This window comes from Brachybacterium paraconglomeratum (assembly GCF_039541415.1).
GTDB classification, from domain to species: domain Bacteria; phylum Actinomycetota; class Actinomycetes; order Actinomycetales; family Dermabacteraceae; genus Brachybacterium; species Brachybacterium paraconglomeratum_A.
Genome location: NZ_BAABGE010000002.1, coordinates 796,694 through 907,991 on the forward strand (window position 1 = coordinate 796,694; position 111,298 = coordinate 907,991).

General features: G+C 70.4%; 90 protein-coding genes (1 of these 90 only partly in view). 46 read left to right on the forward strand and 44 right to left on the reverse strand.

The features are described 5' to 3' along the window. Together ABD893_RS03490 and ABD893_RS03495 are read left to right on the forward strand one after the other, a co-directional pair. Positions 1-2,086: the 3' portion of a phosphotransferase gene (locus ABD893_RS03490; RefSeq protein WP_345076149.1), read on the forward strand. The gene continues 707 nt to the left of window position 1, outside the view; the window shows 2,086 of its 2,793 coding nt (coding positions 708-2,793); its start codon lies beyond the left edge, outside the window; the stop codon is at positions 2,084-2,086. Next, a complete protein-coding gene (locus ABD893_RS03495) occupies positions 2,083-3,498 on the forward strand; it encodes a UDP-glucose dehydrogenase family protein (protein ID WP_345076150.1) in 1,416 nt (471 codons plus the stop codon). The genes ABD893_RS03490 and ABD893_RS03495 overlap by 4 nt, the downstream gene beginning before the upstream one ends. Before the next feature lie 24 nt (positions 3,499-3,522). Here ABD893_RS03495 and ABD893_RS03500 read toward each other — a convergent pair whose 3' ends face one another. The 5 genes from ABD893_RS03500 to ABD893_RS03520 all read right to left on the reverse strand — a co-directional run bounded on the left by ABD893_RS03500 (position 3,523) and on the right by ABD893_RS03520 (position 11,028). Continuing rightward, a complete protein-coding gene (locus ABD893_RS03500; protein WP_345076247.1) occupies positions 3,523-6,663 on the reverse strand; it encodes a YhgE/Pip family protein in 3,141 nt (1,046 codons plus the stop codon). A gap of 513 nt (positions 6,664-7,176) precedes the next feature. Then, positions 7,177-7,986, reverse strand: a complete 810-nt coding sequence (locus tag ABD893_RS03505) for a hypothetical protein (RefSeq protein WP_345076151.1) — start codon at positions 7,984-7,986, stop codon at positions 7,177-7,179. A 545-nt stretch (positions 7,987-8,531) separates the two neighbouring features. Beyond that, positions 8,532-9,452 carry a tRNA glutamyl-Q(34) synthetase GluQRS gene (gluQRS, locus tag ABD893_RS03510; protein ID WP_345076152.1) on the reverse strand — a complete coding sequence of 307 codons (921 nt, stop codon included), beginning with the start codon at positions 9,450-9,452 and terminating at the stop codon, positions 8,532-8,534. Positions 9,453-9,462: 10 nt separating this feature from the next. Next, positions 9,463-10,188, reverse strand: a complete 726-nt coding sequence (locus ABD893_RS03515) for a GNAT family N-acetyltransferase (protein WP_345076153.1) — start codon at positions 10,186-10,188, stop codon at positions 9,463-9,465. A gap of 45 nt (positions 10,189-10,233) precedes the next feature. Beyond that, a complete protein-coding gene (locus tag ABD893_RS03520; RefSeq protein WP_345076154.1) occupies positions 10,234-11,028 on the reverse strand; it encodes a hypothetical protein in 795 nt (264 codons plus the stop codon). Positions 11,029-11,261: 233 nt separating this feature from the next. On the opposite strand from ABD893_RS03520, the gene ABD893_RS03525 reads away from it, so the two are divergent. After that, positions 11,262-11,798 carry a peptidylprolyl isomerase gene (locus ABD893_RS03525; RefSeq protein ID WP_345076155.1) on the forward strand — a complete coding sequence of 179 codons (537 nt, stop codon included), beginning with the start codon at positions 11,262-11,264 and terminating at the stop codon, positions 11,796-11,798. A gap of 4 nt (positions 11,799-11,802) precedes the next feature. Beyond that, positions 11,803-12,291 (forward strand): lipoprotein LpqH, encoded by a 489-nt coding sequence (locus ABD893_RS03530; protein ID WP_345076156.1) that lies wholly within the window; start codon positions 11,803-11,805, stop codon positions 12,289-12,291. A gap of 43 nt (positions 12,292-12,334) precedes the next feature. On the opposite strand, the gene ABD893_RS03535 is transcribed toward ABD893_RS03530, so the two are convergent. After that, complete coding sequence (locus tag ABD893_RS03535) at positions 12,335-13,138, reverse strand: VIT1/CCC1 transporter family protein (protein ID WP_345076157.1); 804 nt, start codon at positions 13,136-13,138, stop codon at positions 12,335-12,337. Positions 13,139-13,250: 112 nt separating this feature from the next. Further along, complete coding sequence (locus ABD893_RS03540) at positions 13,251-15,443, reverse strand: MMPL family transporter (RefSeq protein ID WP_345076158.1); 2,193 nt, start codon at positions 15,441-15,443, stop codon at positions 13,251-13,253. Between the two features lie 148 nt (positions 15,444-15,591). On the opposite strand from ABD893_RS03540, the gene ABD893_RS03545 reads away from it, so the two are divergent. Both ABD893_RS03545 and ABD893_RS03550 read left to right on the forward strand, forming a co-directional pair. Further along, the gene (locus tag ABD893_RS03545) at positions 15,592-16,746 is read left to right on the forward strand and encodes a DNA glycosylase AlkZ-like family protein (RefSeq protein ID WP_345076159.1); all 1,155 of its coding nucleotides are present in this window, start codon (positions 15,592-15,594) and stop codon (positions 16,744-16,746) included. Positions 16,747-16,822: 76 nt separating this feature from the next. Continuing rightward, on the forward strand, positions 16,823-17,740 hold the full coding sequence (locus ABD893_RS03550) for a rhomboid family intramembrane serine protease (RefSeq protein WP_345076160.1): 918 nt from the start codon (positions 16,823-16,825) through the stop codon (positions 17,738-17,740). Between the two features lie 848 nt (positions 17,741-18,588). Here ABD893_RS03550 and ABD893_RS03555 read toward each other — a convergent pair. Continuing rightward, a complete protein-coding gene (locus tag ABD893_RS03555; protein ID WP_345076161.1) occupies positions 18,589-19,218 on the reverse strand; it encodes a pyroglutamyl-peptidase I in 630 nt (209 codons plus the stop codon). A gap of 134 nt (positions 19,219-19,352) precedes the next feature. Here ABD893_RS03555 and ABD893_RS03560 point away from each other — a divergent pair, with 134 nt between their 5' ends. Next, positions 19,353-20,018: a GNAT family N-acetyltransferase gene (locus ABD893_RS03560; protein ID WP_345076162.1), complete on the forward strand. Its 666-nt coding sequence runs from the start codon at positions 19,353-19,355 to the stop codon at positions 20,016-20,018. A 46-nt stretch (positions 20,019-20,064) separates the two neighbouring features. Here ABD893_RS03560 and ABD893_RS03565 read toward each other — a convergent pair whose 3' ends face one another. From ABD893_RS03565 to ABD893_RS03585, 5 genes are all read right to left on the reverse strand, one after another. Beyond that, positions 20,065-21,891 (reverse strand): ABC transporter ATP-binding protein, encoded by a 1,827-nt coding sequence (locus tag ABD893_RS03565; RefSeq protein ID WP_425548330.1) that lies wholly within the window; start codon positions 21,889-21,891, stop codon positions 20,065-20,067. Further along, a complete protein-coding gene (locus tag ABD893_RS03570; protein ID WP_345076163.1) occupies positions 21,888-23,714 on the reverse strand; it encodes an ABC transporter ATP-binding protein in 1,827 nt (608 codons plus the stop codon). The genes ABD893_RS03565 and ABD893_RS03570 overlap by 4 nt, the downstream gene beginning before the upstream one ends. 442 nt (positions 23,715-24,156) lie before the next feature. Beyond that, the gene (locus ABD893_RS03575) at positions 24,157-24,516 is read right to left on the reverse strand and encodes a hypothetical protein (RefSeq protein ID WP_345076164.1); all 360 of its coding nucleotides are present in this window, start codon (positions 24,514-24,516) and stop codon (positions 24,157-24,159) included. A gap of 69 nt (positions 24,517-24,585) precedes the next feature. Beyond that, positions 24,586-24,972, reverse strand: coding sequence for a hypothetical protein (locus tag ABD893_RS03580; protein ID WP_345076165.1), 387 nt, complete (start codon positions 24,970-24,972; stop codon positions 24,586-24,588). 82 nt (positions 24,973-25,054) lie between these two features. Further along, entirely contained in the window at positions 25,055-26,497 is a 1,443-nt protein-coding gene (locus tag ABD893_RS03585; protein ID WP_345076166.1) for an alpha-amylase family glycosyl hydrolase, read from the reverse strand. 86 nt (positions 26,498-26,583) lie between these two features. Here ABD893_RS03585 and ABD893_RS03590 point away from each other — a divergent pair, with 86 nt between their 5' ends. Further along, positions 26,584-27,369 carry an alpha/beta hydrolase gene (locus tag ABD893_RS03590; RefSeq protein ID WP_345076167.1) on the forward strand — a complete coding sequence of 262 codons (786 nt, stop codon included), beginning with the start codon at positions 26,584-26,586 and terminating at the stop codon, positions 27,367-27,369. 9 nt (positions 27,370-27,378) lie between these two features. Here the strand turns inward: ABD893_RS03590 and ABD893_RS03595 are convergent, their stop codons facing one another. The 3 genes from ABD893_RS03595 to ABD893_RS03605 are packed head-to-tail and all read right to left on the reverse strand — an operon-like array spanning position 27,379 to position 29,296. Next, complete coding sequence (locus tag ABD893_RS03595; RefSeq protein WP_345076168.1) at positions 27,379-27,747, reverse strand: hypothetical protein; 369 nt, start codon at positions 27,745-27,747, stop codon at positions 27,379-27,381. Continuing rightward, positions 27,747-28,946, reverse strand: a complete 1,200-nt coding sequence (locus ABD893_RS03600) for a serine hydrolase domain-containing protein (RefSeq protein WP_345076169.1) — start codon at positions 28,944-28,946, stop codon at positions 27,747-27,749. Before ABD893_RS03600 ends, ABD893_RS03595 begins: the two co-directional genes overlap by 1 nt. A 2-nt stretch (positions 28,947-28,948) precedes the next feature. Continuing rightward, entirely contained in the window at positions 28,949-29,296 is a 348-nt protein-coding gene (locus ABD893_RS03605) for an ArsR/SmtB family transcription factor (RefSeq protein WP_345076170.1), read from the reverse strand. 369 nt (positions 29,297-29,665) lie between these two features. Here ABD893_RS03605 and ABD893_RS03610 point away from each other — a divergent pair, with 369 nt between their 5' ends. After that, positions 29,666-29,950: a YciI family protein gene (locus ABD893_RS03610; RefSeq protein WP_345076171.1), complete on the forward strand. Its 285-nt coding sequence runs from the start codon at positions 29,666-29,668 to the stop codon at positions 29,948-29,950. A 1-nt stretch (position 29,951) separates the two neighbouring features. On the opposite strand, the gene ABD893_RS03615 is transcribed toward ABD893_RS03610, so the two are convergent. The 7 genes from ABD893_RS03615 to ABD893_RS03645 form a co-directional block, all read right to left on the reverse strand. After that, positions 29,952-30,386: a hypothetical protein gene (locus tag ABD893_RS03615; protein ID WP_345076172.1), complete on the reverse strand. Its 435-nt coding sequence runs from the start codon at positions 30,384-30,386 to the stop codon at positions 29,952-29,954. Positions 30,387-30,439: 53 nt separating this feature from the next. Further along, complete coding sequence (locus tag ABD893_RS03620) at positions 30,440-31,354, reverse strand: LysR family transcriptional regulator (protein WP_345076173.1); 915 nt, start codon at positions 31,352-31,354, stop codon at positions 30,440-30,442. A gap of 284 nt (positions 31,355-31,638) precedes the next feature. Further along, positions 31,639-33,018: an LLM class flavin-dependent oxidoreductase gene (locus tag ABD893_RS03625; protein ID WP_345076174.1), complete on the reverse strand. Its 1,380-nt coding sequence runs from the start codon at positions 33,016-33,018 to the stop codon at positions 31,639-31,641. Then, the gene (locus ABD893_RS03630) at positions 33,015-34,010 is read right to left on the reverse strand and encodes an LLM class flavin-dependent oxidoreductase (protein WP_345076175.1); all 996 of its coding nucleotides are present in this window, start codon (positions 34,008-34,010) and stop codon (positions 33,015-33,017) included. The genes ABD893_RS03625 and ABD893_RS03630 overlap by 4 nt, the downstream gene beginning before the upstream one ends. Further along, a complete protein-coding gene (locus ABD893_RS03635; RefSeq protein WP_345076176.1) occupies positions 34,007-35,056 on the reverse strand; it encodes a transporter substrate-binding domain-containing protein in 1,050 nt (349 codons plus the stop codon). Before ABD893_RS03635 ends, ABD893_RS03630 begins: the two co-directional genes overlap by 4 nt. Then, positions 35,053-35,898: an amino acid ABC transporter ATP-binding protein gene (locus ABD893_RS03640; RefSeq protein WP_345076249.1), complete on the reverse strand. Its 846-nt coding sequence runs from the start codon at positions 35,896-35,898 to the stop codon at positions 35,053-35,055. The genes ABD893_RS03635 and ABD893_RS03640 overlap by 4 nt, the downstream gene beginning before the upstream one ends. A gap of 215 nt (positions 35,899-36,113) precedes the next feature. Then, complete coding sequence (locus ABD893_RS03645) at positions 36,114-37,151, reverse strand: amino acid ABC transporter permease (protein WP_345076177.1); 1,038 nt, start codon at positions 37,149-37,151, stop codon at positions 36,114-36,116. A gap of 147 nt (positions 37,152-37,298) precedes the next feature. Between ABD893_RS03645 and ABD893_RS03650 the strand changes: the two genes are divergently transcribed. Beyond that, positions 37,299-39,959 carry an FAD/NAD(P)-binding protein gene (locus ABD893_RS03650; protein WP_345076178.1) on the forward strand — a complete coding sequence of 887 codons (2,661 nt, stop codon included), beginning with the start codon at positions 37,299-37,301 and terminating at the stop codon, positions 39,957-39,959. Here ABD893_RS03650 and ABD893_RS03655 read toward each other — a convergent pair whose 3' ends face one another. The 4 genes from ABD893_RS03655 to ABD893_RS03670 all read right to left on the reverse strand — a co-directional run bounded on the left by ABD893_RS03655 (position 39,960) and on the right by ABD893_RS03670 (position 43,558). After that, on the reverse strand, positions 39,960-41,627 hold the full coding sequence (locus tag ABD893_RS03655) for a SulP family inorganic anion transporter (RefSeq protein ID WP_345076250.1): 1,668 nt from the start codon (positions 41,625-41,627) through the stop codon (positions 39,960-39,962). Between the two features lie 56 nt (positions 41,628-41,683). Continuing rightward, complete coding sequence (locus ABD893_RS03660) at positions 41,684-42,052, reverse strand: ArsR/SmtB family transcription factor (protein WP_345076179.1); 369 nt, start codon at positions 42,050-42,052, stop codon at positions 41,684-41,686. 133 nt (positions 42,053-42,185) lie between these two features. Next, positions 42,186-42,665 carry a GNAT family N-acetyltransferase gene (locus tag ABD893_RS03665; protein ID WP_345076180.1) on the reverse strand — a complete coding sequence of 160 codons (480 nt, stop codon included), beginning with the start codon at positions 42,663-42,665 and terminating at the stop codon, positions 42,186-42,188. Further along, positions 42,662-43,558, reverse strand: coding sequence for an ornithine cyclodeaminase (locus ABD893_RS03670; protein ID WP_345076181.1), 897 nt, complete (start codon positions 43,556-43,558; stop codon positions 42,662-42,664). The genes ABD893_RS03665 and ABD893_RS03670 overlap by 4 nt, the downstream gene beginning before the upstream one ends. A gap of 89 nt (positions 43,559-43,647) precedes the next feature. On the opposite strand from ABD893_RS03670, the gene ABD893_RS03675 reads away from it, so the two are divergent. After that, complete coding sequence (locus ABD893_RS03675) at positions 43,648-44,172, forward strand: hypothetical protein (RefSeq protein WP_345076182.1); 525 nt, start codon at positions 43,648-43,650, stop codon at positions 44,170-44,172. 34 nt (positions 44,173-44,206) lie between these two features. On the opposite strand, the gene ABD893_RS03680 is transcribed toward ABD893_RS03675, so the two are convergent. Further along, positions 44,207-44,695, reverse strand: coding sequence for a DUF2087 domain-containing protein (locus ABD893_RS03680; protein ID WP_345076183.1), 489 nt, complete (start codon positions 44,693-44,695; stop codon positions 44,207-44,209). Between the two features lie 158 nt (positions 44,696-44,853). Between ABD893_RS03680 and ABD893_RS03685 the strand changes: the two genes are divergently transcribed. The 4 genes from ABD893_RS03685 to ABD893_RS03700 all read left to right on the forward strand — a co-directional run bounded on the left by ABD893_RS03685 (position 44,854) and on the right by ABD893_RS03700 (position 48,491). Beyond that, positions 44,854-46,101 carry a thermonuclease family protein gene (locus tag ABD893_RS03685; protein ID WP_345076184.1) on the forward strand — a complete coding sequence of 416 codons (1,248 nt, stop codon included), beginning with the start codon at positions 44,854-44,856 and terminating at the stop codon, positions 46,099-46,101. 281 nt (positions 46,102-46,382) lie between these two features. Further along, positions 46,383-47,396 carry an aldo/keto reductase gene (locus ABD893_RS03690; protein ID WP_345076185.1) on the forward strand — a complete coding sequence of 338 codons (1,014 nt, stop codon included), beginning with the start codon at positions 46,383-46,385 and terminating at the stop codon, positions 47,394-47,396. Positions 47,397-47,571: 175 nt separating this feature from the next. Further along, positions 47,572-48,072: a MarR family winged helix-turn-helix transcriptional regulator gene (locus tag ABD893_RS03695; protein ID WP_345076186.1), complete on the forward strand. Its 501-nt coding sequence runs from the start codon at positions 47,572-47,574 to the stop codon at positions 48,070-48,072. Next, the gene (locus ABD893_RS03700; protein WP_345076187.1) at positions 48,069-48,491 is read left to right on the forward strand and encodes an organic hydroperoxide resistance protein; all 423 of its coding nucleotides are present in this window, start codon (positions 48,069-48,071) and stop codon (positions 48,489-48,491) included. Before ABD893_RS03695 ends, ABD893_RS03700 begins: the two co-directional genes overlap by 4 nt. Positions 48,492-48,509: 18 nt before the next feature. Here ABD893_RS03700 and ABD893_RS03705 read toward each other — a convergent pair whose 3' ends face one another. From ABD893_RS03705 to ABD893_RS03715, 3 genes are read right to left on the reverse strand one after another with little or no spacing between them, the layout of a single operon-like run. Beyond that, positions 48,510-49,001 (reverse strand): DUF2238 domain-containing protein, encoded by a 492-nt coding sequence (locus ABD893_RS03705; RefSeq protein ID WP_345076188.1) that lies wholly within the window; start codon positions 48,999-49,001, stop codon positions 48,510-48,512. A gap of 35 nt (positions 49,002-49,036) precedes the next feature. Further along, positions 49,037-49,795: a glycosyltransferase family 2 protein gene (locus ABD893_RS03710; protein ID WP_345076189.1), complete on the reverse strand. Its 759-nt coding sequence runs from the start codon at positions 49,793-49,795 to the stop codon at positions 49,037-49,039. 37 nt (positions 49,796-49,832) lie between these two features. After that, on the reverse strand, positions 49,833-51,134 hold the full coding sequence (locus ABD893_RS03715; protein WP_345076190.1) for a hypothetical protein: 1,302 nt from the start codon (positions 51,132-51,134) through the stop codon (positions 49,833-49,835). A gap of 398 nt (positions 51,135-51,532) precedes the next feature. Between ABD893_RS03715 and ABD893_RS03720 the strand changes: the two genes are divergently transcribed. Beyond that, a complete protein-coding gene (locus tag ABD893_RS03720) occupies positions 51,533-51,709 on the forward strand; it encodes a hypothetical protein (protein WP_345076191.1) in 177 nt (58 codons plus the stop codon). A gap of 29 nt (positions 51,710-51,738) precedes the next feature. Further along, the gene (locus tag ABD893_RS03725) at positions 51,739-53,022 is read left to right on the forward strand and encodes a mannose-1-phosphate guanylyltransferase (protein ID WP_345076192.1); all 1,284 of its coding nucleotides are present in this window, start codon (positions 51,739-51,741) and stop codon (positions 53,020-53,022) included. A 109-nt stretch (positions 53,023-53,131) separates the two neighbouring features. On the opposite strand, the gene ABD893_RS03730 is transcribed toward ABD893_RS03725, so the two are convergent. Together ABD893_RS03730 and ABD893_RS03735 are read right to left on the reverse strand one after the other, a co-directional pair. Further along, positions 53,132-53,887 (reverse strand): response regulator transcription factor, encoded by a 756-nt coding sequence (locus ABD893_RS03730; protein WP_345076193.1) that lies wholly within the window; start codon positions 53,885-53,887, stop codon positions 53,132-53,134. Beyond that, positions 53,872-55,155, reverse strand: coding sequence for a sensor histidine kinase (locus ABD893_RS03735; RefSeq protein ID WP_345076194.1), 1,284 nt, complete (start codon positions 55,153-55,155; stop codon positions 53,872-53,874). Before ABD893_RS03735 ends, ABD893_RS03730 begins: the two co-directional genes overlap by 16 nt. 143 nt (positions 55,156-55,298) lie before the next feature. Between ABD893_RS03735 and ABD893_RS03740 the strand changes: the two genes are divergently transcribed. Beyond that, positions 55,299-56,369, forward strand: coding sequence for a CPBP family intramembrane glutamic endopeptidase (locus ABD893_RS03740; protein WP_345076195.1), 1,071 nt, complete (start codon positions 55,299-55,301; stop codon positions 56,367-56,369). Here the strand turns inward: ABD893_RS03740 and ABD893_RS03745 are convergent. Then, positions 56,351-57,052: an NADPH-dependent F420 reductase gene (locus ABD893_RS03745; RefSeq protein ID WP_345076196.1), complete on the reverse strand. Its 702-nt coding sequence runs from the start codon at positions 57,050-57,052 to the stop codon at positions 56,351-56,353. The genes ABD893_RS03740 and ABD893_RS03745 overlap by 19 nt on opposite strands. A 142-nt stretch (positions 57,053-57,194) precedes the next feature. Here ABD893_RS03745 and ABD893_RS03750 point away from each other — a divergent pair, with 142 nt between their 5' ends. The 3 genes from ABD893_RS03750 (at position 57,195) to ABD893_RS03760 (ending at position 59,795) form a co-directional block, all read left to right on the forward strand. Beyond that, positions 57,195-58,235: a class II glutamine amidotransferase gene (locus ABD893_RS03750; RefSeq protein WP_345076197.1), complete on the forward strand. Its 1,041-nt coding sequence runs from the start codon at positions 57,195-57,197 to the stop codon at positions 58,233-58,235. Further along, positions 58,232-59,317 (forward strand): CAAX protease, encoded by a 1,086-nt coding sequence (locus ABD893_RS03755; RefSeq protein WP_345076198.1) that lies wholly within the window; start codon positions 58,232-58,234, stop codon positions 59,315-59,317. Before ABD893_RS03750 ends, ABD893_RS03755 begins: the two co-directional genes overlap by 4 nt. Before the next feature lie 241 nt (positions 59,318-59,558). Next, positions 59,559-59,795: a hypothetical protein gene (locus tag ABD893_RS03760; RefSeq protein WP_299301094.1), complete on the forward strand. Its 237-nt coding sequence runs from the start codon at positions 59,559-59,561 to the stop codon at positions 59,793-59,795. A gap of 21 nt (positions 59,796-59,816) precedes the next feature. On the opposite strand, the gene ABD893_RS03765 is transcribed toward ABD893_RS03760, so the two are convergent. From ABD893_RS03765 to ABD893_RS03775, 3 genes are read right to left on the reverse strand one after another with little or no spacing between them, the layout of a single operon-like run. Further along, complete coding sequence (locus tag ABD893_RS03765) at positions 59,817-61,022, reverse strand: ABC transporter permease (protein WP_345076199.1); 1,206 nt, start codon at positions 61,020-61,022, stop codon at positions 59,817-59,819. Beyond that, positions 61,019-61,795, reverse strand: a complete 777-nt coding sequence (locus ABD893_RS03770) for an ABC transporter ATP-binding protein (protein WP_425548331.1) — start codon at positions 61,793-61,795, stop codon at positions 61,019-61,021. The genes ABD893_RS03765 and ABD893_RS03770 overlap by 4 nt, the downstream gene beginning before the upstream one ends. Continuing rightward, positions 61,792-62,865, reverse strand: coding sequence for an efflux RND transporter periplasmic adaptor subunit (locus ABD893_RS03775; RefSeq protein WP_345076201.1), 1,074 nt, complete (start codon positions 62,863-62,865; stop codon positions 61,792-61,794). Before ABD893_RS03775 ends, ABD893_RS03770 begins: the two co-directional genes overlap by 4 nt. A 194-nt stretch (positions 62,866-63,059) precedes the next feature. Here ABD893_RS03775 and ABD893_RS03780 point away from each other — a divergent pair, with 194 nt between their 5' ends. The 8 genes from ABD893_RS03780 (at position 63,060) to manA (ending at position 73,347) form a co-directional block, all read left to right on the forward strand. Then, positions 63,060-64,070: a serine hydrolase domain-containing protein gene (locus ABD893_RS03780; protein WP_345076202.1), complete on the forward strand. Its 1,011-nt coding sequence runs from the start codon at positions 63,060-63,062 to the stop codon at positions 64,068-64,070. 84 nt (positions 64,071-64,154) lie between these two features. Beyond that, complete coding sequence (locus tag ABD893_RS03785; protein ID WP_345076203.1) at positions 64,155-65,498, forward strand: hemolysin family protein; 1,344 nt, start codon at positions 64,155-64,157, stop codon at positions 65,496-65,498. Positions 65,499-65,708: 210 nt separating this feature from the next. Beyond that, positions 65,709-67,460 carry a pyruvate dehydrogenase gene (locus ABD893_RS03790; RefSeq protein WP_345076204.1) on the forward strand — a complete coding sequence of 584 codons (1,752 nt, stop codon included), beginning with the start codon at positions 65,709-65,711 and terminating at the stop codon, positions 67,458-67,460. Between the two features lie 123 nt (positions 67,461-67,583). Further along, positions 67,584-68,507, forward strand: a complete 924-nt coding sequence (gene rfbA, locus ABD893_RS03795; protein WP_345076205.1) for a glucose-1-phosphate thymidylyltransferase RfbA — start codon at positions 67,584-67,586, stop codon at positions 68,505-68,507. Continuing rightward, positions 68,504-69,508, forward strand: a complete 1,005-nt coding sequence (gene rfbB / locus ABD893_RS03800; RefSeq protein WP_345076206.1) for a dTDP-glucose 4,6-dehydratase — start codon at positions 68,504-68,506, stop codon at positions 69,506-69,508. The genes rfbA and rfbB overlap by 4 nt, the downstream gene beginning before the upstream one ends. Before the next feature lie 43 nt (positions 69,509-69,551). Beyond that, positions 69,552-70,979, forward strand: a complete 1,428-nt coding sequence (locus ABD893_RS03805; protein ID WP_345076207.1) for a sugar nucleotide-binding protein — start codon at positions 69,552-69,554, stop codon at positions 70,977-70,979. A 116-nt stretch (positions 70,980-71,095) separates the two neighbouring features. Beyond that, complete coding sequence (locus ABD893_RS03810; protein ID WP_345076208.1) at positions 71,096-72,142, forward strand: hypothetical protein; 1,047 nt, start codon at positions 71,096-71,098, stop codon at positions 72,140-72,142. A gap of 2 nt (positions 72,143-72,144) precedes the next feature. After that, positions 72,145-73,347, forward strand: a complete 1,203-nt coding sequence (manA, locus tag ABD893_RS03815) for a mannose-6-phosphate isomerase, class I (RefSeq protein ID WP_345076251.1) — start codon at positions 72,145-72,147, stop codon at positions 73,345-73,347. Positions 73,348-73,450: 103 nt separating this feature from the next. Here the strand turns inward: manA and ABD893_RS03820 are convergent, their stop codons facing one another. Then, entirely contained in the window at positions 73,451-74,620 is a 1,170-nt protein-coding gene (locus tag ABD893_RS03820; protein WP_345076209.1) for a MauE/DoxX family redox-associated membrane protein, read from the reverse strand. 152 nt (positions 74,621-74,772) lie between these two features. Between ABD893_RS03820 and ABD893_RS03825 the strand changes: the two genes are divergently transcribed. After that, entirely contained in the window at positions 74,773-76,230 is a 1,458-nt protein-coding gene (locus ABD893_RS03825; protein ID WP_345076210.1) for an aldehyde dehydrogenase family protein, read from the forward strand. 81 nt (positions 76,231-76,311) lie between these two features. Here the strand turns inward: ABD893_RS03825 and ABD893_RS03830 are convergent, their stop codons facing one another. Beyond that, the gene (locus ABD893_RS03830; RefSeq protein ID WP_345076211.1) at positions 76,312-77,865 is read right to left on the reverse strand and encodes a WXG100 family type VII secretion target; all 1,554 of its coding nucleotides are present in this window, start codon (positions 77,863-77,865) and stop codon (positions 76,312-76,314) included. A 243-nt stretch (positions 77,866-78,108) separates the two neighbouring features. Between ABD893_RS03830 and ABD893_RS03835 the strand changes: the two genes are divergently transcribed. The 3 genes from ABD893_RS03835 (at position 78,109) to ABD893_RS03845 (ending at position 82,378) form a co-directional block, all read left to right on the forward strand. Further along, positions 78,109-79,539, forward strand: coding sequence for an MFS transporter (locus ABD893_RS03835; protein WP_345076212.1), 1,431 nt, complete (start codon positions 78,109-78,111; stop codon positions 79,537-79,539). Positions 79,540-79,572: 33 nt separating this feature from the next. After that, positions 79,573-80,874, forward strand: coding sequence for a hypothetical protein (locus ABD893_RS03840; protein WP_345076213.1), 1,302 nt, complete (start codon positions 79,573-79,575; stop codon positions 80,872-80,874). Between the two features lie 184 nt (positions 80,875-81,058). Then, positions 81,059-82,378: a hypothetical protein gene (locus tag ABD893_RS03845; RefSeq protein ID WP_345076214.1), complete on the forward strand. Its 1,320-nt coding sequence runs from the start codon at positions 81,059-81,061 to the stop codon at positions 82,376-82,378. Positions 82,379-82,423: 45 nt separating this feature from the next. Here ABD893_RS03845 and ABD893_RS03850 read toward each other — a convergent pair whose 3' ends face one another. Together ABD893_RS03850 and ABD893_RS03855 are read right to left on the reverse strand one after the other, a co-directional pair. Beyond that, positions 82,424-83,308, reverse strand: a complete 885-nt coding sequence (locus ABD893_RS03850) for an HTTM domain-containing protein (RefSeq protein WP_345076215.1) — start codon at positions 83,306-83,308, stop codon at positions 82,424-82,426. Further along, on the reverse strand, positions 83,305-83,757 hold the full coding sequence (locus ABD893_RS03855; RefSeq protein WP_345076216.1) for a hypothetical protein: 453 nt from the start codon (positions 83,755-83,757) through the stop codon (positions 83,305-83,307). The genes ABD893_RS03850 and ABD893_RS03855 overlap by 4 nt, the downstream gene beginning before the upstream one ends. Positions 83,758-84,002: 245 nt before the next feature. Here ABD893_RS03855 and ABD893_RS03860 point away from each other — a divergent pair, with 245 nt between their 5' ends. Both ABD893_RS03860 and ABD893_RS03865 read left to right on the forward strand, forming a co-directional pair. Beyond that, entirely contained in the window at positions 84,003-85,079 is a 1,077-nt protein-coding gene (locus tag ABD893_RS03860) for a transglycosylase family protein (RefSeq protein ID WP_345076217.1), read from the forward strand. A 366-nt stretch (positions 85,080-85,445) separates the two neighbouring features. After that, the gene (locus ABD893_RS03865; protein WP_345076218.1) at positions 85,446-86,969 is read left to right on the forward strand and encodes a sugar transferase; all 1,524 of its coding nucleotides are present in this window, start codon (positions 85,446-85,448) and stop codon (positions 86,967-86,969) included. A 281-nt stretch (positions 86,970-87,250) separates the two neighbouring features. Here the strand turns inward: ABD893_RS03865 and ABD893_RS03870 are convergent, their stop codons facing one another. Next, entirely contained in the window at positions 87,251-87,697 is a 447-nt protein-coding gene (locus ABD893_RS03870) for an FAD synthase family protein (protein ID WP_345076219.1), read from the reverse strand. Between the two features lie 308 nt (positions 87,698-88,005). Here ABD893_RS03870 and ABD893_RS03875 point away from each other — a divergent pair, with 308 nt between their 5' ends. The 6 genes from ABD893_RS03875 to ABD893_RS03900 all read left to right on the forward strand — a co-directional run bounded on the left by ABD893_RS03875 (position 88,006) and on the right by ABD893_RS03900 (position 97,986). After that, entirely contained in the window at positions 88,006-88,947 is a 942-nt protein-coding gene (locus tag ABD893_RS03875; RefSeq protein WP_345076220.1) for a methylenetetrahydrofolate reductase, read from the forward strand. After that, a complete protein-coding gene (metE, locus tag ABD893_RS03880; protein WP_345076221.1) occupies positions 88,944-91,334 on the forward strand; it encodes a 5-methyltetrahydropteroyltriglutamate--homocysteine S-methyltransferase in 2,391 nt (796 codons plus the stop codon). Before ABD893_RS03875 ends, metE begins: the two co-directional genes overlap by 4 nt. A gap of 64 nt (positions 91,335-91,398) precedes the next feature. Next, positions 91,399-92,250 (forward strand): PHP domain-containing protein, encoded by an 852-nt coding sequence (locus tag ABD893_RS03885; RefSeq protein ID WP_345076222.1) that lies wholly within the window; start codon positions 91,399-91,401, stop codon positions 92,248-92,250. 183 nt (positions 92,251-92,433) lie between these two features. Next, entirely contained in the window at positions 92,434-95,334 is a 2,901-nt protein-coding gene (locus tag ABD893_RS03890) for a proline-rich domain-containing protein (protein ID WP_345076223.1), read from the forward strand. Positions 95,335-95,573: 239 nt separating this feature from the next. Next, complete coding sequence (gene tdh / locus ABD893_RS03895; RefSeq protein ID WP_345076224.1) at positions 95,574-96,641, forward strand: L-threonine 3-dehydrogenase; 1,068 nt, start codon at positions 95,574-95,576, stop codon at positions 96,639-96,641. A 127-nt stretch (positions 96,642-96,768) separates the two neighbouring features. Further along, positions 96,769-97,986: a glycine C-acetyltransferase gene (locus ABD893_RS03900; protein WP_345076225.1), complete on the forward strand. Its 1,218-nt coding sequence runs from the start codon at positions 96,769-96,771 to the stop codon at positions 97,984-97,986. Positions 97,987-98,029: 43 nt separating this feature from the next. Here the strand turns inward: ABD893_RS03900 and ABD893_RS03905 are convergent, their stop codons facing one another. Further along, the gene (locus tag ABD893_RS03905; protein ID WP_345076226.1) at positions 98,030-99,385 is read right to left on the reverse strand and encodes an MATE family efflux transporter; all 1,356 of its coding nucleotides are present in this window, start codon (positions 99,383-99,385) and stop codon (positions 98,030-98,032) included. 166 nt (positions 99,386-99,551) lie between these two features. On the opposite strand from ABD893_RS03905, the gene ABD893_RS03910 reads away from it, so the two are divergent. After that, positions 99,552-103,025 carry an efflux RND transporter permease subunit gene (locus tag ABD893_RS03910; RefSeq protein ID WP_345076227.1) on the forward strand — a complete coding sequence of 1,158 codons (3,474 nt, stop codon included), beginning with the start codon at positions 99,552-99,554 and terminating at the stop codon, positions 103,023-103,025. Positions 103,026-103,165: 140 nt separating this feature from the next. Further along, entirely contained in the window at positions 103,166-104,137 is a 972-nt protein-coding gene (locus ABD893_RS03915; RefSeq protein ID WP_345076228.1) for a glycosyltransferase family 2 protein, read from the forward strand. A 42-nt stretch (positions 104,138-104,179) separates the two neighbouring features. Here ABD893_RS03915 and ABD893_RS03920 read toward each other — a convergent pair whose 3' ends face one another. Further along, complete coding sequence (locus ABD893_RS03920; RefSeq protein WP_345076229.1) at positions 104,180-106,069, reverse strand: glycosyltransferase; 1,890 nt, start codon at positions 106,067-106,069, stop codon at positions 104,180-104,182. Between the two features lie 368 nt (positions 106,070-106,437). On the opposite strand from ABD893_RS03920, the gene ABD893_RS03925 reads away from it, so the two are divergent. The 3 genes from ABD893_RS03925 to ABD893_RS03935 all read left to right on the forward strand — a co-directional run. Next, positions 106,438-107,064: an arsenate reductase/protein-tyrosine-phosphatase family protein gene (locus tag ABD893_RS03925; protein WP_345076230.1), complete on the forward strand. Its 627-nt coding sequence runs from the start codon at positions 106,438-106,440 to the stop codon at positions 107,062-107,064. A gap of 209 nt (positions 107,065-107,273) precedes the next feature. After that, positions 107,274-108,023, forward strand: a complete 750-nt coding sequence (locus ABD893_RS03930) for a hypothetical protein (RefSeq protein ID WP_425548332.1) — start codon at positions 107,274-107,276, stop codon at positions 108,021-108,023. Positions 108,024-108,070: 47 nt separating this feature from the next. Further along, a partial coding sequence (locus ABD893_RS03935) for a PKD domain-containing protein (RefSeq protein ID WP_345076232.1) occupies positions 108,071-111,298 on the forward strand: 3,228 nt, incomplete at its 3' end.

Consider the following 111,298-nt stretch of genomic DNA (forward strand, 5'->3'; position numbering starts at 1 on the left):
CGGCCGCCGTGCGGTGCTCGTCGGCGAACGCTGGGGCGATGGAGACCTCGCCGGTCTCGCCTCCCACCCCTTGTCCATGCCGGCAGCCACCCGGCTCGGCGGCGTCATCGCCCGCCTGCACACGGCCGACGTCTCCGGCCGGGACCTGCCCGCGGCACGCATCGGGAGCCTCCTCCCGGTGGCCACCCGGGCCATCGCCGGGCTGCTGCCCCACCGTGCCCAGCGCATCCAGCAGCTCTCCAACCGGCTGCGAGAGCTGCTCCCGGCCGACGCGCCGCGCGCGCTGATCCACGGCGACCTCTCGCCCGATCAGGTGCTGGTCTCCGTGGACGAGACCGCGGTCCCCGGAGAGGGACGCCTGCCCCTGCGCGTGGTGGACCTGGACCGCTCCGGCCTCGGCCCCGTCGGCGCTGACCTCGGCTCGTGGCTCGCCTCGTGCCTGGTGGCCGGCGTCGAGGAGCAGGCCGCCGCCTTCCTCGACGGCTACGCACGGCGCCGTCCCCTGCCCGCTCCGGAGGAGCTTGCGGCCTGGACCGCTCGGGCCCTGCTCGCGGCCGCCCTGGATCCTCTGCGACGGTACGGCGAGGACTGGCTGCCGGCGATCGAACAGCGTCTCGTGCTGGCGGAGAGGGTGCTGGACCGGCCCGAGCGGCTGCCCCTGCCGTACCCGGCCTCGAGGCAGGCTTCGCACCCGGCTCCGGTCCAGGCTCCGGCTCCGGCTCCGGCTCCGTCTCAGGCCCCGGTCACGGCTCCCGTCACGGCGCCGTCGCTGGTTCCTGCGCACGTCCCCTATCAGGGACGTCAGCTCACGGTGCGCCGCGCCTGGGCCGACGACGGCCGCGGTCTGCCGCTCGAGCTCACGGACGACGCCCTGGACGGCGCCCCGCTGCGCGCAGCTCGGTTGGACCCGGCCACCGGCGAGGTCACCGTGTTCGAGACCGGCGCCGATCCGCGGCTGCCGGGCCTTTCCCGGGTGCTCACCGCACACTCCGGGGCCGTCGTCGTCTCCCACCGCCCCGGCAAACGCGCCGTGGTCCGCACTCGCGACGAGCACGGGGCCGCGCACTTCGTGAAGATCGTCCGCCCCGGCCGCGCCGAGCGGCTGCTCGCTGCGATCGACCGCTCCGAAGCCTTCACCGGACCCTTCCGCACCGCGACCGTGCTCGCTGCCGACGAGGACACCGTCACCTTCTCCGAGCTGCCGGGCACGCTCCTGCACGACGGACTGCCCGTCGCAGGCGGACTCTGGCGCCGCGCCTGGCGCGAGACCCTCGAGGCCTGGTCAGCGGCGGTCCGCAGCTCCCGCCTGCCGAGCGGTGATGCCGGACTGGAGACCCGCACTGCGGAGGGCCGCACCGCGGAGACCCGCAGCCCTGAGGTGCATGGACCTGAGGCCGAAGCCGCGGTGCTCGCCGCCTGGGGCCTGCGCGCCGACGCCGTCGACCCTGCCGGAGCTCCGGCCCGTCGCCGGGCCATCGCCGCGGCCCGCCGCGAGCTCGGCCGCCTCGGCGAGGTGGAGCGGCCCGCTCTCATCCACCGCGACCTGCACGACAAGCAGATCCTCTGGACTGCGGGGGAGGCTCCCGCGCTGCTGGACGTCGACACCGCCACCCTCGGCGATCCCGCGCTGGACGCCGCGAACCTGCGCGCCCACGCCACCTGGCGGGAGCTGCAGGAGATCTGGTCCGTCGAGCAGGCCGAGGTGGTGCGAGAGGAGATCGACCGCGCCGCAGCCCAGCTGGGCATCCGCCCGGAGACGCTCGCCGCTTACGAATCCGGCACCATCGCCCGGCTCGCCTGCGTCTACGCCTTCCGCCCGCGCTGGCGGGAGACGGCGCAGCAGCTAGCTGCCGCCCTCGCTCCGCGCTCCACTGCGGAGCCCGGCGCCGTTGCGGAGTCCAACTCCGCTGCGAAACCCCGCCCTGCTGCGCAGTCCAACTCCGCTGCGAAACCCCGCCCCACGGCGGGACGCACCACCAGGCCGACCCCCGTCGGTCGCTCTACCCTCTCGTCCCCCGCGCCCGCGGGAGATTCCACCCCTCTGGGCGGCTCCGCCACCCTGCTCGAAAGGAGCATGTCGCGATGACCACCACTCTCTCCGTCATCGGAGTCGGATACCTCGGCGCTGTGCACGCCGCCTCCATGGCCGAGCTCGGCCACGACGTGATCGGCCTCGACATCGACGCCGAGCGCATCGCCGCGCTCCAGGCCGGCATCCCTCCCTTCCACGAACCCGGCTTCGAGGACCTCCTGGCCACCGGGCTGGAGACCGAGCGGCTGCGCTTCACCACCGACTACGCCGACCTCGCCAGGGCCGACGTGCACTTCCTGGGCCTCGGTACCCCGCAGCGGGCTGACGGCTTCGGCGCGGACCTCTCCCACCTCGAGGCCGCCGTCGACGCGCTCGCCGAGGTGCTGCCCGCCCGTGGCGGCGCCCCCACCCTGGTGGTCGGGAAGTCCACCGTCCCCGCCGGCACCGCCCGGAAACTCGCCGCCCGCCTCTCCCACCTCGAGGGCGTGTACCTGCTGTGGAACCCCGAGTTCCTCCGGGAGGGGTTCGCCGTCCAGGACACCCTGACCCCGGACCGGCTGGTCTATGGGGTGCATGACCCGGAGGATCCCGCTGCCGAGCAGGCCGTGGCGATGCTCGATGACGTCTACGCCGGGGTCCTCCAGCACCAGGCGCCGCGCCTGGTGATGGGCTACGAGGCCGCCGAGCTGGTCAAGGCCTCCGCCAATGCGTTCCTGGCCACCAAGATCTCGTTCATCAACGCGGTCTCGGAGATGTGCGAGGTCACCGGCGCGGATGTCACCGATGTCGCCCGCGCGATCGGGATGGATGACCGCATCGGCGCGAAGTTCCTCCGTGCCGGGGTCGGTTTCGGCGGCGGCTGCCTGCCCAAGGACATCCGTGCCTTCATGGCCAGTGCTGAGGAGCACGGCGTGGGGGAGTCCCTCGGTTTCCTGCGCGAGGTCGACGCCGTCAACGAGCGGCGCCGCGAGCGCGTCGTCACCCTCGCCGAAGAGCTGCTCGGCGGGGTGGAGGGCCGACGGATCACCGTGCTCGGCGCCGCGTTCAAACCGAACAGCGACGACACCCGCGACTCCCCGGCGCTGGATGTGGCCACCCGCCTCCGCACCGCTGGCGCCGAGGTGACGGTCACCGATCCGCAGGCGCTCGAGAATGCTCGCCGCCGCGTCGGTGGCCTGGTCGAGCTCGAGCAGGACACCGACGCGGCGCTGCGCGGGGCGGAGCTGACCGTGCTGCTCACCGAATGGGACGAGTACCGCGACCTCGATCCGGCGCAGGCCGCCTCCCTGGTCGCCTCGCCGCGGCTCATCGACGGCCGCAACGTGCTGGACCCGTCGGCCTGGCGTGAGGCCGGCTGGGAGATTCGCTCCCTCGGCCGGGCCGAGCTCCCCTCGGGCAGGCCGTCTGTCGCGAAGGCCGCGCGGGGCGGTGCTTTCACGGCACGTTCGCAGGCGGCCCTGGTCTGACCGGGCCGCGCCACCGCGACGCAATTACGCCGTCGTGCCCTCGCTGAGGACACGGCGGTGGCGCACCAGCGCCCCGGCCAGCCCCAGCGCGAGCCCGAGGATCAGCCAGCCGATGAGCCACTGCAGATCACCGGCAGGGTCGATCCAGCCGCCGCCGATCGCACCGCGGAAGGCGTCCACGGCATGGGTCATCGGCAGATACGGATGGATGACCTGGAAGAACTTCGGCAGGGTCGGGGTCGGATAGGTGCCGCCCGCGCCCGAGATCTGCAGCGCGATCAGCACCAGCGCCACGAACTTCCCGACCGGGCCGAACAGCGCCCCGAAGCCGTGGTTCAGCGCCACGAACACCGCTGAGGTCAGGGCCGCGATCCCCAGCACCAGCGGCAGATTCGCCATCTCGATACCGACGGCCAGATGCAGCGTCCCCACCGCGATCGCGGTCTGCACCAGGCCCAGCAGGAGCGCAGGCACCAGGCCACCGGCCAGCAGCCCCAGCGGTCCGGCGCCCCGGGTCGCGGCCCGCTCGGAGAACGGCGGCATCATCAGGAAGATCGCCATGCCACCCACCCAGAGGCTGATCGACAGGAACAGCGGCGTGAGCCCCTCCCCGAAGCGGTCCAGGCCGTTCGCGCGCTCGAAGCTCATCTGCACCGGATCCGCGGCAATCTCCGAGAGCTGCTCACCCTCGGCGTCGGAATAGGTCGGGACCTGCTCCTCCGCCTCGTCCAGCCCGTCGCGTAGCTCGGTGGAGCCGTCGGCGAGCTGCCCGGCACCGTCGTCGAGCGTCACCGCTCCGTCCGCGAGGTCGTCGGCGCCCTGGTCAGCGCGCCCCGCGCCGTCGGCCAGCGTCTGTGCGCCGGCCTCGAGCTCGCCGGCACCATCGGCGAGACGGCGCGCACCGGTCTCTGCCTCGGAGGCGCCGTCGGCCAGCTGAGAGGCGCCGCCTGCGAGCTCCTCGGTGCCGCCGCTGAGCTGCTCCGCCCCGGAGCGCGCGGTGCCCACCCCGTCGGTGTAGCCGGTGACCCCGCTGGCGAGGCTCTCGGCGCCGCTGCTCGCAGTTCCGGAGGCGGCGGCGAGACGTTCGGCGCCGCTGGAGACCTCTTGAGCGCCGGTGTTCAGGCGGTGCACGTCCTCGGCTCCCTGCTCGAGCGCGGAGTAGGCCTCCGGCAGGGCGGCGGCGGCCGTGCGGGCCTGCTCGGAGAGATCGCCGGCCAGCTGGGAGGCGTCGGATCTCTGGTCCGGGGAGGGTGCAGCGGTGACGGCATCGTTCCGCAGGGTCGTCAGGTCCCGGTCGAGGGAGGTGGCGCCCTCGGCCAGGGGGCCGGTGGCGTCGGTGAGGGTGGCGGTGCCCTCTGCCAGCGTGGAGGTGGTGGTGGTGAGGCCCTCGAGATAGGGCACCAGGGAATCCGCCGCCTCGGTCATGCCGGAGGTGTCGCCCGCGAAGGTGCTCGAGGTCTCGGCCGCGGTGGCGGCGGTGCGGTCCGCCTCGCCGGCGTCCTCCAGGGAGGTGGAGGCGTCCTCGCGCACGGCGGAGGAGGAGTCTGTGATCCCGGTGAGCTCCTCGCAGAAGGCGGCGTCGGCGCCGGAGTCCGCGCAGCGGGCGGCGAGATCATCCACTGCTTCGGTGTAGTCGCGGGTGCTCTGCTCGGAGGTGCCGGCGCTCTCTGCGGCGGTGCCCGTGGCCTGCTGCGTGGTCTGCACCTCGGTGTCCAGCGCGGTGGCGTCCTCGCCGATCGTGGCCGCGCCGTCCTGCAGGGTGCGGGCGTCGGTGGTGCGGTCCTCGGCGTCACGGGCGAGGGTCTGCGCGGACTCGTCCAGACCGTCGGCGGTCTCATCGACGGTGGTGGCCGCGCCGGAGAGAGTGCCGGCGTCGGTCACCGGGGTCTTCAGGCGCCCGGGCAGATCCGTGGCCGCCCCTTCGAGGGTGTCGATCGCGGTGATCAGGTCCTCGCTGGTGCGCTGGACGCTCTGCTCATCCACGCCCAGCTCCTGGACCCGCTGCCGGGCCGCGCCGACTGTCTCGTCGAGCTGCTGGGTGCCGTCGGCGACCTGGCCCGCTCCGCCGGCGAGGTCGGAGGCGCCGGTGGCGAGCTGAGTGGTGCCGTCGGCGAGGCTCCGGGCACCGGTGCGCAGCGGCTGCCCGTTCTCGTCGAGGGCGACCAGGCCGCGGCTGAGTCGCCCGGCCCCGCCGTTCAGCTCCTGCGCGCCCTGCTCCAGGGTGCCCGCGCCGGTGTTGAGCTGGTCCAGGCCCACCACCAGGTCGAGCTCGCCCGCATGGAGCGTGGTGGCGCCGGTGCTCAGCTCCTCCGCGCCCGCGGCGAGATCCCCGGTGCCCTCGGCCAGGGTGCTGCTGCCGGAGACCAGCTCGCCGGTGCCGTCATGGAGATCGCCGGCGCCGTCGGCGAGCTCCTCCGCACCCTCTGCGGCCTCGGCCACTCCGTCATGGATGCTCGTGAACCCCACGTAGATGTTCCCGAGGTATTCCTCGAGCACGCTCGCGCGCAGGGCCTCCGTGAGCGCTGTGCCGACGGATTTGGTGAAGTTGCCGCCCACATAGTTCACCGAGTCGTTCGTGGTGACCGTGAGCAGGGCGGGCGCCGCCTGCTCAGCGTCGCCGCCGAGGGAGGCGACATGGGCGGAGAAGTCGGAGGGGATCGCGATGCTCGCCCCGTAGGTGCCGTCCGCCAGACCGCGCTGCGCCTCGTCGGGGGAGACCTTCACGAAGTGGAACACCGTCTCCTTGTCCATCTCGAGCAGGGTGTCGGTGAACTCCGCGCCCACGTCGAGCTGGGTCTGCTCGCCGTCGGTCGTGGTGGTGGTCGCGCCCTCGTCCTCGTCCACCACCGCGGCGGTGATCTGCTCGAGGCTGCCGCTGGGGTCGCGGAAGGACCAGGTCATGGTGCCGGAGTAGATGACCGGGACCAGCGCCAGCCCCACCACGAACAGCGCCGCGATCGGCTTCTTCCACTCACCCGGCAGAAGGGCGAGCGCCCCGCGGCCGACGGTGGCGGTGCCGCGTCCGAGCGCGCCGAGGGTCTGGCCGATGCCCTGGGCCGCGGCGCTCGCCGCGTTCCCGACGAAGCCCGCGCTGGCCGAGACGGCGCGGAGCGCGGCGCCGGGCAGGGCGGCCAGGGCGGCGAGAAGTGCATGGAGGAATCGCATCACGGCGGCGACGATACATCCGTGTATCGAGATGTGTCACTGATAAGTAATAAATGTGGTGGAGGAGACGCCGGCCCGGTGGGGGCGCAGAGCGCGGGCGGCGCAGGGGCAGGCTCCGGCGTCGTGGCGTCGAGTTCTGGCGACAAGGGGCTCGCTCCAGTGTGGTGGGGGCGAGTACTGGCGACAGGGGCATGCTCCGGTCAGGGCCGTCGAGTACTGGCGACAGGGGCTCGCTCTGGTGGGGTGGCGTCGAGTACTGGCGATAGAGAGCACGCTCCGGAAATATGGCCAGAGCGTGTTCCCTAGCGCCCGTACTCGACCATCTGCGGCGTGGGAACGGGCGGGAAAGGTTGGGAACGGGGGGGAAAGGGTGAGGACGGGCGGGAATGGGTGGGGGCGGGTGGGACGAGGCGGTCACGGCCGAGCTGGAGCCCGTCGCCCGGGGAGAGGTGAGCAGAGTCGGCGATGTCAGCGATGTCAGCGATGTCGCCCGGCTCGGCAGAGCTTGCAGAATCAGTGGGGCAGGCGGCGTCGATGGTCTCGGCGTTGGATGCAGCGGAGCAGTTCCCGCCTCGTGTCTTCTTCCTGGAGGAACACCTGCTCCCAGGTCAGTCGGGTGACGGTGTACCGGCGCGATCTCAAGAGCAGGTCGCGACGACGGTCCTCGTGGTACTGCTCCGGGTTGTCGTGGTATCTGACGCTGTCGCACTCGATGACCCAGCTCCGACCGACCTGCAGGTCCACACGGCCGACCCCGGGAATCTGCACCTGAGGCGTGACCGGCACCCGTAACGACTCGAGCCACCATCGCACCGCCGTCTCCGTGCCGGACTCCGCACGGGGGTCGATGCGACGGAGCGGCGTGCGGATCCGCTGCGGCAGTCCTTCGATGATCTGCAGTGCCACATGCAGCGAGATCTTCCTGCGGTGCACCGCTGATTCGAACAGGATCGCCGCGTCACGGATGGGCAGGCATCGGGCAGCGTGGTCAAGGGTCAGAGCAATGTCTGCGAAGGGCAGAGCATCTGGCCAGCCCCGGAGCCCGACCCCGTGCTCGATCCAGTCCTTCTCGAGTGCGCCCGCGACCACCCCGCGAGGCCGGTAGATGTGGGTGTCGGAGTGGAGCGGAGTCCACAGCTCATGGAGCGCTGCCGCGGTGAGGCAGGTGGGACGCACGCCCTTGCCCAGCAGAGGGAGCAGGTTCGCCGGTGCCTCGGCGGTGACGTAGAACGTGCCGGCCCGGGTCATCTCCCCGCGCCGGAGCATCCGGCGTCGGTCTTTGTCCGTGATGCCGAGACTGCTCAGCTCTGAGCGATGGGCCACCCCGCGAGTCCTCATGGATGCAGTACAGAGGGATGTCGCCCGCGATGGGGCGCGGCGGCACCCGCTGTGGAGAACTGGGACTGTGGAGGAAGCGTCGGGCAATGTCCGGGCTTGGGCTTGGGCTTGGGCTCGGGCTCGGGCTCGGGCTCGGACGTGGGCCTGGATGTGGCTGTGGGCGTCGGCGTGGCTGTGGGCGTGAGCCGGGATCCCGGTCGGACGCGGGGCCGGGTCCGAGTGCCGAGGCCTCGGATGGCGCTCGAGGGGGTGGTCGCTGTCGAGTAGTGGCGATAGAGAGCACGCTCCGGAAATATGGCCAGAGCGTGCTCTCCAGCGCCCGTACTCGACGTGGCTCGCCGCCCTGCGCCACCCTGCGCCACCCTGCGCCACGCCGCACCACCTGCGCTACCCGCGCCACGCCGCACCACCTGCGCTACCCGCGCCACGCCGCACCACCTGCGCTACCCGCGCCACACCGCGCCGCCCGCGCCGCACCGCCCTGCGCCGCACCGCGTCGCACCGCGCCGCCCTGCACCGCACCGCACCGCTCAGCCCGGCAGCTGCACCGTCCACGGCTCGCGCGGCAGCGTCGCCGGATCCCAGCGCTCGAGCACGTCGGCCGCGGTGCGGCAGTCGGCAAGCCCCAGCGAGTGACCGATCCGGCCGACCACCTCCGCGACGCTCTCTCCCTGCGCATACCGATCCCTCAGAGTCACTGCCCCGTCGCGCTTGGCGAGCCGGGCCCCGTCGCTGTTCACCGCGAGGGGGACGTGAGCGTAGCCCGGCTCCGGCAGGCCCAGGAGGTGGGCGAGGCAGGCCTGGCGGGGGGCGGAGCTGAGCAGGTCATCCGCCCGGACCACCTGGTCCACCCCGGCCGCGGCATCATCGACCACCACGGCGAGGTTGTAGGCGACCACTCCATCTCCGCGTCGCAGCACCAGGTCATCGACCGTCCCGGTCACCTCGCCGGCCCAGAGATCGTGGACCTGCCACTCGGGCGCCTCGGCGCGCAGGCGCAGCGCGGGTTCACGGCGCAGCTCCCGCATCCGCTGGCGTCCCTGCTCGCGGGTCGCGGGGGAGAGGTTCCGGCAGGTGCCGGGGTAGGCGCCGGGCGGAGCATGCGGTGCGCTCGGTGCCTCGAGGATCTCCCGCCGCGTGCAGTAGCACTCGAACACCAGCGACTGCGCCTCGAGCCGGGCGATGGCCTGCTCGTAGGCCGCGCCGCGCTCGGACTGGCGCACCACCTCGCCGTCCCAGTCCAGGCCCAGCGCCGCGAGGTCCTCGAGCTGGCGCGGCACGGAGCCCTCGCGCACCCGGTCCAGATCCTCCACCCGCAGGTGGAAGGCACGGCCGGTGCGGCGGGCGAGCACCCACGCGAGGATCGCGGTGCGCAGATTCCCCAGGTGCAGGTCGCCGCTGGGGGAGGGGGCATAACGGCCCGCGCCGGGCGAGGTCGGGGCAGCAGACATGCACGACAGTCTAGGAAGCGGGCCGCACCAGCAGCACATCCCCCTCGCGGCCACCGGGTACCGGCCGCTGGGCGGGAGCGGGATGGAAGCCCAGCCGCGCGGCGAGCGAGCGTGAGGGGAGGTTGCTGGCGGCGGTCACCGCGACCACCTCCCGGCCCCTCGGGCCGCAGCGGGGATCGGTGAGCACGGCGCTCATCGCCTCGCTGGCCACGCCGCGTCCGGTCGCTGCGGGATCCAGGCGCCAGTAGGCGCTGAGCAGCGACTGCCCCGCGGATTCGAGCACGGCGAGCCCGACCACGCCGAGCAGCCCGGACGGCGCCGCAGGGGAGGCGCGGAGCGTGCTGCCGCCCGCGCGGGCCCGCGCGGAGCCCTGATCGTGTGCAGCGTTCCGATCCTGTGCAGTGTTCCGATCTTGCGCGGAGGCCCGCGCTCGCACCGAGAGGTATCCCCGCCCGTGGCTCTCCCAGCCTTCGATCCATTGCGTGAGCACCCACCGCATCTGGTCGCGATCGCTGAGCGGGTCGGTGGAGTCCTCGGCGAAGGCGCGAGGATCGGCATGCAGTGCGAAGAGGTCTTCGAGGTCGCCGTCCGCCACCGGCGTCAATCTCAGGCGCGGGGTGAGGAGCCCGGCAGCGGGGCTCCCGGGCTCGACAGGCCCAGCCATCTCGACAGGCCCGGACATGACGACAGCGCGGCGATCACCGTCCGGAGACGGGATCGCCGCGCTGTCATTCACGGAATGCTCCGCGGTGCGCCGAGGCGCGGACTCAGGAGTCCGGACTCAGGAGTCGCCGCGGTGGCTGCCGCGCTTCTCGTCGTCGGCCGCAGAGGCGTCGAGGTCGGAATCGACCTTGATCTCCTTGGGCGTCACGTCGGAGGAGCGATCCTCGCCCTTGAGGGCGGAGGCGACATCGCCGGCGTCGGCCGAGCCGACGGTGTCGGAGACGGTCGAGGAGTCGGACTCGTCCGCGCCCGATGCCGGGTAGTGCGCACGGGCGAAATCGGCGGGCGGTGCCCACGGATCCTCGACCGGACGGGTCTTCTGCCAGACGACGTAGCCGGCAGCGGCACCCGCGGCGGCCAGGCCCAGGATGAGCAGGACCTTGCCGGCACGGCTCTTCTTGGGCTGCGGCGTCGGCTCGAGGACGGCCGAGCGGATGCTGCCCTGACCCTTGTCGAGCTCCTTGCGAGCGGCGTCGACAGCTGAGCGCAGGACGGTGCCGGTGGTCTCCGCCGTCCTGCGGGCGCGCGGGAGGTAGTCGTCCTGCACGTCGTGGCGGATCTTGTCCGCACGCGGGCCGAGGTTCTGCGAGAACTTCTCGCCCTGGTCGCGGAGCTTGTCCGACTGCTCGCGTAGCTTCTGCTGGGCCTCGGGAGCGTACTGGCCGTACAGCTCGGTGGCACGGCTGCGGGCCTCGCGAGCACCCTCGGACACCACGGGTCCCACCTGGGCGGCGAGCTTCTGCAGCTCCTCGACGGCCTTCTGGGCGTTCTGGCTGCTCGCGCCTGCGGCAACGGCAGTCTTCGCGGCGTGCTTCTTAGCCTTCTTGGCTTCCCGCTTGGTGTTCAGCGCCATGGGGTTCCCCTTTCGGTCGAATCCGTCGGGTCGGGCCGACGGTGGTCCCTGGGCCCGGACAGCCGGTGGCTGTCACGAACCCGTGTGGCTCAACTCTAACGCGAGCGAGTATGCACGCTCACAGCAGATGTGAAGAAGCAGGGGTGCACGGCTCCCGTCCAGTCGGTCGGGAGCCGGGGGCACCCGCGTGACCAGGCACCCGCGCGCCCGCCCCCATGTGGGAGGATGTCGCCATGTTTGCAACTCTTCACACCACGCACGGGGACATCCGCATGGAGCTGTTCCCGAACCACGCCCCCAAGACCGTCGAGAACTTCGTGGGCCTCGCAGAGGGCACCAAGGAGTTCTCCGATCCGGAGACCGGCGAGAAGGTCACCCGTCCGTTCTACGACGGCGTCATCTTCCACCGCATCATCTCCGGCTTCATGCTGCAGGGCGGCGACCCGCTGGGCACCGGCACCGGCGGTCCCGGCTACAACTTCGATGACGAGATCTCGGAGAAGAACTTCAACGAGCCCTATGTCCTCGCGATGGCCAACGCCGGCAAGCGCCGCAACGCGCTGACCGGCCAGCCCTCGGGCACCAACGGTTCGCAGTTCTTCATCACCGTCGGCCCCACCCCGCACCTGCAGGGCAAGCACACCGTCTTCGGACAGGTCGCCGACGAGGACTCCAAGAAGGTCGTCGACGCGATCGAGGGCGTCAAGACCGATATGCGCGACCGTCCCCTCGAGGACGTCGTCATCAACTCGGTGACCATCGAGAAGTGATCTGATGGGCGCTCTGCAGCGCTCGCTCACCCTCAGCGCCGTCGGCGTCGTCGCAGTCCTGGCCCTGGCCGGATGCGGCGGCGTCGGCGGCGTTCGTGATGGGTCCGACGGGTCGAGCGGCGGGACGTGGGAGGCGACGCTCGGTGGGCATGCGATCGAGCTCGAGGATGATGACGTGGTCTGCGAGCAGGCCGAGGACAGCATGCATCTGCGGATCGGGGACATCGACCCGGCCAATCCCAGCCGCGCCACCGGGATCAGCGCGATCGTCGGCGGGCCGCCGGATGAGCCCGAGGTGCGGATCGTGCACATCTCGCTCCCGGACGGCACGACGCTGCTCTACTCCCCGGCCAGCGCCCGCGGGCCCGGCGTGCCGAAGACCGGCGCGAGCATCGACGGGGACACCTATACGATCGACGGGGCCGGCACGGTGAACGACCCCTCCGGCCGGGGCAGCACCACCGCCTTCACGATCACCGTCACCTGCGCCTGAGCCTGCCGCCCTGCAGTGTCCTGTCCAGGCCGGTGCTTCAGCCTCAACCGATCATGGTGCCCAGCGCCGCACCGATCCCGTAGGTGACCAGGAGCGCGAGCAGCCCGCCAGCGATCGTGCGGAGCGTCGCTCGGCCGGCCTGTGCCTGGCCGAGCCGCGCGCTGACCACTCCCAACAGGGCGAGGGCGAGCACGACGGCGCCCATCGTGACCGGCAGGCGCCAGAGCGCCGGGGAGGCCAGGATCGCCACCAGCGGGATCACGCCGCCGATCGCGAAGGAGACGAGCGACGTGATCGCGGCGCCCCAGGGGGAGACCACCGCGTCGCCCTCCACCCCGTGACGGAACCGGGTGTGGGCGTCCAGGGCGTCGTGCCGCTCGAGCGAATCGGCGACGGACTCCACCACGTCGTTCGGGATCCCGCTCTCGGACAGGGCGTCGACCAGGAGGTCGTGCTCACGCTCGGGCTGCGCGGCCAGATCCTCACGGGTGCGGGAGATGAGCGCATTGTCGGTGTCGCGCTGGGTGGAGACAGAGACGTACTCGCCCATCGCCATCGACAGGGCGCCGGCGACCAGTGCGGCGAGACCGGAGATCAGCAGCCAGGTGATGTCCGCGGTGGCGCCGGCGACACCCACGGCGAGGCCGGCGACGGAGACGATGCCGTCATTCGCGCCGAGGACTCCCGCGCGCAGCCGGTTCACCTGCTCCGAGCGGGCGGTGCGCTGCTGCTCGTGCGCCGAGGGGGCGCGGCCGGCGTCTGCGGGTGCGGCAGGTGCTGCGGGCGCGGAAGCGTGCGGGGGTGCCTGCGGAGGCGTGGTCTGCGAAGGCGAGTCGATGAGCGTCATGACCTCATGCTAATTGTTTGGACTCAGTCCAATCAAGCAAGGTAAGGCTACGCTGACCTGCAGGAATGTAAGCCTTAGCTAAGTCAGATAGGTGCTTTCGTCGGCCCGTAAATCAGCCGACGGGGCGGGTGGGCCACCACATGCGGTCCCCGACCAGGGCGAACAGCGCCGGCACCAGTACGGTGCGCACCAGCAGGGTGTCCAGCAGCACGCCGAGGCCCACGATCAGTCCCAGCTGGCCGAGCACCACCAGCGGCAGCACCCCGAGCGCTGCGAACACCGCCGCGAGCACCACGCCCGCGCTGGTGATGACCACCCCGGTGGAGCCGACGGCCCGCACCATGCCCTGCGTGGTGCCGTGCGTCGCGGCCTCCAGCCGGGCGCGGTGGACCAGGAAGATCGTGTAGTCCACGCCGAGCGCCACCAGGAACAGGAAGGCCAGCAGCGGCACTGTCACGTCCAGCGCCGGGATGTCCAGCAGCAGCCGGCCGGCCCACAGGCCCAGTCCGATCGCGGCGACGGCGCTGGCGACGTTCACGGTCAGCAGCACCAGCGGCGCGACGACCGCCCGCAGCAGCACCATCAGGACCAGCAGCACCACGGCGAGGATCATCGGGGCCACCACCAGCAGGTCGCGGGTGGAGTCGGTGCGCACATCCATGGCGCTCGCCGTGGTGCCGCCCACCAGGGCGTCGGCACCGGCGAGGGAGTGCAACGAGTTGCGGAGCCCCTCGGCCTCGTCGATCGCGGCCGGGGATTCCGGCTGCGCGGTGCCGACGGCGGAGAGCACGGCCCAACCCTCTGGCGTGGTGCCGCTGAGCGAGGCGCGGTCGATGCCGGGCACGGACTCGGCAGTCTCGATCGCCGTCTCCGCTGCGGCCTCGCGCACCACGATCTGGTGCGGGGCGCTCTCCCCGGCGCCGTAGTGCTCCGCCATCACGGCGAAGCCGGTGGAGGACTCGTTCGCGGAGGCGAACTGCTCATCCTGTGCGAGGCCCACGCGGGTGCCGATCAGGCCGGTGGCCAGGACGGCCATCAGCGCCACGGAGACCACAGCGGCGATCGCCGGACGTCGGGTGACGGTGCGGGCGACCTTCGCGAACGGCACGTGCTCGGCATCGTCACGACGGACGGCCGTGCGTCGTGCGCTCTGAGTGCCCTCTGCGCCCTCGGGCTTCGGGACGAAGGGCCAGAACACCTTCCGGCCCACGACGGCCAGCAGCGCGGGGAGCGGGAACAGCACGGCGATCAGGGCGATGAGCAGGCCCGCTGCGGCGGCGATCCCCAGCCCGCGGGTGGCGGGCATGACGGCGGCCAGCAGGGTCATCAGCGCCAGCACCACGGTGATGTTCGAGGCGATGATCGCCGGGGCTGTGCGGACCCAGGCGGTGCGCAGGGCGACTCGGTGATCGGTGTGGCTGTGCAGCTCCTCGCGGTAGCGGGAGATCAGCAGCAGGGCGTAGTTGGTGCCCGCGCCGAACACGAGCACGCTGATCACGCCGGTGTCGAAGGCGAGGGAGAACTGCTCGCCGAGGGTGCTGGTCACGGCGCCGGCGGCGCCGTCGGCCAGCGCGACCACGGCGAGCGGCACCAGCCACAGCACGGGGGAGCGGTAGGTGAGCAGGAGCAGCACGGCGACCACGGCGATGGTCACCGCGAGCAGCGTGAAGTTCGCCCCGGCGAAGGCGCCGCGGATGTCGGAGCCGACGGCGGGTCCGCCGGTGACGGAGACGCTCAGCTCCGCGGGGACGGCGTCCTCGGCCGCGGCGCGGAGGTCCCCGATCATCGCGTCGATCGTCTCCTTGTCGGCCTGGGAGTCGACGGTCGTCATGACCAGGTCCGCCTCACCGTCCTCGGCCGGCATGGGCCCGATCGCCTCGCGTCCGGAGACCTCGGCGAGGTCGGTGCGCAGGGTCTCGACGGCGGCGGCGTCCTCGGTGGTCAGGGCCGTGCCGTCAGCCCGGGTGACCACGGCGAACACCGGCTGGTAGCGGCTGCCCTCCATGGTCTCGGCGATCGCCGCGGCGCGCGAGGACTCGGAGCTCTCCGGCAGCGCGTCCATCCCCGCGGCCGGACCGGCGCCGCGCATCCCGCCCATCACGGCCAGCAGCAGCACCACGAAGACGGCGAGCACCGCCCAGGCGGAACGACGACCGGTCAGCAGGGAGGAGATCCGGGCGGCGACGCGGCCACCGCGGCCGGCGGGTGCGCCGGATACAGCTGCGGAGTCGGCTGCGGCCGCCGGAACGGTCGCGGCAGGGTCGCCGACCCGATGCCGGTGCGGGAATGAGGTGGGAGCGGGCACTGAGGTTCCTTCGAGAGAAGACCGCTGGTGGCGGCCATGTGATGGTCCCGGGTGGGTTGCTCTCCACGCTATGGAGCATGCCGCGCGAGGGGATCAACCATTCGATGGATCCCCGGCTCCACCCGGCAGCGGCCGTTACGCTCGCGCTATGACGCAGCGACACCTCGCCGGAGCCCGGATCCTCGCCCAGGGCCTGGTCGGATCTCTTCGCTGGGAGGGTCCCGTGGAGGTGGCCCGCGACTTCGGCGCCCACCAGGGCCAGGACCTCGCCGGGGTGATCGCTTCCCTCGCCCTGCGCACCGACGGCGACCTCGCCGGGGTGCTCGCCGCCTTCGACCGGGGCGAGATCGTGCGCGGCTATCCGATGCGCGGCACCGTCTTCGCCGTCGCCGCCGATTCCCTGGCCTGGCTCACCGAGCTCTGCGCGGCCGGCCCTCTGCGAGCGGCGATCTCCCGCCGCGGGCAGCTCGAGCTCGAGGAGCACCACCTCGAACGGGCCCAGGCGGTGCTCGAGGAGATCGCCGAGGAGCATTCCACGCCGGGCATCGGTCGCGGGGTGCTGCGCAGGGAGCTGCTGGAAGCGTGGGAGGCTGCTGGGATCAGCACCGGCCAGGGGCGCGGCTATCACCTGCTCAGCGAGCTGATCTCCTTCGGGATCGCGGCCTATGGGCCCTGGCGGGAGGGGGAGACGGCTGTGGTGCTCGCGAGGTCCTGGCTGCCTGCGGGCACCGACCTGGAGGGAGCCTTCAACGGCGAGGAGGCAGCTGCCGTCGCCGAGCTCGCCCGGCGCTACTTCCTCACCCACGGGCCCGCGGGGGAGCGGGACTTCGCGTGGTGGTCGAAGCTGCCGCTGGGGAAGATCCGCGCAGCGATGCCGTTGCTCGGCGAGCATCTCGAGAGCGGGTACGCGGACCGGGACGGGCGCCTGCACGCCACATCCGACGGCGCCCGCGGGGGCGACGGCGAGACGCTGTGGTGGCGTCCGGGCCTGGCCGAGGAGTACGCCGCTGCGGAGAAGGAGACCATGCGGGAGCTGCTGCTGCCCGGCTTCGACGAGCTCGTGCTCGGCTACCGCGACCGCCTCTTCCTCATGGACCAGGAGCGTCACCACGCCCTGGTGCCCGGCAACAACGGGGTGTTCAAGCGAGCTGCCGTGCGCCGCGGCGAGGTGGTGGGCGTCTGGTCCCGCAAGGGAGCGGCCGGGAAGCGGAAGCTCGTCCTGGACGAGCAGCGACCCCTCAGCGACCCACAGCGCGGCCGCTTCGAGAAGCTCTTCGCCGCCTTCCCCTACACGACTGCCTGACCGCCGGGCTGGCCGAGACGGGATCGTGAGCGGTTCACTCGGCCGCACTCCAGGTGGGCGTGATGGAATGGCCCCCATGGAACGACCCAGCTACGGCTACAGCGCCGAGGACACTCCGGACCCGCAGGCCCAGCCGGTCTGTCCCCGCCACCCCGACCGGGTGAGCTACGTGCGCTGCAAGCGCTGCGAGCGCCCGGCCTGCCCGGACTGCCAGCGACCCACCCCGGTGGGCGTGCTCTGCGTGGACTGCGAGCGCGAGCTGTCCCGCGAGCAGGCCTCGACCCGCCCCCGCAACGCGATGGGCGGAGGCATGGGGAACCGGCCCCCGTACGTCACCTACACGCTGATCGGCCTGAACGTGCTGGTCTACCTCGGGCAGATGCTCGCCCCGCAGATCGTGGAGCAGCTGGGGATCTTCGCCCCCTTCCGCGCGGTCTTCATGCCGTGGACCTTCTTCACCGCGGGCTTCCTGCACGGCGGCATCCTGCACCTGGCGCTGAACATGTACGCGCTGTGGATCGTGGGACAGTACCTCGAGCGGACCCTCGGCCTCGTCCGCTTCTCCGCGGTCTACCTGGTCTCGGTGCTCGGCGGGCACACCGCCGTCTACCTGCTCGCCGACCCGCTCGGCCAGGCCTGGTACACCGGCACCCTCGGGGCCAGCGGCGGCGTGTTCGGCCTGTTCGCGGCGATGTTCATCGTCAACCGTCGGATGGGCAGGCAATCGGCGCAGATCCTGGTGCTGATCGCCCTGAACCTCGTCATCACCTTCACCATCCCCAACATCTCCTGGCAGGGGCACCTGGGCGGTCTGGTGCTCGGCGCCGCGGTCACCGCAGGAATGTTCGCGCTGCGCCCCAAGGCGACGCCCGGAGCGGACCGCCAGGCTCTGGCCCGCCATTCCGCGCTGGTGCACTCGGCAGTGGTCGCTGCCGCGACGGTGCTGTGCGTGGTGCTGATCGTCGTGAAGACGCTGACGGTGATGTCGCTCTGAGGTGAAGCGCCCGGCAGGGGCACGGAGCTGAGGACGACGACGGGCTGGAGCGGCGAAGGAGCTGCTCCGGCCGTTTCGCATGTGCGCTCAGCCCCGTTGACCCGTTGACCCGTTGACCCGTTGACCCGTCAGCCCCATCAGCCCCATCAGCTCCGTCGGCCCGTCATCCCCGTCAGGCCCGTCGGTCGGTCGGCCCGTCATCCCCGTCGGCCCCGGCAACCTGCCGACTCCGGCGGCGCCGGTGCTTCGATCCGGACAGCATCGCTCGATCGAGACGCAGTATCACGGATCAAGCCGTCGCGAGACTCCGTCGATGAACTACAGCAGTGTGGTTTTCCCCAGATGTGGACGGAGATGGGGATAACTCTGCGGACGACTGGGGATTACTGGAGCTTGCTGTGGATAACCGTCCTTCGGGTGTGGACGGCCGGTGGGGACAGCGCAGGATCGTCCAGACTTTCCCACATGGTGGCCGTCGCCGCCAAGAGCCTGCAGCCTGCAGAAACGTCTCTTGAGGCGAAGAGAGTGTGTCATCCCATATTTCCTGCTGACTCCTTGACCTGCAGGAATGGTGGGAAATCTGCGCTGTGCGGGAGCTCCTCGAACGCGAGGGTGGAGGGCGTTCCCGAGTCGCTCGGCGCGACGCGACACGCCCGGCACGTCTCGCGTACCTGCGGAACTACATGTCTGTCATTCGTCCACGCCTGTGGAAAACGTTGTGGATAACCCTTTGGGGAGGACGCAGCGGAGGCCTTTTCCCACAATCGCTCGGGCCTGGCACGGAGTTGTGCACACTCCAGGCACGGGTTTGCTCCCCAGTCTCCGCCTGCCTTGACAGGCCGTCGGGTTCAGTGCTCGGCGCCGCCCGTGAGGCGGTCGTCGACATCCGTACGCAGTGCGACCCCGACCATCCGTGTGAGTGCCCGCGCCGTGCTGGGAGCGTCGAGCACATCGACTGCCGGGACATGGATGAAGCCGCCTCGGGTCTCTGCAAGCTCCGGGTCGGTCGCGAGCAGATGCTGGAGCGCGTAGAAGACGTCATTGCACACGTAGGTGCCGGCCGTCTGCGAGACCGATCCCGGGATGCCGGCGGTCGCGAGGGCCGCGACAAGCGCCTTGATCGGCAGTGTGGAGAAGTACCCGACCGGTCCTCCTGCCACCACCGGCTCGTCCACCGGGCTCGCTCCGGCGTTGTCCGGGATCCGGGCATCGCGCACGTTGACCGCGACCCGTTCCGGGGTGATGCCGCTGCGCCCCGCGGCGAGGCCGACGGCGATCGCCAGCGACGGGCGATGCTCGCGCACCGCCGCGGCGAGCAGCTCGCCCGCGCGGCCGAACTCGACCGGGAGCTCGAGGGTCTCCACCGTGAGGCCGCTCGAGCGCAGCTGCGGTGCGGCCAGGCGCACCGCTTCCCAGGACTCGTTCACCGCCGCACCGCCGAAGGGGGCGAAACCGGTCAGCAGCGCATCGATGGTCATGGGGACAGCCTAGGGAGCCTACGGAGTACGGAGTACGGGGTACGGAGCACGGGGTACGGGGTGCGGGTGCGAGCGCGGAGGCTGCTGACGAAAAGTCGGAGGCCAGCTCGCTGCGGGGCCCCTATCCTGTGCCGATGACGGACTTCCCGGACTTCCCCGATCTCACGGCCCTCCATCCGCCCTTCGGCCTCGTGCTGCGCGCCGGCGATCTCACCCTGCGCCCGCTCGCCGATGCGGACCTGCCGGAATACGCCGCACTGCTGCGTCGGCCGATCTTCGAGGATCCGAACTCGCCGGCGATGTTCTGGTGGTACCAGGAGCAGCCCGAGGTGCGTGTGCGGAACGCGCTGAGCTTCCAGTGGCGGCTGCGCAGCGGCATCTCGCCCGAGGGCTGGACCCTGCCGCTCGGGATCTGGGCCGGTGGCCGACTGATCGGCTGCCAGGACGTCTCGGCGGTGCGCTTCGCCGAGCGGCGCACCGTCACCTCCGGCTCCTGGCTCACGCTCGATGCCCACGGCAATGGCTACGGCACGCTGATGCGCCAGGCGATGCTGGTCCTCGCCTTCGACCACCTCGGGGCGACGCGCGCGGAGTCCTCCGCCGCGGTCGGGAACGACGCCTCCTTCGGCGTCTCCCGCGCCTGCGGGTACGTCGACAACGGCACCCAGATGCCCACCCTCCCCGGCCGGGTCGTGCTCGAGCAGCGGTTCCTGGTGACTCCCGAGTCCTTCCGTCGACCGAGCGTGCCGGTTCAGGTCGAGGGCGTGGGCGAACCGCTGCGGGCGATGCTCGGGGCGTGAGGTCGCGGCGGCCATCCCCGGGGACGGCGACCGCGACTCACGAAGCTCACATCGAGTCCTGCCACGCCTGGTAGAGCGCGGCGAAGCGGCCGCCCGCGGCGACCAGCTCGGTCGGGGAGCCGTCCTCGACGACCTCACCGCCGTGCACCACCAGCACCCGGTCCGCGATCATCACGGTGGTCAGGCGGTGGGCGATGATCAGCGAGGTGCGATGCCCGAGCAGCTTCGTCAGCCCCTCCTGCACCATCCGCTCCGAGGGGATGTCCAGCGAGCTGGTGGCCTCATCGAGGATCAGCACCCGCGGATCGGCGAGGAAGGCGCGGGCGAAGGAGATCAGCTGCCGCTGACCTGCGCTGACCCGGCCGCCGCGCTTGTTCACGTCGGTGTCGTAGCCGTAGGGGAGGGACTCGATGAAGGAGTCCGCGCCGATCGCCCGGGCGGCCGCCTCGATCTCCTCCCGGCTCGCGCCGGGCTTGCCGAGCGCGATGTTGTCCGCGACGGTGCCGGAGAACAGGTACGCCTCTTGGGTGACCATCACGATGTTACGGGTCAGATCCGCCATGGAGATGTCCCGCAGGTCCACCCCGTCCAGGCGCACGCTGCCGTCGGTCGCGTCGTAGAAGCGGGAGATGAGCTTCGCGACGGTGGACTTGCCGGCGCCGGTCTGGCCCACCAGGGCGACCGTCTGCCCAGCGGGGATGTGCAGGTCCATCGGCTGCAGGACCAGCGGGCCATCCTCGCTGTACCGGAAGGAGACGTCCTCGAAGTCCACCTGGCCGCTCGCGGCGAGCAGCGGGGTGGGGGTCTCGGACTCCTTCACGTGGGGCTGCACCGCGAGGAGGTTCGCGATCTTCTCGAGCGCGGCCACCGCAGACTGGAAGGCGTTGTAGAAGTTCGCGATCTCGTCCACCGGCTGGAAGAAGCGCCGTGAGTACAGCACCAGCGCCACCAGCACACCCACCTGCAGATCGTCGGACATCACCCGGAATCCACCCACCACCAGCACCGCGGCGATGGTCACATTGGCGAGCACGCGCAGGGCGGGCTGGTAGATGCCGAACACGTTGATCGAGCGCATCGAGGCGTCACGGTAGTCCTGGGCGAGGGTGTCGAACTCAGCCTGGTTGCGCTCCTCCTTGCGGAAGGCCTTGACGGCGCGAATCCCGGCCATCGCCTCGACGAAGTGCACGATCAGCCGCGCCGAATGGGTGCGGATCGCCCGGTACTCGATGCGGGAGCGCTTCTGGAACCAGATCGTCAGCAGCACGCAGGGGATCAGCATCAGCAGCATCACTAGGCCGGTCACCGGGTCCATGGTCACGATCAGCACGATCGTGAACACCATCGACAACGAGGCGCCCACCATGACGTTCACGCCGGAGTCGAGCAGCTCGCGCAGCGCCTCCATGTCGGAGGTCTGGCGGGAGACGATCCGGCCCGAGGTGTAGGACTCGTGGAACTCGAGGTCCTGCTTCTGGGTGAAGCGGAAGACCTTCCGGCGCAGCGCGAGCAGCATCTTCTGGCCGACGACGACGGACTGGCGCACGTACCCGTAGGTGAGCACGCCGCCCACGATCGCGGCGCCGACGGCCAGCGCCGCGGCCTGGAACGCGGGGCCGGAGTCCCCGGCCACCAGGGATGGCAGGCCGTGGTCGATGCCCCAGGCGATGATCGCTGGGCCGGCCACCACGGCGAGCTGCGCGAAGACGACCATGATGGCCATCCCCACGAACTGGCCCTTGACGGGGGAGATCAGCTCGCCGAGCAGGGCGAAGGAGCGCTTCCGCGAAGCGGTGTTCTCGGCGTCGTTGAAGGTCTGGTGCTCGGGGTCGTTCTGGTCCGGGCGCTGGTTCTTCATTGCGGGGGCGCTCATCGGCCCTCCTCCTGGATCGCGCGGAGCTCGAGCTCGCCGGTGAGGGTCTCGATGTCCTGGTCGCGGCGGCGTTCCTCGGCCTGGTTGGCGATCACCCAGCGGTAGCGGGCGGAAGTGGCCATCAGCTCGTGATGGGTGCCGACGGCGACCACCCGGCCGCCGTCGAGCAGGGCGACCCTGTCCGCAAGGGCCACGGTCGAGCTGCGGTGGGCGACGATCAGCGTGGTGGTTCCGCTGAGCACCTCTCGCAGGCGCTCGGTGACGGTCTCCTCCGTCTTGGTGTCCAGAGCGGAGAGCGGATCATCCAGCAGCAGCACGGCGGGGCGGGCGGCGATCGCACGGGCCAGGGCCAGGCGCTGGCGCTGGCCGCCGGAGAGGCTCATGCCCTCTTCGCCGATGCGGGTGTCCACGCCCTCGGGCAGCTCGTACGCATAGGTGGCATCCGCGGTGCGCAGAGCGAGGTGGAGCAGGTCCTCGGCCTGTTCTGCGGTGAGCGACTGATCTGCGCCGAGCAGCACGTTCTCGCGCACCGAGTCGGAGAACAGGGTGGCGTCCTCGAAGGCGACTGCGGTGAGGGTGCGCAGGCTGATCAGGTCCAGCTCGCGGATGTCGATGCCGTCGATCGTGATGGCGCCGGCGGTGACGTCATACAAGCGCGGCACCAGCTGCAGCAGGGTGGACTTTCCGCTGCCGGTCACGCCCACCAGGGCCATCGTCTCGCCCGGGCGGATCTGGAGATCCACTCCGTTGATCACGTCGGACATGTGGTCCGGGGCGTCTTCGTAGCGGAAGTGGACACCCTCGAAGCGCACCGTGCCGGTGGCGGCGGCGGGGTCGATGCGCTTCGGAGAGGCGGGGGAGGTGATGGCCTCGGCGGAGTCCATCACCTCGTAGTGGCGGTCCAGGGCGGTGGTCGCGTTGACCGCCTGGCCCAGCAGCATGCCGAGCATCCGCACCGGGCCCACCACCAGGGTGGCGGTCGCGAAGTAGGAGGCCAGCTGGCCGGTGGAGATCGAGCCCGAGGCCGTCAGGTGCAGGCCCACCAGCAGGGCCACGCCGAGGGCGAGCTCCGGCAGCATGAACATGAACATGTCGAAGCGGGCGATCGCGGTCGCCTTGAGCACCTCGGTGCGGCGCAGCTCCTCGGCCTGCTCGGTGAAGCCCTCGAGGGCCGTGGGGCCGCGGCCGAAGGCCTTGAGCACGCGGATGCCCTGCACGGACTGCTCGATGGTGGTGGCGAGGTCACCGTTCTGATCCTGAGAGAGGCGGGAGAGGACGGAGTAGGAGCGGTTGAAGCGGTACGCGATCACCGTCACCGGCACCGCGGCGCAGAAGAAGATCAGCGCGAGGATCGGAGAGGAGCGCACCAGCAGGCCCATGCCCACCACGACGGTGACCATGCTGGTCACGGCCATGATCATGCCGAAGGCGATCCAGCGGCGGATCTGGTTGATGTCGCTGAGCATGCGCGAGAGCAGCTGGCCGGAGCCCCATCCGTCATGGAAGGTGACCGGCAGGTTCTGGACCTTGCGGTAGAAATCCACCCGGATCTGCTTCTCGACGGTGGTCGAGGGGGCGACCGCGAAGGTGCGGCGCATCCAGATCAGGGAGGCTTCGACGATGCCGAGGGCCAGCACGATCGCGCCACCGGTCCAGATGACGGCGGAGGTCGCGTCGGCGCCGAGCCGATTGACGATGTACTCGAGGACCTGGGGGATCATGAGCGCCACGATTGACGCGGTCATGGCGCTGAGCAGGCCCAGATAGAGGCGGAAGCGGATCGGACGGACCGTCTGCCAGAGACGGCGCATGGTGCCGAGCATGGGGGAGAGAACCTCGGGGGATCGTGAGGGCCCGACGTTCGGACCGAAGGCTTAGCTTAGTCAACTATCTCAACGATAGAAACCTGTTAAGCGCATTCCTCTGAAGCGCGACCGAAGCCGTGACCGATTCTGTTCCCGCATCGCGAGCCTCCCATCAGCTCGCCCAGCCCTCATCCTGAGTCGGGCATCAGCTCCCCCCCCCAAACCCCGCCCCGAACCTGGCATCCCCTCTCAGCTGTCGCCACAAGGGTGGTCGGACGACAGCTCAGAGGGGATGGATGCGCGAGCGGTGAGCCATCCCCTCTGAGCTGTCGTTCGCGGGGCGGCGCAACGACAGTTGGGAGGGGATCGGCGGGGCGGGGCGGGGCGGGGCGGGGGAAGCTTGGGCTTGGGCTTGGGCTTGGGCTTGGGCCTGGGCCTGGGCCTGGGCTTGGGCGCGAGCTCAGGCGTCGGCGTCAGGCGCGGCGGGGAGCCATCCGCTGTACGCGGCGTCGGAGAGCAGTACGGCGGCACCGGCGGCTGCGGCGGTGACGGTGAGCACCGCCGGCCACGGGCCGATCTTCTTGGCCAGCGGGTGGGAGAGCCCGAAGCCGACCACGTAGGTCGCGCCGAGCACAGCGGTGGTGGCGGGGCCGCGACGGGCCAGCCAGGTACGCCCGGCGTAGAGCCCGGCGGCGGCGAGCACCACGCCGCCCAGGGGACGGATCCCGGTCTCGCGGGCGGTCAGCCAGCCTCCGACCAGCCCGAGGGCGACGACGGGGGCGGTGTTCACGGACTCGGCGGGCTTGATCGCGATGCTCATGGGACGAGCCTACGACGGAGGGGTGCGTGGCCGCGGAGGCGCTGCTTCGGGGTGGGGTGAGGCGGTCGCCTACTTCCGTCGAGACGACAGCGCGAACCCGCCCACACCGGCAACGATCGTGGGGGCCGCGAGCAAGGTGATCCCCGTCGACCGCGCGCTCCGGAACGACTCGCAGGACTGCCCGATCAGGAGCTCATTGCCGCTCCCCGTGGGGCCGCTGACCGCTCCGGCCTCTTCGCCGTCCACGGTATCGATGACGTCGTAGATGACGTGGGAGTTCAATCCTTCGGCCACAGATCCACACTTGATCTCCGCGATCACCGCCGTGAAATGCTCCGAATCGATGCGTTCCTCCAGCATGACCCGTGTCGTGCCTCCCGTGACGAACAGGGCCAGCGCCCACCCGAACAGGACGAACGACACGACGAGCAGGAGTATGCGACCGGCGATGATCATGTCCGAATCGTAGGTTACGGGCAGGCCGACGGTTCACCGTCCGGTGTGTCCGGCCCGTCATCGACGGGGTAGCGGCCCCATATCACCGCACCACGGCGATGCCGTGTGCGGGCACCACGCCGGGTGCCGCCGGGCCGACGCCGTCGAGCATGTCCGCGCCGCTGACCACCTCGAGCACCTCGCCTGGCGCGGGTCGGTCCTCGTCCCCGAGATTCAGCACCAGGGTGAGTGGCGAGGGCGGCACCCCGTCAGCGCTGTCCCCCTCCCCGGGCGTGAGCACGATCTGCACCCAGGTGTTCTCGAGCGAGTCCTCCTCCACGCGCACCGACGCGGTCACGAGCCATGGCTCCCGGCGGCGCAGCGAGAACAGCCGGCGATGCACCTCCAGGATGCGCTCCGCGGCGTCGGGCTTCAGCAGAGTGAGGTGGTGGGGCCCGCCCGGGGCGCTGTCCGCGGCGGCGGCCGCGGCGACCACCTCCTCAGGGCTGCCGGGGAACCAGGGCCGGATCGCGTCATCCCCTCCCACCCGCTCCTCCTTGATGCCGGTGGCGCCGAACTCATCCCCGGCGTAGATCGTCGGGATCCCGGGCAGCAGCGCCAGCAGCGCGAAGGCTGCGGCGAGGTCTCGCCCGTCGGTGAGCTGGGAGGCGATGCGGGTGGTGTCGTGGTTGCCCACGAAGGTCTGCGGATGCGCCCCGCCCTCGGCCTCCAGGAACTCCTGGTGGCGACCCAGGGCGTGGGCGAGCTCGAACAGGTTGTGATCGCGCAGCCCGGACCAGATCGCCTTCCACAGCTCGTACTGGGTGATCGAATCCGCAGTGGACGCGGCGGCGAAGGCCGGATAGTCGCCGTGGATGACCTCGCCGAGGATCCACGCTTCGGGATGCGCGGCCCGCACCCGTTCGAGGATCGGCGCCCAGGCCTCGGCCCCTGCCGCGTACATCGCGTCCAGCCGCCAGCCGTCGGCCCCGCGATCGAGCCAGAGGCCCATGATCTCCACGACGCGGTCCTGGATGACGGCGTCGGCCAGATCGATCTCGATGAGGTCCGCATTCCCCTCGAAGCCGTAGGGGCTGGTGCCGGACCAGCGGATCCGGGCGCCGTCCTCGGTGCCCGGGCCGGCGGCGATCGCCTGCCGCGCCACCGGGTGACTGTCCGAGACGTGGTTGAACACCCCATCGAGGACCACCCGGACGCCCCGGGCGTGGCAGGCGGTGATCAGGGCGTCGAAATCGTCCTCGTCGCCGAGCCGCGGGTCGAGGCGGCGATGCTCGAGGGTGTCGTAGCCGTGGGAGACGGAGTCGAAGATCGGGTTCAGCAGCAGCACGTTCGCACCGAGGCCCACCAGGTGGTCGAGCCAGCCGTCCAGGCGGCGCAGACGGTGCACCACGTTCTCCCCGTCGGCCCCGCCGTAGCCCTCGCCGCCGAGGTCTGTGCGCACGCGCGGTGCGCCGCAGAAGCCCAGCGGGTAGACCTGCCAGCAGATGGCATCGCGGATCCAGGACGGAGCGGGCACGGTAGTCATGGCGCCATCGTAAGCGGGCCGTCATGGGCGGGAGAGTGTTCAATGGATCCAGCACGTTGCCGGTACCGACCCAGGAGCGATCACCGATGATCCGCATGCGCACTGACTTCTTCTCCGAATCCCTCGGCATGGGCACCTCGATGGTGGTGCTGATGCCGCAGGCCGCAGCCGGTATCGGGATGGAAGGGGCCGACGGTGACGGCTCCGCGGCGGGCGCTGAGCGCGGTGTGCCGGTGCTCTACCTGCTGCACGGGCTGAGCGACGACTGCACGATCTGGGAGCGCCGCACCTCGATCGAGCGCTACGCGACCGAGAAGGGCATCGCCGTGGTGATGCCCGAAGTGCGCCGCTCCTTCTACGCCGACGAAGCGGTGGGGGAGAAGTACTGGACCTTCATCACCGAGGAGCTGCCGCAGCTGATCGCTCGCACCTTCCGCGTCTCCACCGCGCGGGAGGACACCTTCGTGGCGGGCCTGTCGATGGGCGGCTTCGGGGCCTTCAAGCTCGCGCTGAACCATCCGGAGCGGTTCGCGGCCGCGGCGAGCCTGTCCGGTGCGCTGGACCCTGCCTCGCTGAGCCTGGATCTGAACACCGGCCATCTCGCCGAGCGGATCTGGGCCGGACGCGATATCGCCGGGACCCAGGACGATCTGCTGGGCCTGCTCGGCGCCGCCGACCCGGCGACGCTGCCGGCCCTGTTCCTGGACTGCGGCACCGAGGATCAGCTGCTGGACCACAACCGTCGCTTCCTCGCCGCGGCCGAGGAGCACGGCGTGGACCTCACCCCCCGGCTGCGCCCCGGCGCGCACACCTGGGAGTTCTGGGACCAGGGCATCCAGGACGTGCTCGACTGGCTGCCGATCCGCAGCTGAGCGACCGGGTCAGCCTGCGGCCAGCGCGATGACCAGCAGTCCGAGGTAGAGCAGCCCTTCCGTGATGAGGTTCGAGCGGCTCGGCGCGGCAAGGGCAGTCGCCTGGCGCCGGGAGGGCTGAGCAGGCGGAGCCTGGGTGAGCAGGCGCCGACAGGCGACGACGACACCGGCGGCGAGCAGCAGCGTCAGCAGCCACGGCGCCCACCACAGCGACGCGGGCACGATCCCGATCACGCCGATGATCGCAAGGAGGCTCGCACTGCCGAGCGCCCGCTCGAGGATCCGCCACGGATGCTGGTGGTGGCGGAGCAGGGACACGAGAGAGGTCAGCAGCATCGCGGCCAGGAGCAGTCCCGCCAGCAGCGGGAGCAGGCTCATCACAGCGCCACCTGCTTGGTGAGCACGTCCATCGCGAGTGCATCGAGGCTGCGAGCGGTATCGGTGAGCAGCACGATCCCGCTCCCGGTCTCCGGTGTGAACCCCACGAACGAGGCATAGCCACCGGTCATGCCGTTGTGGAAGGTGTGCCAGGTGCCGTCGCCGAAGTCCTCCTGGAACCAGTTCATGCCGATGTTCTCGGTCTGGTCGACCCTGTGCAGGACCTCCGAGGCGGCGGCCGCGCCGGGCGCCGAGCCGTCGAGGGTGCGGGCCAGGTAGGTCGCCATGTCCTTCGCGGTGGAGCGGATGCCGCCCGCCGGAGCGCTGCCGGCCATCGTCCACGCGGCCTGCGCCAGGCCGTTCTTCCCTCGGCCCCGGGTCGCCGACTCCCGCAGGTGCTCGGGGAGGATCGGGGCGTAGGTGCCGCTCAGCTCCATCGGGTCCAGGATCCGCTCGGTGAGCAGTGAGGCATAGTCGGTCCCGGCCGCGCGGGCCAGCAGCTGGCCCTGGAGGGCGACGCCCAGGTTCGAGTAGGCGAACTCGCCCCGCCCGGTGAGGGCGCTGCCCAGGGCATCATCGATCACCTGTGCGGCATCCCGCCGCGCATACGGGTCCTTGCGCAGGAAGTTCGCGACCATCGAGCCGGGCAGCGCGGCGAGGGCCAGGCGCGGCATCCCCGAGGTGTGGGTGGCGAGCTCGGCGAGGGTGACGCCCGCGATCTCGCTGCCCGCGGCCTCCGCCCCGAGCAGTTCGGCCACGGTCGTCTCCGCGGTGACCTCGCCGCGGGTGATCGCCTCGGCGAGCAGTGCGCCGGCGAAGGTCTTGGAGATCGAGCCGATCTCGAACTCGCTGGTCTCGTCGGCCCCGAAGCCGGCGAAGCGGGGGCTGCCGCTGCCATCGAGGTAGGCGACGGCGACCCGTCGGTGGCCGCTGAGATGCGGGGCGAGGGCGCTGGTCAGCTGCTGATCTCCGATGGGGTCTCCAAGGCTCGCGGGGCGGGGGTTGGTCAGTGCCCCGAGGCCGACGAGACCGGCGACGGCCGGGATCCCTGCCGCGAGGACCGTGCGGCGGGTGACCGGGCCTGAGGGTGCCGATGCAGTGGGCGCCGGAGCGGCGGGGCCGACCGGCTCGGCGGGATCGGCAGGAGCGGTGGTCTCGGGCGCGGGGTCGTGAGGGCTGGCGGGCCGGGGGGAGTTCACGCTCAGCCCCTCTCGAGGGCGATGAGGATGGTCAGCAGGGGGATCACGCGGGGAGTGAGCAGGGCCCAGCTGCCGCGGCGGGGCGAGTGCACCCAGCCGCCTGCCTGCAGAGCGGAGAGGTGGTGGTAGGCGATGCCGGTGGAGCCCAGCTCGAGCTCCTCGACCAGCTGGGCGACGGTGTGCTCGCCGTCCAGCAGCCGACGCAGGATCGCCATCCGCAGGGGATGGCCGAGGGCGCCGACGGATTCCGCATGCTGCTGCCAGTCCGTCTCCAGCAGGTGCTCGGTGGGGCGCGCCCACTGGTACTCCAGATGTCCCGCCCCGACATCGACCGCGCCGGTCAGCAGCACCCCGCCCGGTGCGGGCAGGTGCTCCTTGAGCGAGGCGAGCGCCCAGAACGGATCCTCGGGCGCGCTGTCGCCCGCATCGCTCGCGGTGGTGCTGCGGGGCGGTGATGGAGCGTCGCTGCGTTCGCCCTCGAGCTCGGCGACCCGTGCCTCGAGGGCGGAGAGCCGCTCCAGGAGCTCGGCGGGGGCGGGGGCGACGGGAATGTCGGGCCTCCTTGCGGGTCGGGGACGAGACCCACTATATCCGTAATTACGGAAAAGGAAAGATGCGATCTCCTGGACGACCCCGCGTGACCCGCGCAGATGCGGGACGATGAACCCAGATATCTACGGGCCGCGCACCGGCGTCGGCCCCCGCCCCAGGGAGAAGCCATGGCCGCTTTCGCCGTTCAGTACACCTACATCGATGACGCCTCGCGCGTCGCGACCTTCCGCCCCGAGCATCGTGAGCACCTCTCCGAGCTGCACCGCGAAGGGACGCTGCTGCTGTCCGGCCCGCTGAGCGGCGAGCCCGGGGCGCTGCTGATCCTCCTCGCGGACTCCGCGGAGGATGCGCTCGCCAAGCTCGACGGCGACCCCTTCAAGCGCGAGCGGGTCATCGCGGACCGCAGCGTGCGCGAGTGGACCGTCGTGATCGGGCAGCTGCCCGGCGCCTGAGTCAGCGCTCGCCGACGTCCCCGCCCTCGGTCCGACGCCGCTGCTCGGCCTCCTGCAGGTCCAGCAGCATCCCGGCGGTCGCGTTCGCGATCGTCTGCTCGCCGAGCAGCACGAGCGGCAGTGCGCCCGTGCCGCCGTGCGCGGTCAGCAGCTCCTGCGCGTGCGGGTCGCGGAACACGTTCACCCAGGCCACCTCCTGGCGGGGGCCGCGGATCGCCGCTTGCAGGCGGGCCGAGAGCGGGTTGCCGGGTGCCCACAGGATGATCGCGGTGCCCGGTCCCTGCGTGCGGGCCTCGGCCAGCGGAACGTGCGGGCCGGAGCGCAGTGGGCTGGTCCAGTACGCCATGAAGACGGAGAACAGCGCGACAGCGATCGCGGCGATCCACTGGTCGGCGAGCAGCAGCAGTACCGCCAGCAGCAGGCCCCCGATGAGCATCAGGCCCGGCCGCACCCAGGCACGTGCCGGGGCACCGCCGGCCGTGCGGGCGTTCAGATCATCACCGCTGTGGACAGGCGCTCGGTGGTCTCAGCCACCAGCGCATCCCGCAGGGCGCCCACCGCCGGGATCGCGAGCGCGCCGCGACGGTTCAGCAGCCCGATCATCCGGTTGTCGAGGTTCGGGATGGCACGCACCACCAGATCGGCCGACGGTGCCGCCTCGAGGGCGGTCTCCGGCATCAGTGCGACGCCGCCGCCGTGCATGATCAGCTGCTGGACCACGATCGTGTCATCGGTGGAGTGGCGCACCTGCGGGGAGAAACCGGCGCGGCGCGCGCTGGAGATCAGGTTCGCCCGGCACCGCTCACAGCCCGCGATCCACGGATCCTTGGCCAGGTCAGCGAGGGTGAGGTCGGGATCCTCGACCCGGGGATGATCGCGCGGCAGCACCAGCATCACGCGGTCCTCCATCAGCGGGGTCCACTCCAGGGTGCCCTCATCGCCGATGTCGCTGCACGGGTAGCGGAACACCAGGGCGAGATCCAACTCGCCCTCGCGCAGGGCGATGACCGCGTCCGGCGGCTCGAGCTCGCTGAAGGTGACGTCCAGATCCGGGGCGGTCTCGGAGAGCCGCTTCAGCACCGGCGGCAGCAGCATCGCCGCGGCCGACGGAAAGGTCCCGAACTTCACCGACCCGCGGCGCAGCGCGGTGATGTCGGCGAGCTCCTCCTCGGCGGCGTGCAGCTGCGCCGCGATCGCCTCGGCATGTGCGGCGAGGCGGGTGCCGGCTTCTGTAGGCGTGATGCCGGCCGAGGAGCGCAGCAGCAGCTGGGTGCCGACTTCCTTCTCGAGCGCGGCGAGGTGCTGGGAGACGGCGGGCTGGGTCCAGCCCAGCTCACGGGCGCCGGCACCGATCGAACCGTTTCGCACGACGGTGCGGAAGATGAGCAGGCGACGAGGATCCATGGGTCCATGGTAGGCGCAGGTGGCAAGCCTGGCTTATGGGTTCGGGCACAGTGCTCGGGTCGCATGTGGCCCGCCCGCCCGTGGTTCGTCCGCCCCCTCCGTCCTCACTCTTCGGATCAGCGGGGCAAAGTAGGGGAATAGCCGGGGCCATTTGCCCCACTTTGTGACACTCGCGGGACGGGACGGGACGGGACGGGACGGGGCGGGACGGGGCGGGGACGGGGGCGCCTCGGCTCAGACCGGCGCCACGCCCGCGGCACCGGTCCGCCTCGGCCCACCCCGCCTCACACCGGCGGCAGCCCCAGGTTCTCCCGCAGCGTCGAGCCCGCATAGTCCGCCGGATACACCCCGCGCTCCTGCAGGCGCGGGATCAGGTGGTCCACGATGTCGTCCAGCCCGGAGGGGATCAGCCAGGGCGTGATGTTCAGGCCGTCGATCGCGCCGAGACGGGTGAACTCCACGAGACGGTCCGCGACGGCGTCGTAGCTGCCGGTGAAGGTGCCGCGGCGGGCGCCGGCCTTCACGCGAGCGAACTCGAGGATCGACTGGCCCTTCTGGGCGGCTTCCTCGCGCCAGGCGCGGGTGAGCTCCTCGGCCTTGGCGAACTGGAAGCCGGCGCCGCGGGTCACGCCTGACTCCACCACTTCGGGGGCCACGTCCGGCAGCGGCCCCTCGGGGTCGAAATCAGAGAGATCGCGACCCCAGTACTGCTCGAGCAGGGCGATGGCCTGCTCGGGACCGATCTGCAGGTCTCGCACCCAGCGCACCTTCTCCTCGGCCTCCGCCTCGGTGGCGGCCAGGATGATCTCCGCGCCCGGCAGGATCTTCACGCTGGCCGGATCACGGCCCGCGGCGACGGTCCGCTCCACGATCGAGCGGCGGAAGTCGACCGCTGCCTCAAGGGTGCCGTGCGGGGAGAAGATGACGTCGGCCGTGCGGGCCGCGAAGTCCTGACCGGCGGGGGAGGCGCCGGCCTGGAAGAGCACCGGGCGGCTCTGCGCAGAGTGCGGCAGGTCACCGTGGGCGCGCACCGAGTAGTGGGTGCCGTCGTGGCTGATCTGCTCGCCGCGCCAGAACTGCTCGGCGATCTCGACGAACGCCTCGGCGTGGACGTACCGGTCCTCATGGGCGAGATAGCCGCCGCGGCGGAAGTTCTCCCCGGTCCAGGCGTTGTCCGTCGTCACGACGTTCCAGCCGGCCCGGCCTCCGGAGAGCAGGTCGAGGGTCTGCAGGCGCCGGGCGAGGTCGACGGGGTCGTTGTAGGTGGTGTTCTGGGTGGCGACCAGACCGATCCGGTCCGTGACGGCGGCCAGCGCCGCGAGCAGGGTCTGGGCGTCGGGCCGCCCGGCGACATCGAGCTCGAAGGGCACGCCGCGGTGCTCGCGCAGCCGCAGCCCCTCCCCGAGGAAGAACGCCGCGAACTTGCCGCGCTCGGCAGTGCGGACCAGCGCCTCGAAGGACTCCCAGGCCACCTGGTCACCGCTCTCGGGCAGGCGCCAGATGGTCGAGGAGTTCACGCCCTGGAAGAACGCCCCGAAGGCGAGCTGCCCGGTGGGGGTGTGGTCGGGGTGGAGCGGATGCTCGGCGGGCCCGGTGGCCAGGACCGCGGCCTCGGCAGATAGCTCGGAGCTCCCGAGGAGACGGTGCGGGGCAGTGGTGCTCATACGTGGTCCTTCGTGGTCAGGCGGGCGCGGTCGGAACGGCGCGTGGGATCGGCGGTGCGGGTCGCGGCAGGCAGGCCGAGCTGGTCGCGCAGGCTCTGCCCCGTGGGTGGGGCGGCGGCGATGAGTCCGCGATCGCGCAGGGCGGCGGCGAGCTCGGTCACCGTGCCCAGCGGATCGGCGTCCAGGTCCAGGCCGACCAGGCGCACCAGGCGCACAGCGGGACCGTCCCCGTCGGTCCGTGCCTGCTTGACGGCAGCGGCCACGGCGTCCGGTCGCGCGCCGGTGGAGACGTCGAGGTCGAGCACGCGACCGTCGGCCAGCTCGGTCGCGACGCGCTCGCCGACGGTCGCGCGGTCCGCATCGGCGACCAGCACCGGGAGCAGCCCCTGCGGGGAGCGGGGGGTGATCGCCGGCCCGCGCACCGAGAAGGACTCGCCCTCGAAGTCGGCATACTGCAGCCGCGCGGCGTCCACGTACACGCCGAGATCGGTATCGCGCACCACGGCGTCCTCCGCCCAGGAGTCCCAGATCAGGCGGGCGGCCTCGAGCACGTCGGCCGCTTCCTGCGCCGTCGCCTCCGGGCCTAGCGCGGTGCGGCCGACGGCAGCTGCGGCCGCCGGATCGGTCTCTGCCGTGAGCAGCCAGCCGGCGCGGCCGTGGCTGAGGTGGTCCAGGCTCATCAGCTGCGTGGCCAGGTGGAACGGCTCCGCGTAGATGGCATCCGTGCGCGGCAGCAGCGCGATGGCGTCGGTGAGCGGGGCCAGGTAGGAGGCGACGTGGATCGGGTGGAGTCCGCCGTCGCTGAGCGTGAGCGCGCCGACGCCGGAGCGTTCCAGCTCCTGGGCCAGCTGCCCGATCCGGTCCAGCACTGACGGATCGCTGACGAGGTCCACGGCGAGCACGGGCAGGGCACCGGCCTGGGCCCCGTCGGGGCGGGCGGAATCGATGTCGGTCACAGCGTCGAGGGGGGACGGACGGGTCGTGGTGCTCACGGGTTCTCCTGAGTGTGGGCGCGGGATTCGGTGAGGGCCTCTTCGCTGAGCTGCCAGCGCTCGAGGACCTGGGCGTAGGTGCCGTCCTCGATGAGGGCGTTCAGCGCTGCGGAATAGGCCTCGACCAGGCCGCTGCCGGCGGGGAAGGTGCCCGCGACCAGCGTCTCGTCGGGCCATCCGGCGTTGATCTTGCCCTGCAGCTCCATGTCGTCGCGGCGCGAGGCGACGAAGGACAGCGAGGCGAAGGGGGAGAGGTAGCCGTCCACCCGTCCGGAGCCGACGGCCAGCAGGGTGTCGGCGTCGGTCGAGTAGTTCTTCAGCTCGGCGGGCTCCTTGCCGGCGGCCTCGAGCTCGGCGTTCCAGTCGGTGAGGATCCGCTCCTGGTTGGTCGCATTGCCCACGGCGATGATGCGGCCGCTGAGGGAGTCGGCGTCCTCCAGCCAGAAGTCCGCCCCCTTCTTCACCAGGAACGACATATATGCCGCGCGGTAGGAGGCGAAGTCGAACTTCTGCAGCCGGTCGGCGTTGATACCGATGTTGGCGTGGACCACGTCGAACTCCCCGGCCTCGAGCTTCAGCGGCCAGTTCTCCCAGGTGGTCAGTTTCAGCTCGAACTCGAGCCCGAGCTTGTCGGCGACGATCCGGGCGATGTCGATCTCGGAGCCGACGTAGGTCTGGTTGTCGTCGGCCAGGAAGGACAGCGGCGCGGCACTGGTGCCGTTGATGCCCACACGCAGCACCCCGGCCTCGGCGACCTCGGCCGGCAGCAGCGCCGCGACCGATTCGTCGGCGCTGGCGCGGATCAGCTCCTGGGTGCCGGAGGTATCGATCGCGCCGGTGCTCGCGCCGCCTCCGTCCGACGCGCCGCCGCCGGACGAGTCGGAGCCGGCAATAGCCGCGGGAGCCGGATCGGAGCATGCGGCGAGCAGGCCGACGGGCAGCAGCAGGCCGGCGGCGGCGAGGCTGCGGCGCGAGATGCGCCCGGGCAGCAGGCCGGCGGGACGGAGCCGGGAGGGGAGCGCGCGGAGGGAGAGGTCGCGGGTCATGAGTGGTCCTCGGGGGAGTGGTAGGGCGAGAAGGGAGTGGACGTGGAGGCGGCGGGAGCAGGGGAGGCGGGAGAGGGTCCGTCCTCGCCGGTCGCCACCCGTTGCAGGAAGGAGCGCGTGCGCTCATGACGGGGATGGTCGATGACCTCGGCAGGCGGGCCCTGCTCGACGATCCGGCCCTGGTCCATGAAGACCACGGTGTCGGCGACGTCGCGGGCGAAGGAGATCTCGTGGGTGACGATCACCAGCGTGGTGCCGGCCCGGGTGAGCGAGCGGATCACCGCCAGCACCTCCTCGACCAGCTCCGGGTCCAGCGCACTGGTCGGCTCATCGAACAGCAGCACCTTCGGCCGAAGCGCGAGGGCGCGGGCGATCGCGACCCGCTGCTGCTGGCCGCCGGAGAGCTGGCGCGGATAGACATCGAACTTGTCGGAGAGGCCCACCAGGGCGAGCAGCTCGCGTGCTCGGGTCTCGGCCTCGCGGCGCGGCATCCCGAGGGCCCGGCGCGGCGCCTCGGCCACATTCCCCACCGCCGTCATATGGGCGAAGAGGTTGAAGCTCTGGAACACCATGCCGATCGTGGTGCGCTGGCGCAGCACCTCCTTCTCGTGCAGCTCATGCAGCAGATCACCCTCGCGGCGGTAGCCGATCACCTCGCCATCCACGCTGATCAGGCCCTGGCTGACGGGTTCGAGATGGTTGATGGAGCGCAGCAGGGTGGACTTCCCGGAGCCCGAGGGGCCCAGGATCACGGTCACCGAGCCGGGCTCGGTGCGCAGGTCGATGCCGCGCAGCACCTCGAGGTCACCGAAGGACTTGTGCACCCCGCGGATCTCGACCAGCCCGCCCTGCTGACGGCCGGTCTGTGTGCGGCCGTCCGCGCCGTGATCCCGGACCTGCCGGGGGTGCACGCGATCGGGCGATTCTGAGCCAGATTCTGCTGATTCTTGCTCGGAATCGACCGGAATCGGGGTGGCCGCCGGGGTGGCCGCCGGGGCGGCGGCCGGACTCGCTGGACGGCGAGGGCGGGCGGGGCGGCGCAGCAGGGACTTCAGGCTCATGCGGGAGCTCCCGTCGGGGTGGGGCGGAGGCGGGCGAGGCGGGTGCGCAGCTTCTGCAGCGGGGTGGGCGGCAGGGTGCGCACGGCGCCCTTGGAGTAGTGGCGCTCGATGTAGTACTGCCCGACGGACAGCGCCGAGGTGATCACGACGTACCAGAGCGTCGCGACCAGCAGCATCGGCAGCACCTGCTGGGTGCGGCCGTAGATCAGCTGGATGGTGAAGAACAGCTCGGCATGGGCCAGCACGTAGACGATTGAGGTGCCCTTGACCAGGCCGATGATCTCGTTGAAGGCGGTGGGCAGGATCGCCCGCATCGCCTGCGGCAGCACGATCCGCAGGGAGCGGTCGCGGGCCGGGATGCCCAGCGCGCTCGCCGCTTCCAGCTGCCCCTGGTCCACCGAGAGGATGCCGCCGCGGATCAGCTCCGCCGCATAGGCCGCCTGGTGCAGGCCCAGGCCCAGCACTGCGGCGAGCATCGGGGTCATGAGGTCACTGGTGCGGGCGTCGAACAGGGTGATCTCCGTCAGCGGGATGCCGAGGGTGATGCGCTCGTAGAGGTAGCCCAGGTTGTACCAGAGCAGCAGCTGCACGAGCAGCGGCGTGGAGCGGAATATCCAGGAGAAGGTCCAGCTCACGCTCGAGATCAGTCCGGACTTCGACAGCCGCATGAGGGCGAGTGCGAGGCCCAGGCCGAAGCCCACCGCGCCGGCCATCACGGTGAGCTTCAAGGTCTCCAGCAGTCCGCGGATGATCGACTCGGCGAAGAACCACTGGGCCACCACGCCCCACTCCCAGCGCGGATTGGTCACGAAGGAGTAGAGGACCACGGCGACCAGCAAGCCGACGCCCACGGCGAGCACCACCCGACCGGGGTGTCGGGCGGGGACGACGCGCAGGCGGGAGAGGTCCTCGGGCGGGACCGGAGAGGGCGGGCAGGGCATCCCGTGAGCTCCCGTCGCCGAAGCGTGACCGGCGGCCGGGGCGGCCGGTGGCGTGCTGCGCGTGGTCTCAGGGGAGACGACGGAGGAGGTCATGAGATGCCTTCCGTGACGGAACGTGAACCAGGGAGTGGTCTGGGCTTGCAAGGCCAGACGTTATAAGGGAATCTAATGGAGATGCAAGGCGGCGGCTATGAGCCGTCATGATGTGACACAGAGACACCTCAGAAGGGATCCCGACGGATGAACTCCCGGATCAGCGCACCGAGCACACGCCTCGTGATCGTCGGCGGCGGGCCGCGGGCGATCGGTGTGCTCGAGCGCCTCAGCGCGAGCGCAGCCCTCACTGACCAGGCAGGGCGCCCCGATGGCGCGCCGCTGCACGTCGACATCGTGGATCCGCATATGCCCGGCGCCGGTCGTATCTGGCGCGCCGAGGAGAGCCCGCTGCTGCTGATGAACTCCCGCGCTGCCGACGTCTCGATCTTCACGGACGAGACCGTCGACTGCGCCGGTCCCGTGGTCGCCGGGCCCTCGCTCGCCGAGTGGGCCGACGGGATCCGCCGCGGCGCCATCACCGCTCCCACCACCGGCACCGAGCGCCTCGCGGAGATCACCGCACTGCAGGAGACCGACTTCGCCGGACGCCGCGTGCAGGCGCTCTATCTCGAGTGGTTCTTCGGCCAGGTGCTCGCGCACCTGCCCGAGACGGTCAGCGTCACCGTGCACCGCACCATCGCGACTGCGGTCTCGCCCGTTCCCGCCAGCCACCACGCCGCGGACGCCCCCGGGACCGCTCGGGCAGCCGCCGCCACAGCGGATCGTGGAGCACGAGGCTGGACCGTCGAGCTCGAGGATCGCCCGCCGCTGCACGCCGATCTGCTGCTGCTGGCCGCCGGGCACACCGATGCCCGACCGTCGGCGACCCGCCACCAGCTGGCTGCCTTCGCCCGCCGCCACGGCGGCACCTATCTCCCTCCCTCCCAGGCCTCCGACGCCCAGATCGAGCAGCTCGCGCCGGGTGATGACGTGATCGTGCGCGGGATGGGCCTGGCCTTCATCGACCTGATGGCCCTGCTCACCGAAGGGCGCGGCGGACGCTTCCTCCCCGCTCCGCTGCCGAATGATCCCGACCGCCTCACCTACCTGCCCTCGGGCACCGAGCCCCGGCTTTGGGTCGGATCCCGGCGTGGCGTGCCCTACCACTCGAAGGTGCGCGGAGAAGGCGATCCGGCCGGCCCCGGCGACCTCCTGTACCTCACCCCTGAGCACCTCGCCGCTCGGGAGGATGCCGAGGGCCGCCTGGGCTTTCGCGAGGACGTGCTGCCGCTGATCGCCGCCGAGGTGGCCCGCTGGGTGCCCGACGCTCCCGTCGCCGCACCGGGTGAGGAGCCGCTGGCCTGGCTCGATGACCCGCTGTCCTGGCTGCAGGGCGATGCGCATCCGCGAGTCACCCGAGATGCGGTGGTGGGTCATATCGAGCACGACCTGCGCGCCCGCACCCAGGGCGACACCGCGCCCGCCCGCGCACTCTTCCAGCTGCTGCTGCGCCTGCACGGCGCCTTGGTGGACCAGCTCCCCGCCTCCCGGCTCCGCGAAGGCGCAGGCGGCGACTACCCCCGCTGGTGGCATTCGCTGTTCAGCTTCGTCGACTCCGGCCCGCCCCCGCACCGCCTGCACCAGCTGCTCGCTCTCGAGCAGGCCGGGGTGGTGCGCTTCCTGGGCCCGCGGATCAGGGTGACGGCCGACGAGTCCACCGGCCGCTTCACGGCCCGCGGAGCAGCCGGTGTGCAGGTCACCGCCGACGCACTGGTGGATGCCTTCCTGCCCGAGAGCTCGCTCGCGAACTCCACCAATCCGCTGCTGCGCGATCTGGTCGCCGGCGGAGACATCGCGGTGGGACGGGAGTCAGCAGGCCAGCCAGGCACCCTCGAGGTGGACCAAAGGCACCGGGTCATCAGCCCGGACGGCGCCCCGCAGCAGAACCTCTGGGCTGTCGGCCCCTGGACCTCGGAGCTGCCGATCGGTGCATTCGCCCGGCCCCGCACCAACGCCCCCTGCCACCGCCGTAACGATGCCCTGGCCCGCGAGCTGCTCGCTGCCGCGGCACGGGCGGGGCACGCGGCGACGGCAGGAGCGGAGCGCTCTGCCCCCGTCGAACCCGCGGCGCCCGTCAAGATCTCGACCCCTGCCGACCCCGCCGCGCCCGCCGCGCCCGTCGTTCCTGCGGAGCTGCCGCCGCGTGCGGCGCGCTCACTGCGGCTGGGGATCCTCGGGCCCGGGAAGATCGGCAGCGCTCTCGCGCGCACCGCCCTGCGCAGCGGACTCGAGGTGCAGGTGGCCGGCCGCACCCCAGCCCCCGTGCTCGCTGCGAAGCTGCCCGGAGCCCGGCCCGTCGGCGTCCGCGACCTCGCTGCGACCAGCGACGTCGTCGCGATCACCGTGCCCCTGCATGTCGCCCTCGGCCTGGACGCGGACGCGCTGCACGGCGCGATCGTCATCGACGCGACCAATCCCTGGGGCGAGGCCGATGCCCACGCCGTCACCGAGGCGCGGGCAGCGGTCGGAGACCTGGATGCCACCCTCTCCACGAGCGAGCTGCTCGCGGCGCGGCTGCCGGGGGCGCGGGTGGTCAAGACCCTCAACCACATCGGCTATCACGACGTCGAGGACCACGGCCGCGAGGACGGCCATCCGAGCCGGCGAGCGATCGCGGTGGCGGCGGACGATCCCCGCGCGGCCGACGTGGTCTCCGCTCTGCTGCACCGCCTCGGCTACGAACCGGTGGTCGTGGGAACCCTCGCCGACGGCCGCGACCTCGAGCCCGGCGAGGCGCTGTTCAGCGGCTGGAGCACCGCGGCGGAGCTCAGCGGGCGCCGCGAGGCGCAGATCCACGTGGGTTGATCAGGCATCACGCTGGGCGAGCTGTGCCCGCTCCACATGCGACCTGGCGTGCTCGAGCGCACTGTCGAAGTCCACGAACAGGTGCTTGTGATGCCGCAGGGCGGCCAGCACCCCCACGCGGCGGAACAGGGCGCTGTGACTGTCCTGCACCCCCTTGATCAGCACGGTGATCCCGCGTCGCTCCAGCCCGCGCACGATCTCGGCGAGCACCTGCGCGCCGCTGGCATCGACCCTCTCCAGCCGCGAGAGGCGCAGGATCACGACCGTCACCTCCTGCACCTCCATCACGGTCTCGAACACCCGGTCGGAGGAGACGAAGAACAGCGGGCCCTGGAAGCGGACGGCCACGATCGAGCTGTCCAGCACGCTCGAGGGCTCGGCGCGGATCGGTTCGAGGCTCACCCCGGTGGTGCGGGCAGCGCCGCGCAGGGCGACGATCGCCGCTAGCGCCACGCCGATCAGCACCGCGACGATCAGGTCGAAGGAGACCGTGACCAGGGCAGTGATCACGAAGATCCAGGCATCGGAGCGGGTCGAGGTCATGATCGAGCGCACCGTGGCCGCCCGCACCATCCGGATCGCGGTCATGAACAGCACTCCGGCGAGCGCCGCGAGCGGGATCATCCCCACCGGCCCGGCCGCAACATAGACCACCGCCAGCAGCACCAGGGCGTGGATGATCGAGGCTGCTCGGGTGCGGGCACCGGCCCGGATGGAGACCGAGGTGCGGGCGATCGCGCCGGTCGCGGGCATGCCGCCGAACAGGGAGGCGCCGACGGAGGCGAGGCCCTGGCCCACCAGTTCGCGGTCGGGGTCGAAGGCGCCGGTGTCCGCCATGGAGCCGGCCACCCGAGCCGAGAGCAGCGACTCGATCGCGGCCAGCGCCGCGACGGTCGCCGCGGCGGGCAGCAGCACCCCCAGCAGGGCCGGGTCGATCGTCGGCACCGAGGGGGCGGGCAATGAGGAGGGGATCGCACCGATCGTGGCCAATGGTGTGGGCAGCAGGCCGGCGAGGACCGCGACCACGGCGATCCCGATCAGCGAGCCGGGGATCGAGGGGTGGATCCGCGGGGCGATCAGCATGCACGCTGCGACGATCAGGACCGCGCCCAGCGCCCAGGCCAGGTGCACGAGGTCCGCGACGGCGAGCGACTGCACGGCGGCGACGACGGCGTTCGAGCTCAGCTCTCCCGGGGCGGCCGGATCTGCCGAGGTGATCTGCGGGACCTGCTGCAGGAAGATGATGCAGGCGATGCCGAGGGTGAACCCCTCGATCACCGGCCACGGGATGATCGAGACCACCTTCCCCAGCCGCAGCAGACCGGTTGCCATCACCATCAGCCCGGCCAGCAGCGTCACCGCGGCGATCGCACCCACGCCGTAGTTCGCGACGATCGGGACCAGCACCACCACCATCGCGCCCGTCGGCCCGGAGACCTGCACGTTCGAGCCGCCGAATACTGCGGCGAGGAGCCCGGCGACGATCGCGGTGATCAGGCCCTGCTCCGCGGTCAATCCCGAGCTGACGCCGAAGCCGAGGGCGAGCGGCAGGGCGACGATGCCGACGGTCACGCCGGCGACCAGGTCCTTCCGCCAGGTCTTCGGCAGCAGCCGGTAGTCCTCGCGGGCGGGCCACAGGTCGCGGGAGCGCCCCAGCGCGCCACGCATCCGCTGGGGGAAGGAGGGGGCGGCCGACGGGGCCGGGTGCGAGGAGCGGGGTGCGGTCACCGGCTCATCCCCGCGATTTCCGGCAGGCTCTGCGCGGCGTCGAGCCGGTCGCGGTCCTCGCTGAGCATGGTCAGCAGCAGAGCGCGCGCGACCGCCAGCAGTTCACGGATCCGCGGATCGGCCAGGCGGTAGTAGACGTGGCTGGCGCGGCGCTCGGAGGCCACCAGGTGATGCCGGCGCAGCACGGACAGGTGCTGGGAGAGGTGGGAGGGCTCCAGCTCGGTATCGGCCTGGAGTGCGGCGACGGAGACTTCGTCGGCATCGGCGAGCAGTTCGAGGATCCGGATCCGGTAGGGGTGGGCGAGGCCCTTGAAGAGGTTGGCCTTGACCTCGTAGAGCGGGCGCTGACTCTGGGATAGTGGCATGATGAAAACATCATATCGCTCAGGGGTGCAGGTCGCACGCCGATGTGGCCGATGTGGCTGATGTGGCTGACGTGGCCGGCGTGATGGCGCGACGAGCGTCCCACCGGCCATCCCGCCGATGGCGCAGCAGCTTTCACCGCGCCGTGAGGTCCTTCTCCATCGTCTCGTCGGTCTCCGTCGCGCTGCGCCGCACCCCTTCCGCGTCGACGAACTCGTAGGTCGTGGTGACCTGCTCGCCGAGCAGCCGGTAGCCGAGCCGCTCGTAGAGCCGACGGGCGCGCGGGTTGTCCATCCCTACGCCGAGCCGGAGGCGCCTGGCGGGCCGCGCCCGGCGCTCCGCCTCACGCATCAGGGCGGTGCCGATGCCCAGGCCCCGGTGCTCTTCCGGCACTCCGACATTGCAGACTTCTGGGATCGCGCGATGGATCAGCTGGGCCACCCCGAGCGGAGTGTTCTCGCGGAGCGCGACCAGCACGGTGCTGCGGCCAGCGCGCATGCTCTCCTGCCAGGCCGGGACTGCGGCGGCCCAGGTGGGACTCGCCGCGGCCAGAAGCTGGGCACCTGCGTCATCGAGCGGCACGATCCGCAGCCTGTCGGCTCCCTCTGCGCTCATGCCCCGGCGCCCCGCGCGACCACGTCGGCGAGCACCACGTCGCCGAGCCCGGAGCCCAGGTTCTGGGCGACCACCAGGCCCTCCGGCCGGCCATCGCGAAGCAGGTCGCCGGTGGCGCCGCTTGCGTGGGGGTAGTCCTCGCCGTGCTTGAGCGGGCGCAGCGCCTCGAACTGCACCGGATCATCCGCCACCACGGTGCCGGTGCGGGAGATCGCGGCACCGGCGACGGAGGCGTAGTCCAGGGGCAGCAGTGTGGCGTCGGCCGCGACCTCCCCCGGAGTGAGCGCGGAGCTGGTCAGTCCGATCGGCAGCCCACTGATCACGACGCCCGCCCCGGCCAGGGCGTGAGCGCGATCGGTGGTGGTGCGCAGCTCTAGGTCCGGGGTGTGCCGGTCGCACCAGGCGGTGAGCTCCTCGAGGGCTTCCGGGCGCCTGCCCCACACGATGAGGGGGCCGCGCCCGAGCGCTTCGATGACACGGGCATGCGAGCGGGCCTGCACTCCGGTGCCGAAGAAGGTGATCGGGCGATCATCGAGGTCCAGCGAGGCGCCGGTGACCGCGGCAGTGCGCAGGGCGGTCAGCTCAGCGGCGCCCATCGTCGCGCGGGTCGCACCGTCGGCCCCGGAGAGGATCAGCAGGCCGTCGATCATCTCCTTGGCCTGCGCACGGTTCGACGGCGTGACCACCACCCACTTCATCCCCAGCAGCCCGCGCTCCGGCCAGGCAGCGGGCATCGCGTTGGCGAACCCGCCCGGTTCATGGATCACCTGGGACTTCGGGGTCACCGACGCGGAGCCGTCGGCCAGGGCGAGCAGCGTCTCGCGCATCAGCTCCACCGCGCGGGCCGGGGAGGGGAGGAGGTCACGGACCTGGTCATCGCTGAGATGTGGCATCCGCTGACCGTATCGTGCACGCCCGCAGCGCACCCCTCTCCGCTCGGGGAGCGAGCAGCGGGGCGGAGGGCAGCGCCTACCATGTCCGCATGATGAATCGATGGGGGAACGACGGGCACGGACCGGGTGGGGACCCGTCCTGGCTGGGCGGAGGGGACCGCGCCGACGGGAAAGCGCCCGAGTGCGGACAGGGCTCAGGAGCCTTCTCTTCCGATTTCACGTCGGACTTCTCCCAGGATCAGCGCGGTGTCCAGGACTCCCCGACCGCCGCGGACCCAGACCTTCCCGGCCGAGGCCGGAGCCAGGATGCGGAGTCGATGGCACCCCGCTTCGGAGAGGTCGCCGGAGATTCCGCACGCTCGGAGGGCCGTGCCCAGGACGCTCCCTGGATGTCGAGCTTCACCGGGTCCTCCGGCGAAGGACAGGGCCGTGCCCAGCGCGGCGGTTCGCTCGTCGCCCAGCTGATCGGGTTGCTGGGATCGTCGGTCGGCGTGATCATCTTCGCCGTCATCGTCTTCCGCATGGGCTTCGACATGTGGTGGATCCTGCTGTTCGTCGGGATCCCGCTGATCAGCAAGATCGCCCGCCTGATCCGCAGGAACCTCGGCGGCTGACCTGCCCGACTGACTTGCCCGGCAGGGGTCTCGATCAGGCGGTGGCGAGGCGGTAGCTGGCGCCGTCCGCGGAACGCGTCAGCACTCCCGCATCCACGGCGTCCCTCCGCACCAGGGCGACATCCTGCGCGAACATCGAGATCGCGGCGTTCAGCTCCCCCTCGGTGAGGGTGCGTTCGGCCCCCACCCGCTCGAACACGATCCGTGCGATCCGGCCGCTCACCTCGCGCGACTCCTCGGACTTCACCGGGATGCCGTCCAGCCTCCCCACCGCGAGGATCGCCTCGTCAGATCGCATCATCCCGAGCGTCTCGGTGACCTCGCGCAGGACCGTCACATCGACGTCGCCGTCGGCCGCGAGCCAGTCGAGCCGAGAGAGCGGCCCGCGCACCGCAGGATCCTCCGACGGCCCGTCGCCCGCCAGAAGCTGTGCGAGACCGCGGCGCAGCTTCGGGGCCGACAGCATGGCGAACAGCATCCGGGCATGACCCAGCGGGGTCGCCAGATCGGGTCGGGTGGGCATCATCGAGCTGCTTCCGGTCGGGGACGGACGGCGACAGCATGCCATTGGGAGCGTGTGAGGTCGGGTACTCGGGCTCGAAGGGCGTCCCAGGGGTCGGCCCTCTGGGGGATGCTCTCAGTACGGGTGGTCAGCTGATCTGAGGAGCGTTACAGGTGGTCATGGGCATGCACAGCGAGGCGCCGTTGAGTCCGGTCCGGGGCGTCAGCTGGTGGGCGGTCCGGGGCGCGGCGCTCCTGGCCCTGGTGGTCGCCGGCGGGACGGCCTTCGCTGCGCTCGGAGGGGATGCCGAGCGTCGAGGCGAGGTGGTGCGGGTGATCGACGGAGACACCCTCATCGCCTTGATCGATGGCGAGGAGACCACCGTTCGACTGCTCAACGTGGACACCCCGGAGACCAAGCACCCGGACGAAGAGGTGCAGTGCCTCGGGCCCGAGGCGACAGCGTTCCTCACCGAGCGCCTTCCGGCCGGGACGGAGATCGAGCTCGAGTATGACCAGGAGCGGCTGGACCGCTATGACCGCACCCTGGCGGGGGTCTATGAGTCAGAGTCGCTGATCAACGCAGAGATCGCTGCGGCAGGACTGGGGATTCCGGTCTACTTCGCCCCGAACGATCGCTTCCTGCCCGACGTCGAGCAGGCCTCGAAGGAGGCACAGAAGAAGCAGGCAGGGCTGTTCTCTGCGGAGATCGAGTGCACCCTGCCCGCGCAGCTGCAGGCGCAGAGCGCCGCGGTGGAACAGGTGCCGGCGACCATCGAGGGTGACCCGGGCGATGCGCTCGCCGGCGCGACGACCGTGCTCGAGGAGCTGGATCTCTTCATCACAGGCCTGGAGGTCGCCGGGCTGCCGAGCCTGGGAAATGCCGTGCTGGCAGGACCGCTGCTCGAGCCCTATCTCGAAGGTCTGCGTGGGGACGCCGACGAGCTCCGGGAGCAGGCTGAGTCCGCTCACGGCACCCTCGACGAGCTGAAGAACGCCTACGACATCGAGCAGGAGCGCCTTGAGCAGGAGCGACTCGAGGAAGAGCGTCGCCAGGAGGAGGAACGCCTCGAGCAGGAGCGGATCGAGGAAGAGCGCCGCCAAGAGGAGGAGCGGCTGGAACGGGAGGAGCAGGAGCGCAAGGAACGGGAAGAGCGAGAGGAGCGGGAGAAGCAGCCCGCACAGAAGAGCTCCGGGTCGAAGAGCTCCGGATCGACGGGTTCTTCCTCCGGTGGGTCCAGCTCGAGCACCGGCAGCTCGGGAAGCTCGGGATCCTCAGGTGGTTCCTCCTCCGGTGGGAAATCCTCGGGCGGTGGTTCCTCGAGCTGTGTTCCGTACGGTCCCGAGATCCCGCATGCCGACGCCGGCGGCTACACGGGCAAGCGGTACGGCATGCCCGGCGGGAAGACCTTCCGCAAGTGCAGCTGATCTCCGAGCCCTCGCCGGTTCGCTGCTGAGCCTGGCGCCGTCCACGAGCCCCCGCACGCTGTCATGGGCCAGCTCCATCCCCTCTGAACTGTCGCCCGGGAGGGTGCGAGACGACAGCTCAGAGGGGATCGGTGCACTCGGCACTTCACGGCGCCTGACACGGCTCCAGGTGGGAGCTCGACGGGGGTACCACCAGGCCCTCCCTCCTTCCTCGACATGGTGCGAGGATGGTGGCGACGGGCATCCGCAGCCCGGGAACCACGCAGCAGGAGGAGCACCACATGGAATATGTGAAGTTGGGGAACACCGGTCTGGACGTCTCGCGCCTCTGCCTGGGCACCATGGGATTCGGGGACCCCGAGCGGTGGATCCACCAGTGGGTGCTCGAGGAGGAGGCGGCCCGCCCCGTCATCAAGCACGCCCTGGACTCCGGCATTAACTTCTTCGACACCGCGAACGTCTACTCGATCGGCCGCAGCGAGGAGATCGTGGGCAAGGCGCTGGTGGACTACGCGAAGCGGGACGAGATCGTGCTGGCCACCAAGGTGCACGGCCGGATGCACGACGGGCCCAACGGCGGGGGCCTGTCCCGCAAGGCGATCCTGGCGGAAGTCGAGGCGAGCCTGCGGCGGCTCGGCACCGACTACATCGATCTCTACATCATCCACCGCTGGGACTACGCGGTCCCGATCGAGGAGACGATGCGGGCGCTGGATGATGTGGTGCGCTCCGGGAAAGTCCGCTACATCGGGGCCTCGGCGATGTTCGCCTGGCAGTTCCTGCAGGCGCAGCACGTGGCCGAAGTGAACGGCTGGACGAAGTTCATCTCGATGCAGAACCACTACAACCTCCTCTACCGCGAGGAGGAGCGCGAGATGATGCCGCTGCTGCGCGAGCTCCGCGTCGCCTCCACCCCGTACAGCCCGCTCGCCGCCGGGCGCCTCACCCGGGATTGGGATGCGGACACCGAGCGTGCCCGCACCGACACCACCGCGAAGTCGAAATACGACTCGACCGAGGGAGCCGACCGGCTGATCGTCGAGCAGGTCGCCCGGATCGCGGGGGACCGCGGCGTGGAGCGGGTGCAGGTGGCGCTGGCCTGGCTGCTCGCGAAGGATCCGGTGGTCTCCCCGATCATCGGGGCGACGAAGACCGAGCACCTCGACGCCGCGCTCGCCGCGCTCGATCTCGAGCTCACGGCCGACGAGATCGCTGCGCTCGAGGCGCCGTACGTCCCCCACCAGGTCTCGGGTGCGCTGGCGCCGAGCGGGAGCGTCCCGGGCTCCCGCCGCTGACCCGCTCCACCGGGGGCCGAGCGCCGCGCGGGCCGGCGGCGCCGTGCCCGGTGGCGCCGCCTGCGGTAGTGCCGTGCGTCCGTGCGTCCGTGCGTCCGTGCTTCGGTGGTGCGGCGGTGGCCACAGTCGCGCCTAAAAGGTTGTGCGCAATTTAATTGTGTGCAATTCTTTCCGCATGGCGACGACGGATGAGATGGTCTGCTTCTCCCTCTACGCGGCCCAGCGGGCCACCACTCAGGCGTACCGGGCCCTGCTCGAGCCTTGGGGGCTGACCTACGGCCAGTACCTGGTGCTCGTGGTGCTGTGGAGCGACGAGGAGAAGACCGTCTCGGCACTGGGGGAGACCCTCCAGCTCGACTCCGGGACGCTCTCACCGATGCTGCGCCGCATGGAGGCCGCCGGTCTCGTGCAGCGCACCCGCGGCGAGGCGGATCAGCGGGTGGTGCGCATCGCGCTCACCGCTCGCGGCGGCGAGCTGCGCGATGAGCTCGCCCATGTCCCGGCCTGCATCGCCGAGGGCACGGGGCTCGGCAGCATCGCCGCGGCGCGAGAGCTGATCGACACCCTGCAGGCGCTCACCCGGACGATGCGCACCGTCGTCGTCCCCGAATCCCCTGGCGCCCCTGTCGGAGGAACCACCCGGCCCCGGCCGGAATCGATGAAGGAGATCCCATGAAGGCCCTCTACGCCGCAGAATCCCTGTCCACCGGCTCCGGTCGCGATGGTCACGTGCGCACCGTGGACGGCGCGGTGGATCTCGACATGGCCACGCCGAAGGAGATGGGCGGCACCGGCGCGGGCGCGAATCCCGAGCAGCTGTTCGCCGCCGGCTACGCCGCCTGCTTCCACTCCGCGCTGACCCTGGTCGCACGCCAGAACAAGGCCGATGTCACCGACTCGACCGTCGGCGCACGGGTGCAGATCGGGCCGGACGAGAACGGAGGCTTCCAGCTGGCCGTCGAGCTCGAGGTGGTCATCCCGAACCTCGCGCACGAGCAGGCGCAGGAGCTCGCGGACGCCGCCCATCAGGTGTGCCCCTACTCGAACGCCACCCGCGGCAACATCGAGGTGACCGTCACCGTCTCGGACGACTGACGCACGCCCCGGCGGCCGTCATGGATCCTCCGTGGCGGCCGCTCCCCTTCGCGACAGCAGCGCGGCGATGACGGTCCCCGCGAGCCCTGCCAGGAGATCGCTGAGGGTGTCCGCCGGGGCGACATAGACGGTGGGGTCCACCCAGTGGTGGCCGGCCAGCTCCATCAGTTCCCACACCACCGCCAGCAGCGCCCCGGTGGTGATCACGTGCGCTGCCGTCGGCCGAGAACGGTGCAGCACGCGTGCCACCAGCACAGCCAGCAGGCCGGTGAGTGCTGCGTGCACGGGCAGGTCCCACCACGGGAGCTTCTCGTACAGCAGCAGGAACGAGCTGATCGCCGCGACCAGGCACACCAGCGATGTCGCGATCTCCCATCGAGCAGGCAGGCCCGACCGCCACGCCGCCACCTGCGCGAGCGCGACCAGCATCGACACCGCCACCTCGACCCACAGGCCGGTGATCGCAAAGCCAGCGGCCAGTGCCAGCCCCGACCACCGCATCGGCAGCATCGCTACTGATCGGGCGGCGCCCGCTGCGCGGCCGCTCATCTGCCGGGCCGCGCCGCGGTGACGGTGAGGGACCCGCGGCACCGTGCCACCCAGCGCTCCCACGGCCGCTCTCGACGCCAGTTGCGGCGGAGGGTGAGCGCGGCCCGGTGCCAGCGCAGCAGCTGGCCGCGGTCCAGGGCCAGTGCCCGCGAGGACATGGTGACGCCCACCTCGCGCGAGACCTGCACCCTCTGGCCCGGCCGCACCTGGAACGAGAGGTCCATGTCGTCGTGCACCTCCGCGCTGCGCGAGGCGCCCTCCCGCGCCTCCTTCCACCAGGATTGCGGCATCGACATCGTGGTGCCGAACGCCGGGAAGTGACCCAGCGCCGCCGCCGTCAGCAGCAGATATCCGCCGACGTAGACGACGGAGACGAGCCCTGCCCACGGACGAGGAAGGCGGAACAGGCCCGGTCCGGTGACGATCACGGTGCCGGGGGCTGCGACGGTGTGCTCCCTCCGGTGCGCGGCGAGCCAGCCCGGCGGGGGTCGACTGTCGGCATCGCAGCGGACGATCAGGTCACCGCGAGCGGCGTCGTACCCGAGCGCCGCCGCCCCGGCGATGCCCGGGACCGGGTACTGCAGGACGGTGCAGCCTGCGGCGCGGGCCACGGCGGCGCTGTCGTCGCGGGAGCCGTTGTCCACCACGATGATCTCCAGCGGCGGTTCCGTCTGCTGGGCGAGGGCGCTCAGCAGCCCGCGCAGCTCGCGCGCGTCGTTCCGGACGGGTACGACGACGGAACAGGTCGGTGTCATGGTCTCCACACCTGCTCACGCTACCTATATCGAGGGATCAGCGGCGCCGCGCCCGGAGCAGGTGCCGCGTGGAGTGGGCGACGAAGGAGCCTTCGCGGCGGATGATCTCGTCCATCGCCAGCAGCTGCTCCCGGTAGCGGTCCACGTCGAAGCCCGGCACCCACCACACGCATTTCCGCAGGATCCACACCACGGCCCCCACATCGAAGAACTCCATCCGCAGGCGCGCGGTGCGCAGCACGGTGACCTCGAGTCCCGCGGCCTCCGCCGCGGCGGTCTCGTCCTCGGGGTGGCGGCCGCGGCGCTGAGCCTCGGTGGTGGGCCCGACGAAATGCTCGATCAGCGCGAAGGCGGAGCCCGGGCCGACATGCTGGGCCAGGTACTCGCCTCCCGGGGCGAGTACGCGGGCGATCTCCGGCCAGTCCGGGCGCACCGGGTGGCGGGAGGTGATCAGATCTGCGGTGCCATCGGGCAACGGGATCCGGGCGCCGGGCTCGGTCTCATGCACCTGCACCCCGCGCGGGCCCAGCAGTGCTAGGGCCTGCGCGGCATTCGGCGGCCAGGACTCGGTGACGTGCTGCTGAGCGGCGAGGCGCGGGCACTGCCCGAGCACCTCCCCGCCCCCTGTGTCGAGATCGATCGCGAGCTCGGCACCGGCCACCGCCTCGGCGAGCAGCCCGGCGTAGCCCCAGTCCGGACGCTCCTCCGCGGCGCGGCCGTCCAGCCAGCCGAAGCCCCAGCCGTCCACGTCTGCTGCGGTTGCCTCGGCGATCAGCTCGTCGACCGAACTCTGCCGGTCGGTTCGTGGCAGATGCGCAGTGAGCGTGGCACGGATCCGGTCCACGCTCTCGGCGAGCGGCACAGCGGCGGTATCGAGTACGACGTCGGCCGGGATCAGCGGCTTCTGCTGTGCCCATTCGGCATGTACGCGGCGCAGGAGACCCTCCTGCCGGGAGACCCCGCGGGTCGGGTCAGTCAAAGCCCTGGACAGTGCGGTCTCGACAGCACAGGTGAGAACCACCGTGAGCAGAGGCGTTCCCGCGGGAACGTTTCTGAGCACGAGATCGAACTCGCTGCGGCTGCTCACGGACTCGGCGATCACCAGGTCCAGGCCTGCGTCGAGCCACTGGGTGGTGACCGAGGCGAAGATGCGGTGGGCGTCGGCCCAGTCCGGGAGCGTCGGCCGCGCCATGTCCGCGATCTGGTCCAGCTCCACCAGCGCGAGCTGGTGCCCGTCGGCTCGCAGCGCCTTGGCGAGAGCCCGGGAGACGGCGCTCTTGCCCGCGGCGATCGGTCCGGCGATGAGGACGAGGAGCGTGCGGGACGGGGGTGTCGTCATCGGAGGCGGCCTTTCATCGGCGGGAGTGTGCCGCGAGCTTGCGGGGTGACCAGAGCAGGTGAGGCGCTGACAGTATGCCGCTCTGCTCCCGGGCCCTACGAGAGCGCCTGGTGAGCCGATGTCGATGCGACCGGCCCCGTGACAGGGCCGGCCGCATCGACCAGGGGGGGGCGGTCAGTGCGCAGCTCGAGAGGTGGCGGCGGTCTCTCGGGATCGTGAACTCCTGCCCTCGAGAGCTCGCGCTCGAGCGCCCGTGGGCGCCGTGCACCGCACCGTCTCCGGGGCGACTACGAAGGCAGCTGGCGAGGTAGCTGCCCCGGATAGACTGCGGGTTTCCATGCAGGCAGGACTGGGATGACGGAGGATGCGGTGCCCGACAGGGGATACAGGGTGGGGGCATGAGCGCGTTGACCGTGGTGCTGGTGGCCCTCGCGGCGGTGCTCGGGTTCGCCTGGGTCATCTCGATCTACATCACCAACGTCACCGCCAAGCCCGGAGGGATCCCTCCATGGGTGATGTGGCTGGGAGCGGTGGCGCTCGTCGTCGCAGTGGCGGCACTCGCGACCAGTCTGTGAGCCCGTCGGGGCCTGGATATGCTCGCCGCATGTCGCAGGCTCCTTTCGTTCCGATCATCCCGGCTGGCGGTGCCGGCACGCGGCTCTGGCCGCTCTCGCGCCGCGCGCGTCCCAAGTTCCTGCTCGACCTCACCGGCAGCGGGGCCTCGCTCCTGCAGCAGACCGTGCAGCGGCTCGTGCCGCTCGCCGACCGCTCGCCGATCGTGGTCACCGGCGCGGTCCATGTCTCTGCGGTGCAGGAGCAGGTGGGCATCCGCGAGGTGCGGGACGACGTGCAAGGCGCGCGGCAGGGCGAGGCGCAGAGCGGCGACCCGACGCACTCGGCACGGATCCTCGTCGAGCCGTCCCCACGCAACTCGATGCCGGCGATCGCGCTGGCTGCCGCGCTGGTGGAGCGCGAGGAGCCCGACGCGGTCATCGGGTCGTTCGCGGCGGATCATCTGATCACCGATCAGCAGGCCTTCTGCGAGGCGGTCACAGCGGCACGGCGTGCCGCCGAGCTCGGCTACCTGGTCACCCTCGGCATCCAGCCCACTCATGCGGCGACCGGTTTCGGATATATCGAGCAGGGCGGGGACGCCGGGCCCGTCGGCGGCACGGACGGTGGCGCCGCGGCCCTGCATGCGACCGGTGCTCGGCCGGTGTCCCGCTTCGTCGAGAAGCCCGACAGCGAGACCGCGGAGCAGTTCTTCACCGCGGGCACGTTCTTCTGGAATGCCGGCATGTTCGTGGTGCGCGCCCGGGTGCTGCTCGACGAGCTGGCCGCACAGATCCCTGGTCTCGCCGCCGGTGTGCGGGAGATCGCCGCAGTGCATGGCACGGCGGACTACGACCGGGTGCTCGCCGAGACCTGGCCGCGTCTGACCAGCATCGCGATCGATCACGCGCTCGCCGAGCCGCTCGCCGCCGCGGGCAAGGTGGCCGTGGTGCCCGCGACCTTCGGCTGGGATGACGTGGGCGATTTCGCGGCGCTCGCCCGGCAGCTGCGGGAGAACGGCCCCGGCTCAGGTGCTGCCACTGGCGGCGCGAGCGGTTCCGCCTCGGCCGACGGTCGGGTCCCCGTGCTGGGCGCTCGTGCGGTCGGCGCTGCAGACTCCGACGTCCGGGTGCTGGGGAGCCAGGCCGTCGCCGCGCTGTCCTCCACGGCGACGGTCTACGGATCCACGGACCGCCTCGTCGCGCTGGTCGGAGTGCAGGGGATCAGCATCGTCGACACCGAGGATGCCCTGCTCGTGATCGCCGACGACGACGCCCAGCGGCTCGCTGGACTGGTCGCCCAGCTGAGCGACCGCGGCCGCGACGACCTGCGCTGACGCGGGGCTGCCGCTGCGTCCGTGCTGCGTCGATGCTGCGTCGACGACGCGCTGATACCGCAGCATCGGTCGTCTCTGACCTCTGATCTCCGACCCCAGCCGGCCCCCGTCAGCCACCCAGTTCGAGCACCCGGATCGCGAGCTGAACCCGGTTGGTGACCTGCAGCTTGTGATAGAGCCTGCCGAGGTGGGTCTTCACCGTGGCGACCGACATGAACAGGCTCTCTCCGACCTCCTGGTTGGCGAGCCCGCGGGCGACCAGGCGCGCCACCTCCCATTCCCGCTCGGTGATGCCTGCGGGAGTGGGTGCGTCTGCGGAGCTGTCGGCCGTCCCGACTCCGTCTGTCGTCTCGGCCCCCTCGGCGTCCGAGGTGCCGGCCGTGGCCGAGGCGGCGAGCCGCACCAGGCGCGTGAGCACCTCGGGGGAGAAGCGCGGACGGTCATCGGCGGCGTCGAGCACCGCCTGCACCACCTCTTCGGGTGGGGAGTCCTTGAGCAGGAACGACACCGCCCCGCCGCGCAGCGCTTCCAGCAGGAAGGTGTCGGTGTCGAAGGCGGTCAGCATCACCACTCGGGCGGCGCTGCCTTCGGTGCGGAGAATCTGCAGGGCCTCGAGGCCGGTCATGCGGGGCATGCGGATGTCCATCAGCACCACGTCGGGGGCCAGGGAGCGGATCTGCTCGAGGGCTGAGCCGCCGTCGGTCGCCTCTCCGATCACGTCGATGCCGTGGGCACCATCGATCATCAGTCGCAGGCCGGCGCGCATCAGCGCCTCATCATCGACCAGCAGCACCCGGACCCCGTTCTCCGGGCCACGGGCGGCCATGCCGTCCTGACTCTCTGCACTGTTCACCATGGCATCCATGCTTCCACCTCGAAGAGTTCGTCGTGTGCTCCGTAGCGTGCGTCTCCGCCCAGCAGGCGTGCTCTCTCCTGCACCCCGAGCAGTCCGTGACCGGTCGAGGCTGCCGCGGTGATCGGCGCGGCGGGCAGCGGGTTCCGTGCCTGCAGCACCACTCGCTGGTCCTCGCACAGGAGGGTCACCTGTAGAGGAGCGCCCGGGGCATGCTTGGCGGCGTTCACGGTGACCTCGCCGAGGATCCGGGCCAGCGCCACCACCGTGCTGCGGTCGCGGGCCAGGAGATCCTCCGCGGTCAGGCCCTCCCAGTTCAGCTCGACCTCCCGCCCCTCCTCCCGGCAGCGGTCCACGATGCCCTCCAGGGTCGGGGCGGTGGCCAGCGGCTGATCACCCTCGGTGCTGCGCAGTCCGGTCAGCACTGTGCGCAGCTCCCGGTTCGCCTGCTGCGCGGCGTCCCGCACCGTGCCTGCGGAACGGCGCAGCGCGTCGGGCGAGAGGTCCTCGCGGTAGGTCATGGCGCCCGCGTGCATGGCGATCGTGGCGAGGTGGTGGGAGATGCTGTCGTGCATGTCGCGGGCCAGTGCCGCCCGTTCCTCCGCGCGCACCCGGGCGGTGTCAGCCTCTCGCTCCCGCACCAGGGCGGTGGCCTCGCGCTCGGCGGCGGCGCGCTCCCGCTGAGCGGTCTCCCGCTCCCGCTCCGCCGAGGCGGTCCGCTCCCGCAGCGAGGCCAGGAGCTCGTGGCGGGTGCCCACCACGTGGCCGATCAGCAGCGGGATCAGCGCGAGCACCACCATCACCCCCACCGCAGAGAGCACCACGGCGTCCGGCTGGTCTTCGCGGAGCCGGGCATCGAGGCTCAGCGCCGTCAGGGAAGTGCCCGCGACCAGCAGGATCGTCCCGACATCGAGCACGGTGCGGCGCCGCAGCCCGATCCGGTAGAGAGCGAGCGCCGCCGCGGGCATCGCCCACACACTCAGCCCGACGGCGCCAGCCAGCAGCAGATGGGCCGCGCTGTGCAGCCGCCCCGGCCGCAGGAAGCGCAGCGGCCCGATCGCCAGGGTGGCGACGATCCCGACCAGCGCATCGAGCACGTACAGCGCGACCAGGCCGGCGGGCGGCTGGTCGGCGAACTCCACCAGCACCGCGCCGAAGCTGATCAGGAACAGCAGCATCCCCACGCCCGCGCCGACCAGGCTCTGCGCCACCGCGATCGCCCACTGATGCGCGCTGCGCACCGACGGCACAGCGGAGGAGCGGAGCACAGGGAGGGTCATGGAGCCAGCCTAGAGAGGGGGAGGCACCAGGCGGATCCGCCGCACGGCTGATGCCGCTGCCAGCGGGGTCGACCGATCGGCCGGGAGAGGTACGAGACGCACGGCGGATGCGGAACGGCCGACGGAACCGGCAGGATCAGGGGATGACCCAGCTCGATCAGCTTCCCCTGCCTCCGCCAGCTCCTCCTGCCGCCGCACCTTCTCCTGGTGCGGCGACCTCTGCTGCCGCACTTCACCACCACCCCGGCAACGCACAGGTGAGCCCGCAGCCGTACCACCGCGCTGCCCGCGCGATCCCGCATCGTCGTTACTGGTGGCGTCCGCTGGTGACCCTCGTCGTGGCCTTCGCGGTCTATGTCGTGATGAACCTCCAACTGCTCACGCCGCTGGTGATCGCGAGCGTGATCTGGCCGAACCTGGCCCCCAGCACGACCCTGATGGATCCGCTGAACCCCGTGGAGCAGCTGATGGGCCTCGGCATGCTGGCGCTGCTGATCCCGGCCGTGCTGGTGGGGACCCTCGCCGGCTACGGCCGAGCCGGGATCGCCCTGTCAGTGCTGGGCCGATTCCGCTGGGGACTGCTGGGCCGCGCGGCACTCGTGGTGGTCCCGGTGTACGTGCTGATCAACCTGGTGCTGAACCTGATCCTCGAGCGAGAGGCGATCGTGATGCCCCCGCTCAGCGCGAGCGTGATCGTCGCCTGGCTGGTGGCGCTCGTGCTCGCCCCGCTGCAGAGCGCGGGGGAGGAGTTCGCCTTCCGGGCCCTGCCGATGCAGATCCTGGGCACCTGGCTGCGGTGGCCGCTGATCGGGATCCTGGTCCCGGTGCCGCTGTTCATGCTGGGCCACGGCTACAACTGGCTGGGCCAGATCGACATCGCCGTCTTCGCGATCGTGATGGGGCTGCTGGCCTGGAAGACCGGGGGCCTGGAGATCCCGATCCTGCTGCACGCCGCGAACAACTGGACTTTGTTCGCGATCGCCCCGCTGATCCCCGGCTTCACCGAACAGGGGGAGGTCCGCCTGCTCGGCTTCGTGCTCGCGATGGCGCCGATGCTGCTGCTCTCGGCCGGGATCTGGTGGTGGTACTCCCGGCGCGAGGGCCTCGGGCTGTGGGAGCCGCAGCGCGGCAGCGTGCAGACCCTCCCCACGAGGATGCTTCCGGCCCGCACTCTGCCCGCGCAGCCCCCGCCAGCTCAGTCGCTCTCGGCGTAGACCCGCTCGCCCAGCGCAGCCATGACCTCGCGCCCGCGTTCGGTCTGCGGGAAGCGGTCCACGACCTCCTGCAGGGTCGCGGCGTCACCGCTGCTGCCGAACGCCTCGCTGAACGGCTGCAGGCGCACGCCCTCGACGAGGTCACCGATCAGCAGCGGGTCGAAGCCCAGCTCCTCGACCAGCGCGGCGACGATCTCCCCCTCTGGGGTCGGGCCGGCGATCGCGATCGCAGCCCGGGGTGCGGCACGGCCGGCGAGGTCCTCGAGGTCGTGATAGCCCATGTGATTGAAGGCCTTCACCACGGTGGAGCCGGGCAGCAGCTCCTGCACGAGCTCGCTGGTCGAGGCGCCGGGATGGGAGAACTGCTCGAGGATCCCGTCGGTCTCCCACCAGTAGTTCATGGCATCGACCACGAGCTTGCCGTCCAGGGCGTCGGCCGGGAGCGAGGCGTACTTGCCCAGCGGCAGCGCGAGGATCACCAGATCCGCCCGCTCGGCGGCCTCCCGGCTGGTCACGGGCTGCGCCCCGGGGGCGAGGATCTCGGTGATCAGTGCGATCTTCGCGGGATCACCGGACCCCGAGATCAGCACCTCGTATCCGGCGGCGGTGGCGAGGCGGGCCAGCACGGTGCCGATCTTGCCGGCGCCGAGGATTCCAAGGGTGCGAGGAGCAGGTGTGTTCACGCCCATCCCAACGCCGATGGCGGGCGCGTGCTTCCCGATGGTGAGCGGTCTCGCGCCCGTCGCCTCCGCCTGCCGCCGACAAGCAGTTCTCGTGGTGGTCCTCACTGCGCCCCCAGCCAGGAAGTTCTACAGTGGCGGGGTCATGTGCCGACTCTTCGCTCTCCATTCCGACCGCCCCGTCACCGCCGATCTCTGGCTGCTCGATGCGCCCTACTCCCTGCTGAACCAGTCGCGCTTCAACGCCGACGGCACCGGCCTGGGATGGATCGACGAGGAAGGGCGACCACGGATCCGCAAGCGCCCCGTCGCCGCCTACGAGTCCGAGGCGTTCACGGACTTCGCGACCACGCTTCGTACCCGCGCGATGATCGCCCACCTGCGCCTCTCCTCCGGCACCGGGCACTGCGAGGAGAACACCCACCCGTTCCTGCAGGACGGCATCATCTCCGCCCACAACGGGGTCCTGGAGGTCACCGACGAGATGCGGCAGCGGGTCGCCGAGCTCGACGCCGCCCAGCACGTCCAGGGCTCGACCGACAGCGAATGGATGGCCGCCCTGATCACCGGTGAGGTCGCCGCTCACGGCGGTGACCTGCGCGATGGGGTGACCGCCGCGCTGCGCTGGATCACCGCGCATGTCCCTGTCTATTCCGTGAACGTCCTGGTGATGAAGGGAGAGGAGCTCATCGCGGTGCGCCTGCCGGCGACCAACGAGCTGTGGATCCTCGAGCGGCCCGCCGCCGTCGATGCTCAGGACCGAGTCCTCGAGCAGTCCTCGGACTCGCTCGCCCTGCGTGCCCGCAGCGAGGACCCGCGCGGCGCGCGCTCCGTCGTCGTCGCGAGCGAACCCCTGGATGACGACCCCGCCTGGCGCCTCCTGGACTCCGGCGAGCTCGTGCACCTCACGCCGGGCGGGCAGGTGCGCAGCGAACGTCCCTTCGGACCGCTTGCCCATGCGCTCAGCATCGAGGACCTCGGCCTCTCGGCCGCCGCCTCCCAGGCCCACGCCGCGCAGGCCCGCGCCCACGCGGACCGCCGCCGGAACCTCGCGGCCGGAGCATCCCTTCAGACCGCCCTCGAGACCACTCCTGAATCCGCCACGTCGACTCCCCTCGCGGGCACCGACATCACTGCCGGCGCCGAGTCCGCGCGCCCCGACGAGAGTGCAGAGAACGCCGCATGAACCACCCCGGGACCGAGCGTCCTCGCCCCTATCACCGGCTCGCGACGCTGCGGCCGGAATGGTCCGCCAGGGCACGGCCCCTGCTGACCGTCCTCGCGGCCTTCATCGCCTATGTGGTACTGGCCTCCGTGGTGCTCGTGCTCACGATCCTGGTGCTCGCCCTCGCCCCGGGCGTGAACATCGCTATCGGTGTGACCAGCGGCGACCCGACCAGCCCGCTGGACACCGTGCTCGCGCTGCTGATGGGTGCCATGTGGCTTCCCGCCGGGATCGTGGGAGTGCGCATCGGCGGCTGGCGACCGCTCGGCACGGCGTGGTCTGTCGCGGCCCGGCTCCGCCGCGAGCTGCTCCGCCCGCTCGGCGTGTGGATGGCAGCGGGAGCGCTGGTGACGGTCGCGATCGCCGCAGTGGCCGGCCTGCTCGCCAGTTCCGCAGAGCCTGCGGGCGCAGCGGCCGACGGCGGCGCCCCACTGCTGCAGCTGCTGCTCGTGGTGGTGATCGTGCTGGTCCTGGCCCCGCTCCAGGCGGTGGGCCTCGAACTGACGCTGCGCGGCGTGATCCTTCAGGCCGTCGGCACCTGGCTGCGCAGCCCCGTGATTCCCTTCGTCGCCGTCGCCGGGATCTCGCTGATCGGCCGGCAGCTCACCCCGGCCGTGGTGATCCCGGCCCTCGCCCTGGCGCTCGCCGCGGCCGTGCTCGCCTGGAAGAGCGGCGGCCTCGAGCTTCCGATCATCCTCACCCTCACCACCACCGCCGGATCGCTGATCGTCTCCGCGCTCGCCGCGGGCACCGGCGCCGGGGCAGGTGCCTCCGCGCTCAGTGCCGCGGTGGCAGCCCCCGGGACCTCGGCCGCGGCGCTCGCCGACCATGGCGCGGCTGCCGGCCACGACGAGCTGGCCAGCGCCGGTGCGTTCGCGGGTCTTGAGGACGCGGCGCTCGCCGGGGGAGTGTCCTCCGCTGTCGCGGTGCTGCTGCTCACGGTGCTGCTCGTGGGGCTGATCAGCAGGCGCGAGGGGTTGGCACTGCTCGAGCCCGTCGGCCGGCCCGCCGACGACCCGGTGCCCGGACCTGTGCTGGTCTGAACCCGAGCTGGGCAGGCTTGTCACCGCCGACCAGTCACACCCGCGAGCTGCGCCGCGATGGCGCCGATCCACGGTGAGAACTGGGGTGGCCCCCGATGCTCCCCTCACCGATCGGTGAGGACACCGATCGCAAGTCTCCGCAGCCCGTCACACTCCCGGCGCGGCATACGTCAACACCATGAGAGCAGTATCGGCAGCGAAACCCACCGCCCGCCGTCCCCCGCGAGATGAGGATGAACCGATGAAGACCATGACCTGCCAGCAGCTCGGCGGACCCTGCGACCTCGCCCACCGCGGTGAGAGCGCGGACGACGTCATCAACGCCCAGGACAAGCACCTCAAGGAGGTCGTCAAGGCCGGCGACGAGGCCCACCAGGCAGCGCGCAAGGAGATGAAGTTCCGCTGGCTGCATCCCAAGCAGTCCCTCGGCTGGTACAACGACATGAAAGCAGCGTTCGCCGCGCTGCCCGAGGACTGACGGGCCCGGGCCGCGCGGCCCTCAGCTGCGGATCGCGTCGATCACCTTGATCCGGGTGGCGATCAGCGCGGGCAGCGCGCCGGCGAGGACGCCCACCAGGGTGGCCGCGCCGAGGCCCACCACCACCGCCTCCACGGGGAAGGGCGGCAGCTCCACCAGCCCGATGTCGGCGAAGTAGTTCGCGACGAACGGGGCTTTGACCAGGGCGATCGCACCGGTCACCCCGACGGCGCCAGCGAGCACCGTCGCGACCACCGACTCCATCAGCACGCCCACGAAGATCCGCCCACCGGTCGCGCCGTAGGAGCGTCGGATCCCGATCTCCCGCACCCGGAAGCGCACGGTGACCAAGGAGATGTTCACCAGGCCCAGCGCGCCGAGCAGCAGGATCACCAGCGCCACGGCGATGACGGCGTAGCCGAGCACCTGGAAGCCCATGTCTGCGGCAGACATCGAGCTGAGCTGGACGTCGAAGGAGCCCGCCGCGGTGCTGCGCAGCGAGGCGGCGAGGCGCTCGCGGATCTCGTCGGCCTGCTCGGGCGGCACCCACACCACATAGTCGGAGACCGCCGGGGCTTCGGTCCGGCCAGGCAGAGAACCGATGCTGCCGGCGGTGACATACGCCTGCAGCCCCCAGTCCAGCTCTGAGCTCGAGGGGAGCACCCCGACCACGATCGCCTGGTCGGAGTCGGTGGCACCGGTGTGGCCGTAGATCGTGACCGGCTCGGTACCCAGGTCCGGGCGTCCCAGCTGCTCGTACATCGGGGCGTTGACCACGAGCGCGGGGGCGAGGCGGCGGGCGTCGGAGTCTGCGAGCCAGCGGCCGTCGGCGACGGTGGTGCGGTAGATGTTCGCGTAGGCGGGGTCCACCCCGGTGAGCTGCGCCGACTTCACGCCCTGCGGGGTCTGCACGCGCAGCGAGTCGTTGACGCGGCGGGTGCGCTGGTCGATGCCGAGCCGGTCCAACTGCTCGAGCACCACCGCGTCCTGCTCCTCGGCGGTGACCTCGGCCGCGGCATCCAGCGGATAGATGGTCAGGGTCGTATCGCGGCCTGCCCAGGTCTCGGTGGTCTGGGTGAGGGCGCTGGTGAGCATGCCGCCGCCGCCCATCACCGCGGTGAGGGCGAAGACGGAGAATGCCACGCCGATCAGGGACAGCAGGATGCGGCCCTTGTTGACGCGCAGCTCGCCGTAGGCCTCGACGATCGAGGCGATCAGGCCGGTCATGCCACCGCCTCCCGTCCGGTGCGCAGGCCCGCGGTGGCCGACAGCGCTTCGCGCGCCCCGCCCCCGCCCCCGCCCGTCCCGTCTCGGCCGACAGCGTGCAGGGTCCCCTCGTTCAGCAGGAACGAGCGGCGGGACATCGCGGCGACCTGCAGGTCGTGGGTGATGGTGACCAGCGCGGCGTCGGAGTCGCGCGCGATCTCGTCCAGCAGTGCCATCACCGCCTCGCCGGTGGTGACGTCGAGCGCGCCGGTGGGCTCGTCGGCCAGGATCAGCCGGGGCCCTCGCACCAGGGCGCGAGCCACGGCCACGCGCTGCTGCTCGCCGCCGGAGAGGCGGGAGGGCTGCTGCTGGGCGCGGTCCGCGAGGCCCACCCGGTCGAGCATCTCCAGGGCGAGCTTCTCGCGGCGCCAGAACTGGCCGGCGCTGCCGTACATCAGCGGCATCATCACGTTCTCGAGCGCGGTGCGCCGATCCAGCAGGTTGAACTGCTGGAACACGAACCCGATCGATGCGCCGCGCATGCGGGCGCGTCGGCGATCCCCGAGGCGGGAGACGTCCACGCCGTCGAACAGCAGCTCGCCGCTGCTCTGGTGGTCGATCAGGCCCAGCAGGTTCAGCAGGGTGGTCTTGCCGGAGCCGGAGCGGCCGACGATCGCCACATGGTCGCCGGCCTCCACGGTCAGGTCGATGCCGCGCAGGATGTGCAGCTCCTCCCGGCTGGGCAGGCGCACGGTGCGGCGCAGTTCGCGCAGTTCGAGCAGGGGTGCGCTCACCACATCTCCTCGTTCATCATGTCGTCGGCGCCGTCGATGCCGGGTGCGAACTCGAGGATCTCCTGGCCCGCCTCGAGGCCTTCGGTGACCTCGATGGAGCCGTCGCCGCGCATCCCGAGGGTGACCTCGATCGCGACCGGCTCACCGGTGGCCTCGTCCAGTGCGTAGACGGTGCCGGCGGTGCCCTCGCCCTCCACAGCGGTGGTGGGGACGGTGAGCACCCCGGTGCGGGTACCGAGGTCCACAGTCACCTCGACGCTCAGCCCCGGGACCACGCGCGCCTCGGCCGGGACCGGGCACACCAGCTGCGCCGCAGAGACTCCGGTGCCGCCACCGGAGATCTGCTCGCCGGTGAAGGGATCGACCTCGGGATTCTGCGGCGCTGCAGGCTCTTCGATCTCGGAGTCCTCGGTGATGGCGGGCGCGGCGCAGGCCACCGGATCCGGGGTGTTGGGCAGCTGGGCGGTCGCCTTCAGCTCCTGGTCCAGCAGGGACAGCTGCTGCTCGGGGGTGAGGTCGGCGACGATCGAGTAGGTGCCCGGCGAGATGGTCGCGACGGTGTCGCCCTTGGCGAGGGCGTCCCACTCGGCGACCTCCATCCCGGAGAGAACGCCGGTGGCGGTGGCGACCAGGTTCACGTAGCGGTACTCGGTCACGGCGGGCTGTGGTGCGGTGCCTTCCGCGCCTTCCTCGCCCTCTGCGCCTGGCAGGGCCGGGATGTCGACGATCTCCGGTTCGACCTCGTAGCGCACCTGGAGGATGCGCTGGCCCTTCTCGACGGCGTCGCCGTTCTTCAGCCAGATCTTGTTGATCTCGCCCTCATCAGTCGCCTTCAGTGCGCTGCCCGCGTCGGGCTGGACCATCGCCGCGAGCACCAGCTCGGAGGAGAGGTCCGCGGGCTCCACGGCGACCACGGCGTACTGATCGAAATCGGCGCCAGGGGTGAGGGGATCCTCGCCCGCGGTATCGGGGCTGGAGGGAAAGAAAGCCATCTTCACCAGAGCCAGGGCGATCAGGCCGAGGATCAGCATCCAGATCACGGGGAAGACGTAGCGGCGCAGGGCGTCCATGGGCGCCTTTCGTTCAGGTCGACGGCGGTGCCGACGGGGGAAGGGACTGCGGAGCTGCGAGCGGCCCGAGGAGGGGAGCGGCGTCTGCAGTGCGCTCATTCTTACCGTTACGGAGTGCTCTGACCACCGACTTTGGTGGAGATCCGGGGAAGATCAGGGATCCCGGAGTGCGAGGTGGGCGGTACGGTCGATCCATGAACGCTGCCGCTGCTCCGTCCAGCCCCGCCGCCCCCAGTCCTGCTGATATCTACGCCGCCGCCGCTGCCAGCCCCGCTCCGGCTGCTGCCGGCGCTGCGCTCCCGGATCAGCTCCTGCTGCTCCCGCTGCGCCAGCGGATCCTCGAGCAGGATCTGGGCGTCTACGCGCTGCACCTGCACCGCGCCGGCCACGAGGAGATCAGCCACCGCTTCGCCGGCGACACCGCAGAGAACATCTACTCGGTCTCCAAGACGGTGACCGCGCTCGCCATCGGCATCGCCGCCGCGGAAGGGCTGCTGGATCCCGAGGATCTGCTGGCCGACCATCTCCCGGCGCCGGCCGGCGGGTACGGCCGCGGCATCGAGCAGGTGCGGCTGCGCCACCTGCTGACCATGACCTCCGGCTCGCCGGTGCTCGGCTTCCTCGAGGAGCATCGGGACCACCCCGATCTCTCCAGCCTGTTCCTCGGCACGGACCTGGTCGCCGAGCCGGGACAGCGATGGGAGTACTCCAACGGCTCGATCCTGCTGCTCTCGCGCGTGCTCACCGAGCGCACCGGGCAGAGCATGCGCGACTGGCTGATGCCGCGCCTGTTCGCGCCGCTGGAGATCCTGAACCCGCAATGGCACACCACCCGTGACGGCTACAGCTGGGGTGCCTCTGGCCTGCACCTCAAGAGCGGGCAGCTGGCACGGATCGGCAGGCTCCTGCTGCAGCGCGGCGAGTACGACGGCGCGCAGCTGGTGCCCGCCGCCTGGATCGATGCGCTGCACGCCGACGCCACCTGGGTGGCCACAGGAGACGCGGAGCCGGAGAGCGTCCACTACGGCCTCGGGGTCTGGGAGTGCACGCCCGACGGCGCCTGGCGGGCCGACGGCGCGATGGGCCAGCTGCTGATCGTGCTGCCTGCCCAGGACGCGGTCCTCACCGTCACCTCACGGCTGGAGGGCCGCGGCGCCGCCGAGATCCTCCGCGCCGTCTGGCAGGAGCTGCTGCCGCTGCTGTGAAGAGCGGCGGCTGGGAGCGGCGCATGCTGTGAGTTCTGCAGGATGACCCCAGTTCCCCGCGCCGGCCCCAGGTAGCGTTGCCCCATGGACTGGACCGTGCTGCTGAATCTCGCCCTCGTACTCGTGTTCGTGCTCATCGGCGGGCTGTTCGCGGGCTCCGAGATGGCGATCGTCAACCTCCGCGAGTCACAGATCAAGCAGCTGGAGGAGAGCGGCGCCAGCGGCGAGCGCACCGCGGAGATGGTGAGAGACCCGAACCTGTTCCTCTCCGCCGTGCAGATCGGTGTGACTGTCGCCGGGTTCTTCTCCTCCGCCTACGGCGCCTCCACGATCGCGCCCTCGCTGGTGCCGTTGCTGACGGATCTGGGTCTCGCGGAAGCGACCGCGGGCACCGTCGCGCTGATCGGGATGACCCTGGTCATCGCGTACCTTTCGCTGGTGTTCGGCGAGCTGGTGCCCAAGCGGCTGGCGATGCAGAACGCGATGGGGATGACCAAGATCGTCGGCCCGCCGCTGAGCATCTTCGGAAAGCTGATGCGCCCGGTGATCTGGCTGCTCTCCACCTCCACCAACCTCGTGGTGCGCCTGCTGGGCGGAGATCCCCACGCGAACCGCGAGTCGGTCTCCGCCGAGGAGATCAAGTCGATGGTCCGCAGCTCCGAGGCGCTGGACCAGGCGGAGTCGCGGGTGCTGGCCGATGTCTTCGATGCCTCCGAGCGCACTGTGGTCGAGGTGATGCAGCCTCGCCATCAGGTGCGTTTCCTCGACGGCGAGCTGACGGTCGTGCAGGTTCGGGAGGAGATCCGGGATACCGGCTTCTCCCGCTATCCGGTCACCGGGGAGGATGTCGACGACGTGCTCGGCTTCGTCCACGTGCGCGACATGCTGCTGGTCGAGAAGCCTGAGGAGACGTCGCTGGCGGCGCTGGTGCGGCCCATCGAGCACATACCCGGCACCGTCCAGGTGCTCGAGGCCCTGAACCGGATGCGCGCCCACGCCGACCAGATCGCCGTGGTGGTGGACGAGTACGGCGGCACCGACGGCATCGTGACCCTCGAGGATCTGCTCGAAGAGCTGGTGGGCGAGATCTACGACGAGTTCGATCGCGACAGCTGGCCCGTTCCTGGTGGTCTGGATCGAATCGTCGCGGCCGACGGCACCTTCGAGGGCGGGCTGATCCTGCAGGAGTTCGAATCTGCGACCGACATCGCCCTGCCGGACACCGGCGGATACGAGACCGTCGGCGGTTTCCTGATGGCTCAGCTGGGCAGGATCCCTGCGGCGGGGGACACCGTAGATATCGACGGCGGAGTGCTCGAGGTGGTCGAGGTCGACGAACGCCGGGTGCAGACGGTGCGGTTCAGCCCCACCACGGAGCCCGCAGCCGACGACGCTGAGAGTTCGCTCGAGGAGCCGGTCGGCGACTGAGAGCTTCGCGCCGACGCCGACACTGGTGCCAGTGCCAGTGCCAGTGCCAGTGCCAGTGCCAGTGCCAGTGCAAGTGCGTCCGCCGGTGTGAGGGCCTACCGATCGGCCTGTGCCTCGTGCGCCACCGGCCGCCGGGGCTAGGGTGAACAGGATGGGCACCGCGCCTGTGGCCGGTACCCACCTCGGACGCACCCCTTCAGGAGGCCCCGCATGACCCGCAGCACCTTCGCCCAGCTCCTCGTCACCCAGCTCCGCGATCTCGGCGTCGAGCGCATCTACGGGGTGGTCGGGGACTCGCTGAACCCAGTGGTGGACGCCGTGCGCACCACCGAGGGCATCGACTGGGTACACGTGCGCAACGAGGAGGCCGGAGCCTTCGCCGCCGGCGCCGAGGCGCGCCTGACCGGGAAGCTCGCCGTCTGCGCCGGGTCCTGCGGGCCGGGCAACACCCACCTCATCCAGGGACTGTTCGATGCCCACCGTGATGGTGCGCCCGTGCTCGCGATCGCCTCGCACATCCCCTCGGAGAAGATCGGCACCGGCTTCTTCCAGGAGACGCATCCTGAGGCCCTTTTCCAGGAGTGCTCCCACTTCTGCGAGATGGTCCACTCCGGCGCCCACGGCGCGACCATGCTTCACATCGCCGTCCAGACGGCGATCGCGAAGCAGGGCGTCTCCGTGCTGGTGCTGCCCGGCGATGTGGCGGATGAGGAGGTCGACGGGCCCTTGACCCGCGACCTCGCCACCGACCTCGGCTACGTTCAGCCCGCCGCAGCGCCCGTCGGCCGCCTCGCCGAGCTGATCGACGCCGCCAGCACCGTCACCCTCTTCACCGGGGCCGGGGTGCGCGACGCCCGTGAGGAGGTGCTCGCGCTCGCCGAGCAGGTCAAGGCCCCGATCGGCCACGCCTTCGGCGGGAAGGAGTTCATGCAGTATGACAACCCGTATGACGTGGGCATGAGCGGGCTGCTCGGCTACGGCGCCTGCTACGACGCCATGCATGAGGCGGATCTGGTGATCCTGCTGGGCACCGACTTCCCCTACAGCGAGTTCCTCCCGGGGCCGGGTGGGAAGAACCCTCCGAAGATCGTGCAGATCGACGCCGACGCCTCGCGCCTGGGCCGGCGCGTGCCGCTGGACCTCGCGATCCATGGCGACGTCGCCCTCGCCCTGCAGGCCGTGATGCCGCTGCTGACCCGGGAGAAGAACGCCCGCTTCCTGCACGGCCAGCTGAAGGCCCACCACAAGGCCCTCACCGGCGTGGTCTCCGCGTACACCAAGAACGTCGAAAAGATGACGCCGATCCACCCCGAGTTCGTCGCCGCGACGCTCGATGACCTCGCCACCGACGATGCCGTCTTCACCGTCGACACCGGCATGTGCAACGTCTGGGGCGCCCGCTACATCACCCCCAACGGGCGGCGTCGTCTTTTCGGCTCGTGGCACCACGGCAGCATGGCCAATGCACTCCCGCAGGCGATCGGCGCCTCGATGGCTTTCCCGCAGCGTCAGGTGATCTCCATGAGCGGGGATGGCGGGCTCGGGATGCTGATGGGGGAGCTGCTGACCGTGAAGCTCCACGACCTGAACATGAAGATCGTCGTCTTCAACAACTCCAGCCTCGGCATGGTCAAGCTCGAGATGCTGGTGGAGGGACTGCCGGACTACGGCACCGACCATGAGGACGTCGACTATGCGGCGATCGCCGGAGCGATCGGCATCGGGGCGGTGCGCATCACCGACCCGAAGAAGCTGAAGAAGCAGCTCGCCGACGCGCTCGCCACGCCTGGCCCGGTGCTGATCGATGTGGTGACCGATCCGGATGCGCTCTCGATGCCTCCGAAGATCACCGCGCAGCAGATCCGCGGCTTCGCGCAAGCCTCGACGAAGATCGTGCTCGGCGGCGGGGTGGGGAAAATGCTCGACATGGCCGCGACGAACCTGCGCAACATGCCGCGGTGAGAAGCACGCAGCGCTGCGCGACGTGCCGCGCTGAGGAGCCTGCGGCACGGGACGGACGCCCGTTCCGCGCACTGGATGTCCGAATTGGATGCATTTGCCCGAAAAGGCTGGCATACTGCGGTCATGAGAGGGATCATTCTGGCCGGCGGCACCGGGTCGCGACTGCACCCGCTGACGATCGGCGTCTCCAAGCAGCTCATGCCGGTCCACGACAAGCCGATGATCTACTACCCGCTGAGCACACTGATGCTTGCGGGTATCAGGGACATCCTGATCATCACCACCCCCGAGGATCAGTCCGCCTTCCAGCGGGTCCTGGGGAACGGGGAGCGCTTCGGTGTGAACCTGGAGTACACCGTGCAGCCGAGCCCCGATGGGCTGGCGCAGGCCTTCACCCTCGGCGAGGAGTTCCTCCAGGGAGGAAAGGCCGCCCTGGTGCTGGGTGACAACCTGTTCTACGGGCAGGGCATGGGAGCTCAGCTGCGACGCTACGAGGACCTCGTGGGCGCTGCGGTGTTCGGCTACTGGGTCAACGACCCCCGCGCCTATGGCGTGGTGGAGATGGGGCAGGACGGTCGGGCGGTCTCCCTCGAGGAGAAGCCGTCGGCCCCTCGCTCCAACTATGCGGTGCCGGGCCTGTACTTCTACGACGAGACGGTCGTGGAGCGCGCGAAGGCGCTGCGTCCCTCGGAGCGTGGGGAGCTCGAGATCACCGATCTGAACCGGGGCTATCTCGAGGACGGCTCCCTGCACGTCGAGGTGCTCACCCGCGGCACCGCCTGGCTGGACACCGGCACCTTCGATGACCTGGCAGCTGCCGGCGACTTCATCCGCACGGTCCAGCAGCGGCAGGGGCTGACGATCGGCGCCCCCGAGGAGGTGGCCTGGCGGATGGGATATCTCAGTGACGAGGAGCTGCGCGAACGGGCGCTCCCGCTGGTGAAGTCCGGTTATGGGCGATTCCTGCTCGACGCCCTCGAACGCGAGCTCGCGGACCGTCCCCTCGATCTCAGCCCCTCGGCAGCGGCGCTGCGGGCCACGGCATGACCACCCGCCATCTGCTGGTCACCGGTGGGGCCGGGTTCATCGGTTCTGCGTTCGTCCATCACGTCATGGAGCACACGGATGACACCGTGACCGTGCTGGACAAGCTCACCTATGCAGGCCATCGGTCATCGCTCGCAGATCTGCCCTCCTCCCGGGTGCGCCTGGTGGTGGGGGATGTGGCGGATGCGGCGGTGGTGGACCCGCTGGTCGCAGAGGCTGATGTGGTGGTCCACTACGCGGCGGAGTCCCACAACGACAACTCGCTGGATGATCCCGCGCCGTTCCTGCAGTCCAACCTGATCGGCACCTTCACTCTGCTGGAGGCGGTGCGCAGGCATGGGACCCGCTTCCACCACATCTCGACCGACGAGGTGTACGGCGACCTGGCGCTGGACACCCCGGAGCGGTTTACCGAGTTCACCCCGTACAACCCCTCCAGTCCGTACTCGGCCACCAAGGCCGGCAGCGATCTGCTGGTGCGGGCATGGGTGCGGTCCTTCGGGATCGAGGCGACGATCTCGAACTGCTCGAACAACTACGGTCCGCGTCAGCACGTGGAGAAGTTCATCCCGCGCCAGATCACGAACCTGATCGACGGGATCCGGCCCCGCCTCTACGGGGCAGGGCTCAACGTGCGCGACTGGATCCATGCCGATGACCACTCCAGCGCCGTGCTGCGCATCCTGCAGGCGGGGGAGATCGGCCGGACCTACCTCATCGGGGCTGATGGGGAGAAGAACAACAAAGAAGTCGTGGAGCTGATCCTGGGGATGATGGGCCGGGAGAGCGACGACTACGACCACGTCACCGACAGGCCCGGCCACGACCTGCGCTACGCGATCGACGCGACGGCGCTGCGTGAGGAGCTGGGATGGGTTCCCCGCTTCCGGGACTTCGAGGCAGGCCTCGCGTCGACCATCCTGTGGTACCGCGATAATGAGGCATGGTGGCGTCCGCAGAAGGCGGCCACCGAGGCGAAGTACCAGGCCGTCGGGCAGTGATGTCGCGATCGCTCCTCCCGCCTCCTGCGATCGAGAGGACCCGATGAGCGAGCTGGCTGTGCACACCACCGAGATCCCGGGGCTGCTGGTGATCGACCTGCCCGTGCATGGCGATGCGCGGGGCTGGTTCAAGGAGAACTGGCAGCGGGAGAAGATGCTCGCCGCGGGCCTGCCCGATCTCGGTCCGGTGCAGAACAACATCTCCTTCAACCAGGCCGTCGGCGTGACCCGCGGGATCCACGCGGAACCGTGGGACAAGTACATCTCGGTGGCGACCGGGCGGGTCTTCGGAGCCTGGGTGGACCTGCGTGAGGGGCCCTCGTTCGGGGCGAGGTACTGGCGCGAGATCGGTCCTGAGGTGGCGATCTTCGTGCCGCGCGGGGTGGGCAACGCTTTCCAGACGCTCGAGGCGCCGGCCGCCTACACCTATCTCGTCAACGATCACTGGTCCGAGGCGGCGCAGACGCAGTACACCTTCCTGCACCTGGCCGATGAGACCGCTGCGATCCCCTGGCCGATCCCGCTAGCAGACGCCGAGCTCTCCGCGAAGGACCAGCACCACCCGCGGCTTGCGGACGTGGTCCCCGTGCCGCCGCGCCGCACCCTGGTGATCGGCGGGAACGGCCAACTGGGTCGGGCCCTGGCCGCGCTCTGGAAGGGCCGCTCCGACGTGGACATCGTGGGCCGGGACCGCCTGGACCTCGCCGATCCCGCGAGCCTTGAGGCCTTCGACTTCTCCCCCTACGGGGTGATCGTCAACGCGGCTGCGTACACCGCCGTCGACACTGCCGAGACGCCAGCGGGCAGGCGGGAGGCGTGGGCGGTGAACGTCACCGCCGTCGGTCGCCTGGTCGAGGCCGCACGCACCCACCGGGCCACGCTCGTCCACGTCTCGAGCGACTACGTCTTCGATGGCGCCGCCGTGCTGCATGACGAGGACGAGCCGCCGAGCCCGCTCGGGGTCTACGGGCAGACCAAAGCCGCCGGCGACCAGCTCGTCGCGACCCTGCCCTCGCACTATCTCCTCCGTACCAGCTGGGTGATAGGGGAGGGCAGCAACTTCGTCGCGACCATGGCGAGCCTCGCCGAGCGCGGCGTCGACCCCGTGGTGGTCGATGACCAGATCGGCCGGCTCGCCGTCACCACCGATCTCGCCGCAGGGATCGACCATCTGGTCACGACCCGTCCCGCCCCCGGGGCGTACAACCTCACCAATGACGGCGACCCTTTGAGCTGGGCACAGATCGCTGCCGAAGTCTTCGCCCTGACCGGTCATGACCCAGCCCGGGTACGAACCGTGAGCACCGCTGAGTACTACGCAGGCAAGGACGGGATCGCCCCCAGACCTGCCCGCTCCGCCCTGGATCTCACGAAGATCCGGTCCACGGGGTTCGTGCCGCGGGAGCAGCTGGCAGCACTCGCCGATCACCTCGCGCAGCAGCGGGCGACGAGCGCCTCGCCGACATCCTGAACCCCGATCGGCACCTCGAGCTGGCACGGCACCCCTCCGTTCCGCCCGTCACCGGCAGCAGGGTGTGGAATGCTGGGCTCTCGGGAGAGATCGCATGTCAGAAGGGGGCGCCGACCATGGCTCTGATCCATCCGCGCAGCCTCGAACGCTGGCAGGAGTGGCGCAGTTCCCGGCGCCGGATACCCGGCATCCACCGGACCCAGTCCGCCTCCGGACCGCGGGCGCTGGCCCCGCAGGGCTATGTGCTGCACACCCGCGAGGGGGATGGCTCGGCCCGCACGCTGCTCGGCATCGACACCGCTGCAGGGGCGAAGCACGGTGGGCTCCCCGCAGTGCTGCCCTACATCCAGGGCTCGGCGCTCGTGATCACGCCCGTTGGTCTGGCCCTGGAGGAGCTGAACGGTCCCCAGTGGCAGCACCAGCGCCTGGATGTCCCGGCCGCCGCGCTGGACGGCCTCGGCATCACCTCGGTGCTCACCCTCGGCTGGGACCAGGAGGTGGGGCGCAGCCTGCATGCCTGGGCGCGTGAGGCGGACGTCCCTGGCGCCGTCGTCCAGCATGATGTGCTCACTCCGTTCGCGCCCCCGCTGCCACCTCAGACCACCCTGCTGGCCTGGAGCGACGAGGATGGCGAGTTCCATCGCGCTGACCGCGACGACGTCGAGGTGCGGGTGGTCGGCTCCCAGCGGCTGTGGCAGGCGGGCCACGATGCGACCGGGACCGAGCCGGTGCGCGAGGAGCGCCCGGTCTTCCTGGGCCAGCTCTCGGCGATCGAACTGCCGCGTCGCATCACCCTCGCGGCCGCCCACGGATACTGCCGCTCCACCGGCGCTCTCTACCAGCCCGGCCCGCAGGAGACCGACCGGGCCGCCCGCGCCGCCCACGCGCTGCTGCGCCGACGCGGCGTCGAGCTCCAGGATCCCTCGCTCACCGTGGCCGAACAGCACCGGCCCGTGGTCTCCGTGTTCTCCGCCGATATTCTCGAGGCCGCGGTGCGGGGGCTCCCGGCTTGGGTCCATGCTCCGCGCGCGCCCGCCTGGGTCGGTGAGCATTGGGAGCGCTACGGGATGCGTCCGCTCGGCGAGGAGCAGACTGCGCCGCCGACGGTCGGTGCCGACGAGCCGGCTCGACTGATCGCGCAGATCCTCGAGGGCAGTACGTGAGCATGTTCGACCTGACCGGCCACCTCCAGCACTACGAGTGGGGCTCGAAGACGGCGTTGCCCGATTTCCTGGGACAGGAGGCCGACGGCGAGCCCTGGGCAGAGGTCTGGTTCGGTGCGCATCCGCTGGCGCCGGCGACCGTCCCCGGTGGGGCCCGGTTGGATGAGGTGCTCGCCGCCGAGCCCGATCGGATGCTCGGCAGCGACGTCGCCCGAGCGTTCGGCGGCCGGCTTCCCTATCTGCTCAAGGTGATCGCCGCGGAACGGCCGCTCTCGCTGCAGGTGCACCCCACCCGGGAGCATGCCGCGGAGTCCTTCGCCGCGGAGAGCGCTGCCGGGATCGCCCTGGACTCGCCGCTCCGCACCTATCGGGACGCGAACCACAAGCCCGAGATGCTGATCGCGCTGACGCCGTTCACCGCGCTGTGCGGATTCCGCACTCCGCGCCGTGCCGCGGTGATCCTCGACGGGCTCGGGACCGATCTCACCGACCGGCTGCACCGCCTGCTGATCGAGAACCCCACCGCTCACGGCATGCGTGCCGCCTTCCGCACTCTGGTCTCCACCTCGCTGCGGCCGGCCACCTCCGCGGTGGACGAGGTGGTTGAGGCCTGCAGGGCTCGGTCCGAGGCCGGGACCTCCCCGTCTCCACGCATCGACCGCTCCGTGACCCTGCTGGCGGAGCACCACCCTGGAGATTCGGGAGTGGTCGCAGCCCTGTTGCTGAACCCGGTGTCCCTGCAGCCCGGGGAGGCGATGTTCGTGCCCGCCGGGGCGCTGCACTCGTACATCCGCGGCACCGGGATCGAGATCATGGCGGCCAGCGACAACGTGCTGCGTGCAGGCCTGACCCCGAAGCGGGTCGATGCCGATGAGGTCCTGCAATGCGTGAGCGTCACCGCCACGCCTCCGCTGCGGGTCGCCCCGGAGCGGCAGAATCCCACCTCGATCGCCTACTACGCCCCGGTCGACGACTTCGAGCTCGCCGTCACGGAGCTCACCGACCCGCTCGGGTCACCGATCGAGCCGCATCCGATCCCCGGCACTGGGCCCCGGATCGTGCTGGGCCTCGGGGGAGCGACCACGTTGGTGACCTCTGCCGGGAGCCATCCGCTGCGGGCTGGCCAGGCGGTCTTCGTCCCGGCGGCCGACGGACCGCTGCGTGCCTGGGGCGCCGGCAGCTTCGCACAGGCCAGTGTGCCGTGATGTGCGCAGGCCAGCGCTGCATAATTCGCGCAGGCCAGCGTGAGGTGGGCACCTACGGGCGCGGGATGGCCGCACCCGCGGACATCACCACCCCCGCGCAGCATCACCGTGCAGGCGGGCTGAGTTCCGCGCCGTCCGGCGCACCATGCGCCGCGCCGGCCAGCTGTTCCTGGATCGCCTCCACGAATTCGATCACCGCACTGCCACCGTCGACCGGTCCGCCGGCGAGCAGCCCGTCGGCGCCCAGCAGCACCGCGGAGGGTGCGGTCCTGCCTCCGAGCGTGCTGCGGGCGGTGAACTGCAGATCATGCATCGCGTGCTCACCCACGCGCTGCGTGGTGCGCTCCCGCAGCTGGTCGATCGGCCGTGAGAAGACGAATTTCACCTGCATGAACGGGGACAGTGAGTCGATCCAGCCGTCGGCCCGGTCCAGCACCCGCTCGCAGGGCCCGCAGCCTTCGGAGACGAAGATCAGCAGCGCCGCGCTCTGGGCGGTGAGCTGGGTGAGGGTGATCAGGCGCCCACTCGGCTGCTGGAGCACTCCGCCGGGGATCGCGGCACGCTCGTAGTCCAGCAGCTCCTCGTCGGCGGGCTCCTCAGCGGTCTCTGCACTGGCCAGCTCGGGGGCCCGCCCATCGGCCGTCGGTGCCGCCGCCAGCGCCGTCTGCACTCCTGCCGGTGCCCCGGCTCGCGGCCCAGCCGGAGTCTGGGTTCGTCCCTCGACCGGTCCACCGGTCGATCGCGCTGCGGCAGCGCCGTCGGCGAACCCTCCGAGAGTGAGGACGGTGAGCACGATCGCGAGCAGCAACGCGATCCCGAGCCCCACCAGCGACAGCGGCACCTGCACCAGCGCGAGAGTCATCGCTCCGCTGCTCGCCGCGAGCAGCGTGATGATCGCGAGCAGCATGAGCACCAGGTTGCGGCCCAGGGTGGTGCGTGAGACGGTCGGGGAGGCGAGCGTGCCGAAGCATGAGCATTCGACCGGCTCGCCGAAGGTCAGTGCCCTGGCGATGATGACGAGGTAGGCCACCATCAGCAGCGCCACGAGCATCGCGGTCAGCGCCTGCAGCGGCACGGAGGGCACCCACAGCCCCAGGGCCAGCACGATCTCCGCCACCGGCAGCAGGTTGGCGACCGAGCGGTGGAAACTGCGCAGCGGCAGCCGCAGCGACGTCATCGCATCCTCGGTGCCCTGCCGTGCACCGAGCTTCGCCAGGCCGGAGACCAGCAGCGTCAGTGTCAGCAGGATCGGCGCGGCCAGCAGCACGGTCATCGTCAGAGCCCTCCTCGCCGGCCCGGACGTCGGACCGTCATCACCCTCCATTGTCCGTGACGGGGACGCCCGCGGCGGAATCGGCGACGATCCTGGCAGGTGATCGTCATCCCGTCCTGCCGATGCCCAGCACCGAGATCTACGCTGGGGTCATGTCGAACGATGCGCACGACACCGCCACTGATCAGACCTCCGCCGAGCTCACCGCCCCTGCCGCGGATGCCCTGCGCTCCCGGATCCAGGCGGAGGTCACCGCCCTTCGGGAGTCCTTCGACGCCGGCACCACCCGGCCCCTCGCCGCCCGCCTCGCCCAGCTCGAGGCGCTCCGCCTCGGCCTGCGCAAGGAGGAGCCGCGCCTTGCCCGCGCGCTCGCCGAGGACCTCGGCAAGTCCCGCACCGAGAGTGCGCTGACCGAGCTCGGGGTAGTGGCCCAGGAGATCGCGCACACGATCAAGCATCTGCGCAGCTGGCAGCGACCCGAGCGGCTCTCCCTCGGAGCGATGCTGGCCCCCGCCACCGGGGAACTGCGCCGCGAACCGCTCGGCACCACGCTGATCATCTCGCCGTGGAACTATCCGGTGAACCTCACCCTCGCGCCGCTGGTCGCCGCGATCGCCGGGGGCAACACCGCGATCGTGAAGCCCAGCGAGGTGGCGCCGGCAACCTCCGCCGCGCTCGCCCACCTGCTGCGCACCCACCTCGATCCCGCCTGGGTGCGGGTGATCGAAGGGGCGGTGGAGGAGACCACGATCCTGCTCGAGCAGCGCTTCGACCTGATCTTCTACACCGGCAACGGGACCGTGGGCAGAATCGTGGCCCGCGCCGCGGCCGAGCATCTCACCCCCACCGTGCTCGAGCTGGGCGGGAAGTCGCCGGTGTTCGTGGACGAGGGAGCGGATCTCGCCGTCACCGCACGCCGGATCGTCTGGGGGAAGTTCACCAACGCCGGGCAGACGTGCATCGCCCCGGACTACCTGATGGCCACCCCGCGCACCGTGCAGCGCCTGCTGCCCCACCTCCGCAAGGCGGTGCGCGCTCTGTACAGCGGCAAGCCCGAGCGCAGCCTCGACTACGGGCGGCTCGTCAACACCAAGCACTTCGACCGGGTGCTCGCCCTGATCGACGACGACAAGGCCATCTGCGGCGGCACCGACACGGCCGACCGCGACACCCGCTTCATCCCTCCCACGATCATGACCGAGGTGGGCTGGGACGATGCGGTGATGGGGGAGGAGATCTTCGGCCCCGTGCTGCCGATCCTCACCGTCTCAGGTCCCGACGAGGCGATCGCCCGCATCCGCGCCGGGGAGAAGCCGCTGACCGCCTACGCCTTTACCCCGAGGCGGGACATCGAGGAGCGCTTCGCCGAGGAGACCTCCTCCGGATCGCTCGCCCTGGGCCTGACCCTCGCGCACGTGGGCACGACAGGCATGCCCTTCGGCGGGGTCGGGGAGTCCGGGATGGGCGCCTATCACGGCCGCGCCGGGTTCGAGGCGTTCACCCACGCCAAGCCCGTGGTCAAGAAGCCGCTAGCCCCGGACACCCTGAAGCTCGTCTACCCGCCGTACACCGGGGTCAAGCGGCGGGTCCTGCGGCGACTGTTTCGCTGAGACGGTGCGCGCTGTGGCACCTGGTCTGACCGCCACGAGGCCGATCGTTCGTCACCATTCTCCTGCCCTGGGAGCACCCGATCATGCCCAGGCAGGCAGAGCCGGGTTCTCGTACGGCGAGAACTCATTGAACTTCTCGACCACGTCGTCAGCATCGAACGCGCCGCCCGAGATGTCCTCCACGATCCGATTCGGGTTGATTCCGAAGGACGCACCGCTGAAGGGGCCGGTGTCAACGCCCGGGATCCCTCCACCCACGGAGATCGAGATCTCGTCGGTGCTGACCACGGCATGCCCGCTGAGCCCGACGCTCTTGCCGGCTGATTCACTCTGCGTGGTGGAGTGCTGGAACCACCCGTTGGGGCTGATGTGCTCCTCGGTGTAGCTGTATCCAGCGGAGGCGCCGCCCCCGACATCGAATCCGGAGGCCCACCCTGTGACCTCGCCATCGCCGTTACGGACCCGGTGGCCGTAGTGGGAGGCATGGGCGCCGGCTTCCGCGGTCGCCTCGACGGTGTAGATCGAGGAGCTGCCGTCCTCATTGGTCTCCGCGTAGCTGCCTCTTCCGGTCACCTCACCACCGGCGCGCCAGCCGATCCCGTAACCGTCTGGTCCGACGGTCAAGCCGCCTTCGGCGTAGCCCTCGGCAGTACCGGTGCCGGTGACGCCGGTGCCGTCATCACTGCCGCCACCAGCCTCGACCTGCGCGCCGCCCCGCGAGCCGACAGTCACGGTGACGTTGCCGTGCTCGTCCTCCGTGACGTTGATGCCTTCGCTGAAGCCCCATTTCCCTTTGACGTATCCACCTCCGGTGCCGACGGCCACCTCGCCGCCTTCATCGGTGCGCGTTCCCACGGGGCGGTCATCGTTCGTCGCGTCGCCGGTGCTTCCGTATCCCTCGTCGCCATAGACGTACTGTCCGTCATCGTCGACGGGCGCCTGGTTGGTGGGCGGCCACGGCATGTCATCTGGCCAGTTCGCGGGCTTCGTCGGCTCGGTCGGTGGGGTCCTCGGCTCGTCGCCGTGACCCAGATCCCCGAGGTCGATATCCCCAGGGTCCCCCGTCTGTGGACTCTCCTTGTCGGAATCCCCGGGCAGGTCAGGCAGCGGAGAGTCCCGCTTGCCGAGGACCCAGTCCCAGAAGTCGCCGCCCATGTCGGGCTCGCCAGGGGCGATCCCGGCGATCTCCTGGGACAGCCCCATGCCGCCGAACCCGATGCCATCGCCGGCGAAGAAGCCGGAGGGCACTGGGCGACCGCTGAGCCCGCCGAAGATCTGAAATGCGCTGAACGGATCCGGTCCCAAGGGGTCTCTCCAGCCGGCAGGCGCGGGATCGACCGCTGACCCTCCTCCTCCGGCCGCGCCGGGCCCCTTCCCGGCGGAGGCCACGTCCTGCTCCTGGGCGTGGGTCGTGACCTCTGCGCTGTACCCCTTCAGCGTTGCAGTGGCCCGTCCCAGAGCTGGTGCGGCGTGAGACGCCCACGTGTCGCGCAGGGAGTCCGCATCCGGTCCCTGCCAGTCTGCGGAGAGCACCACCCCGTCCAGACCCTGCAGGAGCTGATCGAGGGCTTGTGCGCCCGCATCGCAGCGGCGAGCGAAGGCAGCGAGCTCGGTCGTATTCGCCCCGTAGAACATGCACTGCCCCCTTGTAGTCTGAGCCGCTCGGTGTCTGAGCCGCGGGCGACCCCGCATAACCCCCGCAACGACGCCCGTCGTCCATCCTGTCTGGACGTCCAGGGCACTGTCGATGGGGAGTCCTCCCCATGTCCACGGGGCGGGCCCATGTCCACGGGGCGGGCGCGCTGCCCGGCCCGACCGCGGTGTCCCACCGGTCACCCCACCCTCCTCAAACCTGCACTGAGTGCATAGGGTGACCGGGTGATCCCTGACCCCAGCGCGCTGACCCCACCGGTGCGTCGCAAGCCCCTCCTCGCCGTCCTCCTCGCCCCGCTGTTCATGGCCCTGATCGCCGTGAGCGTCATCAACGTGGGCCTCACCGCGATCGGCGAAGGGCTCGACGCGGATACCGGCGACCTGCAATGGGTGATCTCCGGCTACGCGCTCGCCTTCGGCATGCTGCTGGTGCCCGCCGGCCGGGCCGGCGATGCCACCGGACGCCGACGGATGTTCATCATCGGCGTCGGGATCTTCACCCTCGGCTCGCTGCTGTCCGGTCTCGCGCCGAGCGTCGAGATGCTCAACCTCGCCCGCATCCTGCAGGGCATCGGCTCGGGCCTGCTGAACCCGCAGACGGTCGCGCTCATCCAGCAGCACTTCCGGGGCCAGGACCGCGCGCGGGCCTTCGCGCTGCTGGCCACCACCGTCGCGGTCGCGACCGCGATCGGCCCGGTCGTCGGCGGGGCGCTGATCCAGCTGCTGGGGCCGGAATGGGGCTGGCGTTGGATGTTCCTGATGAACGCGCCGATCGGCGTGATCGCGATCGTCGGCGCCTTCAGATACATCCCGGACGACAAGGCCCGCGGGAAGGGCCGCCCGGACCTCGACCCGGTCGGCGCGCTGCTGCTGTGCCTGGCGATCCTGGGGGTGATGCTGCCCTTCCTCGAGCGCGGCGGGCATGCACTGGTGTGGATGTCCTTCCCGGCCGGTCTGCTGATGCTGGGCCTGTGGTGGGTGTGGGAGCGGCGCTACCGGCGCTCCGGCCGCAGCCCGATGGTGGACACCGCGATCTTCGCGAACAAAGCTTTCCGCAACGGCATCCTCATCGTCTCGGTGTACTTCCTGGGCGCCACCAGCGTGTGGATCATCGTGCCGCTGTATCTGCAGATGCATCTGGGCCACACCGCCTTCGAGGCCTCGCTGATGGGCGTGCCCTCCTCGATCGCCGCCGCGATCAGTTCCCAGATCTCCGGCCGCTATGTGCTCACCTTCGGGCGACGGATGGTGATCGTGGGCTTCGGCGTCGCCTTCGTGGGCCTGGCCGGCACCACGGTGCTGACCGGTTTCGTGGAGAACCAGATGATCGCCTTCTGGTGGCTCGCTGTGCCGCTGACGCTGATGGGCCTCAGCCAGGGCATGACCATCTCCCCGAACCAGACCCTCACCCTGAACTCTGTGGACCCGCGATTCGGCGGCGTCGCCGGCGGCATCCTGCAGCTGGGTCAGCGCACCGGCGCCGCGATCGGCACCGCGATGATCCCGGGCATCATCTTCTCCCTCACCCTGGGCGGCACCGACTGGCTCGAGGCGTTCACCATCGCCCTGGTGATTATCATGGCGCTCACCCTGGCCGCGATGGGCGTGAGCTTCGCCGATCGTGCTCGGGAGAAGGCGGGCAAGGGCGCGCTGTAGCGGGAACCTGACGGGGGCTGGGGAGAGGAACGCATGGGGGCGCGAGGACGCGACCGCACGGGAGGACGTGACCGCGCAGCGGGGCGCGCTCTGCCGCTCGGCTGGGGCGACGAGCCTGCGTCGGCGAGCCCGACCGGGCCCTCGGACCCGACCGGATCCTCCGCCCCGCCTGAGGGCGCGGCCCCACGTCGACTCTCGACCCGCACGCGGCGGTTGCTCGCGATCGGCTCCGTGCTCGCCCTGGTGGCCGCCCTGTTCGTCGGCCTGCCGAGGCTGCTCAGCACCACCGCCGGACCGGAACGGGTGACTGCAGATTTCCTCCACGCAGTGATCGACGGCGACCTGGAGACCGTGCTCGCACAGGCCGAGCACGCCGCGGATGCCAGCGCCGCGGCCCTCACCGCGCAGGTGCTCCGTGAGGCGCACGACCAGCTCGAGTCCTTCGAGATCCAGCACGTCGAGGTCACGGCGGACACCGCCCGCGTCACCGCTTCGCTGCATACCGCTGCGGCCAGCGGCGAGGCCGTCTTCTCCCTGACCGCGGCCGATGCCGGTCCCTTCTCGCCCCTGGCCTGGGAGCTGACGCCGGTGGCACTGCCTGAATTCGTGATCGACGTGCCGTTCGGGGCACAGGAGATCGCGATCAACGGCGTCTCCTTCCCGATCGCCCAGCTCGCCATCACCGGCGATCCGTACGCGTCACGGGTCACGGTGCAGCTCCTGCCCGGGACCTACGAGATCTCCCTGCCCGGGGCGCGGCGCTGGTTGGAGGCGTCACCGCTCGCGTTCGAAGCCCCGCCCACCTTCGGGAACTGGCGCAAGCCCCTCAGCGGCCTGCAGTACGACCTCTCCGAGGACGGGCTGCAGGAGGTGCAGCGCCAGATCGACGCAGCGCTCGAGCACTGCGCGACCGAAACCTCGTCGGCGCCCGCGGGATGCCCCTTCGCGGTGCCCGAGGCGCCGACGGGAGCTCCCGCGACCACTGCGGTGCAGGGCACCTGGGCGCTGACGGAGCCGGCTCATATCGAGCTGCATCGGAGCGACGCCTTCTTGTGGATGGTGTACGGGACGGGGACGGCGGAGTTCACCCCGAGTGGCTCAGCGACCGGCGGAACAGCGCACGATGAGGCCGGTGCCGCGGCACCGATCGAGGTGGCCTTCGAGGTCGATGGAGCCGCCACCCTCGACGGCAAGGGCGAGCTCGCAGTGGCCCTGCGCAGCACGACCTCACTGAGTTACGCCTACTGCGTCGACGTGAAGACAGGCAACTTCACCGGGGTCACCATCATCGAGGACCTCGAGGATGCCACCATTGTCCAGAACGACTGCGCCTGAGCGGCACCGACCCGGCTCGGTGCGTCCCGAGGGCGCGATCGCGGAGCCGCGTACTCTGGACGGCACTGCTGCGGGATCGATGACCGCTCCCCGGCGGTGCCCACCCCTTGCGCCGGCCCGACACTGCTGTCCGCTCGGCCCTGCTACTGACGTGGCCATGCAACTGGCCTGATCCCGGAGCATCGTGAACGCCTCGACACCTGCCCCCACAGGGCGGACCCTCCCGCTGGGCTGGACCCAGCCCGAGGGCGAGCCGCCGGCGCAGCACGCCCCCGCCACCGGTGGGGCCCCTGCCCTCGATCTGGGCGGTGTCCGTGGACTGGGCGGAGCCACCCCACCGGACTCCGGCAGACGGCTGCGCCGCCCAGGGCTCGCGCTCGCCGGAGCGATCGGCGTGGTGCTCGCCCTCGTGCTGGTGCTGCCAGGGCTGCTGCTCGGGGGCGGCTCGCCGGAGGACCCGGTGCGGGAGTATCTCGACGCACTGGTGGCCGGCGATGTCACCACCGTGCGCGAGCACCTCGCGGCCTCCGAGGAGACGAGCGATATCGCCCTCACGCACGAGGTGCTGGCTGCCGCGACCGACAGGATCAGCTCCTACACGATCGACACCGTCCACACCGGCGGCGGGCAGGCCACGGTCACTGCGTCTCTGGTCTCCAGCACGGGCATCCAGCAGGCCAGCTTCACCGTGCGCTCCCAGGCAGCCAGCTCCTTCTCCCCGGCAGCCTGGGAGCTGGTGCCGGTGGCGGCGACGGAGTTCGTGATCACTGTGCCGGAGGGGGTTCAGGAACTGCTGATCAACGCGGTCCCGATCCCACTGTCGGGGCAGCCGAGCAGGGAGGGCATGTACGGCCAGCAACTCCTGGTCCTGCGCCTGCTGCCAGCCCGCTATGACCTGGAGCTGCCCGCACGCAGCGAGCGGCTGACCCCTGCGGTCGAGACGGTCTCCATCCCGATGCAGACGGACCAGCTGCGCCGTGCCGGGGTGGTGCTGGGCTATGAACTCTCCACGCAGGGCCGTGAGGACGTCACCGCACAGGTCGATGCGATCCTCGGGGAATGCGCCGCCGCCACGACAGCAGCGCCGCCGGACTGTCCCTTCTACGCCTTCACCGATTCCCGCCCCGGAGGTCCCGCCGAGGGCTCTCACGCAGTGGGCGCCGCGGAGTCCTTCGCGGAGTCGGGGACCTGGCAGGTCACTGCGCCGTCGACCTACCAGATCGAACGCTGGATCAGCGCATCCTGGAGCGTCACGAGCGACACCGGGTACGCGGTGTTCACTGCCGCGCCGGGCGCGGACGGCAGCGCGGGGACGTCCCAGATCGTTCCCTTCGTCATCGATGGCATCACCGTTCTGGACCCCTCGGGCCAGCTGCACGTCGTGCTGTCCCAGAGCTTCGTCCTGAACCCCGTCACCTGCATCGATGTGGAGGACGGGAGCCGCACGACAGCCCTGTGGCCCGTCGAGGGGGAGTCGGTCGGGGCCTGCCAGGACGGGGAGTGATGAGGCGGGGGTCACCGAGCGGGAAGTGTCCGGGCGCCGCCAGGCTCAACGGGAGCGCTGCGCTCGCCGCCCCGATGACCGTCCCGGCAGTCGTACCCGTTCGAGCGGCAGGAACGCCGCCCAGCAGATCACGGTGGGCAGGAAGTGGATCCCCAGCAGCAGCAGCGTGGACAGATGGAAGCCCAGGTACAGCGCGACGGCGAGGTAGAGGGCCTTCCCGCGGAGGAAGAGCACGACGGGGGAGAGGGTCTCCAGGGCGAGCCCGGCCCACTGCGCGGGGATGAACACCCACGGCGTGAACTCCACCAGCCAGTGCGCCAGCGCGCTGCCGCGGCGGATCGAAGCCCAGGTGAGGATCGCGCTGTTGCCCCAGTTCGCGAGAGAGCCGGAGTACAGGAGCTTCGGGATCACGGAGAAGAAATAGGTCGCGACCACCGCGATCTGGATCGCGCGCAGCGCCCAGCCGGCCGCCTCGCTGGTCGCCATCCCACTGGCGCCCACCCCGCCGGGAACCATCCCCTCGGACGAGGCACCGCCGCGCCCCACCCCGGCGACCGTGGGCAGCACCGTGACCGCCACCATCAGCGCCATGTGGTCATGGGCGACATAGCCGTAGGAGTTGCTATAGAGCATCCATAGCCAGAACGCGGCCGCGACCACCGTGCCGGACAGCCGTGGCCGCCAGCCCACGATCGCTGCCGCGCACCCGGCCAGGATCAGCGCCAGCAGGGAGTACGCCAGCGGCGCGGACACCGCCGGCAGCTGCAGCAGGCGCGCCAGCGCCACCGGAGAGTAGAACCCGGCATTGTTCGCATGGGCGAGGACATCACGGGAGAAGGTCAGCACATCCAGCACCACGAAGGCGTAGAGCAGCACTCGCAGCACTCGGATCCGAGCCAGCGGCAGGGCGGGGAACAGGAACCCCCTCACGGCGCCTCCCACCGGACCACCTCGACGAACTCCTCCCCGCCGTGGGCGGTGCCGCCCTGCAGGGAGGTGATCCGCTGGCACAGCACCAGCGCATCCAGCGGATGCTGCTCGGGATGGCGCCGGTCGAACTCGGCGGCCAGCGGGGCCAGCAGCTCCGGATCAGCCTTGATCGACGGGAGGTTGTTCTCCACGTCGGCCCGTTCGATGCCCACGCTCCGCTGACCGAAGCGGATGTCGAAGGGAGCTTCACCCTCCCGGAGTCCTTGGAGGCAGGTGTTGACCACCTCGCCGTCGGGGTCGGTGCCGGAGGAGAACTGGTCGAGCACACCGAAGGGGAACAGATCGTTGGAACGGGTCAGACCGCCCACCAGCAGCACCCCGATGCAGGCCACGACCGCCAGGGTCCGCCATGCCAGCGAGAGGGCACGGAGGGAGGGGGCGGTGGGCACCAGAGGAGCGTATCGGGATCAGGAGATGCTGGGTGCGACCCGCGACTCCTTGTACTCAGTAAATCCGTCGCTGTCATTCATGATTTCGGCGATTTCAGTAAAAGTTGCTTCAAGAGATGGCTCTGACTTGGCATCCGCGTGACCGGAAGTGCTGGTCGGCGGGAGACCGTGAGGGATGGGCCGACGTTTCGTCGCTGGCCCCCGCATCCCTCGCATCCCCTGCGCCCTTCCTCCAGGAGTTCTCGATGTCCGCACCCTCTCGTCTCCCCACCCATCGTGCCGATGGCTCCGCGGTCTACTTCCGCGGGGTGCGCGTGGCACCGAAGATGGCGGCCGTCACCGGCGGCGCCGTGATGGTGGCGGGCATGAGCGTGGTCGGCGGCGGCGTCGCCACGGCCGATAGCGGCGTGTGGGACAAGGTCGCCCAGTGCGAGTCCGGCGGCAACTGGTCGATCAACACCGGAAACGGCTACTACGGCGGGCTCCAGTTCTCCCCCTCCACCTGGAAGGCCTTCGGCGGCCACGAGTTCGCGAGCCAGGCGAACCAGGCCACCAAGTCCGAGCAGATCGCCGTCGCCCAGCGCACGCTGCAGCAGCAGGGCCCCGGCGCCTGGCCCACGTGCGGCAAGCGTGCCGGCCTCACCAAGTCCAACGGCGGTGCCGATTCGAACGCCCAGCCCGGCAGCCGCGGGGACTCCGCCTCCCGTGATGAGGTGCGCACCAGCCCCGGCAAGCTCGCGGTCGACGGCAAGTTCGGCGCCGCGACCACCCGCTCGCTCGAGGCCTGGATCGGTGTGAGCCAGAACGGTTCGCTCTCCTCCTCCGACATTCGCGCCCTGCAGTCCAAGGTCGGCGCCTCGGCCGACGGGAAGATCGGCGCTGAGACCACCACCAAGCTTCGTGCCGCGATGGGCCTCGGCGGGAACGGTGCCTGGGACTTCCGCTCCAACTACTCGACCGTGAAGGCGCTCCAGGGCTTCCTTAACAGCGGTGCTCCCGCCAAGAGCGCCCCCGCCCCCTCGGCACCTGCTGCCCCGGCGAAGTCCGCCCCGACCAGCGGCACCCTCGTCGTGGACGGGAAGTTCGGCTCGGCCACCACCCGCGCGCTCGAGGCGTGGGTGGGCGTGAGCCAGGACGGCTCGCTCTCGACCTCCGACATCAAGGCGCTGCAGTCGAAGGTCGGCGCCTCGGCCGACGGGAAGATCGGCGCCGAGACCACCGCGAAGCTCCGCGCCGCGATCGGTCATGGCAGCAACGGCGTGTGGGACTTCCGCACCAGCTACTCCACCGTCAAGGCACTGCAGCAGCACCTCAACGGCTGAGTGACGCGGGGAGAGCCCCGCACACCTCCAGCGGCCACCACCGCTAGCACTCATCACAGCGCGTCGACCCTTCGGGGTCGGCGCGCTGTTGTCGTGCTCGGAAAGATCGCCGTGCGTCGGCGCGCCGGCCCGTCTGCCCGCAGCCCGGCGAGGCCTCCGGGAGCCTCTGGAGGCCAGCCCCATTCCGTGCACCGTGCGCGAGGTCTCCCATTCCGCTACCAGGAGAGGTATAGTCACATTTCAGACAAGACGGACAAGTAGCGCAATATGGACATCGAGCCGAGATGTGTCGCGATGGCGCGCGCAGATCTGCTCGCGGTCGTGGCCCGAGCGCGCCGTCCCGGCTCCAGTCGCTGAGAGGTGCACGTGGCATTACCGCAGGCAGTCAAGGCTGTTGGTTCCTCGCTCCCGTTGCTCGGGAGCCCGCTTCCGCTCCGCGCTCCGGCCAGGCCGGCGCGGCCCCGCCGTACTGATCGCGGCGACGACCGTCTGGTGGTCTCCGTGATCGTCATGGCGGACCTCCTGGTGCTCGCCGTGGCCTGCGGGATCGCGGTGGTGATCCGGCAGAACCTCGCGTTCCTGGAGTCGGCGCCGAACCTCTCGGGGTATGTGGTGCGCACCTCGGTGGTGATCGCAGCGGTCTGGATGCTCGCCATCCTGATCTCCGGCGCAACGAACCCCCGGCTGCTGTCCGCCGGACCTGAGATCTACCGCAATGTGCTGGTGGGAAGCCTCGGGGCGGTGGGGCTCACCGGTGCGGTGCTCTTCCTCGCGGACATCCAGCTCTCTCGTCCCTACTTCGTCGCCCTGTTCCTGGTGGGCCCCCTGCTCCTGCTGCTGGTGCGAGTGGTGGCCCGACGCTGCGTGAATCTTGCCCGCACACGGGGGCACCTGCGCTCGCAGGTCCTGGTGGTCGGTTCCACCGGGCATGTGCGCGGCATCGTGCGCACCCTGACCCGCGAGGTCTGGCTGGGCTACGACGTGGTCGGTGCGATCGCCCCGATCAGCGATGAGCACCGCGGCGAGGATGCAGGGGTGCCGATCCTCGGCGACGAGTCCCAGCTGCTGGAGCTGGTGCGGGCGCAGCAGCCCGACATCGTGCTGTTCACCGCCGGCTCGTCCGCGAGCGCCGAGGAGTTCCGACGCGTCGCCTGGGAGCTCGAAGGGCTCGAGGTCGGAGTCATCGTGGTCCCCGGCATCAGTGAGATCTCGGGCGATCGGATCCGGATGCGGCCGGTGGCCGGGCTGCCGCTGGTGCACATGGACCTGCCGCGCGCCCGCAAGGCGCTGCGCTGGGGCAAGCGACTGTTCGACATCGTCGCCAGCGCTGTGCTGCTGCTGTTCCTCGCGCCGGTGCTCGCGATCGTGGCGCTCTTCGTTCACCTGGGCGACGGTGGCGGGGTCATCTTCCGCCAGCAGCGCGTAGGACGCACGGGAGAGCCGTTCGAGTTCCTGAAGTTCCGCTCCATGGTGGTCGACGCGGAAGCCCGCCGGGCCGAGCTCGAGCAGCTTGCGCGCGACCGCGGCAACGACGTGCTGTTCAAGATGTCGGACGATCCGCGGATCACCCGGGTGGGCAAGCTGCTGCGCCGCTACTCCCTCGACGAGCTGCCGCAGCTGTGGAATGTGCTGCGCGGGGACATGAGCTTGGTCGGGCCGCGACCTGCCCTGCCCCAGGAAGTCAGCGGCTACGACGGGGACGCGCACCGGCGCCTGGCTGTGCGGCCCGGCATCACCGGGCTCTGGCAGGTCTCCGGCCGCAGCGACCTCTCCTGGGATGACACCGTGCGACTGGACCTGTTCTACGTCGACAACTGGTCCTTCATGCAGGACCTCCTGATCTTGGTGCGCACTGCGCGCGCCGTGCTGGCCTCCCGAGGGGCGTACTGAGCGACGCTTCCCCGGGGCGGGGTGACGCCCTCGTAGGAGGGAAGTGCTGAGCCCCCTTGCGAGGGCGTTCCGCTGCCCGGGACTCCTGGAGTGAGGGGATGGTTGGATCGGGGCCGCTGGAATGCGGGGGCCGCTGGATCGTGGGGCCGACGGATCGGGCGCTGATGCGCAGACGAGACCCCGGTGATGAACTGGTCGTCACCGGGGTCTCAGATGCTGCGGACTGCGGACTGCGGACTGCGGACTGCGGACTGCGGACTGCGGACTGCCGGCCGAAGGCCTCAGCTGGCTCCGGCCGTCTGCAGCTCCGCGGAAGCGGTGATCGCTGCCAGTGCCCGTCGCAGGGCGGTGCTGGAGGTGTGGACGGTGTAGGGGAGATAGGCCACCTCGACCCCCACCTCGGCGAACTGCTCCTCCAGCAGGAGCCCCTTGGGGGTGCCGCGCCAGTCATCGCCCTTGAAGAAGTGGGTGAAGTGCATGTCGCGCCACGCGTCGAGCTTGGACGGGCTGGTCTCCACGTAGACCCGGTCCACGAAACGCAGGTGGCGCACGATCTCGGCGCGCTCCCCGGTGGGGATCACGGGCTCGATGCCCTTGACCTCGCGCAGCATCTCGTCGCTCACCACGCCCGCGATCAGCACGTCGCAGTGCTGCTTGGCATGGCGGAGCAGATTCAGGTGCCCTACATGGAAGAGGTCGAATGCTCCTGCTGCGTATCCGATCCGCATTGTGACCTCCCGGTCCGTCGTGCCGGCGTTGCTGAGGTGCCGGTCATCCCTGAATCCTACCCGGCAAAGAGGAAAAAAGGGGTAAACCGGACACTGTAATCCCGGGGGTCGGATCGGGCCGCCGGACCCGACCGAGCTGGTCGAGGCGGCTGCCGTTACGTCAGACCAGACCCAGGCGCCTCCGGGAGGGCCTCTCCTCGACATCCCGTGTGAACTCGCGCGTCGCGGAGAGAACCGGACCGTCGAGCACGTTCATCGGTGCACACATTTCTTCCCTGCCACCGGGGGAGGCTCGTAGCTTTCCCGCTATGTCCGCCACCACGACGCTGCCCGAGCTCGAGCGCACCGCCCCTGCGCGCCACCGCCCCGCGCTCAGCTACGAGCTGTTTCCGGCCCGGTCCGACACCTCCTTCGAGCGGCTGCGCGAGACCATCACCCAGCTCGAGGCCACCGCCCCCGATCATGTTTCGGTGACCAGCCGGGCCGGCCACGGGAATCTCTCCCGTGTCCTCGAGCTCACCGAGCACGTCCTGGCTGAGACCTCGCTGCGCCCGCTGGTGCACCTCACCTCGGTGGGCTCCACCCGTGCGCAGCTGACCACGATCATCCACGCGCTCCTGGACCGCGGCGTGCGCGGACTGCTCGCCCTGCGCGGCGACCAGCCTGCGGGCCATCATCTCGAGGACGACGAGATCCCCTTCGCCCGGCCCCTGGTGGAGCTGATCCGCGCCATCGAGCGCGAGCGCACCGCGAGCCTCGCGGGCGGGCGGGTGAGCATCGGTGTGGCCGCCTATCCGCACCGCCATCCCGAATCACCCACCACCAGCCACGACACCGAGGTGCTGGTGGCCAAGGAGCGCGCCGGAGCGGATTTCGCCATCACCCAGGTGTTCTTCGATCCCGCGGCGTACTGCCATCTGCTCGAGCGGTCCCGCGCCGCCGGGATCCGGATGCCGCTGGTGCCCGGACTGGTCCCCGCCACGAACGCGCGGCGCCTGCAGCGCCTGGCCGCGATGAGCGGCGTCGAACCCCCGCGCGAACTCCTCCACCAGCTCGAGATCGCTGCTGACGACACCGAACGCCGACGGATCGGGGTGCGCTTCACCGTAGACCTCGCCCGCCGCGTTCTCGATTCCGGAGCCCCGGGCCTGCACCTGTTCACCTTCAACTCGCATGCCGATGCGCTCGACGTGCTCGACCACCTCGACCTGGACCGCTGGTCCACCCCCTCGCAAGGAGAGAACCGATGACCGTCCAGACCACGCAGCCCGGCCAGAGCCGACAGTCCGCAGCGTCGACGCAGAACGCGCCGCTGCCTGCCGCCACCCCTGTCGGATACCCCCGCATCGGCCCCGACCGGGAGCTGAAGAAGGCTGAGGAGGCCTACTGGGCCGGCCGCATCGACCGCGCCGAGTTCGCCCGCCGCGCCCGTGAGCTGCGCCGCGCCACCCGCACGCGCCTCGCCGAGCTGGGCCTGGCCGCTGCGGCCGCCGCCCCGGAGAGCTTCTCCCTCTACGACCAGGTGCTCGACGCCGCGCTCGCCGTGGGGGTCGTCCCGGATCGCTTCGCCTCCGTGCTCGGGGCCGACGGCACGATTGACGACGACGGACTCTTCGCCCTCGCTCGCGGCGTCGCGCGCGGAAAAGGAGAGCAGCCGCCGCTGGAGATGACCAAGTGGTTCGACACCAACTACCACTACCTGGTCCCCGAGATCGGCCCCGACACCGACCTCCACCTCGCCTCCACCCGCGTGGTGGACCTCTTCCGAGAGTCCCTCGAGGACGGCCCCGGCACCCGCCCCGTGCTGGTGGGGCCGCTGACCCTGCTGCTGCTCGCCAAGGCCCAGGACGGTGCCCCGGAGAGCTTCGATCCGCTGGACCGCCTGGACGACGTCGTGGCCGTGTACGCGCAGCTGCTCTCCCGCCTCGCGGCGGCCGGCGCTCCCTGGGTGCAGCTCGACGAACCCGCGCTCGCCGCCGACCAGCGCCTGGACCAGTCGGCCCTGGCCGCCGCCCTGCAGCGCTCCGTCGGCCGCCTCGCCGCAGGCGCGGACCGCCCGCAGCTGCTGGTCACGACCCCGTACGGCGGGATCGGTGATCTGCTGCCGACGCTGCTGGCCACCGGCGCCGAGGCCGTGCACCTCGACCTCACCCGGGGCGAGCTGCCCACTATCGCCCAGCTCGATGGGGTCGACACCGTGCAGCTCGTCGCCGGGCTCATCGAGGGCCGTTCCGTCTGGCGCACAGAGCTGCCCACCGCCGCCGCTCGCTTGGCCGAGCTGCGCCGACGCGTGACCGAGGCCGGGGGAGAGGCGGCCGCGATCTCCGTGTCGACCTCCGTGTCCCTCCAGCACGTCCCGCACACCCTGACCCTTGAGACCTCGCTGCCCGCCGAGCTCGTGGCCACCCTGGCCTTCGCCGACGAGAAGATCACCGAGCTCGTCACCCTCGCCGCCGGCAGCGTCGAGCCCGGGGCGGTCGATGGTCCGCGCTCTGTGCCGCGCACCTTCGAGGGCGTGCAGGTTCCCGCCGTGCGCGAGCGCGCCGCCTCCGCCACCACCGCAGACACCGAGCGCGCCACCTACGAGGAGCGGGCCGAGGCCCAGCGCGTGGCCCTCGGTCTGCCGGACCTGCCCACCACCACCATCGGCTCCTTCCCACAGGTGGCGGAGGTGCGCGCCGCCCGCGCCGCCCATCGCCGCAGAGAGCTGGACGACGCCGGCTACGAGCAGGCGATGAAGGAGGAGATCGCCCGCGTGATCGCCCTCCAGGAGGAGCTGGGGCTGGACGTCCTGGTGCACGGCGAGCCCGAGCGCAACGACATGGTCCAGTACTTCGCCGAGAACCTTGGCGGCTTCGCGACCACCGAGCACGGCTGGGTGCAGTCCTACGGCTCCCGTTGCACGCGCCCCTCGATCCTGTTCGGCGACGTGCACCGCCCCGCCCCCATCACGGTGGGCTGGGCGACCTACGCCCAGTCGCTCACCCCGCGCCCCGTCAAGGGCATGCTCACCGGCCCTGTCACGATCCTGGCCTGGTCCTTCGTGCGCGATGACCAGCCCCTCGGGGACACTGCCGCCCAGGTGGGCCTCGCCCTGCGCGACGAGGTGACCGACCTCGAGGCCGCCGGGATCCGCATCGTCCAGGTCGACGAGCCCGCCCTGCGCGAGCTCCTGCCCCTGCGGGAGGTGCAGCACGCGGACTACCTGGACTGGTCCGTGCGCTCCTTCCGCCTGGCGACGTCCGGCGTGGAGACTGCCACCCAGATCCACACACACCTCTGCTACAGCGAGTTCAACGTGGTCGTCGGTGCGATCGACGCCCTGAACGCGGACGTCACCTCGATCGAATCAGCGCGCTCCCGGGGCGAGATCCTCGAGGCGATCGACCCCGGAGCCTTCCCTCGCGGCATCGGCCCGGGCGTATGGGACATCCACTCCCCACGCGTCCCCGGTGCCGAGGAGATCGCCGAGCAGGTGCGTCGCGCCCGCGCCGTGGTGGGCCCGGAGCGGCTGTGGGTCAATCCCGACTGCGGCCTGAAGACCCGCGGCTACGCCGAGACCGAGGCCAGCCTGCGCCATCTCGTCCAGGCGGTCCGTGAGGTGCGGGCTGAGGCGGAGGTGACCGTGGTCGCCTGAGCCCGGACTGCGCAGGACTGGGCGCCGGGGTGGCGCGGCAAGCGTGATGTGCCACCCTGGCCTCATGACGCTCCCCGCCGACAGCCATGTCCACAGCGAGTTCTCCTGGGACACCGGCGGTCCCGACTCCGCCGCCCGCGGCACGATGGAGGCCACCTGCGCCCGCGCGGTGCGCATCGGGCTGCCTGCGCTGTTCTTCACCGAGCACCTCGACCTCGAGGACGCCTGGTTCAGCGATTCCGAGGACTTCGCCGACCATGAGCGCCACCTGCTCGACGCGGACGGGATCGTCCACGTGCCCCGCTTCGATCTCGACGGCTATCTCGAGAGCATCGACCGCTGTCGAGCTGCCTTCCCCGAGCTGCGTATCGGTACTGGCCTCGAGTTCGGTCAGCCCCATCTGCGCGCCGAGGCCGCGCGGCAGCAGCTGGATTTCAGTGACTTCGACCGGGTCATCGGCTCTCTGCACACCCTCGAGTTCGAGGGCCGACGGGTCGAACCCAACACCCTGTTCCGGCGCCTACCGGCTGACGACGTGATCCGCCGCTATCTCGCCGAAGTCCCGGCCCTGGTGGCGGGGGATGAGCCCTTCGAGATCGTCACCCACCTCGACTACGCCCTGCGGTACTGGCCCGAGGAGCTCGAGGGCCCCGTGGACCCGCGGCGCTACGAGGAGGAGTTCCGCACCGCGCTGCGCGCCATCGCCGACAGCGGCCGCGCACTGGAGATGAACACGAGGCGGCTCTGGTCGTGGATGCCTCGGTGGTGGAGCGAAGAGGGGGGCCGGGCGATCAGCTTCGGCAGTGACGCTCACATGCCTCACGCCCTCGCGCACGGGTTCCCCGAAGCCGTCGCCATGGTCGAGGAATTCGGGTTCCGGGCCGGCGCCACCGCCCAGGAGCTCTGGCGGCGCTGACCGGGATGCACATATCTCCTGGTGAGGTTGGCGTCCCGGACAGATGTCGGTAACCTGTGAAGGTCGTGGGGGACACCTGGGTGGGGAACTGTGTAAAAACAGCGCGCTCTGACGCGCCCTGTTGTGCTGTCGAATCTGGGACCACGTCGCATCGAATCGTTCGACGACCCGGAAGGAACGCACATGACTGTGCCTGGTGGGGGACATTACCCGTCACAGGATCCGCACTCGCAGGATCCCCAGCAGTTCAACGCAGGACCGCCGCAGGAACCTCAGCAGGCGGGAGGCCAGTACCAGTCGCAGCATCAGCACCAGCCTCAGCTGCAGTACGGGTCTCCCGCACCGCAGTACGGCTCCCCGCACTCCGCCCCGCAGCACGGCTCGCCAGCGCCCCAGGGCGCTCCCGTCGGCCCGGGTTCTCCGGCGCCGCAGGGATACGCGCCAGCTCCGGTCGCCGCCACCGGGATGACCCCGGAGCAGCTGAAGCAGAAGCTGGGCGCCGCGGGCCTGACCAATCCGCTGCCTTCCCTCGCGGTCGGTGGCGTCACCTACCTCGGCGGCATCCTCGTCTCCGTCCTGGCGATCGTGCTGCTCGCGATCGCGGCCGCGATCGCAGGCATGGGCAACCCGGTCGAGGCCACGCTCGAGGGCATGGACATCCAGCCTGACCAGGCACTCAGCGGCATCGCCTCGGCGCTGCGCTTCCCCTTCCAGCTGGTCGCGATGGCGATGCTGGGCTCCCTCGGCTTCAGCAAGACCTTCGACGGTGAGAGCGTCAGCGCATCGATCCGCCTGCTGCCCGGCGTGATCACCGTGGTGATGGCGCTGCTGAGCTTCTACGGCGGCCGCTTCGTGCAGCGTCGACAGGCTGCCGGACAGCTGGGCATCTGGGTCTCCGCCGTCCTCACCGGATTCGTGGTCGCCCTGGTCACCGTGCTCGCCGCGCTGATCTTCGCGCAGCCGATCCCGGTCGACGAGGACGTCACGCTGCGTCTGCACGCGGCTGGCTTCGACACCTTCTTCGGTGCATTCCTCCTGCTCACCCTGGCGCATGCGCTCGGCCGGATCAGCCTGCGCTCGCGCCCGTCCTGGTGGCCCCTGGTCACCGACCTCACCGCCGGCTTCAAGCTCGCCCTCACCCACGCGCTGCTCATCACGGTGCTGGCCTTCGCGGGCATCACGGTGGCCACCACCATCCAGGCGCTGATCGACGGGGAGACCCCGCCGATGCTCTACGTGATCCTGCTGCTGCCCCTGCTGGGCGGCTACGTCCTGTCCTACCTCACGGGCATGGACCTGCTGTCCTCGCTCAGCGCCTCGATCACCGGTCCCGGCCTGCTCGACGAGTTCGGCATCACCGGCAGCGAGTTCTTCTCGGTCTTCTCGATGCCCTGGTACGCGTGGCTGGGCGCCCTGGTGCTGATCCCCATCGGCCTGCTCGTGGCAGCGCTGCTGTGGCAGCACCAGCGCCAGGTGGTGCCCAGCAACGTGGTCGCCCTCGCGGTCTCGTGGGCTGCGCTGCCGGTGGTCTACTTTGTCAGCGCGCTCGGGCTGCTGATCCTCGCTCGGTTCTCGGCCTCGGTGGGCTACTCCGGCACCTTCGGTGACGGCGAGGTGATCGGTGCGTCCCTGGGGCTCGCCGCGTGGACCCCGCTGCTGGCAGGCATCGCCGGCGTGATCGTGGAGCTGCTCTCGCGCTTCGTGACTCCGCTGGCCGCGCCCTTCATCCCGGCGAAGGTGCTGTCCTGGTTCCGGCGTCCGCTGGCTCCGGCACTCGCCGGCACGGCGACCGCAGCCTTCGCAGCGGGCACCGCAGGCGGGCCTGCTGATGCAGCCTCTGCCGACGCCGCCTCGGCGCCGAACGCGCAGGGGATCCCGACCGAGCTCGCCGGTGCGACCCTGCAGCCGGATCCTCCGCAGGTCGGCGCTCCGGATACCGCCGCGACGGCGCAGTCCACGACCGGCAGCCCCTACGCCACCGTGGCGCTCGGCGGCGGAACGGCTGCGGCCGCCGCGGCTGCACCCGGCCAGGAGCAGGCTCCGGCCACGCCGCTCTCACCGAAGGCGCGCAAGCTCCTGGTCGGCGGCGGCATCGCCGTCGGCGGCGCCTTCGTGCTGCTGGTGGGGATCGCGATCGCGTTCAACATCATCTCCTCCACCGTGTTCTCCCCGGAGAAGCGGGTTGAGGCGTATCTCAGCGCTCTGCAGGAGGGGGACGCCGCCCAGGCGGTGGAGATCTCCGCCCCGAACGCACCCACGGCCCAGCAGGTGCTGCTGACCAACGCGATCGCCGGCTCCGCAGAGAACCGCATCAGCAGCTACGAGATCCTCGACTCGGAGGAGTCCGGGGATGACGAGGTGCTGGTCACCGCGACGGTGGTCCAGGACGGGGTGAGCACCACCCGGAACTTCTTCGTCGAGCGCAGCGGACGCACCGCGCTGGTGTTCCCCGAATGGCGGATGGGCGAGACCGAGTACGCCTATCTCGCGCTGGAGATCCCGGAAGGGGCGAGCACCCTCCTGGTCAACGGCCAGGAAGTGGCGGTGGAGAGCCTCGCTGTCGACGGAGGCTACGCCGTGGCCGCTGTGCTCCCGGGTCAGTACACCGTGAGCCTGCCCGAGGTCTCGGAGTTCATCAGCTCCGAGCAGAGCGCCGTGTTCGTCCCCGCGGATCCGGAGGGCTGGTACGAGCTGTACGCGGCACCGATCTACACGCTCAGCGAAGCCGGCACCGCCGAGGTCCAGTCCCAGGTCAAGGCGGCCTTGGACGAGTGCGCGAAGTCCACGGAGGCCTCCCCCGAGGACTGCCCGTTCTCTGCCTGGGCCAGCAGCATGGTCGAAGGCTCCGGTTCCTGGACCATCGACACCTACCCGACCGTCGAGCTTGAACCGACGTCGGAGGGTTGGAGCCTGTCCAGCTATGACAGCCCGGGGGAGGCGACCTTCTCGTACCAGCAGGAGAGCTGGAACGAAGAAGACGCCCCCACCGACGAGACGGACACCTCGACGCTCCGCGTCTCGGGCACCGCGACCCTCGGCGAGGACGGCACCCTCACGGTCGATCTCTCGGAGGACGGCTGGTGATCCGTCCCCGTAACGGAGGCTGAGTCGAGAGGCCGGACAGGTGCGCACCTGTCCGGCCTCTTCTTCATCCCGTCTGCGTTCTCCCAAGGGGGCTCGTCCGGCTCCGTCCCGCCCCGTATCCTCGTCGAGGCGGTCCCCACCGAGGCCGCAGCCCCGCCGCGACGCGATGCCCGCCCCCGCCTCGACTCGTCCGGTACGGGCACACAGCGCTCCCACGGGGAGCCGGACGAGGAGGTCTGATGCGCGCACTGCGCAAGGTCGCACCCGGTGCCGGGTTGGAATGGACGACGGTCGAGGAACCCGGCTGCGGGCCCTGGGACGTGAAGGTGCGGGTGTTGCGCGCCGGTATCTGCGGCACTGACCTGCACATCCTCGCCTGGGATTCCTCTGCCGAGGCCATGTGCGACACGGTCCCCTTCACCCCCGGTCATGAGTTCTACGGCGAAGTCGTCGAGGTGGGGGAGGACGTCGCTGATGTGCGTGTCGGAGACCGCATCTCCGGGGAGGGCCATGTGGTGTGCGGAGTGTGCCGCAACTGCCGGGCCGGACGCCGCCAGATGTGCATCCGCACCCGCTCCGTGGGCGTCCAGCGCGACGGGGCGTTCGCCGAATATGTGACCGTGCCGCACCAGAATGTGTGGGTGCACGAACATGACGGCGGGGAGGAGCTGATCAGCCCCGAGCTCGGCGCCGTCTTCGACCCGCTGGGCAATGCGGTCCATACCGCGCTGAAGTTCCCGGTGGTGGGGGAGGACGTGCTGATCACCGGCGCCGGACCGATCGGGCAGATGGCCGCCGCTGTCGCCCGCCACGCCGGCGCCCGCTACATCACCATCACCGACGTCTCGCCCGAGCGCCTGACGATGGCCGAGGGCTGCGGCGCCGATGTGGTCCTGGACGTGTCCAGCCAGAAGGTGCGTGACGCCCAGCGCAGCCTGGGCATGCGCGAAGGCTTCGACGTGGGGCTCGAGATCTCCGGACAGGCCCGGGCCCTGCAGGAGATGATCGAGAACATGAACCACGGCGGCAAGATCGCACTGCTGGGCCTGCCCTCGCAGCAGTTCGAGATCGACTGGACCATGGTCGTCACCCGCATGCTCACCCTGCAGGGGATCTACGGCCGGGAGATGTTCGAGACCTGGAACGGGATGTCCGCGATGCTCAGCACCTCCGAGGTGCTGCGCGCCGCGATCACCCGCACCATCACCGACGTGCTCCCTGCCTCCGACTGGGAGCACGGCTTCGAGATCGCCAAGGCCGGCACCGCAGGCAAGGTCGTGCTGGACTGGAGCATGCTGGACGACTGACTCGTCGGACCCTTCCACCCCGGCCGGCCCGTCGGCCGCTCACTCCACTCCTGTACCCGTCGCCCACCCCGCGCACGCATCCCGCCACCGTCGCTTCAGAGCACCCCATGGAAGGACCTCCACCCCGATGTACACCGACCTCAAGGACCAGCTGACCGCCGAGCTCACCGAGATCGAGCAGGCCGGCACCTTCAAGCACGAGCGGGTCATCTCCACCCCGCAGGCCGGGCGGATCATCGCCGGGCCCGTGGGCCGCGAGGGTGCGGAGGTGCTGAACTTCTGCGCCAACAACTACCTCGGCCTCGCCGACCATCCCCAGATCATCGCGAGCGCGAAGCAGGCCCTGGACGAGCGGGGCTTCGGCATGGCCTCGGTGCGCTTCATCTGCGGCACCCAGGACCTCCACCTCGAGCTCGAGGCCGCCGTCTCGGACTTCCTCGGCACCGAGGAGACGATCCTGTTCTCCTCCTGCTTCGACGCCAACGGAGCAGTGTTCGAGCCGCTGTTCGGCAAGGACGACGCGATCATCTCCGACGCGCTGAACCACGCCTCCCTGATCGACGGGATCCGGCTGTCCAAGGCGGCCCGCTTCCGCTACCGCAACGCCGACCTCGATGATCTGCGCACCCAGCTCGAGGCCGTCGCGGCGCTGCGCGAGGGTCACGGCGCGCGCCGCACCATCATCGTCACCGACGGCGTCTTCTCCATGGACGGCTTCCTCGCCCCGCTCGAGGGGATCTGCGACCTCGCCGAGGAGTTCGGTGCGCTGGTGATGGTGGACGACTCCCATGCCGTGGGCTTCATGGGCGCGACCGGCGCGGGCACCCCCGAGCACTTCGGGGTCTCCGAGCGCATCGACATCTATACCGGCACCTTCGGCAAGGCGCTCGGCGGCGCGAGCGGCGGGTACGTCTCCGGCCGACGCGAGATCGTGGCGATGCTGCGCCAGAAGGGCCGCCCCTACTTGTTCTCCAACTCGCTGGCCCCCTCGATCGTCGCCGCGACCCTCACCGCGCTCGAGCTGGTCGAGGGCAGCGCCGAGCTGCGCGGCACCCTGTTCCGCAACGCCGAGCTGTTCCGCCGCCGGATGAGCGAGGAGGGCTTCGAGCTGCTGCCCGGCGAGCACGCGATCGTGCCGGTGATGTTCGGGGACGCGGCGCTGGCCGGCCGGATCGCCGACGCGATGCTCGAGCACGGCGTCTACGTCACCGCCTTCTCCTATCCCGTGGTCCCGCAGGGCAAGGCCCGGATCCGGGTGCAGCTCTCCGCCGCCCACACCGAGGAGGACGTCGAGGCTGCGGTCCGCGCCTTCGTCGACTCTCGCGCCGCGGTCGAACAGGGATGAGCCCGGGTGCGGCGGGGCCCTGCGGTCCGGACCTGGCGGGGCCTCAATCGCCCAGCCGCATCCAGGCGTCGGTGCGGACCCGCAGGCCCAGGCTGATCGCCCGCAGCACCATGAACAGGAAGTTGCAGGCCAGCCACAGCATGGCGAGTCCCCACGGCCCCGCCGGAGCCCACCAGGCCACCAGGACGGCTCCGGGCAGGATCGCGACCGCGATCAGGCTGCCCACCTTGGCGAGGTAGGGGGCGTCTCCGGCACCCATCAGCACCCCGTCCAGCACGAACACGTATCCGGCGATCGGCTGGGTGGCGACGAGCACCCAGAGGGCGGCGCGCAGGTTCTCCTGCACGGCGACGTCCGGGGTGAACAGCTCGGGCACCACGTAGCTCGCCGCCAGCAGCAGCACGGAGACGACCGCTCCGCCACCCACACCCCAGGTCATCAGACGCCGGGTCACGGCGTGCACGGTGTCCGGGTCGGAGGCGCCGAGGTAGCGGCCGGTGAGGGCCTGGCCCGCGATCGCCAGGGAGTCCAGCGTCAGCGACAGCGCGGTGAAGACGGTCATGGCGAGCTGGTGCGCGGCCAGCTGCACATCGCCCAGCCGGGTGGCGACCACGGTCCCGGCGATCACCACCACCCGCAGCCCGAGGGTGCGCACGAACATCGGCACCGCGTCCCGGCCCACAGAGACCAGGTTCGTCAGGTGCGGGGTGAGTGCGATGCCCTCCCGGCGTGCCCGATTGACGATCACGCCGAGCAGCACCGTGGCCATTCCCCATTGGGAGATGACGGTGCCGATCGCGGAGCCCGCGATCCCCAGATCCAGGCCGAAGATCAGCACCGCGTTCAGCGGGATGTTCACCAGCGCACCGCCGACGGCGACCACCAGCGGCAGCTTCGCGTCCTGCAGGCCGCGCACCAGGCCGGTCGCGGCCTGGACGGCGAGCATCGCCGGCAGACCGAGGGCGCTGAGGCGCAGGTAGATCATCGCCTGGGCGAGGACCTCCGGGGACGGGCCGAAAGCGGCCAGCAGGTGCCGGCCCGCCACCAGCAGCAGCACGGTCGACAGCGCCCCCACGGCCAGCGCGAGCCAGCAGGCGTCGATCCCGCGGGAGATCGCCTCCCGGGTGCGGCCGGCGCCGAAGGAGCGTGCCACCGCGGCGGTCGTGGAGTAGGCCAGGAAGATCGCCAGACCCACGATCGTGGTGAGCACGGTCGAGGCCAGGCCCAGACCGGCCAGCGACGTGGTCGAGACCCGGGCGATGAAGGCCGAGTCCGTCAGCAGGAACAGCGGCTCGGCCACCAGAGCCCCGAGGCTCGGAATCGCCAGCAGCAGGATCTCCCGGTCGACGGTCCGACGGGCGCGCTCCTCGCGGGGGGAGGGATCGGGGGACGCGGGCACCCCCTTATTGTGCGACGAGATTCGCGACGTTCGTCGGATCCGAGTTCGCAGGCAGGCGTGAGACAGTGCGCCAGGAGCACTCGACGCCAGGACTCCAGACCCCAGCACCATGGGGTCGCGGCGACGGGCCGCACCACCCCGTCGCGCATCACCCCTGAGGAGCAGGATGAACCGCCTGGCCACGCTGAGCCTGAACAACCGGTCCTTCATCGCACTGGTGTGCATCGCCGTCTCGATCATCGGCGTGTTCGTGATGACCACGATGCGCCAGGAGCTCATCCCCTCGGTGTCGCTCCCGCAGATCCAGGTGATGACCGTCTCCCCGGGCTCGTCGTCCGAGCAGGTCCGGGATCGGATCACCGCCCCCGTCGAGCAGTCCCTGAGCGGGCTGGAGAACGTCGAGGGAACCTCCTCGAGCTCGCAGGCGGGCATGTCGATGGTCACCGTCGAGCTCACCTATGGCGTGGACGTCGCCCGCGCCTCCAACCAGGTCGATGCCGCCCTCAACCGCATCGAGGGACAGCTGCCCGCGGATGCTGACCCCCAGGTCATCGCCGGCGGCACCAGCGATCTGCCGGCCGTGGTGCTGTCCGTCTCCTCGGACCTGGACCCCTCCGACCTCGCCTCCCGGCTCGAGACCTCGGTCACCCCCGAGCTCGAGCGGGTCAGCGGCGTCTCCTCGGTCGCCGTGATCGGCGCCCCAGAGCAGATCGTGCAGATCACGCCCGACGAGGATGCCCTTGCCGCGGCGGGCCTGACCGAGAACGACATCACCACCGCGCTCGACGCGACCGGCCTCTCGCTCCCCGGCGGCTCCGTCGTCGACGGCGACCGCACCATGGACGTGGTCCTCGGCCAGGGCGTGGAGAGCCTCGAGAGCCTCGAGGCGATCGTGCTGATGCCCGCTGAGGGTGCCCAGCAGGATGGCGAAGGACAGCAGGGCGAGGAGCAGCAGCTCGGCCCGGACGGCCAGCCGCTGCCCGACGCCGAGCCCCAGCAGCCCGCCCAGCCGGTCACCCTCTCCGAGGTCGCCACCGTCGAGCAGACCACGCAGGAGGCCACCTCGATCTCCCGCACCAACGGGCGTGAGTCGCTGGTGCTGATGGTCACTGCGACTGTCGACGGCAACGTCGTGGACGTCTCCGAGGGCGTCGAGGACGTGCTCGCCGAGACGCTCCCGGGCGTCGGCGGCAATGCCGAGACGGACGTGGTCTTCGACCAGGCACCCTTCATCGAGGAGTCGATCCTGGCGCTCGCCGAGGAGGGGCTGCTGGGCCTGCTCTTCGCCGTCGGCGTGATCCTGCTGTTCCTGCGCCGGGTGCGCCCCACCGTGGTCACCGCGATCTCGATCCCCACCTCGCTGCTGATCGCGTTCATCGGCATGTATGTCACCGGCTACACGCTGAACATGCTCACCCTGGCGGCGCTGACGATCTCGATCGGCCGCGTGGTCGACGACTCGATCGTGGTCATCGAGAACATCACCCGCCACCTCGCCTACGGCAAGACCAAACGCCGAGCGATCCTCGACGGCGTCAAGGAGGTCGCTGGCGCCATCACCGCTTCGACCCTCGCCACCGTGGTGGTGTTCCTGCCGATCGCCGTGGTCGCCGGGATGGCCGGAGAGCTGTTCCGGCCCTTCGCCCTGACCGTCGGCATCGCGATGCTGTCCTCACTGCTGGTGGCGCTGACCATCGTGCCGGTGCTCGCCTACTGGTTCCTCAAGGTCCCCAAGGGGCATGAGGACCTGGACCCCGACGATGCCGCGCAGGCGGCAGCGATCCAGGAGCAGTCCGAGGCGAAGGAGGAGCGCACCTGGCTGCACCGGACGTACGCACCGCTGCTGCACCTGGTGCTGGATACGCTCCCGCGCCGCCTCCTCACCATCGGTGCCGCGATCCTCGTGCTGGTGGGCACCGCGTTCCTCTACCCACTGGTGAACATCAGCTTCCTGGGGGACACCGGGCAGAACATCGCCTCGCTCACCCAGACCCTTCCCGCCGGCACCAGCCTCGAGCAGTCCTCGGACAAGGCCACCGAGAGCGAAGAGGCCCTGCAGGGGGTGGACGGCGTCGAGACCGTCCAGACCACCATCGGCGGTGGCGGGTTCGGCTTCGGCGGCGCTGCGGGGAACGAGGTCAGCTTCTCGATCACCACCGATCCCGACGCGGATCAGGAAGCTCTGCTGGACGAGATGGTCACGACCCTCGAGGCGCTGCCGGAGTCCGGCACCATCGAGGCCGCGGACATCGCCTCGCCCACCGGCTCCAGCTCGGTGGACATCCTCATCACCGGTCCCACCGCCGAGGCCCGCCAGGCCGCGAATGACGCGATCCTCGCCGAGCTCGACCCGCTGCCCAGCGGCGTCGCCGAAGTGGGCAGCGACCTCCTGGCCGACCAGCCCACCGCAGTGGTCACCGTGGATCGGGAGGCCGCCGCCCAGCGCGGACTCACCGAGGAGGCCGTGATCGGCATGGTCGCCGGGCAGATGTACCCCGGTGCGATCGGGACCATCACCTTGGAGGACAACGAGCTGGACATCTACGTCGCCGGCGGCGAGAGCGTGGACACCTTCGCCCAGCTGCAGGACCTCCAGCTGATGGGCTCGATCCCCCTGACGGACGTCGCCAGCGTCGAGGAGGAGCTCTCACGCCCCTCGATCGCGACCCAGGACTTGCTGGAGACCGTCACCGTCTCCCTCACCCCCGCGGGCGAGGACGTCGGGGTGGCGACCGACGCGGCGAACGACGCCATCGACACCGCGGAGCTGCCCGAGGGCGTCGAAGCGACCATCGGCGGCACCGCTGCGGACATCGACGAGACCTTCGGTCAGCTCGGCATCGCCATGCTGGCCGCGATCCTGCTGGTGTACGTGCTGCTGGTGTGGATCTTCAAGTCCCTGATCCAGCCGCTGATCCTGCTGGTCTCGATCCCCTTCGCGGCCACCGGTGCGCTGGGGCTGCTGGTCATCACCGGCGTGCCGCTGGGCCTGCCCTCGATGATCGGCCTGCTGATGCTGGTGGGCATCGTGGTCACCAACGCGATCGTGCTGATCGACCTGGTCAACCAGTATCGACGCGATGGGATGACGCTCGAGGCGGCGCTCCACCAGGGCGCGGCCAAGCGACTGCGCCCGATCCTGATGACCGCCGCCGCGACCATCTTCGCGCTGGTCCCGATGGCGCTGGGCATCACCGGCAACGGCGGCTTCATCGCCCAGCCCCTGGCCGTGGTGGTCATCGGCGGCCTGATCTCCTCGACCCTGCTGACCCTGGTGATCGTCCCGGTGCTCTACCGGATCGCTGAGGGCCCGGGCGAGCGGAAGCGGGTGCGCGAGGAGGCGCGTCTTGGGCAGCTGCGGGAGAGCCGTGCGCAGGCGGAGATCGAGAAGCGGGAGCGCCGCGAGTCCGAGCAGCGGGCCCAGGCGCGTGCGGCGCTGAGCGATGCCGGAACGGCGGAAGCCGACGCTGCTGTCCGAAGTGTTCGTGCCGGTGACACTGACCGCCTCGATAGCACTGACCGCCCCGGTGGCACTGTGGTCACCCCACTTCCCGCAGCAACGGTTCATGGCCGCCGCCGGTCGCTCAAGGAACGCGGCGGGCTGGTCGGGATCGTGAAGCGGCGGCTCGGGCGGGGCTGACTCCGCACGGGGCCGATGGGGCGACGGGTCGCTCGTTGCCGGCTGCGGCACCGCACCATAAGCTCGCGTCATGTACCCCCCCCCGGCGTGCTTGGAACGCACGGATGGCCGGGGCTGGCCTGCAGGTGAGGAGGACTGAAATGCGTGCACCGCAGAACGTTGTCGTGGGCATGGCAACTTTCCGTCGACCTGAACTGCTCGCTGCGTTGCTGCCGAAAATCCTCGAGCAGATCGAGCACGCCGCCTCGACGGTAGGCATGCCCACGCAGTACCGGGTCGTAGTCGTCGACAACGACCCGGCCGAGAGCGCCCGGGATGCGGCAGAGTCCATCGGGGATTCACGGATCCGCTACGCCCCCGAGCCACGGCCTGGCATCAGCAGTGCACGTAATCGCCTTCTCGACGAAACTCACGACGCCGACGTGCTGGTCCTCCTGGATGACGACGAGACCCCCCACACCGGGTGGCTCGTGCACATGCTGAGCACCTACCTCGAGCATGACGCCGACGCGGTGAGCGGCCCGGTGCACGCCGTATTCGAGGGTGGGGAGGACCCCTGGGTCGCTGCCGGGGAGTACTACCTCGGACAGCGGCGTGAAGGGATGACCACCGGCACGGTGCTCCGCCGGGCTGCGACGAACAACCTCCTGCTCGACATGAATCGGGTGCGCGCGCTCGAGCTGCGGTTCGATGAGCGCTTCGGCCTCACCGGGGGAGAGGACTCCCTGTTCACGGGCCAGCTGGCTGCCGCTGGTGGGCGGATAGTCTTCTGCGCCGAAGCGGTCGTGGACGACCTGGTGCCCCGTGATCGCAACACCCGCAGCTTCAACCTGGCCCGGCGCCGTGCCCAGGCGGCCACCCATGTGCGTGTCGAGCAGAACCTCGCCACCTCGCGCAACGACCGCGCAGCGAATGCCGCACGATGGGCCGTTATTGGTTCGGGTCAGCTCGTCAAGGGATCGGTGCTCGCCGTGGCGGGACGCATCACCGGCAACCTTCGTCGGCGGGCCCAAGGCGAGAGCCGGTTCGCGAGCGGCCTGGGGGTTCTCGGGGGCTGCGTAGGGGTCGTGTCCGCGCCGTATGCACGGACGCGCTTGAGCCCGCGGCGGTGAGTGACCGCGGCCTGTCCTGTCGTGTTCTCCTCGGGGAGGACGTCAGGATCGTGCATATTCCTCGTAGAGATGTCCGCGGGCGCCGGCGAGCATTCCGCGCCCACGGTGGAACGTCCGCATCCCGCGGGCGTTGTGTCCGAGGTGCTGCCGGACGCGGCCGTAATGGTGCCGTGCAAGCCCGGCTGTGACTCGAGCTGTGCCACCGACCAGGAACCGACTACGTACCGCTAGACGGCGCGTAGCGCTCGGCGCAAGGCGGAGATTGACGTGCACCCAGCCGTTGCCGGCGCTGAAGGCACGCTGTGTGGCCCATTCGCGAGTAAGTCGGCTAGCGACCACGTAATCCTCGGCCGCGGATTCATTGCACCAGACGATGGTGCCTCCCGATTCGACGAGCTGACGGGTGAACAGGGTGTCTTCTCCGCCGCTGAGTCCGAGCGAGTCCTCGAAGCGGACTCCGAAGTGTTGGATCTGCGCCATGTCGAGGAGGAGGTTCCCGGCGGCAGCCGTCGGGAGGTACGTTCCGGTCGGTCGCTGCGGCCTGCGGAATGTGCCTGAGGCGATCACCCACGGGTCGGTGTCCTCGTAGAAGATGGAGATGACCCTGCCCGCTACCGCGCTGGCACGGTGCTCACGCCATACTTCGACCAGGGACGAGAGCCAGCCGGCCAGTGGAATCTCATCGTCATCGAGGAAGGCGAGGAGATCACTGTCGCGGCACTCGTCCAGCGCTCGGTTGCGAACGGCCGAGATCCCCGGCGTCGTCTCTTGGACGTACCGCAGGTTCAAGGGCGTCGCATCGACGGCGCTGCGGGCGGAGCCTTCCGGATCGTTGTCGATCACAAGCACATCGACGATCGCATTCGGGGTCTCAGCGATGCGGTCGGGTAGAGCTGCCAGCAACGCTGCGAGCTGCTCCGGTCGCCGGTATGACGGGATGGCGATGGTGATCCGTAAGGGTCCCGACTCGGCACGCTCCTGCCTCGGGACAGGAGGCGCGATCTCAAGTCGTCGGGGGGCCGACGGCTGCGGGCGGCGAACCAGTTGGGCAGCGCCGGCGAGCATCCCGCGCCCGGCGGCGAGCAGCCCTCGTGGTTCGGTGAAGGCCTGCTTCCTGCCTCCGCGCATCCAGATCAGGGCGGACTGGCGGGGGGAGGCGAGCACCCAACGAGCCCAGTCCTTCCCGCGCAGATGGCGGCGCCCGAAAAGCATCCGGTTACGGATGTTGTAGAAGTAGTAGGTCGGAGACTTCGTCCTGTCGCTCGCTGCGTCCTGAGTGCCGCCCTCGTCGTGGACAACGAACAGATCGGGGCGGATCTCGAGCCGCATCCCCTGTTCCGCGGCGCGGCGAGAGATGTCGACATCCTCCCAGTAGAGGAAGAAGTCCTCGCTGAATCCGCCCAGTGCATCGAAAGCCTGGGCGCTGAACGCCAGGCATGCACCGCTGAGCCAGTTCGCCCATTCCGGATCGTCGTCGTCCGTGGACCAGCCGGACCGCATCTGGCCCGTGCGCCGGTTCACGCGCGCCCCGCGGAAGTGGGGGCGTCCATCGCCGGTGTTCATGAAAGGGGAGACCAAGGCGAGAGGATCTGCGGTGACGTGGCGGCCGAGCTCTCGGAGCACGTCCGCAGGAGCAATCGCGTCGGGGTTCAGGGTGATGAGCGCGCTGAGTCCGTGTGCGCGGGCAGCAGCGACTCCACGGTTCACCCCGGCACCGAAGCCATCGTTCGGCGAGGTGACGAAGAGCCACCCGCGCTCCCGGCACAGGGCCTCAGCGTCTGCTCGCGCAGCGTCGGAGTGAAAATTGTCGACCAGGACGACGAGAGCGTCTTCATCCTCATCGATGTCGACACCGATGTTCCTCGCAACTAGCGATGGGTCGCCGTAGTTGACGATGATCACCGCGTAAGCGGTGGTGGTCTGCTCAGCCATCTGTACGTCGCCTCCTTCGCCGGCAAAGATCCGGCCTCTCCGCGGCATCCGTTCCTCCCTCGACGCAGAGGGCGTCGAGAGCACCTGCGAGCGACGCAGGCGAGAAGCTGATGTCCATTTGGTCCAAGATACGTATCATGTCATGGTATGCCCGGAAATTCCCGGGGAGTGAGGCTGTCGGCGTGAGCGCGGCAGGGAGGAGCCCCCGTGACCATCGCGGAGTACCGCAGTCTTGAGAGTGCGCAGGCGTTTCATGTCAGCAGGTTTCGCGCTCTCAGCGGGCGCGCAGTTCGCGCCGATCTCGAACAGGGTTGCGCTCGTGCGGCCGTGACTCGCGAGTGCGAGACGCCTGCGCTCGGGGATGCAGGATGACGTCTCCGGGGTCAGAGCTGATCCTGTTCGTCTGCTCGGCGAACATCTGCCGCTCACCCCTGGGTGAGCTTCTCCTGCGGCGGGGGCTGGCAGATCTTCCGGGAGTCAGGGTTGAGAGTGCGGGCACTCAGGCGCGCACAGGGGCCGCCCTCTGCTCACTCGTCAGTGAACAGTTCGTCCGCGGCGAGCAGGCGTCTGGGCTCCCTGCCGACCCTGTTCATAGCTCGCAGCGGGTGACTGCGGATCTTCTGGCGGAGGCGACCCTGATCCTGACCGCGGCCCGGGATATTCGCTCGGAGGTCGTCCGAATGGCGCCGCAGGTGCGGGATCGCACCTACACGATGAGGGAGGTGGCCTTCCTCGGGGAAGGCTTCGCTCTGGGTGCTTCGGCACGACGCGTCGGCGTCGTGTCGCACTTCGCCATGCATCTCGATGGTGCGCGGGCCGTCAAGGGGCCGGTTCCTTCGCGGCGCGCGGGATGGTGGCGGATGCGGTCCGTGGATGGACGGGACATCGTCGACGGGCATACGCACGGCGCTCGAGAGCATCACCGCACGCTGCAAGATGTTGCCGAGGCGTCGGCGACGATCCTCGGGCAGCTGGGTGGGCGCGCTGTGCGCTGAGATGGGACGGCCCGATCGAGTCCGTTTTGCCCGTTGTGCGAAGTATGTCCGAACCTCTATCATGGCGCCGAGCCGCATCTCTGCGGATTCACCGCACTGTGGCGGTATGCGGATCTTCGGGAGAGTGGGGGCTGGGAATGTTCAGCGCATCTTGCCTTCGACCTTCCGGGGTCAGGCGCCGGAAGGCGTCCGCCGTCCTTGCGCTGCCAGTGCTGCTGTTGTCCCTCGCGCTCGCCGGATGTACCACGGCGTCTCCGGAGGCTGATGACCCGCCCGCGCCGCCCACAGGTGGGAGGTCCGCACCTCAGGGTGGATCTCCGAGCGCCGATGCGCCCCCGACGGATTCACCAACCGCCGGTGGGACACCCGGCACGGGTTCCCCGACGGAGGATGAGAAGAGTCCAGAGCAGGGTGATCCCACGGCGGAGGATGATCCCGCTGATCCCGCTGATCCCGCTGATCCCGCTGATCCCGCTGATCCCGCTGATCCCGCGGACCCCAGCTCGACTGCCTGGCAGGAGCCTGCGGACCCGGCGAAGGAAGGCCCGACCGCGGCACCTGCCCTGCCCGAGGTCACCGGCTCGCTGGACGAGGCCATCGCGCTTCCGACGCACGTCACGGTCTCTCTCTCCTCGATCGAGACCACCACTATCGAAGCCTCTACTCCCGGTGAGTACTCGGGGAGCGCAGTCGTCGTCAGCGTGACGATCGCCAACGAGACGAAGGAGCCGTTGCCGGTCAGCTCTGCCGTGGTCTCGCTGGGTGCCGACGACGGCGAGATAGGCGTCCCCACCTGGGCAGATCCGCATGATCCGCTGCAGGGCGAAGTGCCGGCGGGATCGTCAGCAGTAGGCACCTATGTCTTCATGCTCGAACCGGCCGACGGGCGATCCGTCACGGTGAGCGTCAACTATTCCGCTGGTGAGCCGGTGGCCGTGTTCACAGGCGCAACCCCATGACAGCTTCACGCAGATCGATCTCCACAACCACCCGACAGGGGCAGACGATGAGCACTCCGCAGCGGCGTGAAAGGATGCGTCGAGGATTCGGCTTCCTGACGGCGATGACACTGGTCCTCGGTGGGTTGACGGCAGCGTTCGCCCTCACCCCCGATCTCGCGGCTGACGCCGTCGAACTCCCGTCCCCGCCGCCTCTGCTGCAGCGGGACGACACCGTCGTCACGGCGGATCCGATCCCCACCGTCCAGATCGACAACGGCTACGTCTGGTCGCAGGCGACGATCGGTTCCACCGTCTATGCCGTGGGGGACTTCGACAACGCGCGGGCGCCGCTCGCCGTACCGGGCACCCAGCTGACCGCGCGTTCAAATGTTCTGGCCTATGACATCAACACAGGTGATCTGCTGCCCTTCGCGCCCCAGGTGAACGGGGTCATTAAGGCTGTGGCGGCCTCTCCGGATGGCAGCCGGATCTACATCGGCGGCTCGTTCAATACGGTCAACGGCCAGACCCGCTACAGCATCGCTGCACTGGATGCCACGACCGGTGAGCTGATCTCGAGCTTCAAGCCGGCGATCGGCGGCACAGGTGTGTTTGCGCTCGTGGCCAAGGGATCGATGGTGTACGCAGGCGGCCTGTTCACGCAGGCCAATGGGACTCCGCGGACGAACGCCGCGGCCTTCAACGCCAGCAATGGCGCACTCATGCCGTGGGCGCCGCAGTCGGATCGGCAGATCGACGCTATGGTCGCTGACCCCGCCGGCCAGAAGATTATCCTCGGCGGGCGTTTCGCGAGCGTGAATGGGAACACGACGATGCGCGGAGCCGCTGCGGTGGATCTCCAGACGGGTGCTGTGGACGCGGACTGGGCGCTGACGCAGACGGTGAAGAACGGCTCGAGCTCGGGCAGCAACGCCGGAAAAGCAGGGATCTTCGCCCTCGCAGCGGATGACACCGGCGTCTACGGCACCGGCTGGGTGTTCGCGAACCTTGCTACCGGGAACCTGGAGGGCACCTTCGCCGCGGAGGCTGGAACCGGTGCCGTGCGATGGGTCGCGGACTGCCTCGGCGACCACTATGGCGTGTACTCCACGGGAGAGACAGTCTACTCCACGAGCCACACCCATGCCTGCTCGACGATGGGGCTGCATCCGGAGCAGAGCGTGCGGCAATATCGATACGTAGAGGCCTATACGACGGACGCGCGCGGCCTGCTCGGGCGCAACCCCCATGCGGGGAGCACCTATCAGAACTGGGAAGGAACACCGGGCCCTTCGGCGTATGCCTGGTATCCCGACTTCCTCGTCGGGACCACCACCGGAATGGGCCAGGCTGGACTGTCGATCACTGGCGTCGGGGACACGATCTCGATCGCCGGCGAGTTCATCAGCGTGAACAACGGACGGTTCGAGGGGATCGTCCGTTTTGCGAAGAACCCTCCCGGGGGAGCGAAGGACGTTCCCCGGCTCTCGGGCTCCAGCTGGCAGCCCGCCGCGAACTCGTTCGTCGCCGGCCGGGTGCGGGTCTCCTTCACCGCCAACTGGGACCGCGATGACCTGGACCTCACGTACGAGTTGAAGCGCTCCGGTACGAGCACACCGGTCGCCACCCGGAAAGCCCCTTCGACCTGGTGGAACCAGCCCGGCATGATTCTCGAGGACACGACCGCGACACCGGGGATGCAGTACACCTACACGGTCGTGGCGCGCGATGGCGACGGGAACACAGCGACCAGTGCTCCCGTCACGGTGACGGCCGCGGCTGGCCTGGCCTCGGAGTACGTCTCGGCAGTCCTGAACGACTCGCCGCAGCTGTACTACCCGCTCGGTGATACCCCCCAGGACTGGGCTGGCTCGAACCAGCCGGTATTCGGGGGAGGCGTCAGCCCAGGGCAGCCTGGCATCGAAAATTCGTCCACCGGGCACTCGAGTTTCGACGGGAGCACGACGGGACGGGTCGTCTCCAGCTCCAGGACTACGGCCTCAGCAGAATTCTCCACTGAACTCTGGGTGCGCACGACCAGCAGCAGAGGCGGAAAGCTGATCGGCTATGGAGATGCGGCGACTGGCAGCTCGAGCAGCTACGACCGGCACGTGTATATGCGCGATGACGGACGGATCGTGTTCGGGGTCTATCCCGGGAATGTGCAATCAGTGCAGAGCGCGGACGCCTACAACGACGGCCAGTGGCACCACGTCGTCGCGTCCCAGGGTGCAGACGGCATGACCCTGTACATCGACGGGATGATCGTGGGCAGCAACGCTGCGGTGACCACTGCCCAGTCGTATCAGGGGTACTGGAGGATCGGCGGCGACAACCTCAGCGGCTGGCCGAACCAGCCGCGGTCGAACTATCTGAGCGGTGACATCGATGAGGTCGCGGTCTACGGTTACGTGCTCGATGCGCAACAGGTGAACACCCATTACGGTGTCGGCAAGGGATTTGAAGCGCCGACTGCAGAATTCGATGCCGTTGCGGGCGAGCTCGGAGTGAACGTCGACGCCAGCGCCTCCACGGCCGCCGCAGGAGCCACGATCGTCGAGTACACCTGGGATTTCGGGGACGGGACCGCGCCGGGAAGCGGCGAGACAGCCGCCCACACCTACTCGGCAGCCGGTTCGTACACCGTGTCCCTTGCCGTGCTGGATAGCAACGGGCTGTCGGCTACAACTGCTCAGCAGATCCAAGTGACTGGCCCGAACACGGCTCCGTTGGCCGTGGCGTCGACGACGATGAACGGGTTGACCGTCACCGCCGACGGATCAGGCTCCTCAGACCCCGACGGCGAGGTCACCGAATACTCCTGGGACTGGGGGGATGGTCAGGCCTCAGCAGGACAGATCGCCTCTCACCAGTACGCCGAAGCCGGCAGCTACACCGTGACCCTCACAGTGACCGATGACCGATCGGGTACGGCATCTATCACGACGCAGGTCAGCGTCGTGCACGCTGATCCGGCGGCACGATTCGATGCTTCGAGCTCGGGCCTCGCAGTCCAGGTCGATGCCAGCACCTCGTCGGCGTCGGACGGCGCCACACTCACCTACGCCTGGAACTGGGGTGATGGGACCGCAGCATCGGAGGGACAGTCCGCCTCACATACTTACCCTGAGGACGGCGATTATGAGATCACTCTGATGGTGACTGACAGCCTCGGATCGGTGCACAGCACGTCTCAGACGATCTCTGTGAACGAGCAGATCTTCGCCGGGTCGGATGCGTTTGAGCGGACGGTATCTACCGGGTGGGGCGCTGCTGATGTGGGCGGTGCGTGG

Coding starts and splice junctions, on each gene's coding strand:
- ABD893_RS03585 (WP_345076166.1), bottom strand. CDS start 26,497: ATGACTACCGTGCCCGCTCCGTCCTGGATCCGCGATGCCATCTGCTGG.
- ABD893_RS03545 (WP_345076159.1), top strand. CDS start 15,592: ATGACGCAGCGACACCTCGCCGGAGCCCGGATCCTCGCCCAGGGCCTG.
- ABD893_RS03650 (WP_345076178.1), top strand. CDS start 37,299: ATGAACTCCCGGATCAGCGCACCGAGCACACGCCTCGTGATCGTCGGC.
- ABD893_RS03635 (WP_345076176.1), bottom strand. CDS start 35,056: ATGACCCGCGACCTCTCCCTCCGCGCGCTCCCCTCCCGGCTCCGTCCC.
- ABD893_RS03720 (WP_345076191.1), top strand. CDS start 51,533: ATGAGCGCGTTGACCGTGGTGCTGGTGGCCCTCGCGGCGGTGCTCGGG.
- ABD893_RS03925 (WP_345076230.1), top strand. CDS start 106,438: ATGACGTCTCCGGGGTCAGAGCTGATCCTGTTCGTCTGCTCGGCGAAC.
- ABD893_RS03625 (WP_345076174.1), bottom strand. CDS start 33,018: ATGAGCACCACTGCCCCGCACCGTCTCCTCGGGAGCTCCGAGCTATCT.
- ABD893_RS03575 (WP_345076164.1), bottom strand. CDS start 24,516: ATGAGCATCGCGATCAAGCCCGCCGAGTCCGTGAACACCGCCCCCGTC.
- ABD893_RS03690 (WP_345076185.1), top strand. CDS start 46,383: ATGGAATATGTGAAGTTGGGGAACACCGGTCTGGACGTCTCGCGCCTC.
- ABD893_RS03830 (WP_345076211.1), bottom strand. CDS start 77,865: ATGTTCTACGGGGCGAATACGACCGAGCTCGCTGCCTTCGCTCGCCGC.
- manA (WP_345076251.1), top strand. CDS start 72,145: ATGTTCGACCTGACCGGCCACCTCCAGCACTACGAGTGGGGCTCGAAG.
- ABD893_RS03570 (WP_345076163.1), bottom strand. CDS start 23,714: ATGCTCGGCACCATGCGCCGTCTCTGGCAGACGGTCCGTCCGATCCGC.
- gluQRS (WP_345076152.1), bottom strand. CDS start 9,452: ATGTCTGCTGCCCCGACCTCGCCCGGCGCGGGCCGTTATGCCCCCTCC.
- ABD893_RS03705 (WP_345076188.1), bottom strand. CDS start 49,001: ATGCTGCCGATGCGGTGGTCGGGGCTGGCACTGGCCGCTGGCTTTGCG.
- rfbB (WP_345076206.1), top strand. CDS start 68,504: ATGACCACCCGCCATCTGCTGGTCACCGGTGGGGCCGGGTTCATCGGT.
- ABD893_RS03825 (WP_345076210.1), top strand. CDS start 74,773: ATGTCGAACGATGCGCACGACACCGCCACTGATCAGACCTCCGCCGAG.
- ABD893_RS03760 (WP_299301094.1), top strand. CDS start 59,559: ATGAAGACCATGACCTGCCAGCAGCTCGGCGGACCCTGCGACCTCGCC.
- ABD893_RS03910 (WP_345076227.1), top strand. CDS start 99,552: ATGAACCGCCTGGCCACGCTGAGCCTGAACAACCGGTCCTTCATCGCA.
- ABD893_RS03660 (WP_345076179.1), bottom strand. CDS start 42,052: ATGCCACTATCCCAGAGTCAGCGCCCGCTCTACGAGGTCAAGGCCAAC.
- ABD893_RS03560 (WP_345076162.1), top strand. CDS start 19,353: ATGACGGACTTCCCGGACTTCCCCGATCTCACGGCCCTCCATCCGCCC.
- ABD893_RS03680 (WP_345076183.1), bottom strand. CDS start 44,695: ATGCCCACCCGACCCGATCTGGCGACCCCGCTGGGTCATGCCCGGATG.
- ABD893_RS03920 (WP_345076229.1), bottom strand. CDS start 106,069: ATGGCTGAGCAGACCACCACCGCTTACGCGGTGATCATCGTCAACTAC.
- ABD893_RS03580 (WP_345076165.1), bottom strand. CDS start 24,972: ATGATCATCGCCGGTCGCATACTCCTGCTCGTCGTGTCGTTCGTCCTG.
- ABD893_RS03495 (WP_345076150.1), top strand. CDS start 2,083: ATGACCACCACTCTCTCCGTCATCGGAGTCGGATACCTCGGCGCTGTG.
- ABD893_RS03890 (WP_345076223.1), top strand. CDS start 92,434: ATGACTGTGCCTGGTGGGGGACATTACCCGTCACAGGATCCGCACTCG.
- ABD893_RS03685 (WP_345076184.1), top strand. CDS start 44,854: ATGGGCATGCACAGCGAGGCGCCGTTGAGTCCGGTCCGGGGCGTCAGC.
- ABD893_RS03785 (WP_345076203.1), top strand. CDS start 64,155: ATGGACTGGACCGTGCTGCTGAATCTCGCCCTCGTACTCGTGTTCGTG.
- ABD893_RS03555 (WP_345076161.1), bottom strand. CDS start 19,218: ATGACCATCGATGCGCTGCTGACCGGTTTCGCCCCCTTCGGCGGTGCG.
- ABD893_RS03915 (WP_345076228.1), top strand. CDS start 103,166: ATGCGTGCACCGCAGAACGTTGTCGTGGGCATGGCAACTTTCCGTCGA.
- ABD893_RS03670 (WP_345076181.1), bottom strand. CDS start 43,558: ATGCCACATCTCAGCGATGACCAGGTCCGTGACCTCCTCCCCTCCCCG.
- ABD893_RS03675 (WP_345076182.1), top strand. CDS start 43,648: ATGATGAATCGATGGGGGAACGACGGGCACGGACCGGGTGGGGACCCG.
- ABD893_RS03780 (WP_345076202.1), top strand. CDS start 63,060: ATGAACGCTGCCGCTGCTCCGTCCAGCCCCGCCGCCCCCAGTCCTGCT.
- ABD893_RS03645 (WP_345076177.1), bottom strand. CDS start 37,151: ATGACCTCCTCCGTCGTCTCCCCTGAGACCACGCGCAGCACGCCACCG.
- ABD893_RS03535 (WP_345076157.1), bottom strand. CDS start 13,138: ATGACGCTCATCGACTCGCCTTCGCAGACCACGCCTCCGCAGGCACCC.
- ABD893_RS03900 (WP_345076225.1), top strand. CDS start 96,769: ATGTACACCGACCTCAAGGACCAGCTGACCGCCGAGCTCACCGAGATC.
- ABD893_RS03565 (WP_425548330.1), bottom strand. CDS start 21,891: ATGAGCGCCCCCGCAATGAAGAACCAGCGCCCGGACCAGAACGACCCC.
- ABD893_RS03610 (WP_345076171.1), top strand. CDS start 29,666: ATGGCCGCTTTCGCCGTTCAGTACACCTACATCGATGACGCCTCGCGC.
- ABD893_RS03665 (WP_345076180.1), bottom strand. CDS start 42,665: ATGAGCGCAGAGGGAGCCGACAGGCTGCGGATCGTGCCGCTCGATGAC.
- ABD893_RS03750 (WP_345076197.1), top strand. CDS start 57,195: ATGTGCCGACTCTTCGCTCTCCATTCCGACCGCCCCGTCACCGCCGAT.
- ABD893_RS03655 (WP_345076250.1), bottom strand. CDS start 41,627: ATGCGTGGCGCGCTGGGGCGCTCCCGCGACCTGTGGCCCGCCCGCGAG.
- ABD893_RS03710 (WP_345076189.1), bottom strand. CDS start 49,795: ATGACACCGACCTGTTCCGTCGTCGTACCCGTCCGGAACGACGCGCGC.
- ABD893_RS03595 (WP_345076168.1), bottom strand. CDS start 27,747: ATGAGCCTGCTCCCGCTGCTGGCGGGACTGCTCCTGGCCGCGATGCTG.
- ABD893_RS03805 (WP_345076207.1), top strand. CDS start 69,552: ATGAGCGAGCTGGCTGTGCACACCACCGAGATCCCGGGGCTGCTGGTG.
- ABD893_RS03730 (WP_345076193.1), bottom strand. CDS start 53,887: ATGGATGCCATGGTGAACAGTGCAGAGAGTCAGGACGGCATGGCCGCC.
- ABD893_RS03520 (WP_345076154.1), bottom strand. CDS start 11,028: ATGGCGCTGAACACCAAGCGGGAAGCCAAGAAGGCTAAGAAGCACGCC.
- ABD893_RS03530 (WP_345076156.1), top strand. CDS start 11,803: ATGGGCGCTCTGCAGCGCTCGCTCACCCTCAGCGCCGTCGGCGTCGTC.
- ABD893_RS03755 (WP_345076198.1), top strand. CDS start 58,232: ATGAACCACCCCGGGACCGAGCGTCCTCGCCCCTATCACCGGCTCGCG.
- ABD893_RS03775 (WP_345076201.1), bottom strand. CDS start 62,865: ATGGACGCCCTGCGCCGCTACGTCTTCCCCGTGATCTGGATGCTGATC.
- ABD893_RS03525 (WP_345076155.1), top strand. CDS start 11,262: ATGTTTGCAACTCTTCACACCACGCACGGGGACATCCGCATGGAGCTG.
- ABD893_RS03840 (WP_345076213.1), top strand. CDS start 79,573: ATGGGGGCGCGAGGACGCGACCGCACGGGAGGACGTGACCGCGCAGCG.
- ABD893_RS03695 (WP_345076186.1), top strand. CDS start 47,572: ATGGCGACGACGGATGAGATGGTCTGCTTCTCCCTCTACGCGGCCCAG.
- ABD893_RS03810 (WP_345076208.1), top strand. CDS start 71,096: ATGGCTCTGATCCATCCGCGCAGCCTCGAACGCTGGCAGGAGTGGCGC.
- ABD893_RS03885 (WP_345076222.1), top strand. CDS start 91,399: ATGACGCTCCCCGCCGACAGCCATGTCCACAGCGAGTTCTCCTGGGAC.
- ABD893_RS03870 (WP_345076219.1), bottom strand. CDS start 87,697: ATGCGGATCGGATACGCAGCAGGAGCATTCGACCTCTTCCATGTAGGG.
- ABD893_RS03500 (WP_345076247.1), bottom strand. CDS start 6,663: ATGCGATTCCTCCATGCACTTCTCGCCGCCCTGGCCGCCCTGCCCGGC.
- ABD893_RS03735 (WP_345076194.1), bottom strand. CDS start 55,155: ATGACCCTCCCTGTGCTCCGCTCCTCCGCTGTGCCGTCGGTGCGCAGC.
- metE (WP_345076221.1), top strand. CDS start 88,944: ATGACCGTCCAGACCACGCAGCCCGGCCAGAGCCGACAGTCCGCAGCG.
- ABD893_RS03700 (WP_345076187.1), top strand. CDS start 48,069: ATGAAGGCCCTCTACGCCGCAGAATCCCTGTCCACCGGCTCCGGTCGC.
- ABD893_RS03740 (WP_345076195.1), top strand. CDS start 55,299: ATGACCCAGCTCGATCAGCTTCCCCTGCCTCCGCCAGCTCCTCCTGCC.
- ABD893_RS03620 (WP_345076173.1), bottom strand. CDS start 31,354: ATGGATCCTCGTCGCCTGCTCATCTTCCGCACCGTCGTGCGAAACGGT.
- ABD893_RS03790 (WP_345076204.1), top strand. CDS start 65,709: ATGACCCGCAGCACCTTCGCCCAGCTCCTCGTCACCCAGCTCCGCGAT.
- tdh (WP_345076224.1), top strand. CDS start 95,574: ATGCGCGCACTGCGCAAGGTCGCACCCGGTGCCGGGTTGGAATGGACG.
- rfbA (WP_345076205.1), top strand. CDS start 67,584: ATGAGAGGGATCATTCTGGCCGGCGGCACCGGGTCGCGACTGCACCCG.
- ABD893_RS03615 (WP_345076172.1), bottom strand. CDS start 30,386: ATGCTCATCGGGGGCCTGCTGCTGGCGGTACTGCTGCTGCTCGCCGAC.
- ABD893_RS03550 (WP_345076160.1), top strand. CDS start 16,823: ATGGAACGACCCAGCTACGGCTACAGCGCCGAGGACACTCCGGACCCG.
- ABD893_RS03765 (WP_345076199.1), bottom strand. CDS start 61,022: ATGACCGGCCTGATCGCCTCGATCGTCGAGGCCTACGGCGAGCTGCGC.
- ABD893_RS03820 (WP_345076209.1), bottom strand. CDS start 74,620: ATGACCGTGCTGCTGGCCGCGCCGATCCTGCTGACACTGACGCTGCTG.
- ABD893_RS03860 (WP_345076217.1), top strand. CDS start 84,003: ATGTCCGCACCCTCTCGTCTCCCCACCCATCGTGCCGATGGCTCCGCG.
- ABD893_RS03725 (WP_345076192.1), top strand. CDS start 51,739: ATGTCGCAGGCTCCTTTCGTTCCGATCATCCCGGCTGGCGGTGCCGGC.
- ABD893_RS03875 (WP_345076220.1), top strand. CDS start 88,006: ATGTCCGCCACCACGACGCTGCCCGAGCTCGAGCGCACCGCCCCTGCG.
- ABD893_RS03715 (WP_345076190.1), bottom strand. CDS start 51,134: ATGACGACACCCCCGTCCCGCACGCTCCTCGTCCTCATCGCCGGACCG.
- ABD893_RS03590 (WP_345076167.1), top strand. CDS start 26,584: ATGATCCGCATGCGCACTGACTTCTTCTCCGAATCCCTCGGCATGGGC.